The sequence below is a fragment of the Methylocaldum sp. RMAD-M genome (assembly GCF_017832375.1).
Classification (GTDB): Bacteria; Pseudomonadota; Gammaproteobacteria; order Methylococcales; family Methylococcaceae; genus Methylocaldum.
The window spans coordinates 1-115343 of the sequence record NZ_JAFIBZ010000007.1; the positions used below are offsets into that span (position 1 = coordinate 1).

Here is a 115343-nt window from a genome sequence, read left to right on the forward strand (position 1 = left end):
GGAGCAGGTTTCGGAGGAGCAGGTTTCGGAGGAGCAGGTTTCGGAGGAGCAGGTTTCGGAGGAGCAGGTTTCGGAGGAGCAGGTTTCGGAGGAGCAGGTTTCGGAGGAGCGGGTTTCGGCGGAGCAGGTTTCGGCGGAGCAGGTTTCGGCGGAGCAGGTTTCGGCGGAGCGGGTTTCGGCGGAGCAGGTTTCGGCGGAACAGGTTTCGGCGGAACAGGTTTCGGCGGGACCGGCTTAGGAGGGTTCAACGCCGGAACGACTTGGAACGCGCTGCTAAGTCACAGAACTCGCCGAACGAGTTGGATAGCAACTTATACGGTCAACACCACGACAATTCAGCAGGTTCTGCTCGATCAACCGGTGTTCGATCCGTTGACCAGTCAACCATTCTTGTTGCCGATCGATCAGCCTATCTTGACCAATGAGGTCATCACTCGAAAACGGGGACAAGCATCTGTCTCCGGTCACACTGCCAAGAGCACCGTAACCTTGACCGGCTATCAGGAGGATCGAAACTATCAATTTTCCGGTGATCAGGACGTGCTTGGATTTACGGCGTTGTGGAGTTGGCAGTTCGCAGCACGAACCCAATCCCTTTTGTACTTTGTCTGGCAGGCGATCGACAATCAGAGCGCGACTTTAGGGAGTTCCGACAACAAGTTTATGACCGTGTCACTAGCATTGAACCGAAGGATCTGGGCCGATTTGATAGGCTCTTTGGAGTTGCGGCACATGCAGCAGGATTCGAATCGGTCACAAAATGAATTTGACGAGAATCGGGTAACGGCCAGTTTGCTTATGAGGTTCTGATTCTTCATGTACGATGCCTTTTACAATCTGAAAAAAAAACCTTTCCAACTGAATCCGGACCCCGAGTTTTTCTACAACAGCGCGGTTCATAAGCGGGCGTTGGCATATTTGCGGTATGGTTTAGCCCAGGGCGAAGGGTTTGTTGTCGTGACCGGAGAGCCCGGCACCGGGAAAACGATGCTGGTAAAGGAGTTGTTCGGCGCGCTCCGGAACGAAAATATTGTTGCAGGCCTGATGGTGACGTCCCAGGTCGGTGCCGAGGATACTCTACGGATCATTGCTGCCACGTTCGGCCTTTCTTACGATGGCGATGCGAAGGCGGTTCTCCTCAAGAATCTGGAAGAATTTTTCAAACTCAAGTCTCGCGAGGGAAAGCGAGTCCTACTGGTCGTCGATGAAGCACAGAATCTTCCGGCTCAGTCTTTGGAAGAACTGCGCATGCTGCTCAATTTCGAATCGGAAGGACGATCGATCTTTCAGGTTTTCTTGTTGGGACAGGATGAGCTGCGAGCGACATTGCAGGGAGGCAAAATGGAACAGGTACGGCAGCGAATAACGGCCATGTACCACTTGCGACCATTAGAGCTCGAAGAAACCAAAGAGTATATCCTTCATCGATTGACTACGGCGGATTGGGCACACGATCCGGAATTTACGAAAGAGGCATTTGAGGAAATCTATCGCCATACCCAGGGGGTTCCACGAATAATTAATACTTTGTGCGACCGGCTTTTATTGTATGGATACTTGGAGGAACTCCACATGCTGGATTTGGATGCGGTTCGCTTGGTGATAAACGAGATGGAGCAGGATGCCGTGCGAGTCCAGCGCCCATCCTGTCAAGGAACGACCAATATCGAGGCGTCGTTGTACCCGATCGACTCGGGATACGTCCCGGCGGCTACCGGAAGCCTAGAGGAGAGGGTCGTTCAACTCGAACACCTGGTGCTCAGTTTGCGGAAAACCGTGCAAAAAGAACGGGCTTTGTTGCGAAAAGCCATTCTCTTGCACCTCGATCTTGATGAAGTTTATCAGGAGCCGCTTGACGAATCTTGAAGTGCGAAAAAACTAGCTTGAAGCTTCTCGCTGCGAATTAACAAAAACAATTATAAATTGCGCGCCGTTACTGCGCGTTAGGGGGTATTTTTGGCTAATCCGTCGGCCGCTGGCAATCCCATCGTCAATGCGATGACAGTGGATGTCGAAGATTATTTCCATGTATCGGCATTCGAACCCTATATTGGAAGGGATAAGTGGGACGATTTACCCTGCCGGGTGGAAAGAAATACCGACCGGATACTTCAGATCTTTGCCGAAGCGGGAGTGCAAGCCACTTTTTTCACGTTGGGGTGGGTGGCCGAGCGCTACCCGGCACTCATAAAACGAATAGTAAAAGCCGGCCATGAGCTGGCTTGTCACGGCTATAGCCATGTACGAGTGACTCAACAAACTCCTGATGAGTTTCGTGACGATGTTTTGCGGACCAAGCGTTTGCTCGAAGATCTCGGCGGAGTCCCGGTTCTGGGATATCGTGCGGCCAGCTATTCGATCGGTTCCAAAAACCTCTGGGCGCTAGAGGTTCTGGAAGAATCCGGATTCAGTTACAGCTCCAGCATCTATCCTGTAAAGCATGATTTGTACGGCATGCCGGAAGCGCCGCGCTTCTCGTTCAGGCCGTGCAGACCGGACGGGTTGCTGGAAATACCCGTAACTACGGTCGAATTAAGCAATAAGAAATTACCGTGCGGCGGTGGCGGCTATTTCCGTTTGCTGCCCTATCGGGTTTCTCGCTGGGCCATCGAGCGAGTGAATCGGAAAGACCGGCAATCATGCGTGTTTTATTTTCACCCTTGGGAAATCGATCCGGATCAGCCGAGGCAGCGAGGCATCAATCTGAAAACACGGTTTCGCCACTACCTGAATCTTTCTCGGACCGAATCGCGCTTGCGCCGTCTTTTACACGACTTTCGCTGGAACACGATGGCTCATGTGTTTTTATCTCCATACCACAATTAACCCGGACCGAAATCTTGCATGGAAATTAAGCGATTAGACGGCAGCCGCAAGTCTGACTGGGATGCATTCGTAAATAATTGTACCGGGGCGAGTTTTTTTCATCTCGCCGGTTGGCAAGACGTCATCGAGCGCGCCTTTGGCCATGAAACCCACTATCTCTTTGCGGAAGAAGAGGGTCGCATCGTCGGGGTATTGCCGCTCGGCCATGTGAAAAGCTTTCTATTCGGTAACGCGCTGATATCGAACCCCTTTTGCGTGTATGGCGGCGCCGCGACCGAATCCGATGCAGCGCGTAAAGCGCTGGAGCAGGCAGCCTGCGATCTTGCACGGGAACTCGAGGTGGATTATCTGGAGCTTCGCAATCAAAAACCGCACGGTTCCGGGCGGCCGACCAAATCGCTCTATGTCACGTTCCGGAAAGCTCTGGATCCCGATCCCGAGAAGAATCTCGCGGCCGTTCCGCGTAAACAGCGCGCGATGATCCGAAAGGGCATTGCCGCCGGCTTAAGCAGCATCATCGATCCCGGTGTGGACCGGTTTTTCGGAGCCTATGCCGAGAGCGTCCGCAATCTCGGAACACCGGTATTTTCAAAACGCTATTTCGCAATCTTGAAGGACGTATTCGGCGATTCTTGCGAAATCCTCAGCATCGAGCGTCAAGGGCGCGTTATCGCCAGCGTGATGAGTTTCTATTTTCGCGACGAGGTGCTCCCGTATTATGGCGGCGGAACCGAAGAAGCCAGGGATCTCAAGGGTAACGATTTCATGTACTGGGAGGTCATGCGGCGGGCGACGGAAAAAGACGTGCGGGTATTCGACTACGGTAGAAGCAAAGAAGGTACCGGCTCGTACCGATTCAAGACGCACTGGGGCTTCGAGCCCGAACCATTGGCTTACGAGTACGAGTTGGTGAAAGCGAAGGCGGTACCCGAGATAAATCCGCTCAATCCGAAATATCGATATTTCATCGCTGCATGGCGGCGTCTGCCTTTGCCGGTCAGCAATCTGGTGGGCCCCTGGATCTCCCGCAACCTCGGCTGAACGTTACGGCACCGCCTATGAAGGAGATTTTGCTCCTCGCCCACAGGATTCCCTACCCGCCGAATAAAGGGGACAAGATACGATCCTTTCACTTGCTCAAATATTTATCGGAGTCGTACCGCGTTCATCTCGGCGCGTTCGTGGACGATCCGAACGACTGGCGTTACGCATCCGATGTAAGAAATTTTTGCGGGGAAGCGTGTCTGCTTCCGCTGCACCCAGGACGCGCCAAACTCAAGAGCCTCAAGGGATTAGCGGTCGGACTCCCTTTAACCGTGCCTTATTATTCCGACGCTCGCATGAGCGCTTGGGTAGCCGGTATTTTGAAGCAGCGCTCCATTCATGCGGTCTTGGTGTTTTCGTCGGCGATGGCCCAATATGTGGTAGAGCATGCGTCGGTGCCGCGGATCATCGATTTCGTCGATGTCGATTCCGACAAATGGCGGCAATATGCAACCCAAAAAACCTGGCCGATGAATTGGGTTTACCGGCGGGAGGCGGCGTATTTGGCGCGCTATGACCGCAAGATCGCGAATTCGTTTAGCTGTTCTCTCTTCGTGTCGGAAAACGAGGCGAGCTTGTTCAAAGGCCTTGCTCCAGAAGTGAAAGAGCGGATTATGAGTATCGAGAACGGTGTCGACACGGCTTATTTTTCGGATCAAGCAGACTACGCCAATCCTTACGCGCCCGGCGAGCATGTCATGGTATTCACCGGAGCTATGGATTATTGGGCCAACATCGACGCGGTCACTTGGTTTGCGCGCGATATATTTCCGGAAATTCGCCGCCAGATGGATACGGCGCGCTTTTACATCGTTGGTGCGCGCCCGACCGAGGCGGTCCGGAACCTCGCTCGCATCGAGGGTGTTGCAGTAACCGGTGCGGTTGAGGATGTGCGGCCTTTCCTGAAGCATGCGCGTTGTGCGGTTACGCCCTTGAGAATCGCACGAGGAATTCAGAACAAAGTGCTGGAGGCCATGGCGATGGGGAAATCCATCGTCTCCACTGGGGCGGCGATCGAAGGCATCGAAATCCAAAAACCTCTGGATCTTCTCGTTGCGGAGACTCCCGGGGAGTGGGCGGACACCGTCTCGAAGGCGCTTTGCGCCGACTCGCTGCCGTTTAAGTCCGAGAGAAACCGGGAGTTCGTTGTGCAGCGATACGGCTGGGCGAACAGTCTTCGCCGTCTGGGGGCGGTGCTGGAAGCAATATGAAAATGAGTGTTGAAGCTTTGGCCGGCCCGCAACAAATCAATACGCCGGATTCGGCCGCCGAATGGCCCGCGGCATTATGGTTGACGAGCGTCGCCGTTCTGGCCTTGCTGGGAATTTATCATTCCACGTTCGCATCGATGGTCGCCATCTGGTGGCGTTCGGAGACTTTCGCGCATGGTTTCATCATCTTTCCGGTAAGCATCTGGCTTATCTGGCGGGAGCGGTGCGAACTAGCCCGGATAATCCCGTACCCGGACTATCGGGCCTTGCCGCTTTTGATTTCTCTTGGATTCGCATGGCTTGCGGCGCGGCTCGTCGACGTCCTCGTGATTGAGCAATTGATGTTGATCGGCATGATTCCAGTGTTGATCTGGCTGCTTCTGGGCAGGACCGTGCTGACCAAATTGGCGTTTCCCCTTGGGTTCCTGCTATTCGCCGTACCGACCGGCGAGGCGCTTGTTCCGATTTTGATGGAGTTTACCGCCGACTTCACGGTTAAGATGCTCCAGATCACCCGTATTCCGGTTTACCGGGAAGGGACTTTTTTCAGCATACCCAGCGGCGATTGGTCGGTCGTCGAAGCCTGCAGCGGCATACGCTACCTGATCGCCTCGATTACACTCGGTTTCCTTTATGCCTATTTGAGCTACCGCTCAATGGTTCGCAGAATGGCATTCATCGTGCTGGCCCTATGTTTTCCGATAATTGCCAATGGATTGCGAGCCTACATGATCGTGATGATAGGCCATCTGAGCGGAATGAAGCTCGCGGTAGGCGTAGACCATGTGATCTATGGGTGGATATTTTTCGGTATCGTCATGCTATTCATGTTTTGGATCGGCTCGTTTTGGACCGAACCTCCGCAGAGGAGCGCCGAGTTGCCGTCTTTTACGACAAAAATTCCGGAGCGTCGTGCTAATGCCGTTCGCCTTGCAGCAACTGCCGGCATAGCTTTGGTCATTTCGGTATTCTGGCCGGCTCGAGCAGCCTACATCGATTCGCTGGCTGATCACATAGCTGCATCCGTGAAGGTCGAGCTGCCACAGGCAGCCGGTTTTTGGCAAACTGCCGAGGCCTTCACGGAATGGGAGCCTTCCTACGTAGGGCCGAATGCCAAAGCCAAGGCGTTTTATCGCAGTGGCGCCGACACAGTCGGCCTATACGTGATGTATTACCGCCATCAAAAACAAGGCGGCGAACTTATCAATTCGCAAAACGTTCTCGTTTCCCCCGAAGACCGGCAGGTCTGGAAGATGCCCGAAGAAAAGCCGATGAAAGCCCGGCTGAACGGTGCTCCCGGCACAGTCCTGCAAGGACGGCTTCATTCACCCACGCAGCGATTGCTGACCTGGCGCTGGAACCGGATATCGGGACGGTATACGACAAACGACTATATCGGGAAATTGCTCGAAGCCAAGGACAAGCTTTTGGGCGCTGTGAAGGACGGTGCGGCTGTGATCCTCGTTACACCGTATGAAGATGATGTCCGGACGGCTTCCGAGGTGTTGCAGCGTTTCGTCGATGAGATGTTGCCGTCGGTCGATCGTAATCTGAACGATGCGGCCCAATCGTAACCCGATGAAGTCGCCGCTGGTCGCGCATATCATCTACCGCTTGGGTGTCGGCGGCTTGGAAAACGGCCTGGTGAATCTGATAAACCGGACACCGCCGGACCGTTACCGACACGCTGTTATCTGTCTTAAGGATGCGACCGACTTCAGGCAGCGTGTTGCCGGAGACGTTCCAGTTTATGAGCTAAACCGGAGCGAGGGCCAGGATTTTAAGGTTTACGCGCGGGTTTACCGGTTGCTGTGCCAGCTCAGACCGGCCATCGTGCATACCCGCAACCTCGCGGCATTGGAGTGTCAAATGCCCGCCTGGTTCGCGGGCACTCCGGTGCGGGTACACGGCGAACACGGGTGGGATGTGTTCGATCCGGACGGAACGAACCGCAAGTATCAGTGGCTGCGACGATTCTTGAAGCCGCTTGTGCATCGTTACGTCCCATTATCGTGCCATCTGGAATCTTATCTCCGGGAAAAGATCAGGGTTCCCGAAAAGAAGATGGCCCGTATCTGCAACGGTGTCGATACATCGGTATTTCATCCGGCGCCGGACGGCAAGCCTTCGATAGCGGATTGCCCATTTCAAAGCCGAGAGGGGCAAATACTGATCGGCACGGTGGGTCGCATGCACGGTGTCAAGGATCAGCTCACTCTGGTAAAAGCCTTCATAGGTTTGCTCGAATGGCGGCCCGAACTTCGTGCGAAACTGCGCTTGCTCCTCGTGGGGGATGGACCTTTGCGCGAACAAGCACGGCAAATGCTGGAATCGGCAGCCTTGGAGCGTTTGGCCTGGCTGCCCGGTGAGCGTTCCGACATCGCCGACATCCTGCGCGGCTTGGATATCTTCGTACTCCCCTCCCGGGCAGAGGGCATATCGAACACGATCCTAGAGGCGATGGCTTCCGGCTTGCCGGTCATCGCTACCGAGGTCGGCGGTAACCCGGAACTGGTCGTGAACGGCGTTACCGGAATGTTGGTGCCCAAGGAAGATCCCGGCGCGATGACAACCGCGTTAGAAACCTATCTGAACGATCCGGGGATGATCACAGCTCACGGAACTGCGGGGCAAAAGCGCGTGGTCGAATCGTTCAGTTTGGACGGAATGGTCAGCCGTTATCTCGCCCTTTATGACGAATTATTGAATACAAGGCATTGAGGAACTAACAGTATGTGTGGAATCGTTGGCATCTTCGACAGGTTCGGGCGGGAAGAGATCGACCGCGAACTGCTCGGACGCATGAACGAAAGCCAATACCATAGAGGTCCCGACGAAGGTGGCCTGCATACTGAGCCGGGACTCGGATTCGGTCACAGGCGACTTTCCATCATCGATCTTTCGAACGGGCAACAGCCGCTTTTCAATAAAGACAAAAGCGTTGTCGCCACTTATAACGGCGAAATCTATAACTTTCAGGATATACGCGCCGAGTTGGAGACCCTCGGTTACCAATTCGAGACTCACTGCGATACGGAAGTCATCGTCTACGCCTGGGAGGCTTGGGGCGAGTCCTGCGTGGACCGGTTTCGCGGCATGTTCGCGTTCGCCATTTGGGACCGTCCGCGCGAGACGCTGTTCCTGGCTCGGGACCGGTTAGGCGTGAAACCGCTTTATTATGCCGATCTCCCCAACGGCAAATTTGTCTTCGGCTCGGAATTGAAAGCTTTGCTGTTCCATCCGGACGTGCCGCGGAAAATCGACCCCACCGCGGTAGAAGATTATTTCGCCTATGGCTATGTGCCCGACCCGAAAAGCATCTTTAGCGGCGTCCAGAAACTGGCTCCGGGCTTTCGTCTGACCCTCAAGCGCGGCGAGCCGAAGTGCCGGCCGGAATGCTACTGGGATGTACCGTTCGTGCCGGACGGCAGCATGACCGAAGGACATGCGCGGGAAGAGCTTATCAACCGTTTGCAAGAAGCTGTCCGTATACGGCTGGTGGCCGACGTTCCTCTGGGAGCTTTTTTGTCCGGAGGGGTCGATTCGAGTGCCGTCGTGGCCATGATGGCGGGCTTATCCGCCGATCCGGTCAATACCTGCTCGATCTCTTTCGGCGATCCCGCGTTCAACGAGGCGCGGTATGCGGAGATGGTGGCGGAACGTTATCGCACACGTCATCGTGTGAAACAGGTCGATCCGGACGATTTCTCGTTGATCGACCGGCTTGCAGGGTTGTACGACGAGCCCTATGCCGACAGCTCGGCGCTGCCGACCTATCGCGTGTGCGAATTGGCGCGCCAGGAGGTTACGGTGGCGCTGTCGGGAGATGGGGGCGACGAAAATTTGGCCGGTTATCGCCGCTATCGCTGGCACACGTATGAGGAGAGAATTCGTTCGTTTTTGCCGCTAGGCGTTCGCCGTCCGCTGTTCGGGCTGCTCGGCCGGGTTTATCCCAAAGCCGATTGGGCGCCGAAAGTTTTTCGGGCCAAAACCACCTTCGAGTCCTTAGCCCGCGACTCGGTCGAAGGCTACTTCCATACGGTTTCGGTTCTGCCGGACAGCTTGCGTCAGGGCAAGATCTTCAGCGCCGGGTTCAAGCGCAGTCTTCAAGGCTATCAGGCTGTCGAAGTGCTCCGCCATCACGCCGAGTCGGCTCCGACTCGGCACCCGTTGTCGCTGGTGCAGTACTTGGACATGAAAACCTACCTGCCCGGGGACATCCTCACGAAAGTCGACCGGGCCAGCATGGCGCACGCCTTGGAAGTTCGCGTGCCGCTGCTGGACCACAAGCTCGTCGAATGGATTTCGGGACTCCCACCCGATCTCAAGCTCAAGGGCAGGGAAGGGAAATATGTATTCAAGAAGTCGATGGAACCTCACTTGCCGGACGACATTCTTTACCGCCCAAAAATGGGATTCGCCGTGCCATTGGCTGCTTGGTTCAGAGGGCCGCTCAGACAAAGGATCCGCGATGCCGTACTGGGATCGGCCATGGCGGAATCGGGCGTGTTCGAGATGGATTTTCTCAAGACTATGCTCGACCAGCACCAGTCGGGTTTGCGCGATTACAGCGCAGGCTTATGGTCGCTGTTGATGTACGAATCCTTCCTACGCCGATACGCCTGACCAAGTTAATAAAAGGCAGCCATGCGTATTCTTCATATACTTGATCATTCGATCCCATTACATAGCGGCTACACGTTCAGAACACGCGCTATCTTGGAGCACCAGCGCGCTCTGGGCTTCGAAACCTTTCACATCACCTCGGCGAAGCAAAAGGGACCCGACGTGCTGGTTGAGGAAGTGGACGGTTTTCGTTTTTACCGAACGGCCCAACCAAAAAGTTTTTTTTCCACCCTGCCTGTGCTGAACCAATTTTCAATCATCAACAGTCTGGCGGAACGAGTCGGCGAAGCCGTGGAAGAAGTCAAGCCCGATATCATCCACGCCCATTCGCCCGTATTGAACGGATTGGCAGCTTTGCGCGTGGCGCAATGGTTTTCCCTTCCCGTCGTGTACGAATGTCGAGCCTTCTGGGAAGATGCCGCAGTCGACCACAGGACATGCCGAGAGGGAGGTTTGCGCTACCGCGTAACCCGGTCGCTCGAGACTTACGTCTTCAGAAGGGCCAATGCAGTAACGACGATCTGCGAAGGACTCAAGAGAGACATCGTCGAGCGAGGCATTCCCGAGCAAAACGTTACGGTCATACCCAATGCCGTCGATATCAACCGCTTTTCCCTGAGCGGTCCGGCAGACGCAGAGTTGAAGAAGCAGCTGGGGTTGGAGGAAAACCTCGTTCTCGGGTTTATCGGGTCGTTCTACGCGTACGAGGGTCTGATGTTGCTGCTGGAGGCTCTGCTTAGAATTCTCGAAGTCAATCCCGAGGTTCGGCTTCTCTTGGTGGGCGGCGGTCCCCAGGAGAATCTGCTCAAGCAGCGCGCACAAGAGCTCGGGTTATCCCAGAAAGTGATCTTTTCCGGTCGCGTTCCCCATGACCAGGTTCAGAAGTATTACGACCAGGTGGATCTGTTCGTATATCCCCGCATGTCCATGCGCTTGACCGAGTTGGTTACGCCATTGAAGCCGCTGGAAGCCCTGGCTCACGGAAAATTGGTCATCGCGTCCGATGTGGGCGGTCATCGGGAATTGATTCGGCACGGAGAGACCGGATGGTTATTCAAGGCGGGCGATCCGGGCGCCTTGGCCGACATGGTGGTAAGCGCGCTGAATCGCCGGGACGAGTGGTCACGGTTTAGAGTCGCCGGACGGGAATACGTGGAGCGAGAACGCACTTGGGCGCACAGCGTTTCGCGCTATAAGCCGATTTATGAAAGCCTGCTGAACCGGAGTAACTGATCATGCAGGACATGCTGGGTTGGTATCAGGTACCCGCAGATCAGGAAACTACTGCGGATTTTCTCAAGAGCTTCCGGGACCGTAGCGGTCGACCCGATTCGGTCCGTGCCGTGATCGGCGAAAGGGCGGGCTGCGTGGGACCTAAAGCGTCGCTCTATCAATCGAGTGACGGCTCGATCACGACGGTCGTCAGCGGTCGGCCTTACTGGACCAATCGGCGCTATGCGCAAATGGCGACGGATAACGGCATGGCCCAGTCGGTTGCGGAAGCGTATCGTGCCGACCCTGAAGGGTTTCTCGGAGACCTGCGAGGGAGTTTCGTGCTCGCCGTCATCGACGTTAACGCGCAGAGCGTAATGCTGGCGCTTGACCGCATCGGACAGCGCCACCTTTTTTATGCCGTTACGCCGGCAGGGCTGGTGTTCGGGACTCGCGCGGATGATCTGGTCCGTCATCCCGGCGTGAATACTGAGCTCTCTCTGCAAGCGCTGTTCGATTACGTCTATTTCCATCACTGTCCGAGTCCCGGCTCCATTTATGCGAAAGTCTACAAACTCGAGGGAGGCGAGTGCCTCGTTTGGCGCGACGGTTCGGTGAGCCGCCGCTATTATTGGCTGCCCGAATTCAGGGAGGACAGCGATGCCGCTGTCGAGCGCGAAGGAACAAAACTTTTGGAACTTCTTACCGAGGCGGTGCGGCGGGAAACGCACGGCGCGTCCAAGATCGGCGCTTTCCTGAGCGGCGGACTCGACAGTTCTACGGTCTCCGGGCTATTGGCTCGAGAGAGCGAAGGTGAGGCCGATACGTTTTCCATCGGTTTTCCCGTCGAAGGCTATGACGAAATCGCCTATGCGCGCACCGCCGCCAAACATTTCAATACCCGTCAGCACGAATACTATTTGACGCCGGCTGATGCGGTGACCGCCATCCCCTTGGTGGCTGCGGCATGCGACGAGCCTTTCGGCAACTCATCGGCCTTGCCGGCCTACTTTTGCGCAAAGCTGGCGCGCGAGCATGGCGTGGATCGCTTATTGGGTGGCGATGGCGGTGATGAGCTTTTCGCCGGTAACGAGCGTTATGCCAAGCAACTGCTGTTCGAATATTTCTGGAAAGTGCCTTCTCCGTTGAGGAAGACGTTCGAGTTCGCTTTGAATCGAATCCCGCCGGCTTTGCAGAAAGGTATCGTCCGAAAAGCCGGGCGTTACGTCGAGCAAGCCGGGACACCGCTGCCGGATCGGCTACAGGATTACAATTTCCTGCACCGCCACGATGTGAATGAGATATTCCATCCGGATCTCCTGGCATCGATCGATGTCGGCGCGCCTCTGTCGATCCAGCAAGCATGTTACCGCAGGCCAAAAGAAGCCTCTCCGCTTAACCGGATGCTTTATCTGGATTGGAAAATCACGCTGCATGACAATGACTTGGTCAAGGTCAACCGGATGTGCGAGCTGGCAGGGGTCGAGGTGGCCTATCCCATGCTGGACGATGCCGTGATCGAGCTGTCTTGCAGGATTCCGTCTAAAACCAAGCTGAAGGCCAATAACCTGAGATGGTTCTACAAACGGGCAATGCACGGATTTCTGCCGGCCGAGATCATCAACAAATCGAAACACGGTTTCGGTCTGCCTTTCGGCATCTGGCTGCAGAATCATGAGGAGCTCAAAGCGCTTGCCTACGGCAGCATTCAGCAACTCAAAGGGCGCGGCTATTTCCGGGCGGAATTCCTGGATCACGCTATCGCCATGCACCAGTCGGTTCACGCCGCCTACTACGGCGAACTGATTTGGGTGCTGATGATGCTGGAACAGTGGTTCCAAACCCATGCCATCCGTTAATCCTGCAATGGAAAACATGACGCTCGGCCTGCTCAAGGCGGCCGGCGGCTTTATGTGCGGTTTCGGGCGAAAGCGCAAGCTCTCCATCCTGATTTACCACCGCGTGTTGAGCGAACCCGATTTCATGCGCCGGGACGAAATCGATGCACACACCTTCGGTTGGCAAATGGAGCTTCTCGCGCGTAGCTTCAACGTGTTGCCGTTGACGGAGGCATTGGACCGCCTGCGCCTTGGCGATCTGCCGCCTAGAGCCGTGTGCATCACGTTCGACGACGGCTATGCGGATAACGCAACGCTGGCGCTCTCCATTCTTCAGCGCTGGAATCTGCCGGCTACCTTTTTTATCGCGACCGGATTTCTCGACGGCGGACGCATGTGGAATGACACCGTGCTCGAATCGGTCCGCGTACTGGATGATGAACGCCTGGATCTTTCTTCGATAGGGCAGGGTGTCCACCCGATTGCGACGCCCGAGGACAAAGCCCGAACCGGCCACGCGCTGCTAAACCGGCTGAAGCACCTGCCCACCCGTCAAAGGGCGGAATACGTCGACCACATTGCTTCTCTGGCGGGCAATTTGCCGGACAACTTGATGATGTCCTCTTCGCAAGTCAAGGCGATGCACGCTCACGGCATGGAAATCGGCGGGCACACCGTCAATCATCCGATTCTGGCCAATTTGTCCGAAGAAGAAGCTCGAAGCGAAATCGGAGAAGGAAAGGCCGCGCTCGAAGCCATTATCCAGGAGAAGATTCGCTTCTTTGCCTATCCGAACGGCAAGCCCGTCAAGGACTACAAGCGGGATCAGATCGCAATCGTTCGGGACTTGGGATTTCAGGCGGCGGCCTCCACCACTCGGGGAGTTGCGGATAGCAGAAGCGATATCTGGCAGTTGCCGAGGTTTACGCCCTGGGATCGTTCGCCGGCGAAGTTCATGGCCAGACTGATCGCCAATTTTTCGCGAGCCGCTTGAATGCTATTGTCGAAAAAAGCGGCAGGTTCGAACTCGAATCATCCTGCTCCAGAGGAAAATACCCTGCGCGTCGGCCTAGTGGGTCCCTTGCCGCCTCCCTCGGGCGGCATGGCGAATCAGACCCGCCAGCTCATGGAATTGCTCGTTTCGCGCGGTATCGCCGTTACCCTCGTGCGGGTGAATGAACCCTATCGCCCCGCCTGGGTGGGAAAGCTTAAGGGCATTCGAGCCGTCCCGCGTTTAATGGCTTATATAGCCCGACTCCGGCGTGTAGCGAGACAGGTTGACGTGTTGCACGTCATGGCGAATTCCGGATGGTCATGGCATTTGTTCGCCGCTCCCGCGTTGTGGATCGCGTGGCTGAACAAGGTTCCCGTCGTCCTCAACTATCGAGGGGGAGAGGCCGAGCGTTTCTTCGTTCGTTCGATGCGTTGGATCAGGCCCAGCCTCGAAAAAGCGAGCCTAATTGCGGTGCCGTCCGGGTTCTTGCAGGCAGTATTCGGACGCTTTGGCTTCGATACGACCGTCGTGCCCAATATCGTCGATTTGAAGCGTTTTAGGCCGAAACCCGAATTGTCTCCTCTCTACACGCAAAGGCCGCACATCGTCATTGCGCGGAATTTGGAACCGATCTATGGACTCACGACCGCGCTCCGCGCGTTCGCTTTGTTGCTGCGAGAAAAGCCAGGGGCGCGCCTTTCCATTGCAGGTTCAGGTCCGCAACGACAGGAATTGGAAGATTTAGCGTTAGCGCTAGGGATCGGCCAAAACGTGACCTTCACCGGACGCTTGAGTCCGGATGAAATGGCCGAACTTTACCGGCAGGCAGACGTGATGCTGAATCCGACCACCGTCGATAACATGCCCAATTCCATTCTCGAGGGGATGGCGTCGGGTTTGCCGATCGTCAGCACCCATGTTGGGGGCGTGCCTTACATGGTTGAGCATGAGAAGACGGCATTGTTGGTTCCCCCCGAGGATCCGGATGCCATGTCTGAACAGTTAGTCCGGGTAACCTCGGATATGGCGCTTTACAAAAGCCTCGCGGAAAACGGCTTGGCAGAAGTGACCCGATACGGAATAGACGCGATCGTACCGGAATGGGTGCGTATCTATTGTGCCTTGGCTGGTTATGATTCTGCCCTATCTGAAAGCTGGTAAATCATTGGCTTGGTTCTAAGCTACGGCTGAATGTATGCCTACTGACTTTTTTTGCCAGCCTGTAAGGCTCTATCGCGAGTAATTCCAAATCGCTTTCAATCAGGCATTCATTTTGTAGGATGGGTAGAGCGAAGCGAAACCCATCGATGGTGGGTTAGGCGCACATCAGCACTGATCGACCGCCGATCACTGTGCTTCGCGTGCGCCTTAACCCACCAAGCGACCTTCAATCGGTGGCTTACGCGGAGCCTGTCCTGAGCCCTTCGACGATGCTCAGGACAGGCTTGTCGAAGGGCCTGTCCCGAGCGGAGACTAGAGCATTGTCCGACTCGGTGTCAGGAAGCCCGATATGTAGGTCGGCAATCCCTTGCCGACTTATCGGCTCGGCAAAGGACTTTGTGGGAAGGGTCGCGACTAAAGCGATTTGCGATTGGGAAGGGATTGCCGACCTACATTCTTCCCGCCCGACACGAAGCCGTACACCGGGATGAAAAACACTCTAGGGGCTAACCTATCCTACGATTCATGTTCACTCGAATACCGAATGGAGTAAGACCGCGAAACCGGCGGGTTACGGCACGCGGGGAATCGCGCGGCCCTGAATTATCCGAGACGAATCCTCATTTCGGCCGCTCCCCATTTTTTTGTTGCGTTGAAGTCGAGCCTACTGCCTTGGACCGCTTCAACAGCAATTTCGAATTCGGAATATAGCGTAATCCCAACTGTATTACTTCCTTGGCCGCATCCTGTTGTCCGGCTTTTTCGTATAAATCAGCGAGCACGATATAGGCCCTTTCATATTTCGGTTTTAGCTGGAGGGCCTTCCGTAGGTCCTTGAACGCATCGCCCGGCTTTTGCATCATGGCAAACGTTTTTCCACGGGTGGTCAACATCTCGGGGAGCAGGGGGAACGTGTTCGGGACCCTCGTGATGGTGTAGGTGAAATCATTGGTAGCCGCTGTGAGATAGCCCTCACGATCCTTGGCACGGAAGTCCCGATAGTAGCGGTTAATGTAATTCAGGCCCCAGCAGTAGTGATGGACATGGCCATAACCTTCTCCGACGATACTCTGCCAGTGGCGGTGCTCGTTTCGTCTTTGTTGTTCCGATTTGGGGATCACATGTTGCGAGTCCGTGTGCATCTGAGCCTGACAGTAGGGCGGAAGCATGCCGATTTCCTGCTGCGTAGGACTGCCGCTGTTCCACGCCGAGCCCTCACCGGAATAAAGAAATGCGGCCAGAAGGGAAAGCTTGATCCACCAGGAAGATTGCCTCATGCCGATAACCTTTTTTGGAAAATGTTCATTAATGGGAAACCAGGAATTCTTATCCATCGACGCCGATCCGCCGGCACGAGGTATCAGTACAGTGACCCCGTCCATGAAATCATGATCGGGCAGAACGCCGATGTTCCGGAACCGAATCGGAAAGTTCGCGAGAGGATTTTTTACGTCTTCCCCAATGCACCTTGCAAGTTTTCGTCATTTTATATTATTACGCTTCGTGCCAAACCTGCGGCGTGAGCGAAATAGCCTTGGACGGAAATAGAAAAGCGGGATAGGGCACCACCCGGGCAGGCAAGACGCGGCTCCCAAACGATAAGCATCGGACCCATAGAGGGTCGTGGTGCAAAGTCCCTTGGCGACTCCGGCGCTCCCAGAGACGCGATCTGCGATGGGAAGGGTCACGATTGATGCAGTTCCGCTCGTTCACCGCATCCTACGGTTATATAGCCTTTTTGAAGATTTCCATTATTGCACTTCCCTGTTTTTATTTATTTAAAGCGCACTGTGTTCCGAATAATCTGAGGACATTGAGCTTTGGTTTCGAAAAAAAAGTGCATTTGTTTCGTTCATCACCTTGCTTTCACCCTTGGTATATTCGCTACATGCAAATTTTTACCGTCTTGAACCTCGTACAGACAGAGTTGCATTTATTAGTTGCATTCAGTGCATTGCCAGATTGGATCATATCATTGATTCTCTTTAATTATCCAATCGTTCAGAATGCCCTATTTAAAAAAACATGGTCAGATATAGTTCGGATTCTTAATATACCTATCAATATCAGGAGAAAAATTTGAGCAATATTTATGTTGTAATAGTAACTTTCAACGGTCAACAATGGATACGCCGTGCATTATCGTCATTGCGAAACAGTACGGAACAGAGCCAAGTTATCGTGGTGGACAATGCCTCAACGGATTCGACCGTTCATGTCGTCCAAGAAGAATATCCAGAAGTTGAGGTATTGAGTCTTCCAGAAAATAAAGGCTTTGGAGTCGGGAACAACATCGGAATTTCTCGTGCGCTTTCTAAGAATGCCGAATACATATTTTTGCTAAACCAGGACGCTTACGTAGCGCCAGATGCGATACGCAAGTTGGCAAATTTTCTTTCAAATAATGTCGAGTTTGGCCTGGCAACGCCTTTACATTGCAGTCCGGATTTGAAGAGAGTAGATATTAAGACTCAACGAAATTATCTTAATCGCTTTGCCGTGGAATATCTTTCCGATGCATGTATCGGAATCAAAAAAGACTATTATAAGATTAAGGGTATTAATGCTGCGGCATGGATGGTCAGAGCTTCCGCGTTTATGAAGGTAGGCGGATTTGATCCGTTGTTTTTTATGTATGGGGAAGACGATGATTTAATTAACCGATTTTCATTTCATAACTGTAGTTTTGCACTGATTCCGGATGCACGGATCGTGCATCTAAGAGAGTCGCCGCCTTCAACCTCTTCTTCGTATTGGGAATCAGTTGAGAAGATGTCTGAGCGTGAGCGCTCGAGTATCCTTGTCGATTTAAAAGCTCCACTGGTGAGCTTTTCTTATATGTTGTCTTTACTTTTATCTAAAGGTATTGTCAGACCGTTAGCAGACTACATTGTTAATCATGATGGTAAATTATTAATTGCTTATTTATTGGCGACAGTTAGGCTTCTTCAAGAGCTTCCAACGATCAAAAAGCATGGTAAACAATGTGAAAGCAAAGGTCCTCATTTTTTGGGGGTAGAACAATAATGGATGGTTTCAATAAATCATATACGGGACTCAGGCTGGATTTGCTCAGGCATGTGAAGGGTAATAATCTTTCAATACTCGATATAGGCTGTGCTACCGGAGCGAATGCTGAATTTTTAAGGAATCAAAAAGTGGGAAGTTACTTCGAGGGTATTGAAATAGATTCGGAAATGGCAGCCTTGGCTAAGCAGAACATGGATAAAGTGATCGTCGGCGATATTGAAGAGGTTTCCGTTTTTGATCAGATATCGGAAAGGAGCTTTGATGTCATATTGATTGGAGATGTCTTGGAGCACTTAAGGAATCCTTGGCGTATTCTCGGCGAATTGGCAACGAAGCTTAAATCTCAAGGAATAGTTATCTTTTCGGTACCAAATATTAGGCATATAGATGTTTTTATACATGTCTTTTTAAAAGGTTATTGGCCTTACAATGAAAGAGGTATATTTGATAAGACCCATATTCGTATGTTTACAAAGCATAATATTTTGGAGTTGATTGATTTCGCTAATCTTTCTTTAATTGATATCGATAGGAACTATCGTTATCGTGACGCGATAGGTAGTAAATTTCCGTTTTATGGTGGCGTGTTAAAAGCATTGTTTCCCGATCTTTATACTTTTCAATTTGTCGTTGTATGTGAAAAGCGATAGAAAGTATGGGCGAATTTGGACAGCGAAAGTGCCCAAGGAAGGTGGACAGTCTACGCGGTACCCGGAGGTCTGGTGGGTGAACACGACGCTATACGACCAGATGACGGCCCTGAAATTCTACCGCCAATCGCCAATAATCGGTGGCTCGTTTGTGACTGCTTTGAGTCGGTCATCGCAATGAAAGGCAAAGATCCATATTTTTGGCGATACGTGCTTTCGGTTCCGGGATCGGCATTCCAAAGTCTTACAAGACGCTCCTGATAACATAAAAATCAAAAGCATACTCAGTCATGAATACTAGCAAGCCTTTTTTTTCAATCATCGTTCCGACCCGGAATAGAGGTCAGGAGCTAAAAAACTGCCTGGACGGAATCTGGCAACAAACATACGCCGATTACGAAGTGCTGGTTTTGGATGACGGATCATCCCAATCCATTCGAGACGGCCATCAAGCGTTGCTTGGTCAATACGATCAACGCTATCGCTGGCACGCGATCAATGCCGCGGGGACCGGAGGCTCGGGGCCATCGACCGTTAGAAACATCGGTTTAAGCCATGCGCAGGGGCAGTATGTTGCCTTTTGCGACGACGACGATTGCTGGCACGGAACCGACCATTTGGCCGTTGCCGCGGAGGTGTTAAAAGAACAAGGCGAGCGAGTTTATATCGCTGGCTTACAAATTAAAAATGAACAGAATCAGGTCATCATGGAACGGCATATGACCCAGGTGCAGCGCCATTTAGAGAATGCTGAAAAACTTGGAAACCACGAGGTTTATCGCTTATCCCTAGAACAAATCCTGTCCTATCCGGATTACGCCCATCTGGACAGCATTATCCTTGCAAAGGACCTGTTAGATGAGTTGGAAGGATTTTGGGAACATACTCGCTTTGCCGAGGATGTCGATTTGTTCGTCAGGGCTTGCGAGCGTTCCGGTTCGGTACTCTATCGGCCGGAAATCTGCGTAACCCACTTTGCTCCTGAAAAGCGTCAGGGCGAATCGGTCTCCAATAAGATGAGTCTACGCGACCGACGCTTGCTGGAGATGAGCGTCTACCAACGCTTGCTATTGATCTGCAAGGCGAAACCCGTGCTTGATTATGTCCGAGTTAGCCTGGCGAATACCCAAAAAATGCTAACCGAGGAGTTATTGGCCGAAAATCGCAAAATCTCGGCAGGCTGTTTCGCGCGGTCGGCTTTCGCGGTCTTTCCGACCCTGAAATGGGGGCTTTACAGCCTTGGGCTGTCCTTCAAATCGATACGGTAACCTTATTTTGACCGATGAATTCTGCTCAATTCGTTGATCGCGTGTTGTATTCGATTGAAGCAGTTTTCATACTCGGACATCGCCTGATTGTAAGGATCGGTGATATCGATATCGGAAAATTGCTGTTTAGTTAGGCTACCCAGTAAAAAAGTCCTGTCTTTCGCTTCCGGATATTCGGATACCAAGCGCCGATATTGTTGCCCTTCCATAACGAAAATAATATCGGCGCTGTCCACCGTTAGCTTGTCGAGGCGCTTGGAACGACAGCCCGTCATATCGAACCCATGGGATCGGGCCACTTTAATCATATTCGGGTCGGCGGGACGGTTATCTTCCGGATGAAAACCCGCTGAATCGAAGCGGATCTTCGACGGATTGACGCCATTTTCCGCGAGCACTTGCGCCAAAGCGCTTCGGTTGATATTTCCATAGCACACGAATAAAACGGTTTTAGCCTGCCCCAATTTTCGTGTTAATGCGGTGCGCATACCGGTGGAGCCGTGTCTCTTGAGAAGATATTTATCACCGACTATGCCCCGGATCCGCTGAAGGTAGCCATTAAGAAGCTCGACGAAATCCATTAGGCCCGGTAGCGGATCGCGCCATTGCTGCACATCGAAAAAATGGCGGGTAGGATGCAATATAAATAAGGCATCTAAAAGCAGTTGCCGAGCGCTCGGATAAGCCACCAGCTTCGGATCGCCGCTGCGGCGCAGCACTTGCTCGTACCAATACACGTCCGCCGATAATTTGCGGCAGTAAACATGCTCGCGGTAATTCGAATCCGTGGGCAACTGATTCAGAACCAGCAGATCAAACAGTTTTACCGGGAAGTCGGCGCCGGCCGCACATGCCAAAGGCAAAGATCCCCAAAAACGCCCATTGATTTCCATCAACCAGTATTCGCCGGTCGCGGGGTTCCATTTGAATTCGACCATCGCCACGCCGTGCCAGTCCAGCGCCTTGATCAATCTCCGCGAGGCGGCAAGCAGGACCGGGTTGACGGCGACGCTCTTGCGATAGCAGCTGCCGCCGCCGGTTAAAGGCAACTCATGCAAACGTTCGTGTTGAAACGCATAAACGATTTCGCCGTGGTTCGCCAACAGCTCGATACCGGCGCCGACGCCTCGCGCATATCGCTGGAGCAAGAACGGACCATGGTCCAACATCGACTGCGCTAATTTGAAAAGTTCTCCGTCGTCGTGCGCATAAGCGACGTTCAAGGGCCGACGGTCATCTCCGCCGGATATCGAGTGGGCCGGCTTCAGTACGACCGGATATTCCAGTTCGCCGACGAACTCCGATAACTCCTCGGCCCGCGCAATCGGGTAGCTGAAGGGTGTCGGCACGTCACACTGTCGTGCAAGCGCCATGGTTTCGGCTTTGTCCAGCACCTTGTTCAGACTGTTCCTCGGAGCGATCGCCAATAGATCGGCAAACGGCGCCATTTTTGGCGAGCGCGCCAAAGGAACAAGCGTTCGTTCGGTGACCGGGATGACCAGGGAATACGAGACCTTGCTCAGGTGCTCGGCAAGATAATCGACGAAAGCAGCGCCCTGAGTCAGCGGATCGGGATATTGCCAATGCTTATTGGCGTATCGGGAATATCGGGCTATGGGCGCGGAGTGAGGGCTTGCAATATCACAAACGATCCCTCGCCGCCCCAGTGAACGAACGATAGGCAAACAAGAAACGAAATCGGCATCCAGAACGAGCACGCGATAAGGATCTTTCATAAAGGCGTTAAGCGATCAAACCCCGGGCCAGTAAGAATTCACGAAAGCGCTGATGCCGTTCCGCGGCTTCGCTGGCCGGCAAGGGCTCGGCAATTTTTTGATCGGGGCGGGTGTTCGATTTCGTGCTGATCCTCGCCGCGACCCGATCGGAATCGAAGTCGACACCGATGTCTCTTAGGAGCGTGCAGGTTTTTTCGTGGTCGTTAAAATCTTCCGTCCGAAAATGCAAGAACGTCACCTGGGGCAGCTTTTGTTTCCACGAGGCGATGCGCGCCTCTATTTCGTACCAGTACCAAAGGCCCTTATAAAACGGATGCCTGAACTCCTCGTCGGCATCGAGAATATCCGCGATGGCCAGTAAATTGTCCGCTGTCCTGTAATCGAGCCACCATTTATTGCCTTCGACCGTTCCCGGAAAATCCTGCAAAGCGTAAATGGAATTCGCCACTTTCACCGGATCGCGCACCAGGTGAATAATCAAAGCCCTCTCGCCGAAGTCCTGTATCGCATATTCGATATAGGTCTTAACGAACATGTGGTTGGATTCGAAATAAAATTCGTATCCCGAGGCGGCGCGCCAAAGATTGATCGACTTGATTCGCCAGTAAATATTTCTGACGTAATCCTCATTACCTAGGGATTTTGCGGTAAGTACGTCGTCGAACATCGCGGGATACGGTTCGTGTTCCGCTTTGCAGCCGGGGATGGCGTTGAAAATGTCGCCCAAGGTCATCGTTCCGCTGCGGCCAGTGGTGGCGACAAAAACCATTTTTTTTAAATTTCGGCAGCGGAATCGATAATAACGACGAACCTGATCGGAAACGGCCGGGTGATATTTGATGTTCTGAAGTAATGTGATCATAAAACTCAAAAAGCGCGGCGCAGGAGGGATCGGATAAACCGCAGTTTGTTCTTTGTGGTTAATCGGGCGAAGCCGAGTCTGCCGACGATTTCTCTTAAAGCCTTTTCGTCCTCTGCGTAATACGCCGCCAGAAAAGCGTTTTGCAGCATGACTCGTATGGCGTCATCGACTGCATCGTGATGCTGATCGGGCGCAACTTTCAACTTAATGTGATCTTCTCTGATCCGGCAAGCGCCGAGATAGCTTTTTAGAATCGCGGCCGATCTATTGCCTGTATGCCGGCGCTGTTTTGCAGTTGCGGTGAGATCGCAAAGTACATAGCCGTGTAACGCCGCTTTCAGCGCCACATCGGCATCTTGGGCTACCATATGGGAATAACGGGGATCGATTCCACCGATCTTGTCGTATAAATCGCGGGTCATCACAGTAGTGACGGGTGAACCGGGGTTAAACACCAAAAAAGAGCGATAGGCGTCGTTTCCCATGACAATGCAATTATCGGCGTCTGGAGTGCCAAAACGTTGCCACCAATTTTCGGGTGCGTCGGAAAAATAAGTGCGATCGGGCAGAGCGGATGGCCCGAACGGAATTAAATCGGAAAAACTGAAATCGACCTCCGGATGCTTGTCAAGTAAAGAAACTCGGCGTTGCAGGTGCTCCGGAAGCCAAATATCGTCACTGTCGCAAAATGCCAGCCAGGGGCAAGTAGTCGCTTCGGCAGCTGTTTTTCGGGCGATGCCGGGCCCGGAATTTTCTATGCGGATCGATTTGATACGCTTGCCGTAACTCGCTAACACCTCGGGCGTATGATCCGTCGATCCGTCGTCCACCACGACGACCTCGGCAGGTGGATAGGTCTGATTCAAGACCGAATCTAGGGTTTCCTTGAGATAATCGGCGCGGTTGTAAACGGGGATGGCGACGGAAATTTCGGGTCTCATCGGCGTCTATATTTCAATGGTTTATCCAGTTTAGAGAATAACTTTTCGACAACATCTTAGAGGTATAAGATTGGCTCCGGCTGCTTACAATGTTGTCGTCGCAATCGTTATATTCGTCTCGCTTCTTCTAGCAACGATAGCCGATATTTGTCTGTTTAATGAAGTATTATCTGCTTCGACTATAAAGATAATATGAATGATTATTATAAAATTTATAAAATTAGGTGAAGCAGCCCACCTCTCAATGGGGGAAGATGTTCTTCAAATTTGAGTTTTTGCTGAAGTGCATCATAAGCCTTAATTTGTCCAAATATATTGTTAAGCTACAGAGTTTTATTTTCTATTTGGTCCTTTACCGCATATGTCATCAAACGGGTTTGTCGTACCTTATAAAAGGTATAAAGCATCAAAATAACTGGGCTGTTAACAGCAAATGAAAATCATGTGGTTGCCTTTCTTAAAAAGAGCAAACTGACTATTTCTTTTCTGACCGGATGTTTTGTCAAAAACATGGATGTTAACCAGGATAGAGTGAATGTTGTTCCCGCCAATGCTAGCAGGAGAAACGAGTTGTCTATGTCAGTGGCGAGGCTTTGCTTCATGTAAAGCGGGGCAGTTAGAGAAATAATCGTAATGAGGCATCCAGGTATTGTGGATTGAAAGAGGAATCGCCAAAACTTTAGCTCTATGAGAGGAGAGAGTATAAAGAGGTAAATAATAAAGCTGATAACGTAGATTGCAACCTGCGCCAGGGCGAGGGCACTCAAAGAAATAGATGCAGCTGGAATTATGGCGAGAACTCTTAAGCTTTGAATTAAAATTTCGGCTTTCAAAACCAATCCCGGTTTATTGAGCGCATATAATGTATTAGGGGCAAAGGACCACATGGAAAAAATTACGCCTCCTAACGCCAGAATTCTTATGATTTCCGCAGATGCCAACCACTGGTCGCCGAACATTAATAATATGATTTCGTCGGCATAAAGGGCGAGGAATCCGTAAAAGGGAAAAGCTATAGACGTAACATAGACAGTGGCATTGAGAAAAGCCGGGCCAAGGGGTTTGTTCTCGCGATTTTGCTGAGCAATCACCGGGTAATAGACATTCCGTATAGAACCCATGAACTGCTGTGAGAACATACTGACTATGGTCTGCGCTTTGCTGTAGATCGCGACGTTGGAAAAGCCGAGAGATTTTCCTATCACTAACTCAGCAACGTTGTAGCCAACTTGCCCGAGAACGTTGGTTAGGCTCGATTTTCCACTGAACGAAAATACATGCTTACTTCCCTTTAAGCTCGGTAAGACAAACGAGTCTTTGGGTCTAAGGGCTGTCGCCGTCAGCGCGGTGGTCAAGATATTGACCAAGGAGCCCCAGACCAGGCTCATGAAGCCATGGCCCTGATAGGCCAAATAGATGCTCGTTCCGGCGGAAGCGATGGTGCTGATGAGGCCTATATACATCAGCAGATGAAACTTCATCTCGCGTTTGAACAGGGCCAGTACCGGCGAGCTGAAGGGGATGATGACGAAATTGAGGCTCATCCAGGCCATGATTTGCACCAATGCCGGTTCACGGTAGAAATCGGCGATGACATGCCTAGAAAGGTACAGGCCAAGGGCGATGCTCCATGCGGCCAGCATGGTGATGCCGAACGCGGCTTTAAGACGGTCTTTGGTAAGGTTTTTTTCCTGGATGATGTAGCTGCCCACGCCGAAATCCCGGAGCATGTGGGCGATCGCGAGAACGGCCGCGCCGACGGAGAAAACACCGATCTCATTCGGCGTGAGCAGGCGGGCGAGGATCATGCTGGAGCCGAGCTGAATGGCGACTTGCAGATAAGTGTCGGCCAGGGAATAGACAAGCGATTTTTTTACGGTGGTCACAGGTCAACTTTCGTGTAGCAAACAACCCGAGGGTAATTAAGTCTCATCGTCTCGCAGCCTTGGTGTTCGGCATCTAACCCGCGGTCTCGAATCGCCCTTGTCATCTTGATGCGTTCCTGCCGGAAGAAGAAGGCCATTTCGATACTCGCCAGTAGAAAGCTCGAACCGCGCTAATCGGTTCCTTCCCGGAATTTATCGTTCGACAACTTGCCGCTTGTCATGAAATCCGGTTCTCCATCGGCTCGAAATTGCTGTAGATCGGCCTGCATCGCGCACTTGGCCGGGCGCGCCGCGAGTTCCTGACGCAAATCTTGAGCGCTCGGCGAGATGCTCTCCCGCCGGGGCAGCGGATACCCCAATGTACGTGAGTCGGAATGTCTTTTTTTGATTTTCGCTCTTAGCAATTGAATCGGTTTGTCGATCAACGCGATCAAGCCCAATGAAATGACAAACAGCAGGATGATCGAAGCCGATACGCTGATCAGTCCATTTAAGGAGAACTCATGCAGCGGTTTCGAAAAGAGAAAATAGGAGGCGACCAGGCCGACTTGCCAATGCAACAAATAAAATGGGTATGAAAGATCACCGAGTAGCTTGTCGACAAACTTGTTCACGACTCCCAAAGTTCTGCCGTTGATGATGTTCAGATAGAGAAGAAAACAGACCAACAAATTGATATAAAAAGCGATGTCGCGGATGGAGGCGCTATCGCCGTTCAGCTTAGTGAGAGCAACTGAAAACGCGGCATTGATCAGGAGTATCGATAAATAAAAGTCGGACGACGGAGAATAGGTTTTGAAAAAGTTCGTTATGGCGCCGTGTTTCGATAGAAAATAAAGAGCGGCTCCGATCGAGAATGGCAAGGACGCTGCGGGAATCGGGAAATAACGGTCGGCATCCGGCCAATTCATCTGATATGAAACGGCAAAATAAGCGACGGATACCAGAAACCAGACGAGTGTTCTTGCCGCGGTTTTGGCGATCCCCATGCAAATGGTCGCGTAAAAAAACAACTCGACCGTTATCGCCCAGGTCGGAGGAACCAGGCGAGGATTGACGTCCACAGGGTACCAACCCGGAAATATCATCAAAAGATTAAATATATAGTCCGTAAGTTCGGTAGGGCGGTAAATGGAATGATGATAAGTTTTTGTCAGCTCCTCTCCGAGCCAAGCGATCAGGAAGATGGAAAAAAGACAGGAAAACCAATATTGAGGATAAAGCCGCAAAAATCGATTCAAGGCGAAAGAGAGTCGGCCACGCAACGAAAAGCCATAGCTCTCGTGCATGACCAGATTCATCAGATAGCCGCTCATCATGTAGAACCCGAATACCGCGAAGGGTCCTATCAGAACAGGCAGAAACAGATGATGGAAAACCACCATCAATGCCAGAACGAATCTAACTGATCCGAACATCGCCGTTCAGCCATCGGAGCGCATTATCGATAAGTTTTTCTCGGTCGATGGCGCGTGAGAACGTATGATCGGCGTCGGGCTCGTCGATTCGGGTTAGATCGAGATTATTCAATATGGCCTGCCAACGCTCGGAAAGGTTTACGAGTTCGTCGAATTCCTTGCCTATCAGGCTGTACCCGCTCATAAACAGCAAAACCTTGCCCTTAAAACGCGCCAATCCTTCACGCATTTTTTCCTGATAGGTTTCCAGATCGTCGAAATCCCGGTCTTTGATCCGGTTCGAATTCTGCTCGGCTTGCATCGACGTTCGCCATAGATCCAGGAGCGAACTCAAAGCGGTCAGCGGATTGAATCGGAATGTAGCCAATTTGAGCCAAAAGCTCTTTTGCATGATCCGCATGAGATAGTAGTGTTTGATGTAGGTTCGGGCCTGTGTGGCTTCGTTGCGCACCCAGGGATTCTGCATGATGAGCCGCTTAACGCGGCTGTCCTGCCAGGCGTACATCATTACCGCCGAGGCGGCATTACACTCAGCCCATAAGACTATGTCATCTATGTTCGGGACTTGCTGCTGCAGCTGATCGATCGCGCTGCGTATATCATCGTCTATATGCTCAAAGCCTTTAAATTCGCCGCCGCTGTCACCAAAGCCGCGATAATCGAATCGCAATACGGGATAGCCGTCCTCCGCTAATCGCCGACTCCAAAGAATAAGTTGCCGGGCACAGCCGACCCGGTATTGGGGGCCGCCGGCTACCACTACGACGACCGCCGTATTTTTGCTGTTTGACGGTTTGTGCAAAATGCCGATTTGCGGCGAGCCGTGACAATTAATGATTAAAGGGATTTCTTCGGGACTCATAGGCCTACAATCGGTCAGTTGCGAAACAATTCGGTGGTTTTGTCGATTAACTCTGGAGTTAGCTCACGTTCGTGCAACTGCCAGAAGAAAGGGCCGGAATAGGTATGGGGCCGAACGCGTATGCCCTTTTCGAGCCAAGCAGCGATGGCTTTTTCGCTGGCGGGCGACAGTGTTTGCCCGTCTTCGACAACCGCCTCGAACCAATCGATTTGTAGAGCGGGGTTTAGCATGTCGTAATTCGACAGCTTTTTCTCATCTATGGCGCTGACCAATTGCGGCGTTAGTTCATAACCAGCAACTTCCAGATTGTGACCTTGCCGTAAATGCTCTCGCATTTGTTTAGTGGTCTCTTTCGGCTCGCCTCTATCCATTAGCATGGCCAAACGGATACGAAAAAATTGCGTTAATAGGACCGAGCCATCCAACACCGGTTGCCAGAGGAGCAATCGGATGAATCTGTCCGGCTGTTGGCACGCCAATTCCGTGGCGAGCAATGCACCCAGGCGAAGTCCCCACAAGCCGATATTGCTATATCCCTGATCCGCCAGCCAGGAGTAGGCGGTATCGGCGTCATCTTTCCACTGCTGCCAATCGGTCTGCGAAAAATCGCCTTGGCTATCGCCGGTGCCGTAATAGTCGATCAGCAGGCTGCCGACGCCTAGAGCAGCGAGCTTTCTGGCTTGCAGCGCTACCATGACGCGGCAGCGATTCAACTCTTCGGCGAATGAGGGTAAAAAAAGCAATACCGGCGCTTGTTTGTTTCGGGGCGGCGCAAACAGGCAAAAAATGTTTCCTCGAGTGCCGGATAAGTAAAAGGGTTGCAAGCTAATATCTAGAGCTTGATGAGCATTCATAGCTTGCTCTCGACAAACGACATCAATGAACCTAACGTAGCAAAGACATCGGCACTGATTTCGTCGTCATCGATTGTGCAGCCCACGCTTTCTTCTATAGCGGTAATAATATTAACGACACCCATCGAATCCAGTTCCGGTAAATCGCCTAACAATGCAGTTTCGGGCGTAAAACGATTAACGGAATCACCCAATTGCAAATGTTGTTTCAGTATGTCTTTTACCAGTTTTTCAACGTTCACGTATTTGTACTCACCAGGTTAATTGTTTTGAAATTATTCCATTCGGCATTCAAGCGAACATGAATCGTAGGGTAGGTTAGCCCCTCGGCTCCGCTCGCGACAGGCTCCGCGTAACCCGCCGATTGAAGGTTGCTCGGTGGGTTACGGCGCACGCGAAGCACAGTGATCGGCGGTCGATCAGTGCTGATGTACGCCTAACCCACCATCGATGGGTTTCGCTTCGCTCCACCCATCCTACAAAATGAATGCCGGATTGAAAGCGATTTGGAATAAGCTTTTTCTCATCGCACTGCGGGATGTCCGGAAATATCCTCGACGGTCCAGTCGGCTGGCACAAAAATATCTGCTGTCGTTCGTTTTCACCAGACTGCCTATGTTGCCGCCGGTGAATGACGGTTCGAGGCGTCCGTAACATCCAAAGGTTTCGTACTTAGCCCGGCCTGATCGGTTTACGCACGAATGAGCCGCTTCTGCCGGGTGTCGAGACGGTCGATTCGGATATAGTCGCTTGGGAATTTTCGGTCATGTCGGTATTCGTGGCGTATCTCCGCACCACATAGCCGGACATCACGACGATAGAGATCAAGGCATAATACAGATCGAAGTATGCCATTCCCAGAAATGCTCCCGAGACTGCGTATCCAACCAAACTCACCTGAATCATGCGCATTAAATCGGCAAGCGGCTTTAACTCGGGGTAATGGTTGGCTTCCTTGGCAATACGGGCCGCGCTCCGCCAGGTAAAGAGAGCGAGGGTGAGATAAATAGCTAAACCGATAAAACCGTGTTCCCCGAGTATTTCGAAATAAATACTGTGGGCATCATGGTAATCGTCCGGATTGGGAGCATAAATCTTGAACAGATAAGGATCGAATGTTTCGAAGCCCCCGCCCAATAACCGGCTCATGGCCAAATTTATCGCAAATCCCCAGGCATTGATGCGCCCCATGGCGGATCCATCCTGGTCGTAGCTTTTGATGGTCCCCATGCGCTCATGCCAGGAATCGGGCATGAACATATAGAGGGTCAAGCCGCCGAAGATCGCCAGTATGGAGTAAGCGAAACGGTTTTTCCCTTTCATGACGAGAAAGGTTCCCATGGCGACGAGACCCAGCAACGCGCCGCGGGACTGAGTTCCGAGTACTGCCACAACGCACAATATCATGGCCGCCAAGCAGCCATTCTTGAGCCAGATCGGTTTGCTGTGCATTTGCAAATATCGGATCAACGGGATGGTCATGATCAAGGCCAGACCGATCTCGTTGTTGCCGCCGATAACGGTTCCGTCAGGCCCCCAGACATGATAGCTTCCTGCGGTCAAAATCGTGAATATGCCTCCTTTCACGCCATAAAAACCCAGCGATGCCGCAATCGTTGCAACCAGCAGATAGATCCGGCGCTGGTCCTTTATGACCATCATCGTCAGGAAGGTAATAAGCTGAATTTTCCATATTTTGTTCCACTGTTCCCAGGCTCCTTCCGGATTCAAGGCGAAAATCGTGGTGATCAGCATCCAGAGGATGAAGATGGCGAGCATTGTCGTTTCCCGAGTCCACGGTATTTTTTTATCCTCTTTGCTGATCAATAGTGACAACAGCAACGATAGAGCAATTATCAAAGAAAATGGCATGCTTCTCGCGAAGCCCCAACAGGCGCGATGGGCATTCATGTAAGCGAGCCACGACCACATCAGAATGCCGATGGCCGGTGATCGGAAGATGAAAGGAACACTTCCGAAAACGATCAGAGTGACTATCAAATCACGCATGGAATACTCATATCGACAGGTTTGCGGGGCCGGGGCTATACCATCGTCCGATCAGTTTTTCGGTGAAAGCCACGAGCTTATTCCGGAGCCTGTTTAGGCCAACACTTCAGCGGCATCAGGATGATTCAGAAACAAATTCGGACTCGCCGTATATCCGTAGGCGCCGGATTGATAAACGGCCACCAAATCGCCGATATCGGCCCGTGCCAGATCCATTCGATCAGCGAGAATGTCGAGGGGGGTGCAGAGCGGGCCGACCACGCTGGCCTCTTCGCGCCCCTTGCCTTGGACTTTGTTTCCGATCACCACCGGATAATTCTTCCGAATGACTTGACCGAAGTTTCCGGACGCGGCGAGGTGATGGTGCAGCCCGCCATCGGTCACCAGGAAAACTTGGCCGCGGGACATTTTTCGATCAACCACTCGGCAAACGTACAAACCGGCTTCGCCGACGATATAACGGCCCAGTTCGATGACGACCGTAGCATTCGGAAGATGCGGCCGAATTTCCTCGAGACGTTCCGTCAGTTGCTCGCCGATCGGACGGATATCGAGAGGTTGCTCGCCCGGGAAATACGGAATGCCGAAGCCGCCGCCGATGTTCAAAAGGCGAATCGGCGAAGGGCAGTGATCCGCCAAACGCAGGGCAAGCTCGATACTTTTCTGCTGGGCTTCGATAATGGCTTCCGCCCGCAAATTCTGGGAGCCGCTGAAAATATGGAAGCCCTGGAAATCCAGTTGGTATTTGCCTACACGCCGCAACAGTTCGGGCACCAGTTCCTCGTCCACGCCGAACTGCTTGGGGCCTCCGCCCATTTTCATGCCCGAGGACTTGAGCTCGAACGCCGGGTTGATGCGAATCGCGACTCTTGCCGGATGACCCAGGCGCTCCGACTGTCGGGCGATGACATCCAGTTCGTGAGCGGATTCCACGTTGATCAAGATTCCGGCCGCGATCGCACAAGACAGCTCTTCGGCGCGCTTGCCGGGACCGGCCATGCTGATGTGCTCGGGAGGCATGGGGGTGTCGAGCGCGACTTTCATTTCGCCTGCGGAAGCCACGTCGAGGCCATCCACTAATCCCGCCAGGTGCTGGACGACCGCCGGCATAGGGTTGGCCTTGATCGCATAGTGCAGGTGGATTTCCTTGGGGAGGTGCCTACGGAGGTGTTCGACGCGCTCCGTGATGAGCCGTCGGTCGTAGACGTAAAACGGCGTTCGTCCGACGCGCTCGGCCAGCCGGGTCAATTTCATGCCGCCGACGATCAGACAATCATCTTCGATCGGAAACTGAGTCAGAGCGGCGTGACGGGGAGATTCCTTATTCATGGGCACCCTCTTCGTAGAGGCGGGCGAATTGCGCCGCGAGTTGTTTTCGATCGATTTTGCCGTTCGGATTCCGCGGCAAGCTGTGCAGAAGCTGAATCGACGCCGGTACCATGAAGTTCGGCAACCGCTGGCGACAAACCTCGATCAAGTTATCGGTCGGCGTTTCGGCCTGGCTGGTGGAGATGACCGCAACGATCGCTTGGCCCAAGATCGGGTGGGGCACGCCGACGACGGCGGCTTCCGAGACCAGCCCGGTCGAATAAATGACCTCCTCGACTTCGGTCGGGCTGACCCGGTAGCCCGAGGTCTTGATCATATCGTCCTTGCGCCCGACGAAATAAAGATAGCCTTCCTCGTCCATGGTCACGGTATCGCCGGACCACACGGCAATTTCCGGTATCGGTAATTCATGAGGGCGGCCTGGCGCGGGTCGGAAACGTTCGGCGGTTTTTTCGGGGTCGTTCCAATAGCCCAAAGCGACGAGAGATCCCCTGTGAACCAACTCTCCGGGCTCGTGGGGCGCGCAGGGCGTGCCGTCCTCGCGTACGACGACGATTTCGGCGTTCGGAATGGCCTTTCCCATCGAGTCCGGCCGGAGATCGATTTGGTCGGGCGGAAGGTAAGTGGACCGGAACGCTTCGGTCAGACCGTACATCAGAAAGAATCTGGCGCTAGGCGCGTTATCCCGGATGCGCTCCAACGTCGCCTTCGGCATTTTTCCGCCGGAGTTGGTCATGTAGCGCAGATGTTCGTCGATGCTTGCCGGCCATTGGAGTTGAGCCAACTGCGCCCACAGCGGCGGAACGGCCGCGAGTCCGGTAATGCGATAACGCGTCAGGGCATTGACGACATCCTTGGGCAAGAGGTAATCCATCAACACACAGCAGGCGCCTTTGAGCAATGCCGTCGTCAGTTGGTTCAGCCCGTAATCGAAGCTGAAGGGCAGAACGGCGAGGATGCGGTCCTCGGGGACGATCTCCAAATACTGAGCGACGCTCTTGGCGCCGGTAACGATATTCCGATGGGAAAGCACGACCCCTTTGGGTTTGCCGGTACTGCCGGAGGTATACAAGATGGCGGCCATATCCGTATCGATGATGACCGGGTTGGCCGGCTTTGCGGCGGATGGTGCCAGTCGTGACAAATCCGCCCAGCTTAAGACCCGAACCCCGGCGATCGCGGGCAGTTCTTCGGTCGAATCGGTGACGATGACCGTGTGCAGATCGGTGCACGCTGCGAGTACGCCCATCAAGCCGTTGAGGCGGCTTTGAGACGTGATCAGAACCCTGACATTGCAGTCCTGAAGAATGTAGGCGACCTGCTCGGCCTTAAGCACGGGATTAACGGGTACGAATACTCCGGCGGCCTGCGAGACGGCCAAATAGCTGACAACCGTTTCGACTTGCTTGGGCAGATAGACCGCGACGCGCTGCTGGCGCAAAAGGCCGACTGCCGATAATGCGTGAGCCTGCTTCGATACCGAGACGGATAGCTCACTGAACGTGAGGCTCGCCTCCTTGTGGCGGATTGCAGGGTTGGAAGGTGTTATCTCTGCGGTTCTTGCCAATAAATCATGAACTAATACAGGCATGGCTTATTTTTCGTGATTAGTTGATTTTGCAGGCATAATGCCGTCGGTAGGGCGTGGAAAATATCCGGAGCCGGTTGTAGAAATGGCTCCGCATAATTATTGATCATCATTTCGGTATCGGTAAGTTTGCTACGAATCGTGAACGCGCGTAATCCCGTTGCTCTGGTGCAGAAAACAAGTCAGGTGGACGTCGATCAGGCAAAAATCGCGTAGTTTTCGCGTTAAGCACGTCACCCCGGCAGGGAATGCCGGGGTCCAGAAGCCATGGATGGCAGACACCTATCACTTCCTTGTGTACTGGATTCCGGCAATCCCTGCCGGAATGACGGCTTAACTTAACGGCATTGCCCGAAGTATTCCGGGACATGAATGCGCATGTCCGCTTTTTCTGCCTTAAAGTAAGCGCGGCATGAATCGGAGCCGAGGACGGGTACGGCGAATCCAATCAGCGCACTCCGTCGGCGTTATTTGTACAGGAAGGCTTTCAGCCGCGCACGGCGGGCTCGGGTCGCCCGCCACCTTTGTCAATCGCTATCCGAGAAGACCGTGCTACGGACAAGGGGGGGCGCTTACAACAGTGCCCACAATTTCTTCGCCCGAGCTTGCGTCGCAGAAACTGTAACTGTTGCCGCCGTTGCCATAAACACGATAGTCATAGGTACCGCCGTTGCCATAGTCGTAACGGACAACCGCGTTTGCTCCAGTGCCCGAGATACTCCAAGTGCCGACTGTTTCGGACGGGTCCACCGGGTCGGAAGGGCCATTCTTGTAATCCACGAGCGTACCGCCGCCGGTACCCTGGTGCTGCTCCTGCCATCGCTCGGCGCCTCGAGTCGCGCAGACCGTCATGCCTGATAACGCCGTTGAAAGCTGGATTTGGTTGAGATTAGGGCCGGTACACGCTGCCATCGCCTCGCCTGCGATGCTGACGAACACGATCACGCCCCGAATGACGATTGATTTCATGGTTTTATCCCCCGGTGAATTGACGCGCAAGCGGTCGTAACTATAGCGGATGAGCCCGGCAAGCTCTATCGATATCTGTAGGAGTCTCCGAAAAAACTCTGCTCTTTCGCCGGGGACCGCTAGCGCACTTTCTACTTCGCTCAGGACAGGCTTATTCCAAATCGCTTTCAATCCGGCATTCATTTTGTAGGATGGGTAGAGCGAAGCGAAACCCATCGATGGTGGGTTAGGCCGCGCGGCCGTAACCCACCGAGCGGCCTCGGATCGGTGGGTTACGCTCCGCTAACCCACCCTACATAATGTCTACTCGAATGCCGAATGGAATTATTCCGGCCTACAAGCGGAGATCGGCAAGCCTGTGCCGACGATCCCGTTTGCCGATCCGTGACGTTCGGGAAGGAGCGAGACTAAAGCGGCCGTTTGCGATGGAAGCAGGGGATTTCAGTTACGGGACTACATCCTGCAAGAATCGCCGCACAGGTCTCCCGGCTTGATTGGCACGCGTCAGCAAGCCGGCACCGAACGCCCCTAGATAGAACAGCATGGATAGCCGTGGGGTATCCATCGTGCTGCCGAGGAGACCCACCGTAAGAAACGCCAGCAGCGCGCCGGGCAGGATCGCCGCATCTAAATCCCCACTTGCCAGGGCCGGTCCGCAAGTTTTTCCGACGCCGAGCAACAGCAGCGCCAAAGCCGCCAGTCCCAACAAGCCTTGGGAAAAATACATCTCCACGGCTTGCTGGTGGATATGCCAGGCCAAGTCCTGATCGGCGACGAACAGCCAGCGGGCGACTCCGTCGCTGAAATCGCCGTTAGCCACCAGTTCGTGTCCTTTCTCGGTCATGAGACTTATGTCGTCCACGTCAAGCGGGGTATCGGAACTCTTGTTGTGCAGCGACAGTTTTACCGGCCGGTAAGGCCAGTTGCCGCTCCCGCCGAGTTTTCCGGGACTCACCTCGACGGTGACCGTTTGCCAGTTGCTTTCGGACGACTCCGGCCGCAGTTCGGGCAAGACACAGTCGAATGAGTAAAGCAGCGCCTTTTCGCAGAGGGGAACACTGAGGAAGCCGCCGCCGGAAGCCTGCCGAATCCGGGCGGAAAGTATGTAATGTTCGCCGGGGGCGACGTCGACGATCTGATCGAGAAAAACCGGCTCGCCGGCACCGAGGCGTAGATAAGGGTTGTCGCCGTCGCGCATGACGGTATAGGTGCCCGGTGCTTTGGTAGTTTCCGCGCCCAATGCGTAGAGAACGGGATATTGCCCGAAACCCATTCCAATGAGTGCTGCCATCGGTCCGTCATCCATTAAACCTAGAGCACGCTTCCAGTGCGCTTCCCGAATGGAGAGATCCTCCGAGATGCGTGCCAGCCGGGATTGCGCGAATCCGCCGGAAAGCACGGGAACGGCGGCGGCAACCGAGGCCGTCAAAAGTCCCGCGAGCGCCAGCCAGCGATGGATCGGAAATTCTTTCCGCTGCCTCAGCATGCTGAACAGTACCGGCACCAGGCCAGCAATGAGGGCGGCGTATCCGCCGCGCGAAAAGGTCACCAGCATGGCATAGCTGACGCCCATGGCGGATGCGACGCCGAATAGCTTCAGCATCCGGTTGGACGTTGCGAGTACCGAAACCACCAGCGCCGGAAAGGCGAAAGCGATGAAGGCCTCGATGTAGGCGCCTCCGGTGTGCATGCTGGCGAAGGTTCCGGTTACGCGAAACACGTTTTCGAAGTCTCCCAGCCCAACGTACACATGGCGTTCCCATAAAACGGCCAACGTCACCATGGCCAAGCCGGCGACCAAGCCATTTCCCATCTGGCGAAGAGCCGCTCCGCTGTTTTCCGGAGGGATGCGCCGTGTGAGGGGTACGAATAGCAGCGCCCACAAGAGTCCCTTGCCGACCATCCAGGCTTCCAGCGGTGAATGGGAGCTGTCGGAGAAATTTCCTTCATTTCCCCAAAGCGGCCACAAGCCGCGCGCGCCGGCAAGCAATCCGCTTACCCACAGCAGCGCGACCGCCCATGACAAACTTCGATTCGGCCAGGGCCGAGGCTTTATCCGGTAAATCCGCAGATAGGTCACGGCGAGTGTGACGAGGACGACCAGGTCGAATTCGTCCAGCATCAATCGGCCGGTCCAGGGACTCAAGTCGAGCGCGGGCAGGAGAGCCGGAACGGCGAAAAGCCATCCGCTGGGATACCGCCACAACAAGGCCGCGTAGCCCGCCAATGCCACGATCAGCCATGGCGTGCCGACGGAATAGGACAATATGCCGACCAGAGCGAGCAGCGCCGCGGCGAAAGCGATCAGCACGCCGAAAGGATGTGGCGTGCCGTAGACCTCGGGATGCGTTGGCGGAGGATGTGCCGGAGGGAACTCTCGATCATGGGTTGTGCTCGGCTGTATCGGCTCGTCACGCTTGCCGGTCAGTACGACTCCGACCCAACGCGCCAGCGCGTAGGTGACCGCGGCACTTGCTGCGGCGATCAGCAGATTGGTGAAATCCGGGTGCTTGGGTGGAACGAAGAGCTTGCCGAATTCGATGGGGAACGCCAGCGCGGCGGCGAAAAACGCCACTTGCAGCATGCTGGGGGTTTTCTCCCCTAGGCTTCGAGTCCGTAAAGCCCACCCGGCGAGACCGATCGGGGCGTACATGGCGGCCTGGGCGAGCACGCTCACCAGGGCGGCCTGTTCGGTAGTGAAATAATGATAATAAAAAGGCATGATCCGGATGCCCGCGAGGCGCGCCATAGCATCGGCAAACGGCAGCCAGGCGGTCGAGAACCAGCCGCCGAGCGCCAGCAGCGCCAGGATATACGGCAACGCGGCGAAGGGTATCGTGGTCTTGATAATCCAGGCCAGGGGCGAGGGGCCATGCCGAAGCAGGATTCGGCCTATCGCGGCACCCGCCACCAGTCCCGCTCCGCGCCATAGTACCGAAAGCCCTTGGCTCACGCCCGACGCGAGCAGCAATTGAAAGGGTTCAAGGATCAGACTCAGCATCGCTCCGATCAAGAAGATGCGGCGGTAACCCATTCCCGGAGCGGCGAGAGCGATGAAGACGCCGAGCGGCGCAATCGCGACAATTTCACTCGCTTGACGCGCCGTGCACCGCAGCCAGCCGTTGCAGCTTCCCGCGATCAGCCACCCCCAATTGTCCGAGCTCAACTTCCATGCAAGTTCTTGGGTTGAGACAACGAAGTCGTAGGGAAACAGGGACAGCAGGAGATACAGAATCAGGTAGGCGATCATCGCTGCATATACCGATGCGCGTCCGCCTTCCGCGAACGCATCCAACAGCCGCGCGATGCGCCATCGTCCCAAGACGAAGAGGGCGATTCCGCCGGCCGAGCCGAGCGTCTCGGCCAAAAGATCGTTCAGCGAGACTGTGCGGGGAGCGAAGAATATCTGGGTGAACTCCACCGCGACCGCGACCGCGAGGCAGAACACGAAGATCGACAGCGCCGTCAGGTGACGCAGTGCCCCGGTCGACCGTATGCCGACGCCCCATGCGCAGCCCAGGAACGACAACGGCACATAGAGCACGATGTTGGCCACCCAGTCGGCCCTCGATTCGATACCCAGGTCCAGATACTGAATGGCGGAGAACTGTTTGACTGCCTCATCGAACGTGTAGGCGCGATACTCGAAAGGCACCAGGCTTCCGTACACAACGAAAACCAGGTAGACCAGGAACGCGAAGAAGGCGTGGCGACGGTCGGCTGTGGGCATGCTCATCGGTCGGATATCAAGCTCGTCAGGTGCTGGAGAAAGGCCGGTGGTAATATTCGGGCAGCAACAGGGGAAACCGTACGCCGCATTTCGTTTTTGTTCAATCGCGATGCGGTCTTTTTCGATTTGCTGACTGTATCAGTGAAAAGCTGCGCCGGTAAGAATCCTTATTCCATGCGACATGCAAGTGAACATTAATCGTAGGGTGGGTTAGCGGAGCGTAACCCACCAATTCGAGGCCGCGCGGCCTAACCCACCATCGATGGGTTTCGCTTCGCTCTACCCATCCTACAAAATGAATGCCTTATCGAAGGCGATTTGGAGTTACTGCGCGTTTTTCGGCGCGGATCGGCCTATGCGAAATTTCGTACAGAGCCCATTGGATCGGAATCGATATGAAAAACACCCAAAAAACCTGGACGCCGCAACGCCTGGCTGAATGGGAGCAAACCCGAGCGCGCGGGAAACGCCGCTTCGTTTGGACTCATGGCGTGCTGCAATGGGGCGGGTTCATGTTTGTCTTTTCTACCGTGGTGTATCAACACCAGGTGTTCGGCGATATCTTCAGCACCCAGGGCAATCTTCCGTTTCGTCTGATGCTGGGCGCCCTGGTTTGGACCTTCGTGGGTTATCTCTACGGCCGGTCGAAGTGGCAGCGCAACGAGCAGGAATATGCGGAACAGACGAAGTCGCGGAACAAGGGAACGTTCGTTTCCTGAATTTCACTCGGGCTTGCCGAGGGCCCGTGGTGGGGTGGGGTGGGTGCGCCCGGACCATCCGCGCAACCCAGCAAGCCAGGCGTGCGCCGTAACCCATCAAAGCGAGCGGCAAGGCCACCGAGCGTTGCTTTCGTGGGTTACGGCGCACTTGAAGCGCAGTGATCAACGGCCGGGCGGTGCGGGAGTGCGCGTAATTCCATTCGGCATTCGAGTGAACACTCATCGTAGGGTGGGTTAGCGGAGCGTAACCCACCGATTCGAGGTCGCTCGGTGGGTTACGGCCTCGCGGCCTAACCCACCCTACGAATTCCCGGTTTCCTGAGCCCGCCGAAAAAGAGCCGTGTCGCTAGGCAGTACGCATTGCGTATCGTTTCAAACTCTGCGCAGAGATTAATCAAAACTTGCATAGCCCTCCCCCATGCCCTGCGGTTTCCGCATCCAGCAAATAATTGGGGCCGGCCGGCTTGCAGCCGCCTTCCACCGGATCGTCTGCGAGCAGCATCGGCGTATCCAGGTCGACCCATTGAAAGCCGCCGAGTCCCGCCGCGAAATGCGCGCTGAAGCCCATGGCCAACCGAGTTTCGACCATGCCGCCGATCATGAGGTCCAGCTCTCCGGCTCGGGCGATGGCCGCGATTTCGAGCGCCCGGACCACGCCGCACTTGACCAGCTTGATGTTGATCACCTGGGCCAGGCGGTCCCGTACGATTCGCAGAGCATCCTCTGGCGTTCGGCAAGATTCGTCGGCGGCCACCGGTACGCCGGCTTCGCGGGCAAGCTTTCCGAGACCGTCCCAATCCTCTCGCGCGACGGGCTGTTCGAGCAGCGCGGGCTCGATGCCGGCGAGGCGAAGTTCCCTTAGCAGCACGAAAACGTCGTCGGACGAATAGCCGGCATTGGCATCGAGAATCAAACGGCTGCTCGGATGCCCGCGCCTGATGGCCAGGAGCCGGCCGATATCGTCGGAGCGATCGAGGCCGATCTTGACCTTGAGGATTTCGAAACCTTCGCCGCGGTATTGCCGGGCCAGAATTTCCGCGTCCTCGGCGGCGCAAATGGGTATGGTGATGTCGGTGGCGAGCCGGATTTGAAACCCGCCGAAAAACCGGAGCAGCGGAATTCCGCAATGGCGCGCCAAGGCATCGATTAGCGCCATCTCGATGCCGGCCCGGACCGACGGGAAGTTCGGGACACGTTCGAGGAGTTCCGCCGAGATCCGCCGCCATTCCCCGGCGTGTCGTCCTCTCAAGCGGCCGGCCTCCTGTTTCAGCGTGTCCAGCGCGATCGCCTGATCCTCGGCCGTCACCGGCGGCAAGGTCGAGGTCTCGCCCCATCCTTCCGATCCATCCGCGAGCGTGACTTGCACCGCGACGTTGCGGACGCGATCGAGTCTCGACGAGGCGATGGTGAACGGTGCGATCAGGGGCACGTCGAGTTTGTGGATATCGACTCGTCTGATTTCGAGGTCTTTGTTCATGGCGTCGTTCGCTGCCTATGTTCGCATTGGGGGCATTATAGGCAGGACTTAGGAAGAATCGCCGTCAAAAGCGCCCCGTCGGACCCGATATGTCGGCAAGGGATTGCCGACCTACGAATTTCTGCCTCGTGTCGAGCCATTATAGGTCAGTAGGTCGGCAACCCCTTGCCGACACACCGGTTTGCCTCTGGATCGATCGGGACGCTTCCGGGTCTCAATTCGTTCAAAAGCTGACCGATGCCGTGACCCGTACCTGCCGCGGCATGACCGGATGTTTGAGAACGCCGTCGACCCCCTCGGGCGGTTCGCCCGGAAGTCGCGAGGTGTAGTAGTAGGCGATATCGTTGCTTTTCGAATCGAACAGGTTGAAGACGTCCACGGCAAGTTTCAGTTGCCGGTATTGATAGCCCGCGCCGAGATTGACCAGGGTCGTGTCGCCCGCGTCGACGCTGCCGTCCTCCGTGAGCGGCACGTGACCGAAGTGGCGCAGCCTCACCGTGGCGAAAAAGTTGTAAGGCAGTTCGGCGACCGCACCGGCGCTGATGACCCGACCCACGGAATTGGGAATGTCGTTGGCGCCGCGCGGCGCGTCCCGATAGCTGGCCGAAGTGAAGGCGAAATCGGCGTCCAGGGTCAGCCAGTCGACCGGCTTGTAGAAATTGGTCCACTCGACTCCGTAGCGTTCGCTTTTGCCGGTGGGCTCGGTGGTGCCGGCATCTCCGGCGAACACCAGTTCCGAGTCGGACTCCAGCCACCACACCGCAAGGGTGGTGTTGAGTCCTTTGACGTACTGACTCCGTATGCCGCCTTCGGCGCCCCGTTGCTTGGCCAGCGGCGGCACGCTGCTTTGCGGAAGCGTGGGGTCGGTGGGGTCGGCTCGCGTGGTCACGCCGCGGGCGTCGTTGGAGTGAAAGCCGTAGCCCAGGTTGACGAAGAATTCGGTATCTTGCCAGGGGCCGAAGATCAGACTGAGCTTGGGGCTGACGATGGAAGCGGTCTCGCTGCCGGAATTTTGCGGGATAAGACGGTCGGCCACGTCGAAGAAAAAGGTGTCGCTTCTGAGCCCGGCCACGGTGCGGAATTTCGGTAGCCAGTGGGTCTGGTTGCTGAAGTAGAACGAGAGGCTGGTTTCGTCCACATCGCCCCGGCTGACCGACCCGATGGTGCGGCGCCGTTCGGTACGGTTCAGGGTCAGGTCCATGATGGCATCGTGCCGGACCTGGAAACCCAGCGTGTTGTCCATATCCAAGCCGAACCACCGGTTGAACCAGGTCTGCTCTCCGCTGCCGCCCACGATCACGCGCCGTTCCTTCTGGCCGATTTGATCGCCGTGGACGGGGTCGTCGAGAAAACCGGTGAAATTGGAGAACAGGGCGACGTCGTAGTAAGCCGCGTACACGTTAAGCTGATTCTTGTACGAATCGCCGCGGCTCCAGAACTCGCCGGACAGGCTGTAGCGGTCGGTCTTGCCGGCATCGCTGGGGTCCATTGTTCCGTAAAGATCGATTTGCCCGGATTGCACGGCGCGTTCCGGGATCTGATTGGTGGCGTTCCATTGGGCGCGATAGGCCTTGCCGTGCAGCGCCAGTCCCCAATCTTCACGGTCGATGGTATAGCGCAGCATGCCGTTGAACTTGTCGAGTTCTTCCGGCCGCTTCCAGGGACCGTCATTGAAGTTGACTTCGGCGGCGTAGAGGAGATCGCCCGTTCCCAGCGCGTTCGAGTTCGCCGCCACGACGCGGTAATAGTCGTATTCGCCGCCGGTGAACTTCACGAATCCTTGCGGCAGCCGGTGCAGGGTGTGCATGCGCGCATAGCCAGCGGAGGAAAAATCGCCCACGTCGGCGTAGTAAGGCCCCTTGCCGTATTCCACCCGGTCCACCAGTTCCGGAATGATGCCGTTCAGATCCAGATAACCCTGCCCGTGAGCGTGGGTGGGCAGGTTCATGGGGACGCCGTCCACGGTGACGCTGAAGTCGGTGCCATGGTCCAGGTTGAAGCCGCGCAGGAAATACTGGTTCGCTTTGCCGGTGCCGCTGTGCTGGGTGGCGAGGGCGCCCGGCACCACTTCCACCAGTTCGCCGACGCGGGACAGCGGGCGGTATTTGAATTCCGGCTGTCCTACCACGCCTTGCGACGCGGAATTGGCGGCCCCCAAAAGATCGGTGGCGCGGCCCTGGACCTCCACGGTATCCAAAACAAGTAGAGAGGATGGATCTTCCTCTTCGGGTTGGGGATGGGGTAGCACGGGTTCGGCCAGCGTGCCCAGCGCGATACCGAGTCCCCAGCCAACTATTGAATGAATGGAAAAATGGAGTCGGGTTTTCATGGGCTCAGAATAATATTTCAAGAATGACAGCAACCACCGTGCCGAACGGAATCGTTCAGGGACTCAAGAACGGGAATCGTCGGTATGCTGCGAATTCCGACCGCTGAAGCTTCGGCTTCCGTCCCGCGAAACCTAGCCGAGGGATCAAATCTCGATGTAAACAATCCGGTATTTTTCGAGGAGTGCCTGCAAGTGTGTGCGGCCGTCGCGCCGCGTTATGGCGAAGTGTCCAGATGTTTGTGCGGGAGCGGACCCGGTTGTTAATCAGGCCCGTAAATACCCTCCTGGTATTTCGGGCCGCCGCCCAGGCCCGGTACACGCCCGGCCTGGGCTCACGCGGCTTGTCGCCGCGCCGGGGCATCCCTGCCCCGGATTAACCCGGCCTATATTTATAGGCCGGGTTAATAAAGCCGCCTCCTTAAAAAATCATTCAGTAGCTTATACATCCCTAGAAGCTGGACGAGGTGATGGGGTGCACCGTACGCGCTATCGTGGAAGAAAACGCGCACAGCTACCCCAATCATCCAATCCTCCCCGAAACCGCTCTAGCGGGATAGTTCGCCCAAAGGCGCCGCGTGCTGCTCCGGCTTCTTGGGCCCCGGCGTATTGCCGAACGGGCCTTCCTTGCCGCATCCCGCCAAGATCAAACCGATCGAAATGACGATCGCCAAGTGCTTGCTCATGTCCATGCTGGTCTCCTATCGCATGCTTCGGGTGTGTGGTTGGCCTGCATAATCGCTAGAGCTTTCCTTCTTTCTTATAGTATTCGACCTCGTCGTTGATCAATTTGACGACTTCTTCCAGCGTCGTAACGGCAGTCGTAGGTTGCCCTCCGTTTTCCAGATCGGCAATCACCGCTTTCAATCGGCTGCTGGAATTCTGCATGGGCATCGTGCTTTTTTCCTTATAAGAAGCCACCGCCAATTTGCGCGCCTGTTTGGCGCTGTCCAAAGCCGCATCCTTGTTGCCCTGCTTGGCCGCGTCCAAAGCCGATTGGCTGGCTTTCTGCACTTCCACCAGATTCGGCGGCGGATCGGCATAACGCCCGCCAGCAATGCTGACGCCCGCGCTCAGGCTGAGAAACAGGGCCAAGATAATACGCATCATCGAATTGCCTCTCATGTAATGCTCCTTGTATCGATACGATTAAAAAATAGCCCGCGACCGCGGTGAATTCTCGGTGGTCCGTAACACCGAAAAAGCGTCGCGGGCGGCATGAATATCAGAGGGAGAACGTGCCCCGCATTCAGCCGCCATATATAAGGCAAGTTATGTGCCTTGGTATGTCGCTGCGTCAAATGACGATTCAGTGCTGGAGTGGTCTGTATTGACGGTGCTGTCTAAGAATGGCTTGCCGTCTCTGTAACGAACGGAAAATTAAGGTTTTAATGCCGAAATAAAAGACGTAACAGGAAATTCTATTATGGGAAATGACGCATTATCTAATGAAATACTGTTGGATATCACAGGACTATTATGCGCGCCTATCATGCCGCTTATTAGAGATCTTACGAGGACTATGCGAAACCCCATAATGTGCTGTGTGAAAAAACATAAATGGCAGGTAAAGGTCGGGCCGAGATGAGAATATTTTTCGAGCGGTATTATGTATATCACTCGAGGCAACAGGTTTTTAATATGTATCAAATATGTTGCAGTAATCGAAAGGAGATGCCAATAAACCTACTTCTATTTGCTGTTATCCGATCCGCGATTTCCCCCAATACCTCTGTCATTTCCCTTATACCTAATACCTAACTTATTTATAAGCGATTGTTTTTAAGCCGATATCCTGCTGGCACAGGAATTGATTGGTATTTTGGCGTTTGCACATCCTGGGTGTGCCGCAATGCCGTTAAGTTAAGGCGAAGGACGTCACCCCGGCAGGGAAGGGGCCGACTAAAGGCCCGTTTGCGATTGGAATGCCGGGGTCCAGAAGCCATGGATGGCAGAGGCGTGTCACTTCCCTGTGCTCTGGATTCCGGCACAAATTCGCAAGGAGCGAATTTGGACGTGCTAAGCACGGTCCGAAGGACGAGCCCCAGGGAAGGGGCGAGCAATCCCTGCCGGAATGACGCCTTAACTTAACGGCATTGGGGTGTGTCGCCCGTTGGGACGTTGGAACCATCATTTTCACGGATATGAATGTGCTTATCATTGACCGATCGAATCCGGCCTTTCGGACGCCGCTGTCCATGGGGATCGTATTGCTCGGCTGTCTCGCGGCCGCGTCGGCCGAGGCGATCGCAGAACGGCAACTTCTTGTGGCCGTCGCCGGTTTGGCCGAAACGAGGAGCTTGGACCTGGTCGTGGAGCAGAGGACGATACACGGGCTATTGGCTGGACGTTTCGGCGAGCGCGACCGGGTGGCTTACCTGGGGTCGGCGGATGGCGGGAAAACCTGGAGCGAGCCCAGGTTTCTCGACGGGAGCGGAGAGGCCCCCGTGATTTCCCGGCGCGGCAACGATGCCCGCCTGGCTGTGTACGGCCGGCGCATCGTCGCCGTCTGGCAGGCGCGGGGCGAACTGCCGGGCACGGGACCCTTGATCGTCGCCGCTTCGGAGGATGGAGGGCGGACTTGGCGCCGTGGCCAGAATCCGGCCGCTGGCGACCCTCTGAACAATCAAAGCTATCCGGCGCTCACCGTCGGCGGGGATGGACGCTTTCACCTCGTCTGGCTCGACGACCGCGAGGAAAACGGCAACACCCAGGGTCTCCGCTACGCAGCATCTCGGGACGGCCTCAACTGGAGCAGCCGGACTACCCTGGATCCGGCGGTCTGCACCTGCTGCTGGACTCGGATCGGCGCACTTCCGGATCGCAGCGTGGCGGTGCTGTACCGGGACGCCGATCCGCACGACATGCGCCTCCTTCGCGGCCCGTTGAACGGCGGCGGTTGGCTCGATCTCGGACCGGTGGGGATCGCCGGCTGGAATTTCACCGGCTGTCCTCATTGCGGAGGCGGGCTGGCCATAACCGGAACCGGCGGGCAAACCGTATTGCACAGCGTCGCCTGGACCGGAAAGGAAGAATCGCCCGGGCTCTTCTACTCGCGATCCTCCGATCTTGGAAAACACTGGGAGCCGCCTTTTCTGCTGGGCGACGGGCAAAGCCGGGAAAGCGACATTGCAGCGCTGTCCGCGTCCGATCTGGCCATCGTGTTCAGCCGAGCCGGCGCCGAGGGCGCCGCCGTGTACCTGGTCAGGTCCAGGGATGGCGGTAGGCATTGGTCGGTCCCGGTTGCCCTGACGCCGCCGGATGCCAACGCCGATCACCCCCGAATCGTGGCGACGCCCTGGGGGTTCAGGGCGTTTTGGACAATGGCGCGGCCCGGCGGCGGCAAGGCTTTGGCGATGGCCATTCTCTCCCTATGACGATGAACACCCTAAGACGGCACTTATTACTGATTCTGGCAGGATCGGCACTGGCCAGTCCCGAGCTTGCGGCGCACGCGATTCTGGTGAAGGCCGTACCCGACCGTGAAGCGGTCGTTTCCGAAGCTCCCTCGGAGGTGCTGTTGACCTTCAACGAAGGGGTGGGCGACGCATTCCTGGCAGTCGCGGTCATCGACGCCAACGGCAAGCGGGTGGACAAGCATGATGCCCGGCTGGACTTCACCGACCGTTCGCGGCTGCGGGCATCGGTGGAAAATCTGGCGCCCGGCCGGTACATGGTGCGCTACCGGGTGCTGTCCGCGGACGGTCACGTCGTGAGCGGCAAGTATTTCTTTCAGCTTCAAGCCAAGTAAGGAGGGCTTTCCGATGATTCTCCACGAGCCGGGTTTCTTTCGGCGTCTCGCGAACCGCGCGGCCGTTGCCGCGCTCGTCCTGGCGGCGGGCGCCGCATCCGCCGCCGGCATTCCGCGCGACAGTTCCAACGGTCGCCAGATGTATCAGGGCGCGTCGATGAGCTGTTTGGTGGCCAACGACTTCTACGCCGTGCACTTCACCGCTCTGCAGGAAGGGCGTCATGAAGGGGAGCAAACCGATTTCGTCAAGTACTGCCAGGAAGTCCCGCGGCCCGGCAAGACCTATCTGACCCTCGACCTGCTCGACCGCGATGTTCGCAACATGCCTGTCAGCCTGCGTGTGGTCGAGGAGGAGTTCGGCGATGACGGTCGACTTCCGAAGGAAAAACGTACCCTGGCGGAAACGCCGGCTGCGGTCTACCGGAACGGTACGGCGGAAATTCACACCGACATCACGGAACCCGGCCATTATGCCGTGATCGCCGTGTTCGGCGAAAACGACGGCTTCGTCAGCGAGGACGATCGGCTGAGGGTGCCGTTCAGCGTCGGCATCGCCATTCCGAACCCGTCCAACCGTTGGCCCGGCGCCTTGTTCGCCCTGATCGTCGCCATTGTTCTGTCGGTCGTATGCTGGCGCGTCTATCGGGGAATAAGGCCCAAGCTTCCGGTCCGCGCGGCGAATGATGACGCCGAACGGCCGGCGCCGGCGCGCCAGATTCCATGAAAGCACCGGCCGTTCGACCCGTTTGCGGCCGATGCGCACACGGCAGCGGCATTCTGGCGATGCTCCTGCTGTTCGGTTCGGCGTGGCCGACTCGGGCGGATTGGGCGGAGTTCGGCAGTTACGCGGCTCTCGCCGAAGTCGCCGTCGAAGCTGACTCGATCACGGTCAACCTGCGCCTTCGGGAAATCGGTTTGCCCCGGTTGCGCTCGCTGCTCGGCCGTGCGGACGATACTCCCGCTTCGGAGCTTGCGGGGCAACTTCTGCGCATCGCGGCGGATCGGCAGTCGCTCCCGGAAGCGAAACCCATGTCCGTGGCGAGGGTCGATTCATCGAAAGACCGGCGCACGGCGGAGGCATATTACGAGGCCGATCTCAATTATCCCCTGGCCCGGCGGCCGAGGGCCTTGAATCTGCTGCCCCCGGAGCGCGCCGGCAAGGACTTGGGTCTGATCGTTCTGCACCGGGGCGTGCCCGTGGCCGATCTAGCGCCCTTGTCGAAACCGGCCCGCCTGCAATTGGACTGGAACGATCCGTGGCGGTCCCGATTCGATGATGCTGAAATGGCGCGCCGCCACAGCGAACCGCGCTCCTTCGTCTATGTCGAGCCTTACGAAGTGCGGCACGAATTGCTGCTGAGGCTGTGCGATCTTCTGCCGCGGCTGAACTTTGCGCCCGTGAATCCGCACCGCATCGAAGGCGCGGAGCGGGAAAGGCTGAAACAGGCGATCGGCGACCTGCTGCTGCATCGCAATTCGCTGCGCCTGGACGGTGAGGCGGCGACGCCCCGGCTGGACCGGGTCGAGTTCATGCGTTACGGGCGCGGCGGCGTGGAGACCGTTGCGGACGGCGAGCCCGTCGACAGCGCTACCGCCGTGGTGGGAGCGATTCTGGTCTATCTGACCGAGCGTCCCGCTGAGGCCGTAGAGCTGACCTGGGAGCTGTTCGACGCCGTCGGGGCATCGCGGCCGGTCAGCCTGCAACTGAACGACGAAACTTTCGAAGCCGAGATGACGCGGCGCGATCCGGTCTTCCGCTGGTCGGTGGAGGAAGCGCTGAAAAATCCCGCTGTGCCGGAAGCCGCCTCGATGATCCAACAACCCTTGGCGGTGGCATCCGCTCCCGGCACCGTATTACTCCGCACTGCCGGCATTGCCCTCGCGGCAGCCGTCGGATGGCGCTGGCGACGGCGCCGGTTTTTGCCGCCGGGCACCGGCGCCCAACTGGGCGTGACCCTGGCCGTGGCCGGGTGCGTCGCCTTTTACCCGGAGATCGCGCACTTTCCCGCCCATGCCGGGAGCACGATCCCGGCGCTTCTCGGGGAGGAGACGATGAAAACCGAGCTGCGGGCCCTGCTGCATAATGTTTATCGGGCCTTTCAATTGCCGGAAGAGGAAGCGGCATACGACCGCCTGGCCATGAGCCTGTCGGGGGAGCTTCTGGACGACATTTATCTTCGCCAGCGCCGGGCTCTGTTGCAGCGGGGCAAGAGATTCGGCGGCGACGGTCGGGTCGAGCGGGTCGAGATTCTCTCCAGCGAAATCCAATCGGTGGACCCGAAATCCGGACGCTGCACGGTCGCCGCCCGCTGGATCGCCCACGGCGCGGTGTCGCATTGGGGCCATTCCCACCCGCGGACTACGCTTTACGCGGCGCGGCTGGTCCTGCGCCAGGCGGAAGATGGCCGCCTGAAGATCACGGACCTCGAATTTATCGAAGGGCGCAGGACGGACCCGGCGACGTAATGATCCAAATCGAAGACCTCGAATTTAGCTACCCGGGCGCCGAATTCCGCCTCGCCGTTCCCGAGCTCCGGATTTCCCACGGCGAGAAAATCGCCTTGATCGGGGCCAGCGGGGCGGGCAAGACGACCCTGCTGAAGCTGATGGCCGGCATCGCGGTCCCGCAGTCCGGGAACGTCCGCGTGGATGGCGTGCCTATGCGCGAGCTCACCGACCGTCAGCGGCGCAACTTCCGTGTTTCGCGCATCGGCTTCGTGTTCCAGGAACTGGAACTCCTCGAATATTTGAACGTACTCGACAACATCGTGCATACCTACCGGATCAATAGGGTTCTCAAGCTCAATGGGCGAGTGAGGGAGCGAGCGGCGGAACTGGCCGAGGCGGCGGGTTTGATGGGCAAGCTAAAGCGGATGCCGCGGGAACTTTCGCAAGGCGAACGGCAGCGGGTCGCGGTATGCCGGGCGCTGTTGCCGGAGCCGGGGCTGATCCTGGCGGACGAGGCGACCGGCAGTCTCGATCCGGGCAACAAGAGTTGGATTCTCGGCCTTTTGTTCCGGATGACAGAGCGCAACGGCGCGACGCTGGCGGCGGTCACGCACGACCACGAACTCCTGCCGCGCTTCGATCGGGTAATCGATCTGAGCGCTTTTCGCCGCTGACCGGATGCAGCACGATTTTTATCTCGCCTGGCGCTATCTTCGCCACAACAAGATCCGCAGCCTGATTCTGGCCGCTTGTCTGGCCATGATCACGGCGCTGCCTCAGGCTCTGCACCGCCTCCTGGACGAGGCCGAGCGCTGGATGTCGGCGCGCGCCGAAGCTACGCCCCTGTTGGTGGGGGCCCAAGGCAGCGCGGCGGACCTGGTGCTGAACGCTCTTTATTTCACCGACGCTCCGGCGTTCATCAGCATGGGCGAGGCCGACCGTATCGTGGCCACCAGCTGGGCCGATCCGCTGCCGGTTTACGCCCGGTTCCGGGTTCGCGGCCTGCCCCTGGTGGGCGTCACGACGGACTACTTCGTATTCCGCGGCTTGGCCCCGGCGGAAGGCGTTCTTCCGGCCCTGCTGGGGGATTGCGTGCTGGGGGCCGAAGCCGCCGAGCGTCTGAAACTCGCACCGGGGGACGTTCTTCCGACAACGCCGGAAAACGTTTTCAACCTGGCCGGCGTCCATCCGCTCAAGTTGAAAGTGGTCGGCATCCTGGCGAAATCCCGCGCTCCCGACGACCGGGCCGTGTTCGTGGATCTTCAGACGGCCTGGGTGATCGAGGGATTGGGGCACGGCCATGAGACCGGGCCGGGGGCGGGCAGGGCGGATGCGGCGTTCGCGCCGTTATCGGGCGATGTCTCGGCCTACACCGAAATCACCCCGGACAACCTGGCATCCTTCCACTTTCACGGCGATCCGGCCGACTTTCCCATCAGCGCGGTGATCGCGGTTCCGCGCGACGTGCGTTCGGCCGCCCTGCTGCGTGGACGCTATCCGGACAGCGAAGCCAAGACGCAAATCGTCCGTCCCTTGGACGTGACCCGTAGCCTGCTGCAAAACATCTTCCGCATCGGCGCGCTGTTCGATGCCATTCTTCTGCCATTGGGCGCTGCCGCGCTGCTCATGGTCGCGCTGGTCTTCGCGCTGTCGCTCCGACTGCGGCAGCGCGAAATCGAGACCATCCATCTGATCGGCTGTTCGCCGCTGACCGTGGTCCGGCTGATGGCCGCGGAAATCGCGCTCATCGCGCTGGGCGCCGGAACCCTCGGCTTGGTTCTGGTGCAAGCGGTCCGTGCCGGTGCAGCCGAATTCGTCCGCCATTTCGTTATCGCCTGAGGGAGTTATCCGTGTTTATCTCTTTTTCATGGCGCCGAGTAGCGCCGTACGTGCTGTTTTTAACCGTCGCGGCGACTACCGGTCAGGCGAGCGCCGCCGGCTCACCCGGATTGAAGATCGTCGCCGCAAACTATCCTCTGGCCTATTTCGCCGAGCGGCTGGCGGGCGCCAGGGCGCGTGTGGTTCTTCCGGTTCCGACCGGCGCCGATCCGGCGTTTTGGCAACCCAGCGCCGAAACGGTGGGCGAAATGCAGAAAGCGGACCTGATTCTCCTCAACGGTGCCGGTTACGAAAAATGGCTGCCTCAAGTAAGCCTGCCGCGCCTCAGGCTGGCGAACACATCCCTGGCGTTCCGGAACGCTTATCTCCGGATCGAGAACGCCGTCGTCCATAGCCACGGACCCGGTGGCCGACACGCCCACGAAGGTTCAGCCTTCACTACCTGGCTGGATTTCGATCAGGCCGGAAAGCAGGCGCAGGCCGTCGCCGATGCGATCGTCCGAAAGCGGCCGGAATGGAAGAGCGTAGTGACTGGAAACCTGAAGCCGCTGCTGGATGACCTTGCCGGCTTGGATGCCGAAATGAAACAAACGGTTGCCGCCGATTTCCGCCGGCCGCTGCTTGCCTCCCACCCTGTCTATCAGTACCTGGCCCGCCGCTACGGTCTGAATCTGAAAAGCGTTCACTGGGAGCCCGACGAAATGCCGCCCGCCGCGGAGTGGAGCGCCTTGCGGGACCTGCGGGCGAACCATTCGGCGCGCTGGATGATCTGGGAAGCCCAACCCGCTCGGGAGATTGCCGCGAAGCTGAAGACCATGGGTATCGAAAGCGTCGTGTTCGACCCCTGCGCCAATCGACCGGAAGACGGTGATTTTCTGACGGTGATGAAGCGAAACATGGAGGAATTGAAGACGGCGTACCGGTGAAAAAGAGGGCGGACTTTACGAAACTGAGCACAGTCACGACGATTCGGCGTCGTCGCGGCTTCCGGTACAAGGCTGTAACGGAGAAAAAGGATTGCTGTCGGGAATCGGCGTCATAATAGTCCGGCTCTAAAATCCTTCTGCCGGATTCTTCGGCACCATCGGCGGTCCGAATGGCGCTACCGATGCGCCTTGTGCATTCGATATTTTTGCCGATATCGCTTCGACAACCGTTGCCCGTGCTCCTCACACAAGAAACGGTGTTCGCCGGTGAGTCCGGGTACGTTCATGGGCTTTCTGAGATCATAAACCGCCGGCTTGCGGCATTGCTCGCCGACCCAGCACAAAGGGCTATGGTTATGCATGCGTCCTTTCCTCTTCTGACGAGACCAAGGAGGTAATCATGCAAAAACAGGACCATTGCCATCTATGCGAGGGGCTGGATCGGCTTATTCCGTTCGGCATTCGAGTGAACATTATGTAGGGTGGGTTAGCGGAGCGTAACCCACCGATCCGAGACTGCTCAGTGGGTTACGGCCGCGCGGCCTAACCCACCATCGATGGGTTTCGCTTCGCTCTACCCATCCTACAAAATGAATTCCTGATTGAAGGCGATTTGGAATTACAACCTATCCAAGCAGGCCTTGAAACTCTTCGACAAGCTCGGTGCGAGCCCTAGCCTCAAGCGCCGAGAGAGTTTTTATTCCGCTTTTTCGCCCGGCCAAACCTGCACGAAACCATCCCGATTCGGCATCACGACCCGAGGCAATGTTCCCGCATTCATTTCCGCCCGTTCGTCGATAATACCGTTAATATGCAAAAGGTAAGCCGTGACCGCGTAAACCTGGTCCTCGCTTAGACTGCGGGGTGCGTCCAAGGGCATCGAGCGGCGGATGAAATCGAACAGAGTGGTTGCGTAAGGCCAATAAGTGCCGACGTTTTTGTCCGGATGAGGGCCGGTCAAAGAGCCGCCTCCGGCCAGTTCGCCAGCACTTCCGCCCATGCCTTTGGGCCCGTGGCAGGATACGCACTTCATGTCGAAGATGGCTTTGCCTTCGAGAGCCGTGCCTTTGCCTGGCGGAAGACCGGCGCCGTCGGGGAAGACGTTGATGTCCTGAGCCGCGATCTCACCGGGCGACGCGGGACGGCCCAGCTTGGGGCTTTCCGGCGCGGCGGCGACCGCGGCATTCATGCCGAACAAAAGTAGTGCCGGGGCCAACCACCGTGGCCCGCTTCGGTTACGATCGTTACGCATAGACATGGCTCACAGTGCCATCGGCGGCCACGGCCCAACTGACGATGGCGTTATAGTGGAAATAACCGTGCCGCCCGCGTTCTGCAATGAGCGCCCGGCGCTCCGGCTGGACATAGCCGGTTTCGTCCACGGCGCGGCTTTTGAGCACCAGGGGAGAGCCGTCCCAGCGCCACGGCAGGCGGAAACGGGTAAAACATTGCGGCAAAACCGGTTCCTGCAGCGCCGCTTCCGCCCAACTGCGTCCGCCGTCGGCCGAGATGTCGACCCGCTTGATCCGGCCCCGGCCGCTCCAGGCCAAGCCGCTGATCCGGTAAAGGCCTGGACCTCGTAGATGCTGGCCGGGCGAGGGAAAGGTGATGATCGACTTCGCATCCATGACGAACGTGAATTGCCGCGCCTTGCCGGAAGGCAGCAATTCGGTGTACTTGGCGGTTTCGTTGCGGGCCATCACCGGCTGATTCGCCGCCTGCAAGCGGCGCAGCCATTTGACGCTGAGAACCGCTTCCCATCCCGGCAGTATCAGTCGCAACGGGTAACCGTTCTCCGGGCGCAAGCGTTCGCCGTTCTGATAAAGCGCGAGAATCGCGTCATCCATGGCTTTTTCGACCGGAATGCTGATGTTCATCGCGGCGGCGTCCGCGCCTTCGGCGATGAGCCAGCGGGCGTCGGGCCGCAGGCCGGCCTCGTCCAGGATGACGGCGAGCGGAACGCCGGTCCACTCGCTGCACGAGGCCAGACCATGAAAATAGCCGACGGGCGTCTGTATGGGCTCCTCGTGCCAGCCGGCATTGCTGTTGCCCCCGCATTCGACGAAGCAGAGGCGGGAGACCATCGGGTAGCGCAACAGGTCTTCGATGCCGAAAGACAGCGGATTTTCGACCAGCCCGTGAATCAATAGGCGATGTTGGTGCGGATCGATCTGCGGCACGCCATTATGGTGCCGTTCGAAATGAAGACCGTTGGGCGTGACGATGCCTTCGAGTTTATGCAGAGGGGTCCAGGAAATGCCATTGCCCGGCGCGCCGGAATTGGCCGAGATCCAGCGTATGGCCTCTTTTTCGTGAGGCGAGGGGCGGCCGTAATTGGTGAAAGGTTCGCCCGGCGTCTTCATCCAAGGCGGTTCTTCGGCCAGACCTTGGCGCATGTGCCCGACGAGTGCGGCGCCGGCGCCGAACGCCAGTCCTTTTTTCAGAAACAGCCTGCGGTCCAGCAAACCGCCACCCGCCACGGGCTGCAACAGCCCCGGCTCGCGTGCCTCTTGGTCGCTCATTGCGCATCCTTTTTCGGAAGAAATCGGCTGTCGATCTTACTCCGATCGGGAGGCGCAAAGCACCACGGTTTTTCGTGGCCGCCGATCTCCGGACGCCATGTTGTCGTCGTCGGCCACGATAAGAAATTTCGCCTTTCAGGCGAGAATCAGTAAGATTCGTTCAGAAATCGAAAACCGAATGGGTGTGCGGATGCAGGACAGGATGGGCTGCGGCCGGATAAAGAATAATTTTTGATGAAACATCTATGGCTAAGGCAATACAAAAAAACAAGAAACCTGGTCAGAGCGGCCGTAGTTCAGTCGATACCGTGAAACGGGTGTCCGACGATGCGTGACTTTGCAGCCTTTATCATGCGAAGCCGGCTGCATGCGATCGCAATAGCCGGGTTGTTCGGTGTTTTGTCGCTGAAGGTACTTCCGTTCGCCTTGCTCAGCGCTGCGGCGCTCGGTTTGGTCGCATTACGCAAAGGCTGGCTGGAAGGCGCGGTCGTGGCGATCGGTGCCGCGGTCGTGGTCGGGGCCGGCTTTTTTCTGATGGAGCTCAGGCCGGGATTGAATTTCCCGGTCGTGTTTGCGCTCTGGCTGCCGCTGCTGATTTGCGCGGAAGTTTTGCGGCGCACGGAGTCCCAGGGACTGGCGCTGCTTGTGGTGGGACTGACGGTCGGTCTGTTCGTCTTGGGAATGCATTTGGTTACCGGCGATGTGGTCGCCTTCTGGCAGTCATGGCTGAGGCGGGCTGTCGCCGCGGTGCCCGGTGCCACCGTTCAGGGGTTCGAGCGGGACGGAACCTTGCGCCTGATGAATGGTCTGATCGCCGTGCTTTACGGGATCGGCCTGATGTTCAGCCTGTTGTGCGCCCGTTGGCTGCAATCCCTGGTCTACAATCCCGGCGGATTCGGTCCCGAGTTTCAGCGTCTTCGACTGCCACGGCTCGCTTTACCGGTGGTCGTCGGCGCAATTTGGGCGTCGGGTACGGTGAGCCCGATCTTGGTCGCCGATCTCCTCATGGTCGCCGTGATGATTTATTTCTTCGCCGGATTGGCGATCGTGCACGCCCTGGTCGCCTTTCGCCGTTTGCACTGGACATGGTCGGCACCGCCGTATGTGGCTTTGATATTCGCGCCTCAATATGCCGTCGTGGGACTTGCTTTGGTCGGTGCCTTCGATGCCTTGATCGATTTTCGGACCCGAGTGAGGAAAAGGTGAGTCGGTGATGCGTCAGGCGCGCGGATTGCTAATCAGGATCGAGCGATGATTCCTTATCGGGACACCATTCCGACCCGGTATACGCCATGGATGACCTGGACGCTGATCGTGCTGAATCTGGCCGTTTTTGCCTACACCCAGTCGCTGTCCGAACAAGACTTGTACTTTTTTCTGAATTTCCATGGGCTGGTGCCGGCGCGGTATACGAATCCCGAGTGGGCGGCCAGGGTGGGGTACCCGGCCGGCGACTACACGCCGTTCGTGAGCAGTATGTTCATTCATGGCGGAGCGCTCCATCTGGTTCTCAACCTCTGGTTGCTTTGGATATTCGGAGACAACGTCGAGGACCGCATGGGGGGCGTGAGGTTTCTGGCCTTTTATCTGCTCTGCGGTTTGATTGCCGGAGCGGTGCATATTTACACCAATTCCCACTCCAATATCCCGACGATCGGAGCTTCCGGCGCCATAGCGGGTGTCATGGGGGCCTATTATTTCCTGTTTCCGTACGCTCGCGTGGTGATCTGGATGTTCTTCCTGCCCTGGTTCGTGGAGGTGCCGGCTATCGCCTTTTTGGGAATTTGGGTGATGATACAGCTTTATAAAGTCACCGTCGGTCTGCCGTCCGACGAGCCTTTCGCCGATGTCGCCTGGTTCGGGCATCTCGGCGGTTTCATAGCCGGTATGTTGTCGTATCGTCTCTTTTTGCTCTCCGGACGGAAGGACGACTCGTATTACAGAAGGCATTCGACCTGATTCATGACTTATCGCGTCCATCCGTCCGAACGGATTGCCCATCGCGTCGACCGGAACCATTTTCTCTGCCTCTTGAGCGAGCATATTGAGAGAGGGCGCCTGCTGTTCGATACGGAAGATCTCCGCCCCTATGAATGCGACGGGCTTTCCGCCTATCGGGAGCTGCCTTGGATCGTCGCTTTGCCGGAAACGATAGAAGAGGTGCAAGCCGTAGTTCGGCTGTGCCGGGAGCACGGCGTGCCCGTGGTCGCGCGGGGTGCGGGTACCGGGCTTTCCGGCGGGGCCTTGCCTATCGCCAACGGCGTCTTGCTGAGCCTCGCCAAATTCAACCGGATCATCGAAATCGACCGCGCGAACCGGACCGCCCGAGTCCAGCCGGGCGTCCGCAATCTCGCCATCTCGGAAGCCGCCGCGCCTTACGGGCTTTACTACGCGCCCGATCCGTCCTCGCAGATCGCCTGCACCATCGGCGGTAACGTCGCGGAGAACTCGGGCGGCGTCCATTGTCTCAAGTACGGATTGACCGTCCATAACGTCCTCCAGGTCCGGGTCGTGACCATGGACGGCGAACTCGTTGTGCTGGGCGGATCGGGGTACGACAGTCCAGGTTACGATCTGCTGGCGCTGATCACCGGTTCCGAGGGCTTATTGGGCGTGATCGTCGAGATTACCGTGAAGCTGCTTCCGATTCCCCCTTGCGCACAGGTGCTTTTGGCATCCTTCGACAGCGTCGAGGAGGCGGGCGGGGCGGTGGCCGCCATCATCGGCGCCGGCTTGCTTCCGGCCGGCCTCGAAATGATGGACAACATCACCATTCGGGTGGTGGAAGACTTCGTGCATGCGGGCTATCCGACCGGCGCCGCGGCGATCGTGCTCTGCGAATTCGACGGTATTGCCGAGCAGGTCGAAAGCGATCTTCTCAAGGCGCGGGAAATTTTCCGGGCGGAAGGCGCGACCGAGGTCCGTCAATCGACCAGCGAGGCCGAGCGCAAGACATTCTGGGCGGGCCGCAAGGCGGCATTTCCGGCGGCTGGGCGCATTTCTCCCGATTATTACTGCATGGACGGCACGATTCCGCGCAAGCGTTTGCCCGAAGTATTGCGCCGGATTTCGGAACTCTCGGCGCAATACGGGCTGGTCGTCGGCAATGTGTTTCATGCCGGCGACGGCAATCTGCATCCGCTCATCTTGTACGATGCAAACAATCCCGGAGAGCTGGAGCGCGTCGAAGAGCTGGGCGGGAAAATCCTGGAGGCTTGCGTCGAGGTCGGCGGGACCATTACCGGCGAACACGGCGTCGGGATCGAAAAGATCAATCAGATGTGCGTTCAGTTCCGGGCCGCTGAATTGGCGCAATTCCACTCGGTCAAAGCGGCTTTCGATCCCGCCGGGCTGCTCAATCCTGGAAAAGCGATCCCTACGCTGCACCGATGCGCCGAATTCGGCGCGATGCACGTCCACCGGGGACAGATCGCTCATCCCGATTTGGAACGTTTCTGATGGACGCCGATCTCAGCGAGAGCCTTCGTCAAGCCGTAGCGGAGGCGACGGATTCCGGAACGCCGCTCACGATCGTCGGCAGCGGGAGCAAGACCTTTTATGGCAGACCGTCGTCCGACAGCGTGGTGGGAACGGCCGGGCACGCCGGAGTCCTGCGCTACGAGCCGACCGAGTTGGTGCTGACCGTGCGCTGCGGCACGCGGCTGTCCGACATCGAATCCGTTCTGGCCGAGTGCGGCCAGATGCTGCCTTTCGAACCGCCTCATCTCGGCGAGAACGCAACCCTGGGAGGCACGCTGGCCTGCGGATTTTCCGGTCCCCGTCGGCCTTTCGCGGGCTCAGCGCGCGATTGCATGCTGGGTTGCAGGATCCTGAACGGCAAGGGCGAAATGCTTTCGTTCGGCGGCGAAGTCATGAAAAACGTCGCCGGTTTCGACATTTCAAGGCTCATGGTAGGCGCCATGGGCACGTTGGGCGTGATCCTGGAGGCGTCGCTCAAAGTGTCGCCCAAACCCGAGCGCGAGTTGACCGTGTGTTTCGAACGGAGCATCGAAGAAGCCTTGAACACCATGAATCTGTGGTGTTCCCAGCCGTGGCCGCTGTCAGGATTGGCCTATGACGGCAGCCGAATCTATGCGCGGTTGTCGGGTTCGGACCGGGCCGTCGATGCCGTATACCGAAAATTCGGCGGCGACGTTTGCGCCGAGGGGGACGAGTTCTGGCGGGACTTGCGCGAGCAGCGTCACGAATTCTTCCGCGCCGACGGCAACCTTTGGCGGATATCCCTGGCACCGGCCACCCCGGCTCTGGATTTGCCGGGTACGTGGTTCTACGACTGGGGCGGCGCGCTGCGCTGGCTGAAGACCGGCGCTCCGTCGGAGAACGTATTCCGGGCGGCGGAAGCGGCCGGCGGTCATGCGAGCTTGTTTCGAGGTCGATCCGGCGACGGGCGGGTGTTTCAGCCATTGCCGAACGGTTTGAAAGCTTTGCATGCGAGTCTGAAGCGGGCCTTCGATCCCATGGGCTTGTTCAACCCCGCACGGCTTTACGAGGACCTCTGATGCAAACCAGGCTGGCCGATTTCGTCAAAGACACGCCCGATGGTCGGGAAGCTGACGCGATTCTCAGAAATTGCGTGCATTGCGGATTCTGTACGGCCACGTGCCCGACCTACCAGCTTTTGGGGGATGAACTGGACGGTCCGCGCGGCCGCATTTATCTGCTGAAACAGATGTTGGAAGGACAGCCGGTCACGGCCAAGACGCAATTGCACCTGGACCGCTGCCTGACCTGCCGGGCTTGCGAAACGACCTGCCCGTCCGGCGTTCGGTACGGCAGGCTGGCCGATATCGGAAGGGGAATACTCGAGGAGAAAGTCCGGCGTCCCTGGCTGCAACGCGTTCAGCGGCTGGCTCTGCGCAAGCTGATGCCGTATCCCGAGCGCTTCGGCCTGCTCGTGGGGCTTGCCAGGCTGGCTCGGCCCGTGCTGCCGGCGGCGGTCCGTGCCAAGATCCCCCCCAAGACTTGGAGCCCGGCGTGGCCGCCCGCGAGACATGCCCGCAGGGTGCTGATCCTGAAAGGTTGCGTGCAACCAGTGATGGCACCGGCCGTCGACGCCGCCGCCGCGAATGTCCTGGACAGAATCGGCATCAGCGCGATTCGCGTCCAGGGGAGCGGCTGCTGCGGGGCACTGAGCCATCACCTGGCGGCACATGAGGAAGGCGCGGCGTTCATGCGGCGCAACATAGACGCCTTGTGGCCGCATATCGAACGGGGGGCGGAGGCGATCGTCAGCACCGCCAGCGGCTGCGGGGTGATGCTCAAGGAATATGTCGACGTGCTCAAGCACGACCCAGGGTACGCCGCGAAGGCCGAACGCATCTCCGCGCTGGCGAAGGATATCGGCGAGGTCTTGGCCGGCGAGGACTTGTCCCCGCTCAGGAGATCGAATGAACGCCGAATCGCGTTCCATTCGCCCTGCACGCTCCAGCACGGCCAGAAATTGAGCGGATTGGTCGAAAGCCTGCTGTCGGGATTGGGGTTCGAGCTGACTCCCATCGACCAGCCCCATCTCTGCTGCGGTTCGGCCGGAACGTACTCGTTGCTGCAGCCGGAGCTTTCCCGGCGGCTTTTGGTCGAGAAAATCCGAGGTCTCGAACAAGGCCGGCCGGAGTGCATCGCGACCGCCAACATAGGCTGCTGGGCTCATTTGCGGTCCAGGGCCAAGGTGCCGGTCCGTCACTGGATCGAATTGCTTCAGCCATAATTCCGCAACTTTCGTCGCGACGCTGACCTCTTGACAAGCTCGATTGTCGAATGCTAAACCGACGCCGATATCAAGAAATGAATTGTTTCCTTCATGTAGCGAGTTGTGTCAATCAGCAATCAGGAGGACGGTCATGAAGCGTATGTACTATCTCACCAGTAATCTCGACAGCACCGAGCAGATTTCGAACGATATGCACCAAGCAGGCATTACCGACTGGCATTTTCATGTCGTCAGCAAAGACGAGGCAGGCCTTTACCGACGTCATATACACGCTGCAAATCTCATTCAAAAACATGACGTTATCCGATCCGGCGAACGCGGGGCGGTGATAGGCGGCATCGTTGCATTGTTAGCTACGGCGTATGTTATGGCCGCTGAGCCCTTCGGATCGGACGTCAGCGGCTTGGTCTATGTTGCGATCTTCGGCTTCATCACGCTCTTCGGAGCCTGGGTAGGCGGTTTGAGCGGCTTGGCTACGGAGAATCACGCCATAGCCCAGTACCACGACGACATTAACGCCGGGAAATATCTGATCATGATCGACGTGCGCCGCGACCAGGAGGAGAGCGTCCGCTCGCTGATGGGGGAAAAGCATCCGGAAGCACGGCTGATGCGGGTGGGCTCGACTTTCGTCAATCCGTTCGAGTTTGCCAAAACGACACCTGCCTGAATTATTAATCCTTTACGCTTGGCCCTCGGTATTCACGCGATACTAGGTCGTTTGGAACAAACGATCGGTGGCTAATTTTGGTAAAATTTGGCCACCGATTCGTTTTCCTGCCGAGAATGACCCAAAAACTTTTCATAGAAACCATTGGTTGCCAAATGAACGAGTACGATTCCGCGAAGATGCGCGACGTACTCCATGCTTCCCATGGCTTCGAGCTGACCAACGACCCCGAGGAAGCCGATGTCTTGCTGCTGAATACCTGTTCAGTCCGGGAAAAGGCACAAGAAAAGGTTTTTTCGGAATTGGGACGCTGGCGCCCGCTCAAGGACAAGAAACCCGGCGTCGTCATAGGCGTCGGCGGTTGTGTCGCCAGCCAGGAAGGGGAGGCCTTGCAGCGGCGCGCCCCCTATGTCGATATGGTTTTCGGTCCGCAGACCCTGCATAGGCTGCCGGAACTGCTGGACAAAGTAAGAAAGGATAGAGCGCCCGCCATCGATGTTTCTTTCCCGGAGATCGAAAAGTTCGATGCGCTTCCGGAGCCGCGCGCGGAAGGACCCAAAGCCTTTGTCTCGATCATGGAAGGGTGCAGCAAATATTGTACGTTTTGTGTCGTACCTTACACGCGGGGCGAAGAGATCAGCCGTCCTTTGGACGACGTGATCGCGGAAATCGTCGCTTTGACGGAGCAGGGCGTGCGCGAGGTGGTGTTGTTGGGACAGAACGTCAATGCGTACCGAGGTGTGATGGCCGACGGCGAAATCGCCGATTTTGCTTTGCTGCTGAATTACGTGGCTGCGATCGACGGTATAGAGCGCATTCGATTCACCACGTCTCACCCGGTGGAATTTACCGACAGTCTAATCGAAGCTTACGCGGAAATTCCAAAACTGGCAGACCATTTGCATCTCCCCGTACAAAGCGGCAGCAACCGAGTTTTGAGCTTGATGAAACGCGGACATACCCGCGAAGAGTACATCGAGAAAATGCAGAGGCTGCGGGAGGTCAGACCCAACCTCAGTTTGTCGTCGGATTTTATCGTCGGATTTCCCGGCGAAACCGAACAGGACTTCGAAGAGACCATGGATATGATAGAAACTCTGGGTTTCGATCATTCTTACAGCTTTATTTACAGTCCCCGTCCCGGTACGCCGGCGGCCGAAATGACAGACGATGTGCCCATGACGGTGAAAAAGGAACGCTTGGCCCGGTTGCAGACGAGAATCAACGAAATGTCGGCGGAAATTTCCCTCGGCATGGTCAATACGGTGCAGCGTATATTGGTCGAGGGCCTTTCGAAAAAGGATTACGCTCAACTGAGCGGACGTACCGAGAACAACCGGGTAGTCAATTTCTCGGGCCCGTCGAAGCTAATCGGTCAATTTCTGGATGTCCTGATCGTCGAAGCACTGCCCAACTCGCTGCGGGGCAGATGGGTAAACACCTCGGCTCCCGATTTTTCAACCCACGAGACCAGCGGTCTCACCGCATAACTTGCTTAATCATCTGAACTCCTTGCATCTCACTTTAGAACCCGCCGACAACGAGCGGCTGGCCAGTTTGTGTGGCCAATTCGATGAACATCTGCGCCAGATCGAAAGACGGCTGGGCGTGGAGATCGCCAACCGCGGCAATCAGTTCGAAATCATAGGCTCCGGCAAACCGGTGCAGGCCGCGTACAAAGTGCTTCAAAGCCTGTTCGATGCGACCTCGCACGAGGTGATGACGCCCGAGCGCGTCCATCTGTCCTTGCAGGACTCCAATATCGCCGCCATGCTGGAAAGTGCCGGCGACGAGGTCGAACCGCTCGCCATCCGAACCAAGCGTGGCGCGATCAAGCCGAAAGGCGCCAATCAGCAGCGTTATCTCAAGAATATCCAGAGCCACGATATCAACTTCGGCGTCGGCCCCGCCGGAACGGGCAAGACCTATCTGGCCGTGGCTTGTGCCGTTGCCGCCTTGGAACGGGACGAAGTCAGGCGCCTGATTCTCGCGCGTCCGGCGGTCGAAGCCGGCGAGAAGTTGGGCTTCTTGCCGGGCGACATGGCGCAAAAGGTGGATCCTTATTTGCGGCCCTTGTACGACGCTCTCTACGAAATGCTGGGTTTCGAGCGGGTGGCCAAGCTCATCGAGCGCAACGTGATCGAGGTGGCGCCTCTCGCGTTCATGCGCGGACGCACCTTGAACGAGTCGTTCATCATCCTGGACGAGGCGCAGAACACGACCGTCGAGCAGATCAAGATGTTTCTGACGCGGGTGGGGTTCGGTTCCAAGGCCGTGATCACCGGCGACATTACCCAGATCGACCTGCCACGCAACAAGGAATCGGGGCTAAGACATGTCTTGGAGGTCTTGCGCGATGTCGAAGGCATCAGCTTTACCTTCTTTACGTCTCAGGACGTCGTGCGCCATCCTCTGGTGCAACGTATCGTCGCAGCTTACGAGGCCTACGAGCGAGCGAATGTGACCGATCGATCAGCATGATCCTAGAAACGGCAGTTGACCGCTTCGATGCATCAGAAAAGTCCAATGAATTATAAGTGTCCAACCGTGTACCGATCTCACCTGTTCGGTGAAACCACTACGCGCGCGATTGCACGGCGGACGGGCCGCCTGGCGGCGTTGCTCCTTCTTGTGGGGGACGGCCCCACGGCGGCGTCGCGCCTTGCCATCCGGCCCGTCCGCCGCACACTCGCGCGCGTCCAACTGCCGTTTCTAGGATGATAAGCGTCGAAGTCCAGCACGCCACAGTGCGGCAGTGGGTCCCGGAAGACGGAAAATTTCTGCACTGGGCGAGCGCGGCGGCGAAACGGGAGGATGCCGAGTTAGTCATACGGATTGTGGACGAGACGGAAAGCGCCGAATTGAACGAGCATTACCGGCACAAGGCCGGACCGACGAATATTCTCAGTTTTCCTTTTGAAGTGCCGGAAGGCGTTCCCAATCAGTTGCTGGGCGATCTCGTCATCTGTGCCGCCGTCGTCGAGCGCGAAGCGCGCGAGCAAGGCAAAACACTCGAAGCCCACTGGGCGCATATGGTGGTGCACGGTGTGCTGCACCTGCAAGGTTATGATCACATCTCGGAAAGCGACGCCGCCGTCATGGAGGCGGAAGAGATCGCTATTCTCAATGATCTAGGATTTCCCAATCCCTATGAGGAGATCATCACGTCATGAACGAGGAGCAAACGGGCGAGCATCGAAGTTGGCTCGAACGACTAGGCCTTTTCTTCACGGGTGAGCCCGAGGACCGCGAGGATTTATTGGAATTGTTGCGCGCTGCTCAGAAGCGGAATCTGATCGAGCTGGAAGCGCTTTCGATGATCGAAGGGGTCATGCAAGTCTCGGAACTCAAGGTCCGTGACATCATGATTCCCAGAGCCCAAATGGTCGTGGTTTCGCAGGATGCGGAACTGGAGACGATATTTCCGTTGGTGGCCGAGTCCGCCCATTCCCGCTATCCCGTCATTGGAGAGGATCGTACCGAAGTGGTCGGCATTCTCCTGGTGAAGGACCTTTTGATTCACAGCCTCAAGGACAAGACGAAGCGGGTAAAGGAAATCATGCGTCCCGCCCAATTCGTCCCGGAAAGCAAACGACTCAACGTGCTGCTCAAAGAATTCCGTACGACCCGCAGTCACATGGCTATCGTGGTCGACGAGTACGGCGCTGCGGCCGGTTTGGTGACGATCGAGGACGTCTTGGAACAGATCGTCGGAGAGATCGAGGACGAGCACGATTTCGGCGAAGAGGAATACATTTTCAGGAAGAACGATCGCGAATATACGTTGAAGGCTCTGACGCCGATCGACGAGTTCAACGATTACTTTTACGTCGACTTCAACGACGATGAATTCGATACCATCGGGGGGCTGATCGTTCACCAACTCGGCCATGTCCCCAAGAGGGGCGAGAAAGTGGAGATCGATCGCTTCCGCTTCATCGTGCTGCGGGCCGACAGTCGCCGCGTGCACTTACTGAAGCTGATCCTTCTGCCCCAGCCCGAAAGTCAATCCGAGACTAGCGCTCGCGTGGATTGATAAGATTCTGACCGTGTTTTACGACATCCTGGCTCTGATCGGCGGTCTATTGTTGCCGCTGGCGTTTGCCCCGTTCGACTATCCCATTCTTGCCGTCATCGGCTTATTTCTCTTGTTCGCAAGCTGGCTGAACGTCTCGCCGGGGAGGGCGTTTTTGCGCGGCTATCTATTCGGCTTGGGACAATTCGGCCTGGGCGTTTCCTGGGTTTACGTCAGCATGCACGATTACGGCGGCGCCAGTCCGCTGGAGGCCGCAGCGCTGACCTTCGTGTTCACGGCCTTCCTGGCGCTTTATCCGGCACTGGCAGGTTGGCTTTCGCGTCGCTTTTTCATCGGAAGCCGGATCTATCAATCGCTCATCGTTTTTCCGGCCGTTTGGATTTTGGGGGAATGGGTACGAGGCTGGTTCCTGACAGGGTTTCCGTGGCTGCAAGTCGGCTACAGCCAAATCGACACCCCGTTGGCCGCCTACGGCCCCGTCCTCGGGGTCTACGGTATCGGCTGGGTGGTGGCCTTCGTGGCGGGAGGAGTCCTCGCGGCATTTTACTCGGCGCGCAAACCGCGGACCCTCATAGCCGTTGCGATCGTCTTAGTGCTCGGCATGGGTAGGGTGCTGAGCGGCGTTTCCTGGACGCAGCCTGCGGGTGAGCCGTTCAAGGTGACCTTGCTCCAGGGTAACGTGCCTCAAGACATGAAATGGCAGCCCGAATTCCAGCGGGAAACGCTGCAAATGTACACCGAGATGACGCGGAAATCGTGGGGTTCGCGGCTGGTCGTTTGGCCGGAAACCGCCATTCCGGCGTTTTACCATCAGGTCAAGGAGACCTTTCTTGCCGATCTGGAGACGGAAGCGGCGGCGCGGGGTACCGATCTCCTGATCGGCGTACCGTTTTACGATCAAACCCAAGACCGCTATTTCAATGCTGTCGTTGCGCTGGGAGAAACGCCGGGGATCTATTTCAAACGGCATTTGGTACCTTTCGGAGAATATCTGCCGCTGCGGCCGGTGCTGGGTTTCATACTGGACATTCTGGAAATTCCTCTGTCCGATTTCGCCAGCGGAAACGGCGGCCAAGCGGCTCTGGTCGCTGCGGGGCATCCTCTGGCAGCCTCGATCTGCTATGAGGACATCTTCGGCCAGGAGTCGCTGGCCGTTCTACCTCAGGCGGCGTATCTCGTAAACGTTACGAACGACGCCTGGTTCGGCGACTCTATCGCACCCCACCAACATGTGCAGATGGCACGGATGAGGGCGCTCGAAACCGGACGTTACATGCTGCGCGCCACCAACACCGGTATAACCGCGATTATCAGCCCTAAGGGCAAAATCGATGTCGCCGCGCCTTTGTTTCAGCGTACTCAGGTGGCCGGGACGATCACGCCCATCGAAGGCAGCACGCCTTACGCGCGGTGGGGCGACTGGCCGGTCGTCGTGGTTCTGGGGATGGGCTTGAGTTTCGCGGCTTGGCGTCGTCGGCGCATCCTACAGACGGATTCGTCAGCCGAGTAGGTCGGGAATCCTTTCCCGACATCGCGGGTTGGTTAGGCGTTCGTCGGCAAAGGCTTGTTGATCGGCGCCTATCCCATGACGCCCTACGCCGCGATCGACGGCAATGGCAGCCTTCGGTTCTCGCGCAGCAGACGGCCGAATTGCTCCGCCGTGACCGGACGGCTCGAATAATAACCCTGCATGTCGTCGCACCTGTGCCGGCAGAGGAAAGTCAATTGTTCCAGGGTTTCCACGCCCTCCGCGATGACCTTGAGACCAAGGGTGTGGCCAAGCGAGATGACGGTTTGCACGATCACGGCATCATTGGTGTCGGTTGCGATGTCGCGGACGAAGGACTGGTCTATTTTCAGCCGGTCGAACGGTAGCCGCTTGAGATAACTCAGGCTGGAATAGCCCGTTCCGAAATCGTCCACCGAAAGCTTTACGCCCAACTCTTTCAATTCCTCCAAAATCGGAATGAAACGCTCGGGATCGTGCATGACCATGGTTTCGGTCAATTCCAATTCCAGATAGCGGCCTTCCAGTCCGGTTTCCCGTAGCGTCTGGTTGACCAGTTTGACGAGATTTCCGCGTTTCAATTGCTTAGCCGAAAGATTGACGGCGACGTCGAACGGCGACAGTCCCGCATCCTGCCAGGCTTTGCTCTGCAAACATGCGGTTTTCAGAGCCCAAGAGCCGATCGCGTGGATTAAACCGGTTTCCTCGGCCATGGGGATAAACCGGGAAGGCAACACCAAGCCTAAGTCCGGATGGCGCCACCGGATCAGCGCTTCCGAGCCGATGATCCTTCCGCCCCTGAGTTCGACCTTGGGCTGATAAAAGAGCTCGAATTGCTGCTGTTCCAAAGCCCGCCGCAACGCGCTTTCCATTTTGATGCGTTCGATCGCGCGCTGGCTCATTTCGCGGGCATAAAGCCTGAAACCGCTGCCGCCTTCCTCCTTGGTTCGGTACATCGCCGTGTCCGCATGCTTGAGCAGCGTCTCCATGTCTTCGCCGTCGGCGGGATAAACGCTCGCTCCGATGCTGCCGCTCATGAACAGTTCGCGTCCCTCGATCAGGAAAGGTTTGGCGATAGCCCGCAAGATCTTGACGGCTACGAACTCGATGTCTTCCATTCTTTCGAGATCCGAGAGCAAGATAAGGAATTCGTCGCCGCCTTGCCTGGCTACCGTATCGCCCTCGCGGACGGACGCCTGGAGACGCTCGGCGACGGCCTGTAGCAAGGCGTCGCCGAGCGCGTGGCCGAAGCTATCGTTGACATCCTTGAACCGGTCCAGATCGAGAAACAGCAAGGCTAAAGGCCGCTCGGTGCGCTTGGCGTGGGCCAGCGCCTGAGACAGGCGGTCGGCGAGCAGGGTGCGGTTGGGTAAATGAGTCAGGGCATCGTGGGTCGCCAGGTACTCGATGCTGGCCTCATATTTCTTTCGCTCGGTAATGTCACTTGCGACGCCGTCGAGACGCATAGGGTTTCCGGCCTTGTCGTAAATGACCTTGACCCGGTCTTCCAGCCAGCGTATTTCGCCGTCCGGACGCAGAATACGGTATTCCGCGGTCAACGTACCCGTCTCCAATAGCTCTCCCAGGGTTTTCTGCATCCGCTCCCGGTCATCGGGATGGACGCTTTGCAGCCAGAGGTCCTTGTTCTTCATGAAGTCAGCGACGGGCCGGCCCCAAACTTTCTCCGCCGCGGCGTTGACGTAAAGCGTTTCGCCGGTCGTCGGCGAGAGAGACCAAACGATATTGTCTATCGAGCCGAGGATGCTGCTCAGTTTTTCTTCGGAAATCTTGAGTTCTTCCTCGGTACGTTTACGTTCCACGAACAGGCCGATTTGGCTGCCGATCGCGGTGAACATGTTCATCAAATCTTCCTTGGGTTTGCGGATTTCCCGGCTGAAAAACTCGATGGCTCCGAGCACCCGGCCCTCGAAGCGTATCGGAAAGCCGAATGCGGCGCGGAGCCCGGCATTTCCGGCGAGTGAGGCTCGCAAGAAGCTGGGGTCCCGTGAGAGATCCGCAATCCAGATGGACTTTGCGGACATCCAGATGCGTCCCGGCAGTCCTGCTCCGGGCGCAAAACTCATCGACCGGCTGGACGCTGCGAATTCCTCGGTATCGGAACCGTCCCTGCGCCAGAGGCCCGCGCAGCGCGCCACTTTCGCCCTGTCGTCCACCACCCATAGCGCCCCCACATCCACATCCCAGTTCAGAGTCTCGCAAATCACTTGCAGAATCTTTGGGCTCGCTTCCGCTACCGTTGCCGACTCGGCCAAAATCCGGGCTACTTCGTATTGCGTCGTCAGACGCCGTTCCGCGCGATCGCGGGCTGCTTGGGTTCGGAGGTTGGCTATGCCGTATGCGATATCGTCCGCCAGCTCTTCCATCAGGGCCTGTTCATCGGGACCGAACGCGCCCGGCACGTTGTCGTAAATGCTTAAGGCGCCAAATGTATGGGAGTCGGTTTTGAGGGGGAGGGCGATGACGGAGCGATAGCCCCGCGAGAGAACGTTTTCCCGCCAACCGGGCCATTCCCGAATGATCGCCAGGTCCGGCACGACAACCGTTCTTCCGCTGCGGATCGCCCTGCCGACGGGCGTGCAACAGCTGTCCGTGTCCATCTTGGTGAATCGCCATTCTTGAAGGCACCCGACTTCGCAACCTGCGTGGGCGACCGGGACCAGCGTTCTGTGTTCTTCGTCGCGGACCACGCCGATCCAAGCCATCGGATAGTGGCCCGCTTCGACCATGGTTTGGCACATCTGATCGAACAGGTCGTGCTCCTCCCGGGCATGAATCAACGCGTGGTTGCATTCGGCCATCACGGCGCGCGCACGCAAGGTTTTGCGCAACGACTCCTGAGCCTGCTTACGTTCGGTGATTTCGAGCTGCAAGGCCACGGCCCGGCGCTGCAATTCGTCGTAGAATCCGAGATTTTCATAAGCGGTCGCCACCTGGGCCGTTACGGTAGCGGCGATATCCTCATCGATTTCGTCGAATTCCGCCGCTCCCACCTTATTGGCGACATAAACCCAGCCATAGAGTCGGCTCGAGGATGCAATCGGCAAACCGAGGAGGGAATGGACCGGCGGGTGTGCGGCGGGCAGACCCAAGACCTCGGGATCGCCGCTCAATCCGGCAACGCGCAGTGGACGGCGTTCGGTCAGCAAACGGGCCAAAATTCCGCTTTTGGGCGGCAACGAGTTCGAAAGATCTATCGTTAGGTCTTCCATGCCGCGCGTGTAGACCCGGCACAGGTGTACCTCGTCCTCCTCCAGCAAGCCGACGACGGCATATTGGGCGGCACAGACGTCGTGGGCAGCCCGGCAAAAGGTCTCGAGCAGCCGTTCCGGATCGCGGACCGAGGTAAGTTCCAGTCCCAACTCGATGAGCGTGGCGAGCCTGAGACTGATCTCTTGCAGACGAGTCAGGGACATCGAGAAGCGTGCGGCAATGTCGCGTAACTCGGGCTCTCCGACTGCCGCCGGTGCGGACTCGATGATCCGCGCTACCGACTGGCGGATCGTCTCGATATCGGAGAAGTAGCCTGTGAGTTGGCCGGTTATATCGCCGAGCGACTCCGTACCGCGCTGAGTCGCCGTCTCGGGCAGACGGTCGGGTTCTATCGCGGGCAGCCCGAGCACGTTTTGTACGACGCCGAGAATTTCCTCGGGCGAGGAGGGTTTGGCCAACACGGCGGTCACTCCGCAGGCCTCGGCCAAGCTTCGCGCTTCCGGCGTGCGGTAGGTTGCGGTGTAAAAGATCACGCGGGTATCCGCGAGCGACGGTTCGGCGCGGAGACGGTTTACCAGTTCGTATCCGTCGATAGCCGGCATCAAGATATCGGTGATAACCAGATCGGGATGCTCGGCTCGGACGAGGTCCAGAGCTTCCGCGCCGTCCGAAGCCTCGAGCAGGCGATGGCCGCCGTAGCCGAGGAGCGTTACCAGAAACTCTCGGTTTAGGGGGCGGTCGTCAACGATCAGAATCTTAGCCATACCGGGCTCCGTCCAGACAATGCTCGATCATTTTCAGCGAGTCAGCGGTTCGATGGGTTTATTAACCCGGCCCATAAATGTAGGCCGAGTTATTTCGGGGCAAGGACGCCCCGGTGCGGCGACAAGCCGCGTGAGCCCAGGCCGGGCGTGTACCGGCCTGGGCGATGGCCAGTAAACGCCAGGAGGGTATTTAGGGGCCTGATTAATTGGTTTCAAGCGGTTGACGCCCTGGCTCGGCATGAGTTCCCGTGCCTTGGCACCAGGCGCCCAGGCGGCGATGAGAATGACTGGCGCGGCTCTGGCCGCTCTAGGAATGCTCCGGTCGTTCATGTTGGGCATCTTCAGGTCGGTCAAAATCGAACCCCAGCGAGTTGGAACGCAAATAGTTCGGCAAGAAACGTTCCAGTTGCCCGACGAAAGACTCCGGCTCGATGGGTTTGGAGAGATAGCCGTCGAACCCGGCAGCAAGCAGAGCGTCGCAATCGCCTGCCATGGCGAAAGCGGTAACTGCCACCACGGGAATGTTCCGGAGGTCGGTACGGCGTCTGAGTTCCCGAATCACGCCATAGCCGTCCAGCTTGGGCAGCTGGATGTCGCAAATAATAAGATCGGGCAGCTCCCGGCGGGCGATCTCCACACCCACTTCGCCGTCGCGGGCGGCAAGCGTGACATGCCCATACGCTTCCAGCAGATAGGCCATTAGATCCATGCTGTCGGGATTGTCCTCGATGAGGAGTATACGCGCCGGCATCAGCCAGATGTCTTTGACGGCAAGCTTAGGGTGAATGTACTGCCGGCACCGTATTCGCTCCGTACATCGATGTGTCCGCCGATTAGGGAAGCCAGCTTTTGGCAAAGGTACAAGCCCAGTCCGGTGCCTTCGGAGGGACGGTTGGCGGCGGCGTTCACTTGGGTAAACGCCCGAAACAGCTTGGCTTGGTCTTCCGGTTTGATCCCGATGCCGGTGTCCAGCACGCTGACGTCGATCATCGTGTTGCCGTTTTCATGGCGCCGGCTCAACTCGATCGATATCTTGCCCTGTGAGGTGAACTTAAGGGCGTTGTTCGCGAGATTGATTAGGATTTGTACGAACGCGCGCCGATCGGTTTCGATGACGATGTCGTCCCGCGGAAGCTCGATATCGAGTCCGAGGCCTTTTTGTTCCGCCATCGGACGCAGGGTTTCGGCGACCTCCCGAATCGCCTCCTGGCACACAAAGGGTTCCGGATTGGATTTGACTTTGCCCGATTCGATCTTGGCGAGGTCCAGCAAATCATTGATCAGCGACAGCAGATGCTTGGCGCTGGTCTGAATGATCCGGAGCTGTTTTTCCTGTGCCGCGGTGAGAGGCCCCGGCAGCCTCATCAGCATGGTGCCGGTGAAGCCGATGATGGCATTGAGCGGCGTGCGCAGTTCATGGGACATGCCGGCCAGAAAATGGTCCTTGGCCAGATTGGCCCGTTCCAATTCGAGAATCTTCTCGCGCAGGGACTCGTCAAAATGCTTGCGCTCCGTGATGTCTCGGATTGAGGCGATAACGAGGATGCCGTTTTCGGATTCGAGCGCGCTGAGCCCGATATCGGCCGGGAACTCGGAGCCGTCCCGGCGCAGGCCGTGTAGGTCAAATGCGGCATCGATCGGCCGAACCCCCGATTCGTCCAAAAAAGGATTGCTGCGCCCGGCCTGTTCGCCGCGGAAACGATCGGGCATCAGAATATCGACGTTGCGGCCGAGCAGTTCGCTGCGGTCGTAGCCGAACAATTTCTCGGTTTGCGAGTTTACGAATGCGATCCGGCCACCGCGGTCGACGATGACTATAGCGTCCGGCGCCGTTTCCAGTAATTCCCGGAAGCTCTCGGTTCCGGTGATCGCGCCGGACGGGCAGCCCGTTGTCATCGGATTGTTATCGGACTCGATTAGTGACGACATGCCTCAAGCAGATAATGGTGTTCCTGGTCGGACTTCGTCCGCTGTCCAAGGCGGCGAACGAACGCTGTTCTCAGTGCTCGGTTCCGCTATTGGTTCGTAGACCGTTTGTCATCTGAAAAAATCCCCTTTTTAGGTGTAAAAAAGTCATTACCCGCATACGCTCCGTGACAATCGTCGATCCGGTTAGCCGGTACTGGATAGCCATGGACCTTCAATCGGCGCGGTTTGTACGGGCTCCCCGTCGGCTCGGGATATAATCCTCCCATGCAAACGATTCCGTTGAATAGTCACCCGTCCACGCCCTGCGAGCTCATCCGCCGTTTCACGGTGCGTGTGCAGAAGACATCGGATGGGGTACTCGCCCTCGAGTATACGGTCGAAGGGGATGTGGCGGGTCTGCATATTCCGCGCCCTCGGGTTGCACGACGCACCGACGGCCTTTGGCGGCATACTTGCTTCGAGGCATTTCTGATGCACCGCGAAGGGTATTATGAATTCAATTTCGCGCCGTCGAGCGAATGGGCCGTCTATCATTTTGAGTCTTATCGAGACGGCATGTCGGTCGTTAGACAAGCCCCACCTCCGAAAATTTCCCTGACGCTCGATGCCTATCGGCTTGGGCTGAATGCAATGATCGACCTGAACGGTCTATCGACCGAGATCGAGAGCGCAACCCTGAGCCTGGCATTGTCTGCCGTGATCGAAGAGCAGGACGGCAGGCTATCGTATTGGGCGTTCAAGCACCCGCCGGGCCAGCCGGATTTCCATCACCCGGACGGTTTCGCGCTCAGGCTCGATTCCGCCGGCAACAACTGAGATTTGCCACAAGGAGACATCGATGAAGTTTGGCATCGACCGGCTGCTCGACAGCCCGGATCTTCGCAAGCCGCTCCGGGGCCGCCGTGTGGCCTTGCTCGCTCATCCAGCCTCCGTCACCGCCGATCTGGTTCATTCCTTGGACGCGCTGGCCGCGCTCGACGGCATCAAGCTCGCGGCCGCTTTCGGACCTCAGCACGGTCTGCGCGGCGACAAGCAGGACAATATGGTCGAGTCGCCGGATTACACCGATCCAGCGCACGGCATTCCGGTCTTCAGCCTATACGGCGAAGTCCGGCGCCCGACCGACGCCATGATGGACAGCTTCGACGTGCTGCTGGTCGATCTGCAGGATCTCGGCTGCCGAATTTATACCTTCATCACGACTTTGCGATACGTACTGGAGGAGGCGGCCAAGAAAGGCAAGACAGTCTGGGTGCTGGACCGGCCGAATCCGGCGGGCCGTCCGATCGAGGGGCTGCGATTGCGAGCCGGTTGGGAGAGTTTCGTGGGGGCCGGCGCGCTTCCCATGCGGCATGGACTTACGCTGGGCGAGTTGGGCCGCTGGTTCGTGGAGAGCCTGCGCCTCGACGTGGATTACCACGTGGTGACGATGGAAGGCTGGGACCCGGCGAATGCGCCGGGCTACGGTTGGCCGCTGGGCGAACGCACCTGGATCAATCCCAGCCCTAACGCGCCGAATCTATGGATGGCGCGCTGCTACGCCGGCACGGTCATGCTGGAAGGCACGACCTTGTCCGAGGGCCGCGGCACCACCCGTCCCTTGGAACTTTTCGGCGCGCCCGATCTGGACGCGAACCGGATCGTCGCCGAGATGCGGGCGCTGGCTCCGGGCTGGCTGCAAGGCTGTCGGCTGCGCGTCTGCTGGTTCGAACCGACGTTCCACAAGCATGCCGGAAAGCTATGCGAAGGCGTGCAGATTCACGTCGAGGACGGCGCCTACGATCATCAAGGATTTCGGCCCTGGCGCCTGCAGGCACTGGCATTCAAAGCGATTCGCAATCTCTGGCCGGACTACGATCTCTGGCGCGATTTTCCTTACGAGTACGAATACGATCGTCTCGCCATCGATCTGATTAACGGTAGCGAACTGCTGCGCCAATGGGTGGACGACGCCGATGCCGCTCCGCGCGATCTCGATGCGCTGACATTGCCGGATGAACGCTCATGGCAGGAAGAGCGGGAAGAGGTACTGCTGTATCGGTGATCAGTTTCCAGCCGGTATTCTTCCGTTTTGGGGATACGGCCAAAAACAGCCGACGTTTCAAATGGTCCTCGGTCCAAGTCTTTGTTTCTTTACCGTAACATGTTTGTTTTTGCGGCTTTTGGACCTCGGGCAATAGCACGTAAATTCTTATTGATAGCTCGCAGGCGCCGTATCATCTAGCTTTGCGAGATAGAGCAAAACGAGCTGACGGGAGCGGTTCATGCCGTGGGCCCATTATTTGTAACGGAAATGATGCAATTTCCATCTCAGCTTTCCCGTTTGCGGCGTCAGGGAATTTTACGTATCTAACGCCTTGTTTTAGTGTGAGAAGCCGGTCAGATATCACTATTGTGAAACATTTCCGGTCGGATAAAGGGCTCCTTTGGCCTCGTTTTTTTGAAGAGCGCGTCAAAGATTTTTACGGGTCCGAGGCTGCATGGCAGAAGCCGTTTGTCGAGCAAGATGTGCAGGTTGAGGGAATGTTCACCGACCGCCAACCGCAGTAAACGTGAATCCAGCGGCCGAAACAGGAAACGCCATCGGCAGCGAGTTTTTGGAAAACGGCTCTGCCCTCATCGTGAGAAAAGACGAATCGTCCGCCTTTGCCGCGGAGCATCGCGTGATATACGGTTGAATAAACGAAAGCCGGCTGAATGCTCCTGAAACGCGCTTAGAAGAGAAAAAAATGCCGGCAGGAAGCCGGCGTTTTTGTTTCGATTCGGCCAAATGACTCTAAGCTTCCGGATCGTACATATCGTGCTTTATCGTATGGCGGTTGGCTATCAGTTCGTCGATCGACGGTTCGTCGTTGAGCGCTCGCTTGATGGCCAGCTTGGTCGCCTCGTAATTGGTGCGGTACAGGTCCTTTTCGTCCAGATTGGGATCTTTGGCGCACTCGGGATCGATCCAGACCAGGCTGATGATGCAGAGGTCATTGACCTGATCGCGAGGAATGATGCCTTCGATCACGCAATCCAGCACGGCATCCGCCGTGGCCGACTGAACCACGCCGCCGAACAGGTTGACGTAAGCGCTGCTTTTCATGGTGACTTTCGGCACCATCAGGGTGGCCGGGCGCACCTGCTGATTGCAGGCTCTGATCGCGAACATGCGGGTATGGCCCGCGGTCTGCCCCATCATGTTGGCGAAGGCTTGTCCGACCGGGCCGTTCACATCGCCGATCAGAATTTCCGGCATGGCGTCGGTATATTGTCCCTCGGCGGCGAGTACGGTGGCTTCGCCGGTCTTGAAGATGATCTTGTCGGACATGGTCTGTCTCCTTAATTGTTTTTTGAAAAAGTCGATATCCGGGGTAGGGAACCGAAGGTGTGCGCGATCCCGACGCCGCCGGAATATTTTCGGACCGTCGTCACTCTATTTCTTAATCCAGCGCCCCGATGGCGATCTGACGTACTGACCCGGCGGAGTTTTCTCGATCGCCGTTTTCCCGGCCAATGTCTCGACAACATTTAAACTGGTGCCGTTGGTTTTGGCGACCTGTTCGTATTTCTGGCGGCGCTTTGCGTTGATATCCGCGATGAGAGCCCTGACATCCGCGGGCGGATTGGGCACGACCGCCTCAAGATAACCGTTAGGCTGTTCGCCCACCAAACCTTGCCTCTTCGCCTCGTCGAGACCGATCGCCCAACTCTGCGACGGCCAGCCGACCATGCCTAGCAGCAACGCCAATAAGGGAGCAATGACCCCACGCAAAGGAAAATATTTGGACATGGCAAATCCTCGTTCGAATCAGAACAGTCCGCTCTCTTTCGAGAGAATCTCTTCCAAGTCTTTTTCGACTTTGACCCGGACTTCGTGATCGATCTTGACGTTGAGATTGATGGTGATGGGCTCCTGCGGCGCAGCCAACTCGACTCGAGGGGTACATGCTGCCAAGAGCGCCATCACGGCGACAGAAGAGACCTTTGCAAAAAAAGTGTCTCGCATCATTGTTGTTTTCTGTATCGAGGCCGAAAAGAGCGGCTGAGGATAGCATCGGGATTTCCCGAGATCTAGCCGCCTTATCGATTCCGTCTAATGTATTTTCCGGTAATGCTCCTGGATTTGCTGGTTCATGCGGTCGGTCAAATCGTCGGCGACGCTCAGGCTGCGCAGGAGCATCAAGATGTTTTCCTGGAGGTTTAGATTGAGATGTATAGGCCGGCCGGACTGCCAATCCGGGTTGTGCCCCTTCAGTTCGACCCGTAGCGTCAAGTCGCCTTTTGGGGTGCTGTCGGCCTTGGCCTTCAGTGTGTTGTACTGGAGGTTGCTCAGGGCCTGATTCACGAACTGTAGGCTCAAATTGTCTTTCGCCATCGCTTTGACTTGTTCCGTCGGCCGATAGCGAATCCAGCCTCCGGGCGGACGCGCCTCAAGCTCGCCCCCGCGGAGCGCAACGTGGGTATTGGTGATTTCCAAGGGCAGCCGTCCGTCGAGGAGGCCAGAACCTTCCACGCCTTGGTGTTTTTCAAGCGCGATGATTTGACTCAGGGACAGCCCTTTTAGCGTAAGGGTCACCGGGGTCCCCGGATGGACGGTATCCCATCGAACAGGGATGGCATGGACCGTTCCGCCGAGGAGACTGGCGCCAAACTGCCTCAGGTCGATTATCGGGCCGGCGCTTCCGGCGTGACTCGTAACCGCCGCTTTCATGTTCAGGTGAGTGACGGAAACTCCCGAATCCAGGTGTTCGACGCTGACTCGAGCGGGATCGACGGTTCGTAAACCGTCTCGGTCAGACAGGACGAGATGGGCGTCCAAGCCTTCAAACCGGATTGTTTTGAATCGGCCGGCCAGACCGTTTGCGTCGACGGTGACCTCGTTTTCGAACCGCAGCGTTTCGCCGGCGCCATGCTTGGCCGACCGCCTCCAGGAGCTGCCCCCGAAGCCGTGGATACGGCCCCCATGGAAGTCGATGGGAAAAGGCCAGGGTTCCAGCAATCGGCTCAGCGTGAAGCCGGATTCACCGAAAACGACAGGTGCCAGTTCGAACTGCGCCGATCCTTGGCCGCTGGCGAATCGGTGGCGTGCCCGACCGTTAAGGAGCAATTTTCCCTGGGAAAGCGTTGCAGTACTCTGGAGATCAAGCTGCTTCGAATCTCCCTGGAATTTGATCAGTATGTCGCCGGCGGGTAAGGGCTTGCCCTGAAATTTCGGTTTGAGGCCCTTAATGCGCAGATCGCCTCTAGCTTTCCAACCGGCGTTTCCGCCACCGAGCTCGGCGACCTCGAAGCTGAGCGCATCGGCCTCGATCGCGCCCTTCGGCGCAGTTAGGGCTGCCGGCCGGGTCAAGAGCGTAAAAGGCTCGAAGTCCCATCGGGTGGGTTCCGTGCCGTAGCGGAGTTTCGCTCCATTGGCGAGTTCGACATCGATTCCGGAGGATGAGATGCCATTCCAGTCGACTGGGGCAAGATGTATCGGAAATTCGGGCGTGAAGTTAAACGTCAGATTCTCCGGTGCTATTTCGACGAGGCCAGCCAGGCCTTTCGGGAAAGTCATCGCGACCATGGGCTCAGCCGGAGAGTTCATCGGACTCTTGATGCGCGCCGACAACTCCGATTTATCCCCGATGCGCCAACGGATTCGGCTCCCTTCGATCCAAGCGCTAGCTTCGATGCTGGACGCGGCGGTTCGGATGGCGCCGCTCGACGGTTCGATCCTGATCTCGAGATGATGATCGCTGCTGATCTTCACGCCTTCCCATGTTTTGCCCTCAACCGGAACGGCGCCTTGCCAGCGGCTTTCGACGCTGCCCGCCAGCAACGGGAGTTTTTGGTCGGGTCCGAACCAAGGCCGCAGCAAACCGTTGACGGCGTCCAGCCTCGCCCGAGCCGAGCCGGCTATGTTCAGGCGGCCTTTTTCGGTTTCGTCGGCACGGTTGGCGACATGAAGGACCGGAGGTGCCGAAGTTTCGGCAGGCCGGATATCCAGTTCGAACTCGCCGCTCACGGCGGCATGTGCCGAGAACGTGAACGCTTGTTCCTCCGCCGGACGGATTTCTCCGGTCAGTGTCCCCTGTCCGTTTCGGATCTGGGCCGTCGCGTGCGCCGTGTAATTACCGCCTGCTGGAGTTCGGAAATATAGGTCTAAGCGCTCGAGAGACAGTTCATCCGCCGGCAAACGGGACAGCCAATGATTCGGTGCGAAAGCGGTAGGTGCGATGTTTTTGCCGGCATCATGTTGAGCCGGCACCTGGCTATCGACAAAGCTGCTTTCGACCTCTGCTCTTGCGATCCGAATGCTGACAAGCCGCCCCGACAGCAATTCCAAGGGTCGATAGCGAGCCTTCAATCCCGTCGCGCGCAGGGTAAGCGCCCGGTTTCCGGAACGGCGGCTCATTTGAATGGTGTCGAAGCGCAGTTCATCCCAGGACGGGCGTCCGGAATTGACGTCGATCCGAGTAAACCCGGCCAGGGCGAGTCGGTATCGAAGAAATTCCGCAATGACTGCGGGGAGCGCCCAATATATCGTGATGAGCGCCAGCATGCCGGCCAGCAGGACGAAATAGCGCCGCTTTTGAGCCGCGGGACCGGTTGCTTTCATCGCGAACATCGGGTGTATTCTTGAATCAAACTTGGCTATGAACGATCGGAGGGCGAATCATGACCGTCATGAAAACCGGGTCCGATAGCAATAGGCTCGATCAGGTCGTTGCCGAAGCCCGGCGTAACCGGGAGGAGCGGGAACGCGGCTATCGGGAGCAGGCTCTGAAACTATACCCTTGGGTTTGCGGGCGTTGCGCCCGTGAGTTTTCACGCGAAAATCTCAGCGAGCTTACGGTCCATCATAGAGATCATAATCACGACAATAATCCGCCGGACGGAAGCAATTGGGAACTGCTTTGCATCTACTGCCACGATAACGAACATTCCCGTTATTTGAACGCAGGGCAATCGAGCGGAGAAGAACGGCAGAATGCGAGCACCACCTTCAAGCCGTTCGCCAACCTCGATACCCTGTTGAAAAAGCAGGAATAATGAGGCCTAATCCGCGTTTTCCATCTCGAAGGTCGAAGCATGATCGAAGAACGCTTGGTAGACTTGGAAACCAAACTCGCCTATCAGGAAGATACGATTCAGGCATTGAATAACGTCGTGTGCGAACAGCAAAAACAGATCGATCAACTGGAGGCGACTTGCAAGCTTCTCATCGACCGCATCGGGCAATTGGCGGCGGCTGCCGAGCTGGGCAAGATCGTGGATGAGAAACCGCCCCACTATTGAAATGCCGTGTTGAAAATTTCGAACCAGGTCTGCCTTTCGCTCTCCGAAGTGGAACTCAACCCCATGCGTGCCCAGGGAGCGGGCGGGCAGAACGTTAACAAGGTGTCGACGGCCATTCATTTGCGCTTCGATATCAGGGCATCGTCCTTGCCCGAAATGTATAAGGAAAAACTGCTGACGCTGAAAGATCAGCGCGTTTCGAGCGAAGGCTTTGTCATTATCAAGGCTCAGCAGTTTCGAAGCCAGGAACAGAATCGGGAGGATGCGCTTGCGCGGCTGATTTCGCTGATAAAAAGCGCCGCGGCCACCCGCAAGACGCGAAAATCGACTCGCCCGACCAGAAGCTCTCAGAAAAGGCGGTTGGACAGCAAGGACAAACACGGACGACTCAAGGCATTGAGACGCAAACCAGCCGAGTAGGGCGGGCGATGCCGATCCTATGACCCACGCGTGAGTGAGGCCAATTTCGATTCGAGCCGATTCACGTCTGTCTTCAATTCATCGACCAATCGCTCCAGGCGATCGAGCCGTTCGCGGTCGGAAACCGAAAGCTCAAGCTCTCTTTCCGTATTCTCGCTGTTCGCCGTTAGCTGGTCTTCGCCAAAAAACAAATGCATGAACCTGGATTCGCGCTTTCCCGGCTCGCGCGGCAATCTCGCGACCAGAGGCTCTTCCCGATTCATCAGCTTGGCCAGCGTGTTCTCGACCTCCTGCACGTCGCCGAACTTGCATAGGCGCTCGGTCCGGGTGCGTAATTCGCCCGGCGTTTGCGGCCCGCGAAGCAGCAACTCGCAGACGATACCAGTCTCTTGCTTGGAGAGCTTCAGATCGCCGAATTCCGCATTGCAGAACCGGTGCTGGTATTTGGTGACTCGATTGCCGAATCCGCTGCCGGCACTGACGAGGTATTTCTTTACGAGTCCATCGACTATCTGCTGCACCGTCGCTTCGTCGAGATCGAGCACCGGATCGCGATTGCTTTTCTGATTGCACGCATTGGTCAGGGCGTTGAGCGATAGGGGATATTGTTCGGGGGTGGTGATTTCCTTCTCGATCAAACAACCGATGACGCGGGCTTCATAAGGCGTGAGCTTAATTTTCATTAGGGTTTATACGTAGAGTTTGAAGTGCGGAGCGTTGCCGGCTCAAGGATAATCAAAAATCTAATCTTAGATTGCGCTTTTTGGGAGAGACGAGGATGGCAACCTGTAGAATGGCGTTCATGAATACGGTCACAGACGTCCATCCCTTTTCGTCCTTAACACCCGATTGCGTCATGAACGCATTGGACAGCGCAGGCTTTCACAGCGACGGCAGCCTGTTGGCGCTCCACAGCTACGAGAACCGTGTTTATCGGGTCGGCATGGAAGACGGATCGCCGGTGGTCGTGAAATTCTACCGACCCGGACGGTGGAGCAAAGCCGCCATTCTCGAAGAACATGCCTTCGTTCGGGAGCTTGCGGAGTCCGAATTGCCGGTCGTGCCGGCCTTGCCGGGTGCCGGAGGCTCGACATTGCACGAGTTCGGCGGCTTTCGCTTCGCCGTGTTTCCGACCCAAGGCGGATATGCTCCGGAATTCAACGACCACGCCGCATTGATGCGAATGGGGCGGCTAATCGGCCGTATTCATGCTGTCGGTTCGCTCAAGCCGTATCGGCACCGTCCTGCCCTGGATATCGCCAGTTTCGGCGAAGAGCCCAGAGATTATCTGCTGTCTCACGGCGTGATTCCGGCGGACATCGTCGACGCTTATCGGGAAGCGGCGAATCAAGCGCTAGCGGGCGTGAGACGCTGTTTCGAGCGCGCGGGTCCCGTGCGCACGCTGCGGCTGCACGGAGATTGCTATCCCGGAAATATGTTGTGGGCGGACGATGGTCCGCATTTCGTCGATTTCGACGACAGCCGCATGGGGCCTGCGATCCAGGATTTGTGGATGCTGTTGTCGGGAGACAGTACGGAGATGACGCAGCAATTGAGTCCTTTGCTCTCCGGTTACCAAAGTTTTTTCGAGTTCGATACCCGCGAGCTGCATTTAATCGAAGCGCTGCGCACCCTGCGGCTGATTCACTACACCGCATGGATCGCGAGACGCTGGGATGACCCCGCTTTCCCGATCGCATTTCCGTGGTTCAATACGCCGCGTTACTGGCACGACCGGATACTTGAACTGCGCGAACAGATTGCCGCAATGGACGTACCACCGCTTTGCCCGGCATGAAAACGGGCAAACGATGAAGAATGGCGCCCTGCGATCGCAGGTGCTGTCCGAAGAGTGACTTAGCGGGTAAGTCGTTCCGGCCTTTCCGAGTTCGGAGAGGCCGGAACGGATTCTAACCGGCGCCGAGGCGGGGCTCTGCCGCCGGTTTAGCGAATATCAATAGCGGTGTCCGCCGCCGCCGAATCCGCCGCTGCGTCGGCCGCCACCGAAACCGCCGCCGGATCTTTCTTCGCGGGGGCGGGCCTCGTTAACGGTGAGGCTACGTCCACCGACCTCTTTGCCATGCAGGGCGCTGATTGCGGCTCGGGCCTGTTGATCGGTACCCATTTCTACGAAGCCGAAGCCTTTGGAGCGGCCGGTTTCGCGATCCATGATCACGTTCGCGGACTGCACCGTACCATGTGGGGCGAAGAGTTGCTCCAGCTCGCTGTTGTCAATGCTGTAGCTCAGGTTGCCGACATACAATTTCGTACTCATCAAAAATTCCTCGATAGGAAAACAAACAAAAAACACTTAATAAACACAGATCGAGCCCGTAATCGCGGGTGCGCTGGGTCTATTAATAAACACCTTTTCTGGAAAGGATTCTGTAGGTAAAAGTTCGTGCTGGACACGAAAGCTTTCGTATATTAGTCCGGTTCACTCGCCCGGTACTTAACGTCGCCGGCCGCGGCCGCTCCGCTCGCGGGGACGCTCCTGATTAACCCGAAGACTGTTGCCCCTCAAGTTGCGGCCATTCAGTCCGGCGATTGCCGCGCGCGCTTCGTGGCCCTCCATCTCGACGAAGCCGAAGCCGCGGCAACGACCGGAAAAAATGTCGCGAGCCAGTTCGATCGAGCGTACCCGGCCGTATTCCGCAAAAAGTTCGTTGAACTCCCGTTCGGTAGTATCGGCCGGCAGATTTCCGGCATAAATTCTCAGCATGGATTGTCTCCTGTGGGCGCAACCAAGATAGGCGGCGTCATGGTTGAATGATCCGAGGGCATGGACCGATCGATCCGCGCCTCGGCGTTGATTGCCGCATCAGCCGGGTAATCTGTGGACCAGGATTTCCGACTGTTTGCGGTGTATAGCCTTCCGGTGAAGGAAGAGCGGGAAGTTTGCGGCCAAGCAGCTGCTCGATGTTTTTCAGCTGTAAAGTTTCGTGTCGAAAGACCGGCGATGCTGCATCGTTGTTCGAGCCGGTACGGCCTATGCGACGTACGTATTCTGCCGCCGATACCCGTCTGGGCTTCGGTTAGCAAATCACCTCCATTTAGTACGGCTGGAATGGTCTGCGATTGGATCGGCGTGGGAGCCGTGTGGGCTTGATCGGCGACAATGCGTGACGGGATGTTGGATAGGCTGAGAGACTCAAAGGGCATTCGAACTTTCCTGGCTCTTGCCTGCCACGACGAGCGTGGCACCGGTCGAGCACGAGCACTGTTGCTGTGACCACAGGGCGGACCCGAAGGACGCACCGCGTGCGGTTTGCGGGAGGAGGCGGGGACTAGCAGGTGCCGTTAAGGCATTGACTGAAAGGAAAATTCCGTATCCTCGTGGCGAAGACCGGTCTTGCGCCGCGACAAACTATGTGCAGCCTACTCCAATTTCGTCAAAGAAGCTAGTCCGATCGTAGAAAACGTATTCGAACATGGAACATCGACAGCACGGCGGTATGGCAAGTACCACTTTAACCTTTCGATCAACCACAACCGTCCGCTTTTTTCACCGAGCGAACGCCTGAGTTTTTGCCAGCTTGTAGTTGCCGTTCTTGGGGCTTAATGACGCATTGGTTCTGGTCGCGGTGCCGCCGGCCTTGACGTTGCCGGGATAGCTTACCTTAACGTGAGCTGATGCCCCTTTGTTTTCCGGTTGCTGCGCTGCCAGACGATTCTGCTGCGCCCGGTACGCGATCTGCCGGAGTGTACCCGAGGGTAGCCAGACCGCCGTGCCGGCGGGTAAAGCCGCCCTGTCGGACTGAGCCGGTCCGCTCCAGGCCGCATTCAGGGCGATGAGCTGAGACTTGTCGGTTGCGTATTGACGAGCCAAAGTCGAAACGAAGGTATTCTGCGTTATGACGACACGGTCCCAGTCAAGAGGCTTTTCATATCGTATGCCCTCGGCAAAGAAACGTTCGGGCTGACTGGCGACCTCCCGTGCTGCCAGAAATTCGGCGTAGAAATTACGGGAAGCGAAACCGAATTGGGGATGGTCGTAATCGGAAACGATCCGCATGAAGTCATGGCCGAAAGACTGCTTCGCGCGCATCATGCCCGAAATGCCATGATTGTAGGACGTGATTGCCAGGGGCCAGCTGCCGAGCTTGCCGTAGGCATAGCTTAGATAACGGGCGGCGCCGTGAGCCGAAGCGACGGGATCCAGGCGCTCGTCGATGATCGTGTTGACGTTCATGAATCGCTCGGCCGCCCCGCGCGTAAACTGCCACACGCCCACGGCGCCTGCCGAGGAACGCGCCTGCGTTTGGAACGACGATTCCACATGGGGCAAATGCGCTAAATCCTCGGGGAGGCCCGCGTGGCGGAAAATCTCCCGAAAGTGGCGATCATAACGACCGCTGATTTCCAAACCCCTCTTGAAGCGCTCGCGAAGGCCGCGCTGACCGCGGAGCCGCTCGCTCGCGCCCAGTAGTGCCGTCTTGAGATCCCCGCGTGGACTGATCTTCACGGCCAGTCTTCGGTCGTCCTGGGTCAGAGGAATTCCCGCAGAGACCTTTTGTTCCAGGTCGCGCAATCGGGACTGCCAATAGGCTGTCCGTTCGCGCACCAGTTCTTTCTGGATCGGGGTATAGCCCTCGGTGATATTGCCGGGGAGCTGAATCACTTCATAAATCACATCCAGAAAACGGTTATCGTGCAGAACGACTTGAGAACGGCTCCAGACGCCGTAGACATTGCGCCAGAAGGCGACTTGCGTTTCCAGGGCCACGGGCTTCGGGAACATACCCGAGGTAATCGAGACGGAAGACATCGCGCGAAGCCGCGACGATGCATCCGCCGATTGCGCCATCGAGGCCGCGGGTGCTACGGCCTTCTGGTGAAGGCTTCCATGGTGAATCCGATGATGTTTTTGCATCGTGGAAGGACCGGAACAGCCGCCTGCCATGAGAACAGGCACAACCATCAGAAGACACTGGATCAGTCTGCGAGTCATCGACGAGCCCCCCAAGCCGGCTCAAGAATTTTTTTCGGAAGAAACGCTTTTCGCCGAGAACTCAAACGACCCGCGATTGCGGATCGAAATTCGGCTACGTGGATAAAATCATTGTAGCTCGAGTATGCGGAAAGTTGGGGGACATTCGAGTTAGCAGAGTTTTTCCAGCTAACGTCGGCGGCCACCGCCGCCGCGCCGGCCGCGCGGCCGCTCTTCGTTAACGCGTAGCGTGTTGCCCCGCAGATTGCGGCCGTTCAATCCGGCGATCGCCGCACGCGCCTCATGACCCTCCATCTCGACGAAGCCGAAGCCGCGGCAACGTCCCGAAAAGATATCGCGAGCCAATTCGATCGAGCGTACTCGTCCATAGGCCGCAAATAGTTCGGTAAACTCCTGTTCCGTCATATCCGGGGGGAGATTGCCGGCATACACTCTCAACATAATGCTTCTCCTTTGGTGCCGTCCGGATAGGCCTGACATGGTTCCATACGAAGTCCAACCGGGCTGCAACGTTTCGTTGGGGAAAACCGCCTGGTGGGGTGAGGCCCGATGCGCTGCACGAGATTTGGACGAGGAGGCGAGGCTTGGGGGACGTCTGGCAGTGTAGTTGCCTGACAAGATCGAATCCTCGGGGTGCAGCGCTCTTCGCCACCGAACGATAATAGGTCAAGGATACCGCGATGGCATCGCTTTATCCAAAACCGCTTATGTCGCGAAGATCGGAGTCGGCCCGGTTCGGCAGTCAGCATATGACAAGAACCGGCCAGCAAACGTTCGTGTCGCCGTGCTGCCAACATCGCTCCTCTTCGAGGAACCGGGCGAACGGTTCGTGATCCGTGTAGACGCTTCCGTCGGATATGAAGAAATGCTCGAAAGGACCGAAACGTTCGGACCCGCCGCCAAAGGTGTCCTCAAAATGAATCGAGGCGCCGGTCCGGCAGTCGCATCGGGAAAATAAATTGCCCTGAATCTCCCAGAAGTGGTTTTGATAGCGCCCCACGATTTCGTTGTCCGGACCTTGGCGAATCACATGACCGCTGATTCGAAAATACGGGGCCGGACCCAAAGTAACAGCATGTTCCGGAATGACGGATTCGAAGCTTAATCGGACCATAATCGCATGCTCCATAGAATTTCTTGAATCGCTTCTCCTTCCCGACACCGAAAAGGCACACTGGTTCACTGACCGGCAGGCTGCCGGCTATGAAGACCAAGATCGCGATAGCCGTGAATTTCTGTGGATTTCGAGATCTTGCGATCGGTACTTGGACGGGCCGGATACTTATCGTTTGTTGTTTTTCGAGACAAAAAACGAACAATTCCGCCCCACGGTTAGGCCATGGGCAGAGCGAAAAACGACGCTAAGGAGAACTTCGGAAGCTCTTCGTTTCCGGTCCTCTTAATTTTTCGTTCGGGCGCGATGGAAAAGTCCACTGTCCAAACCTGCGATCTTCTCCGGCCAAGGCGGCAAGGTCGGCGGCATAGCCTTGTAATTTCTCGTCCAGGGCAGCTCGCTGTTCGGGCGTTGCGGACGTAATTACTTTGGCGATCAACTCCGCATTCGACTGACGTAGGGTCTGAATATAGGCGCGCCGCTGGGGGTCTGTTTGGTCGGCCAGTTCGGCGAAATAGGTGCGAATCCAGTCCGTTGCGACTCGCTCCTCCGGCTTCCGTTCCTGGATTTTCGAAAGCAGGGTTAGAAAATCGCGCTGCCGTGCTTCGCGCTCGTCTGCCCAGGTGTAGTTGCCGTTGTCGCGTCCGGCTATGGCGTTTCGGATGATGGTTCGTTGTTCGTCGGTGAGTTTCCCGAGCCAAAACTCGGCACGCTTGATAAAAAGCTTCGCCTTGGCTCCGGGGGCATTGTCCGCGCTGTTATGCAGATAACCGTATTTCTTTCGGAATTGTGCATTGTCATCGCTGAGTTCGCGCTGTACCTGCCTGATCTGATTAGGCTTGAGCGTCAGTGCGAGCCTGGCGATTTCCGGGGCGGCCCGCTCGCCGAGTATTTCCAGGCGTCGGTTGATCCTCTGCTGAAAATCAGTAACCTCGGATGGCGTCATCGGCCCCTTTGCTTTCGTCCGAATGTCGTCGAGTAAGGCCGAATAAGCATGCAATTGCGTCGCGCGATGCCAGGCCAGTAACGCGTTGATTCGATCTTTAGCCAAGGTTTTCTGCGTCTTTTCCAGATCGAAATACTCATCAAGCCGGAAGATCAGCAAGGTATCCGCATGGTTATAACCGAACCGAATGCTGGTGCAGGCCGCGAGCGGCAGCACTATCGCGGATACGACGATCAAATGCCATCGGCGGATCAGGATGGTGAGGGACGATACGTTCATTTGCCGTCCATATTCTGGCGAATACACGTCGAGCTCCTATCGTGAGGTACGCTGTCACTTAGTAGAAGAGAAAAATTCAAAGCCATTGCGAACGATTTCAGTTTACGAAGCGGAGCCAGTTAGATTTCGACCACGGTCCCGAGTTCGATCACACGGTCCGGAGGTATTCTGAAAAAGTCCATGGCGCTCTCGGTATTGCGCGCCAGGCGGATAAAGAGGCGCTCGCGCCAGAGAGCCATACCCGGGCGGGGCGTCGAAATGACGGCTTCCCGGCTGAAGAAAAACGAGGCATTGGCCAAATCGATCTCGAGGTCCCGTTCTTTGCACAAGGCCAGGGCGTCCGGCACATTGGGCTCCTGATTGAAACCGAAGTAAATCTTGACTCGGTATAACTCGTCGCCGAAGTGCCTGATTTTGATGCGTTCGGAGCGAGGCACCCAGGGCACGTCTTTGACGATTACGGTCAGCACGATCACCCGTTCGTGCAGAATCTTGTTGATCGCCAGATTGTTCAAGAGGGACTGAGGGACACCCCGGCGGCCGGCTGTGAGATAAATGGCGGTTCCGGGAATACGCCGCGGCGGTTCTGCGTGAAAACGCATGAGCAAGGTTTCGAACGATATCGCTCTTTCGTTCAAGCGTTTTCCGAGCAACGTGCGTCCTTGTTGCCAGGTGGTCATCACGGTAAACAGGACAACGCCAACCCCAAGGGGAATCCACCCGCCTTGGGTGAATTTCAAGCTATTGGCCATAAGGAAGGCGGTGTCGATAATCAAGAAGCAGCCTACGACCGCCAGGCTGGTCATCCATCTCCATTGCCAGAGCCTTTTGAATACGAAGAAAGCCAACAGGCTCGTGATGACCATCGTGCCGGTAACGGCGATGCCGTAAGCGGCGGCCAATCGTTGGGACGATTCGAATTGCACGACCAGGGTAAAGACTGCGGCCAATAAAAGCCAATTGACGACCGGCAGGTAGATTTGGCCGGGGAAAAACAGCGACGTGTGATAAATACGCACCCGCGGCAAGTAACCAAGCTGGATCGCCTGCAACGTCGTCGAGAATACCCCGGAAATTACGGCTTGGGACGCAATCACCGTCGTAATCGTCGCCAATATGAGCAGCGGGAGGGCTCCCCATTCCGGTGCTAGAAGGTAGAACGGATTTTGGGTAGCCTCCGATTCGCGCAGCAGCAATGCGCCTTGGCCAAAGTAGTTCAGCAACAGGGCCGGAAGAGCCACGGCAAACCAGGCCATGCGAATCGGCCGAACGCCGAAATGGCCGATATCCGCATAAAGAGCTTCGGCTCCGGTCACCACCAAGACAACCGCGCCCAGGACCACCAGCGAATACCATTCCTCTTCGATCAAAAAACGAGCGCCGTACCACGGATTCGCTGCTACCAATACCTGCGGGGTAGCGAGAATGCTGCGCGCACCGAGGATTCCGAGGCAAAAAAACCATAGGAGCATGATCGGGCCGAACAGCCGGCCGACACGACTCGTACCCTTGCGTTGGAGAAGAAATAAAAGGGTCAGGATCGCCAGGGTCACCGGCACGACAAATTCGTTGAGTTTCGGAGCCACGACCGCCAGGCCTTCGACGGCGCTCGTAACCGTAACTGCGGGTGTGAGAATGCCGTCGCCATAAAATAAGGCGGCGCCGATGAGACCGATCAGAACGATTACGCGTCGCCGGCGGGGTGAATCGATCGCAGCGCGAGACGCAAGCGATAACAAGGCCATGATTCCGCCTTCGCCTCGGTTGTCGGCCCGCAGCATGATCGCGGCATATTTCAGGCAGACGATCACGATCAGCGACCAGAAAATAAGCGACAGCACGCCGAGTATATTGGTCTCGCTGGGCGCAATGGCGTGAGGTCCGCTGAAGGCGACGCGCATGGCATAAAGCGGACTGGTGCCGATGTCGCCGAACACGATTCCGAGCGTGCCGACCAGCGTAACGGTTCTACCGGGCTTTAGGCGTTGCAATGTCGAATGCGCTTGCATTTTTCAGGCGTGTGGCGGTCGAGACGAACGATGGTTGCACTTCACAATGCGGAGATCCTTGTGTTTTATCAATGACCGCTCACGGCAGACTTTGCCCTTTGACTCCTCGGCCGGCTCATTGCTCCCCAGAACGGCAACGCAAAGACCCGTCCGACGGCCGTCTCCGGATTTAACGACAGACGGGCGTCGAAAGATTGGCGGTTGTTCGCTGGACCGTGCCAGGCGCTCACCTTTACGATACTCGCCTTAGAATTGAGGGGTGTACCGTTAACCCGATGAAAATGTCCCATACTTAGCTCCTATACAGTCGATCGCGGTTAGCTGCGGCCCGATCGGCCATAACGAATGCAGCGATTCGGAACGGCCTATGCGAGATCGGTAGCGTACTGCCGAAACGGTTTTCAAGGCATTGGGCTTTGAACGCGACCGATGCGAGTCGTTCTCAACGGGGTGGTGGATGAAGGTAGATACACTAATGCAATCGGAGGAACGGCTTCGGCGAAACCGCAACTCCTTGCTGGAGCAACAACGCGCGCTGGCCTCGCTAACGCGTAGCGAAATTTTTTCGGCTGAGGATGCCCTCGAGGCGATTCGCCTGCTGACTCGAACCACCGCGACGGAGTTGGACATCGAGCGCATCAGTGTATGGCGGTTTACCGAAGACCGGCTCGCCATCGAATGCATGGATCTCTACGAGCGCTCCCGGCAACGGCACAGTTCCGGGATGACATTACGCCAGGAGGATTTTCCGAGCTATTTCAAAGGACTTGAAACCGAGGAAGCCATCGTGGCGAACGATGCGTGTCATCATCCTTCTACCGCCGAGTTTTCCGCTGTGTACCTGCGTCCTTTACGGATCAGCTCGATGCTCGATGTGCCGATACACGTCTTCGGGCGCGTCGAGGGCGTCCTATGCTGCGAGCACACCGGCGAAACGCTCAGCTGGTCTGCGGAAGAACGCTTTTTCGCCATTGCCGTGGCCAATCTCGCCGCTCTCGTGATCGAACAAAACGAGCGCAAACGTACCGAGGCCTTGTTGCGCGGCCAGAGAGACATGCTGGAGATGATCGCCAACGGAGCGTCCCTCGAGCATACCCTGGCTGCACTGGCGCGTACGATCGAACAGCAGGATGACAAAATACTCTGCTCGGTGCTTCTCCTGGATAAGGACGGCGTTCATTTGCGGCATGGGGCCGCCCCGAGTATTCCCGACGATTACAACCGGCAAATAGACGGTATCGCCATCGGACCTTCCGTGGGATCTTGCGGCACTGCGGCATTTCACCGGCAAACGGTAATTACCAGCGATATTCGGACGGATCCCCGTTGGGCCGCCTTTCGCGATCTCGCCGAGCAGTACGGACTTCGCGCCTGTTGGTCGACACCCATTTTCGACGCGAGGCAAAACGTCATCGGTACCTTTGCCGTTTACTATCGCGAACCGCAGCGGCCTTCGGACAAACACGCCAGGCTGGTAGAGACGGCGATTCATACCGCTGCGATCGCCATCGAGCGCAGTCGGGTCGAGGACCGGATCCAGCGTCTCGCTTTTTACGATGCGCTAACAGGGCTTCCGAACCGTGCCTTGTTGATGGACAGGGCTGCGCAGGCCTTAGCGCTTTCAGCCCGTGACAAGAAAGAAACGGCCCTGCTGTTTCTGGATCTCGACCGATTCAAAACGGTCAACGACTCCCTGGGACATCATGTCGGCGACGGGCTATTGCGGAGCATTGCGGGCCGCTTGCGGGGATGCCTGCGGGATACGGACACCGTGTCCCGGCTGGGAGGCGACGAATTCGTCGTACTGCTCCCGGAAACGGGAGGCGACTCGGCCGCTCAGACCGCCGAAAGGATTCTGAGCGTGGTCGCGCAGCCTTATGTCATCGAGGATTACCGGCTGAGCATCACGCCGAGCATCGGCATCAGCATGTATCCGCAGGACGGCGGCGACGTGGAATCCTTGGTCAAACATGCCGATACCGCCATGTATCACGCTAAAGAAAAAGGACGCAATACTTATCAATTCTTTACCGAAAGCATGAATTCCGCCGTGCTGGAGCGGCTTACGATCGAAAGCGGTCTGCGGCAGGCTCTGGAACGTGACGAATTCTTGCTGGAGTATCAGCCTCAGTACGATATCGAGACGCACGGATTGGTAGGCCTCGAGGCCTTGATCCGCTGGCAGCATCCGGAATGGGGCCGGGTAGCGCCGGGCCGGTTTATTCCCATCGCCGAAGAAAGCGGCCTCATCGTTCCGATCGGGGAATGGGTGATCCGCGAGGCCTGCCGCCAAAACGTGTACTTGCAATCCCTCGGTTTCGCCAAGGTTCCGGTTGCCGTCAACATTGCCTCGCCACAATTCGTTCAGCGATTCGAAGACCTCGTCGCACGGGTGTTGGGAGAAACGGGTATGGAGCCCGAGTATCTTGAACTCGAGTTGACCGAGGGAATCGTCATGCAAGGAGAGGGATCGATTCAGAAACGCTTGCACAAGCTCAAGGACATGGGCGTAAAGTTGGCTATCGACGATTTTGGGACGGGCTATTCAAGCCTCAGTTATCTCAAGCGATTCCCGATCGACAAGCTGAAGATCGATCAGTCCTTCGTGCGCGACATCATCGATGATCAGGACGATCTTGCGATAACCCGCGCAGTGATCAGTCTGGGCCACAGCCTTCGACTGACGGTTATCGCCGAAGGCGTCGAAACGGAGCAGCAATTGGCCTTTCTGCGGGATGAAGGTTGCGATCAAGCTCAAGGCTTTTTCTTCAGCCGTCCTCTTTCTGTCAAAGCGCTAGGCGACTGGTTTTTCGAGAGTTCGACGAAGGCTTAGACAAAATCTCGGTGGGATTCCTCGGCAAGGTATTCGACCGCTCGCGGAGTCCCGGTGATGCCGAACGGAAAGACTCGGCGGCGATCCAACGGTTACTGTTGACCCTCGCCGCGCGGGTTTTCAGTATGCCTGTCTTGAAAGCGGAATTGGAGCCGTGCAGTTCCACGGTTGTCTGGAGTGTATTGCATGGATGTCCGAAATCGTTCGCCCATGTCGGTTTGCGGAGCAATCGTACTAGCCTGGGCATGCTTTCTGGTGATTGCACTCCGGTTCTGTCTGGCGGAGCCCTCGTTTGCCGGCACGGACGAGGCCGCGCCGCCCACCATCGATCCCGGGCGCCTGGAAGCCCATGTCCGAACCTTGTCGGAGATGCTAGGGCCAAGGGATGCCGGTCATCCGGATAATCTCGATCGTGCGGCATCGTATATCCGTTCGGCGTTCGAGCAAGCGCAGGGCAAAACCGCGGACCAGCCGTTCCGGGTCGGCCGAACGACTTACCGCAATATCATGGCTAGTTTTGGCCCGCCGTCCGAGGAGCGGATCGTCGTCGGCGCACATTACGATACGGCCGGTCCCTATCCCGGAGCCGACGATAACGCGAGCGGCGTCGCCGGATTGATCGAACTGGCGGGACTACTGGGCAAAGCCGATCTCGCAATCCGGGTGGATCTCGTAGCCTATACCCTGGAGGAACCGCCATTTTTCAGGAGCGAGCACATGGGGAGTGCCGTGCATGCCCAGTCGCTCAAGGCGAAGGGGGCGAACGTACGCGCGATGCTTGCGCTCGAAATGATCGGCTATTTCACCGATGCGAAAGACAGCCAGTCATTTCCCGCGCCGGGACTTTCGCTTTTCTATCCGACCACCGGAAACTTCATCGCCGTCGTGGGAAGGATAGGGGAGGGACGGCTGGTGCGAAGTATCAAGAAGGCGATGTCCAACGCCTCAAGCTTGCCGGTGCATTCGATCAATGCTCCGCGCTTTCTCCCGGGCGTCGACTTCTCGGACCATCTCAATTATTGGGAAGCAGGCTATCCGGCCGTAATGATCACCGATACGGCTTTCTATCGTAATCCGAACTATCATGCCGCCACCGACACGCCCGACACGCTGGACTACCGGAGAATGGCCCAAGTGGTAGCGGGAATCTATGCCGCAGTGCTCGAGCTCGCGCGGTAGACCTTCAAATTGCCGATGCGTCAAACGACCGCATCCGCTCCGCATGGTGAAGGCCTTGACTATACCGTGCGAAGGATATTTTCCAGGTGCACGCCTAACACTTCGGCAATACGCTTGAGCTTGTCGATTCGGCATGTCGGCCGTCCCCGGTCGACAAGGGCAACGAACGATTCCGTTATGCCAGCCCGCTCGGCCAGTTCCTCCAGCGTCAGCCCGCGGAACTCGCGCCAGATCCGAATGGCGTTCTCTCCGGCCAAAAGGCGCGCCTTCAAGTCGTCCGGAAGTTGTTCTTCGCCCGGCACAAGCCGTTCCTCGGTTTTGACGTCGGACGCCATGTCCGTCGCCAATTCGGCCAGTTCCACGAGGGACAGATAGTCGTCATATGGAATCATCGCCCATTTCGAGCCTTCTTTTTCAATGATTTGCACGTCCATTCCTAGTCTCCTGAATAGCGGTCTCGTTCTGATTTGATCGGAGGTAATGCTTTACCTTCGCCTTAATGAAGGCAACGTTCGAAGGCGCGTAAATGACGATCGCGGGAGGCGGACCGAAGGTTTTCCAAAACCCGGCGAACATCCGGTTCCGGGGTAGCGGCAAGCAGGCGGTCGTACATCGCCATATTGTATATCTCGGCCTCGACCGCGCTGCGGCAGGCCTCTTCAACCGTATCCGGCGCTGTCACGCGCTCAGGCCAGCGGTCTTCCGGCACGGGTATGCCATAGCGTTCGAACAGCGAGAGCAGGGCAGCGGCATGCCGCGCCTCGGCTTCGACGATGTTAACGAAGGGACGTATCGGACCGAACTTTTCGATGACTTTTCGATAAGCGGCGAGCGCCTTGTATTCGTCATCGAGCGCTTCGGTCAGGCGGTCCTTCAAGCTCGAATTCATGAACATTTCCTAAAGTGGCGGGTGCTGAGTGGCCAGACCATCGCATATTCCGACCGCAAAGCCCTAGGGGAAGGTATGCGGGTCGGTGCCTTCGCACTCGGCCTCGGGATGGTGTTTCTTGATGATGGCCTCGATTTCTTCTACGCGGTCTCGGGGCACGTCGATCATCAGCAGGAATTCGCCTTTTTCCATGGCCTCCTGGAATTGATCGATCCGCCGGTTACCGATGCTGCTGCCGACCATGCTCGACATCAATCCTCCGACCCCCGCGCCAGCCAGGGTGATCGCAAACAGCGCTCCGCCGCCCAGAACCAGCCCCGTGGGCAAGGCGATCGCCACCAGCCCGGCCAAGAGTCCCGTCGCGCCGCCGAGTGCGACGCCCTGTTCCAGGGCCGGAAGGAAGTCGGTCTTTTGCAGGAAAGTGGCTTCGGGCAGATCTTCCAAAGGCGTGCCGCGTTTGGCCAGTACGTGGATGTGGCGTTCCTCGATCCGCGCCAGCAACAACTCGTCCACAATCTTTTTGGTAATTTCGATGTTCGGTACCAAGAAATAGATGCGTCGCATGATTCTTGCTCCAGTTCTGATTAGGGATGTTGGACTAGCCGACCAAGGCGGCGGCCGACAATGCCGGAGTAAACCCGGCGGTAACGGGCCGAAAGCTTCGCATTGGGGTAGCAATTAGACTCGATTTCAGGAAGGAAATTGCGTAACGGTTATGCGATTGCATCATCTCGAGGCTGGCGAAAAAGGCCGCGTTAGAGGGGGATCGGGAAAGCCCGGCTTATTGCCAAAAAGCTTCCGACGACTCATGAAAACCACGACTCTCAGTCAAAGGGCATGCGCAACCGAAAGGCCGATGGGGGATCATTGCGTCGACGGGTGGTGTCCAACCAGATGCAGCACGCCAACTCAAGAGGAGGCCTCCATGTTCTTCAAGCAGTTCTATCTCGGCTGTCTCGCCCACGCCTCTTATCTCATCGGCGATGAAGGGACGAAAACCGCCGTCGTCGTCGATCCCCAGCGCGACATCGAGCAATATCTGGAAGAGGCGCGCCGGCAAGGCCTCGAGATTCGCCATGTGTTCCTGACCCACTTTCACGCCGATTTCATTGCGGGACACCTGGAACTGCGGGATCGTGTCGGCGCCAACATCCATTTGGGGCCGAGGGCGGATGCCGAATATGCGTTCATTCCGCATCCCGACGGCGATACGCTCGAATTCGGTCAGGTCCGCCTGAAGATCCTGGAAACACCCGGCCATACCCCCGAAGGTATCTCGATCGTGGTTTACGATCAGGCCAAGAGCACGGAGATTCCCTATGCCGTGCTGACGGGCGATACGCTGTTCATCGGGGACGTGGGACGCCCCGACCTTTTGGCCTCGTTCGGCGTTTCGGCCGAAGACCTGGCCGCGATGCTTTACGAGTCTCTGCACGAAAAGCTGTTGCCCCTGCCGGACGAAACCTTGGTTTACCCGGCTCACGGCGCGGGGTCCATGTGCGGGAAAAGTCTCAGCACCGACCTGTTCTCCACCATGGGAACGCAGCGCGGGTACAACTACGCGCTCAAACCCATGAGCAAGGAAGACTTCATTCGCCTGGTCACGGCGGGCCAGCCGGAAGCGCCGAAATATTTTTCCCATGACGCGGTACTCAACCGCAAGGAGCGCGCAACCCTCGAAGAAACCCTGGCGACCGGGCTGAAACCGCTCTCGCTCGACGCGGTGCTCACGATGAAACAGGCCGGGGCGCAGCTTCTGGACGTGCGCGAGACGGCGGATTTCGCAGGGGCGCACCTGGCGGGCAGCGTGAACATCGGCCTCGGCGGCCCTTATGCCACTTGGGCGGGCACATTGCTCGATCGCACTAGGCCCATCGTGCTCATCGCCGAACCCGGCCGCGAGCAGGAAGCCGCGATGCGTCTCGGCCGAATAGGTTTCGACAATGTCGCAGGTTATCTCGAAGGGGGCATGGAAGCGCTGGAGCAGCGGCCGGATCTCATCCGGCGGACCGACCGGATCGCAGCCCCGACCCTGGCGGAAAAGCTGGCCTCGGCGCAGTCGCCCCTGGTTCTCGATGTGCGTACCGAAAACGAATGGCAGCAGAAACGCATCGGCGAAAGCCTCAATATCCCGTTAAACCGGCTCGCGGAACGGAGCGGCGAACTGCCCCGCGACAGGCCCATCGTGGTCCATTGCGGCACCGGCTACCGCTCGTCCATCGCCACCAGCTTGCTGGAAGATCAGGGATTCGATAATACGATCGATCTCGTGGGCGGTTTTAACGCGTGGGAGAAATGCTGTCCCAGTAACATCGCCGGTGGAACGGGTTAGAGCATTTTCCGGTTTTCTGTAGCGCTTCCCCAAGGTGTAGGTCGGCAATCCTTTGCCGACGAAGACGCTCGGTCGGAGCACGGCGTCGGGAAAGGATTCCCGACCTACGGGGCGGCAGGGTGGTCGGCAATCCTTTGCCGACGAACCGGGTCGGCAAGGAACGTTGTCGGCAAGGGATTGCCGACCTACGCGCTTCCCGTACCGCTAAACCGTGGTGAAAAACGCGCTAATTGCCACGCCTCCCTTGGAGCGGGCGATATCCGTCGGTCAGGGTGTTCAAGAAGGCAACGAGGTCGTCCATTTCCCGTTCGGTCAGTCCCAGGTTGCCCAGTTCGTCATGGTTGACATTGTCCGCTATCTCGGGGGCGGGCCAGCAACCTTGCTTGAGGGCATCGCGCTCACGGGGCATGGCGTCCCGGCAGGCGGGCTTGACGTCCCGGTTGTTGTAGAACTCGACCACGCCACGCAAGGTCTGGAAATAACCGTTGTGCATGTAGGGACCGGTTATCGCGATATTGCGAAGGGTCGGGACCTTGAACTTCCCGTCCTCGGCAACGCTGCCGACGCTGGCGCCCAGGCCCCGGTCCGCGAAGTCGCGGCCGGCGGAATTGAACTCGGGCGGCAAGGCGTAGAAGGGATTGTCCGGATTCTTTGGAACGCCCAGGTTGTCATAGGTGAAATCCGTGAACAACGGCGGGGAATCCTCCTCCGACGGCCGGTTGGGATGGCAGGCGGCGCAATTGCCCTTGGCGGGATCCTCGTACACCTTGAGCCCCCTGAGTTCCCGCGGGCTCAATTTGACCTTTCCGGCCAGATACGCGTCGTATTTCGAGCTGAAGCGGTTGAATGCACGGATATTCTCGAATGCGGCGATCGCGTCGGCGATGAGATCGTAGGCCCGTTCGGTGTCATCCAGGGCACCCCGTCCATACACTTCTTCGAACAACCGGGCATACGGGGCCTGACGTACCTTTTCCACCACGGCAGTTCGACTCGGATTGGCCATTTCGACCGGATTCAGGAACGGCTGTTTCGCCTGTTCTTCCAGAGTCGCGGCGCGGCCGTCCCGGAATTGGCCGCCTACGAACAGCCCCTCCTGTTCGTCGTAGTGGAATGCCGGGCTGAATGCGGCATACATGACGGTGGGAGTGTTACGGCTGCCGAACCGTCCCGAAATCACGCCCTCGGAGGTGGGAATCCTCTTGTCCGGGTCGGTGAATGCGCGTTTGGGCTCATGGCAGCTGGCGCAGGATTGCCCGGCCGGCGAGGAGAGACTGGCGTCGAAGAACAACTCCCGGCCCAGTTTGGCCTTCGGCGTGAGCCACTGGCCTCCGGGCAAGGCTTGATCGTCGGCTGCGGCCTGAATGGCAAGGAGCGTGAATACGGTGCCCCATATTTTGACCTTCATGATCGTCCTTTTTGTTTTTTGTAATGATAAGGATTCTCATTTGTAATTAGTGTTGAGTCAAGAACCCATACCACGCAAATACACACAACTCCGTTTTGAAATGAAAACCCCATGGAGATGGTGCGGATGCTCGAATGACGACCGACCTCTTTCTGATGGCAAATGGCGAACATTCCGCTTTTCTTGGCTATAACCGCTTTCGCTATTTCAGAAATCGGGCAACCGCGATGCCATCCATCTGAGCAAGTCTTGATTTATTCGCGCCGGCCCGTGAACTCGTCGTATAGTTCAGGGAGTCGAGAGGTCGAAACTGTTGTAGGAGGTTGATCGGTGGTGCGATGCAGCAGGAACTCGGTGTGGCTACTTTTTCTGATTGTTTTCTCGCTGCTCGGCGCGGTTCGGTATGCGAACGGTGCCGAATCGGAAGAAGGTAAAGTCGATGTTTACTTCTTCTGGAAGGACGGTTGTCCGCACTGTGAACGTGAGAAGGATTTCCTCAAACGGTGGGAAAGAGAGGAAACGCGAGTTCGCGTTCATTTTCTGGAAATCAGCCGAGAACCACGAAACTACGAGGTCTTTGCGGGGCTGGTCAGGCATTTTGGAATCGAGCGGCCGGGGGTGCCTCTGACCGTGATCGGGGAGACGTTCTTCGATGGCTACAACGACGACTCGACGACCGGAGCCGAGATCAAGTCCGCCGCAAAGACCTGTTTCGAGGCTCTTTGCACGGATCTGGTTTGGCCGCTGTTGACCGGGAAAGCGGATACGCGCGCCGACGACCGGCCCCAGCCGGTCAAGAAAACGCCGAAGGTTCTGAAACTGCCGATATTCGGAGAAGTGACCATCGGCCAGGTCTCTCTTCCCGTGCTGACTTTGATGCTCGCGGCCGTGGACGGCTTCAATCCGTGCGCCATGTGGACCTTGCTTTTCCTGATCAGTCTGCTGGTGGGATTGCGCAACCGGTTTCGGATGTGGGTGCTGGGCAGCGCATTCATCGTCGCCTCGGCTGCGGTTTACTATCTGTTCATGGCGGCCTGGTTAAACTTGCTGCTTTTTTTCGGCATGCTGCTCTGGATTCGCATCTTGGTGGGAACGCTGGCGCTGGGCGGCGGTACTTATTACCTTCGCGAATATTTCGTGAATCCCGAGGCTATCTGTAAAGTGACCGCACCCGAATCGCGGAAGCGCGTTTTCGAGCGGCTGCGTTCCCTGGCCAGCGAGCGGCGCTTCCTGCTCGCGCTGGCGGGCATTATCCTGCTTGCCTTTGCGGTGAACCTGGTGGAACTGATCTGTTCCGTCGGAATACCGGCTATTTATACCCAGGTGCTTGCTCTGAGCAACCTGCCGACATGGCAATATCATGCTTACCTCGGCCTTTACATACTGGTGTTCATGCTGGACGACCTCTTCGTGTTTTTCGTCGCCATGCAGACCCTGCGGGTGACCGGGCTGACGGGGACATACGTGCGGTATGCTCACGCCATCGGCGGCGTTGTGCTGATCGCCATCGGCTTGCTGCTGCTGTTCAGACCCGAATGGCTCGCTTTTTCGGTATAGGCCGCTGACGGAAGGGAGGGATACCCGTGGATGAAGAAGACCGGAACGAACTGAACGAAGCTTTCTTCAAGCGCAACGGCGGGAAAATCACGGATCGGCATTTCGACCGCATCATCGAAAAGGCTCGCGAGATCGAGAACAAGGTCAAGAAGATTCCGGCGCTGTATCAGGTCTGGCTGGATATCCTGCTCTGCCTGGAATTGATCCGCGATTACCGATCGGGGACATACCGGGATATCGCGGCCTGGGCGATCGCCGCCGTGGCCTTCGGTCTCCTGTATCTGATCAACCCGGCGGAGTTGATCCCGGATGTGATCCCTATCGTCGGCTATCTGGACGATGTGGCCGTCATGGCGCTGATCTTGAAGCTCGTGAAGGTCGAACTCGAAAAATACGCGGCTTGGCGAAAGGCTCGCGACGAGTATCAGGAAGCGCTTTCCAGACTTTTCGCTGATGAGTGACGCAGCGAGCGATTTTGCTTCCCGTGCCGCGAACGGCGACCTATCCGCCTTCGGCATGTATGTTCAAGCCCACTTTTCGACCGTTTCCCGCTGGTTCGCCGAGCGTGCCCACATTCTGCAAGCCCTTCTCGCCTCGTTGTTCACCTGGGGAATGACCGCGCTCGGCGCCGCCCTGGTGTTTTTTACCAAGCGGATGAACCAAAAGCTGCTTGATGCCATGCTGGGATTCTCGGCGGGAGTGATGTTGGCCGCGAGTTACTGGTCTTTGCTCGCGCCCGCGCTCGATTTATCGGAAGGCTATGGCCGTTTTGCCTGGCTTCCGGCGGCAACGGGATTCGCCCTCGGCGCTTATGCGCTGAGTCTTTGCGACTGGCTGTTGCCCCATTTCCAACTCGGCGCAGCGATGCAGACGGAGGAGGGGGGCGTCACGACCTGGCGGCGTACCATGCTGCTGGTGCTCGGCATCACCCTGCATAACATTCCCGAGGGGCTGGCCGTGGGCGTGGCCTTCGGCGCCTTGGCCTGCGGTTTGGATACGGCCAGTCTGGGCGGTGCGATTGCCTTGGCGATCGGCATCGGTCTGCAGAATTTTCCGGAGGGCGCGGCGGTGGCCATGCCCTTGCGCCGCGTGGGCTGGTCGCGGCTGCGCAGCTTCTGGTACGGGCAGCTGTCCGCCGTGGTCGAACCGGTCGCCGCCGTCATAGGCGCCGCCGCCGTATCCGCGTGCTTGGCCATCATGCCTTACGCGCTTGCCTTCGCGGCCGGGGCCATGATCTACGTGGTGATCGAAGCGATAATTCCCGAGTCGCGGGAACGGGGCAACACCGACGTCGCCACGCTGGGGGCCATACTCGGTTTCATTGTCATGATGATTCTGGATGTGGCCTTGGGCTGAATGGGGTTGAGACATTTGGATCAAGCCAAGCGGAGAGGATGCGCAGGGCAGTCTCGGTATCCGGAAAGCACGCGCAATATCAGTTCTTTACCAATGCGAGTCGCCGGGCGACCGCTTCGTCTACTGTCGTATCCGAAGCGGTGTCTTCAAGCATTGCATTCACGACGTCATCTGCTCCTGAGCCGCTCGTCGCCTCGATTGCCGTTTCCTCCGGTACCGTCTTCAGGTTGGTCGGTCCGGCTCCGATATGTTCGGAAAACACGTTTCCCGGGTGGCAGGTTTGGCGGGCGACTTAGCTGCCTGCTCGCTTTTGGCGGCAAGATGCGCCCGTCCAGTTCCAGATCGACCTTGAGACGCTTCACGGCGGTTTTGGCGGCCTTGGCGTTGCCGAACGGCCCCGCTATAACCTGATGGCGTTCGCCGCTCGGAACAACTTGTGCCGGTATCGGAGGACCCTGATGATTGAGTATGGCGGCGAGTCGCTGCGCTGCCGTTTCGCTGGACATGACGGCGGCGGACACGTACCAGCCGTTGCTGGCTTTCCGCGCCGATTCGGGTTGTCCGAACCACTTGTCGGGTCGCGCGATAGGCTGCGCCCCCGCGAGTACGGCATCGATAGGCGGTGTTCCCGCGGCAATCGGTAGCGGAATGCCCAGTCCTTCTTGGAGAATGCGTTCGATCTTTCCCCAATCCAGGGGCTGGTTCTGATCCTGCTCCCACTTTTTAAGATTGGCGCGGACGGTTTTCTTGAGCGATTTTTCGTTTAATTCCTCATGGCTCCGGTAAGCCTGCAGGTAGACTACCCCGTCACGCCAGCCCACGAGATAAGGCTGATTGACGATATACACCGGCTCGTTCAGTGGAATCTGCGAGTACAGCTTACTGGCGTCCTCCGGATACAAGCGGATGCAGCCATTGCTGGCTCGAAGCCCGACGCTATAAGGCTTGTTCGTGCCGTGAATGAGATACATCTGTCGGTTCAGGTACAGGGCATACTTGCCCAAGGGGTTGTTAGGTCCAGGCGGCACTGCGGCCGGCAAGGGATCCCCCCAACGGAGGTGGTCGTCTCGGATGTTCTTTGTCGGATACCAGGTCGGGTTTTTGATCTTTCGGGCGATTCGCATTGCCCCGCTGGGAGTCGCTCGCCCTTCCCGGCCGATACCTATGGGATAAGTGACAACCTCGGCGCCGTTTCCCTTGGCCGGAAAATAGAACAGCCGCATGGCGGCGAGATTGATGACCAGACCCCGCCGCGGCGCCCGCGGCAGTACGAACTGCACCGGGATCAACGCTCTGCCGCTCGCGTCCGGTAGCCACGGATCGAGCTCGGGGTTTGCCGCGACGATCTCTTCGTATCCCAATCCGAAGTGCCGCGCGACATCGGGAAGCGTGTCCCCTTGCTGAAGCGTAATAACTCCGAACGACCCGACTACCCCTTCGTCCTTGGCGACAGAGAATCGGTGCTTCTCCAACGACGCGATCGGTGGGCTCGCAACAGGCGCCGACTCTTGCGCCGGTTCCTCCATCGGCTCCTTGATCGGAGGCGGTAACCAGCCCCACTCGCCATGCCAGTGATTTGACATCTCTTGCATCGGGCGATAGGCGCATGCAGATAGTCCACAGCAGAAGCCCAGGATAAGAATCAGCCCCCGCTTACGGCGCCGTGGCTGATGCGATGCCCACGGCTGCGAACGCTCCACAGGAACATTCAATCGTGCTTCTCCTCTCATGCCGGAGGTATCGGCCGAATTCGGACCATTTTCCATGAGTGCAACAGGCATGCGGGTCGGCTACCGCGGCAAACACTAACTCTGTCGCTCCTCAAATGTTTGCGCCACAGCAAACATTTCGACGCATTAGACCTAAACGGCGGTGCAGAAGTGCGATAGAACGGAGACGATGCTGTTGGCCGGGATGACTATTGCGAATCGGTGAGGGTCGTGGCCGATACTGTGGCTCGATTTAAGGAGTCTCTGATTAAGTCCTTCGACAGGCCCTTCGACTTGGCTCAGGACAGGCCCTTCGACTCGGCTCGGGACAGGCTTGTCGAAGGCTCTCCTGAGCCTGTCGAAGGGGCATGAACGGAATCCACTCGTTCAGAGCTTCCTTAAAAATATCTTGGCTTGTTCGAAAAATGAAATTGGCGCTCGAAGTAGGTCGGCAATCCTTTGCCGACACCTGCTGAGGCTGCGTCGGCAAAGAATTGCCGACCTACTTCTGGTCCGGCCTCGGCTCCCTCGGTCTACCTGGAGGCCGCGCAGGCCATCAGTAGCTTTCCAGTATTTTAATGTAATTGGCGCGTTCGAAGGCTCCCGGATTCGCTACTTTGGCGCGGCTCATGATGCCGCGCATGGGTTCCAGTGATTGAAACCCGCGCTGGTCCATCCAGTCCCTCAAACCGTCCACCAGCGTGCCGGCATAGTCCGGACCGTTGCGCAGCAGGGCGGAGGCGACCATCACCACGTCCGCGCCGGCGAGGAGATACTTGATGATTTCGACGGCGCTTTCCACGCCCCGCGTCGCCGCGAGCGAAGCCTTGATCCGGCCGCGCAGAAGCGCGATCCAGAGCAGGGGCAGGCGAATCTCCCCGGCGTGACTGAGGGAGAGGGTCGGAGCGACCTCCAGGTTGACGATATCGAGATCGGGCTGATAGAAGCGGTTGAACAGGACCAGGGCATCGGCGCCCTCGGCATCGAACTGCCGGGCGATATGGCCGAAGGCGCTGAAGAAAGGGCTCAGCTTCAGCGCCACCGGAATGGAGACGGCTTGCTTGACCATCCGCAGGATGTCCAGGTAGCGCTGCTCGACCTCGCGCCCCGAGACATCGAAATTCGCTTCGATGCCGTAGATATTGAGCTCCAGGGCTTTGGCGCCGGCCTCCTGCAGTTGTCGGGCGTAGTCGATCCAGCCCTCGCCGGTCACGCAGTTGAGGCTGGCGATGACCGGAATGTCCACCGCCTCGGCGGCGCGCTGGACCAGGCTCAGATAGCTGTCCGGGCCGACGCGGAAATCGCCCACATCGGGGAAGTAGCTCAGCGACTCGGCATAACTTTCCGACGGGTGATCCATCAGCTGAACGAACGCCATCCTTTCCTGGCGGATCTGCTCCTCGAACAGCGAGAACAGGACCACCGCCGAGACCCCGCCGTCCTCCAGCCGGCGAATGCCGTCCAGCGTCTCGGAAAGCGGCGAGGCCGAGGCGACCACGGGATGATCGAGCTCCAGTCCCATATAGCGTGTCTTCAGATCCATGCGGGCTCCCCTGTTACGGAAGGTCGACGCTGGCGTCGGGATGAAAGCGGCTGCCGGCGCGGCTGGCCATTTCCTCGTAAATGTCCCATTTTTGATCGACTACCTGCTGCGCCATCTCCATCAAGCGTTCGAAGTTCCGGGGATTGGTATGGCTCAGCATCATAAAGCGCAGCTCGTTGTAGGCATACTCCTTGAATCGGATGCGCGGACGCGGCGAATCCAGCACGAACGGATTCCGGTCCGACCGGCGCAGCGCCGGGTTGTACCGGATCAAGGGCCAATAGCCGCTGGCGACGGCCAGATCCTGCTGGCGCATGCCGTGTTGCAGATTGTAGCCGTGGGCGATGCAATGGCTGTAGGCGAGGATCAGGGAGGGACCGGGATAGGCTTCCGCCTCGCGGAAGGCGAGCAGGGTCTGCTGCGGGTTCGCCCCCATGGCGATGCGCGCCACATAGACATTGCCGTAGGCGATGGCCTGTAGGGCGAGGTCCTTCTTGGCGACGGTCTTGCCGGCCGCGGCGAATTTGGCCACGGCGCCGAGCGGCGTCGCCTTGGACATCTGCCCGCCGGTGTTGGAATACACCTCGGTGTCCAGCACCAGCACGTTGACGTCGCGGCCCGAGGCCAGCACATGGTCGAGGCCTCCCGAGCCGATGTCGTAAGCCCAGCCGTCTCCGCCGACGGTCCAGATACTGCGCCGCACCAGTTGGTCGACCACCGACAGAAGATCCTTCGCCTTGTCGTCGGTCCGCTGCAGCAGCATGGCCTTGAGCTTGGCAACGCGCTCGCGCTGGGCGCGGATCTGCGACTCGGTGAGCTGCGGTGCGGCCAGGATTTCGTCCACCAATTCGGGATCTAGCGAATCTTTCAGCTCGCGGGCGAGCCGCTGCGCCAGAGCCAAGTGCTGATCGGCGGTAAGGCGAAAGCCGAAGCCGAATTCGGCATTGTCCTCGAACAGCGAGTTCGACCAGGCGGGGCCGTTTCCTTCGGCATTCACGGTCCAGGGCGTGGTCGGAAGATTGCCGCCGTAAATGGAGGAGCAGCCGGTGGCGTTGGCGACGATCAGGCGATCGCCGAAGAGTTGCGACAGCAGCCGAACGTAGGGCGTCTCGCCGCAGCCCGCGCAGGCGCCGGGAAATTCGAACAAGGGTTCGAGAAACTGCGCGCCGCGCACCGACGAGAAATCGACCCGGGCGCGGTCGTTCACCGGAATGGTTTCGAAGAAGTGGATATTCGCCTTCTGCGGTTCCTGTATCGGGTCATTGGGCCGCATGTTGATGGCCTTGACGCCGCTCCGGGTGAGGCTCTTGGCCGGGCAGACCTCGACGCACAGGCCGCAGCCCGTGCAATCCTCGACATAGACCTGCAAGGTATAGCGGGTTTCCGGAAAACCGTAGGCGGTGACCGGCGCCGACAGGAAGGTTTCGGGCGCGTTCTCGAGCCGGGATTCGTGGTAGAACTTGGCGCGGATGACGCTGTGCGGACAGACGAAGCCGCAGTTGCCGCATTGGATGCAGATATCGGGCTCCCACACGGGCACGGATTGCGCGATGTTCCGCTTCTCCCACCGGGTGGTGCCCGACGGGAAGGTGCCGTCCGCCGGCATCAGGCTCACCGGCAGTTCGTCGCCCCGGTCGGCCATCATCATCGCCGTGACCCGGCGCACGAAATCGGGCGCCTCCTCGGAAACCACCGGCTGGCGCTTGAGGGTGCCGGTCGCCTGGTCCGGGACTTTCACCTCGTGCAGGGCGGAAAGGGTTCGATCGACCGCCTCGTAGTTCTTCCGCACGATCTCCTCGCCCTTCTTGCCGTAGGTCTTCTTGATCGCTTCCTTGATCTTGGCGATCGCCTGATCGCGCGGCAAAACGCCGGACAGGGCGAAGAAGCAGGTCTGCATGATGGTATTGGTGCGTCCGCCCATGCCGGTTTCCAGGGCGACCCTGGAAGCGTCGATCACATAGAGCTTCAGCGCCTTGTCGATGATCTGCCGCTGAACCTCGTAGGGCAGCCGGTCCCATACGTCGTCCGGGCCGTACGGGCTGTTGAGCAGGAGAACCGCGCCATGCTTGGCCTTGGCCAGCACGTCGAGCTTCTCGATGAAGCTGAACTGGTGGCAGCCTATGAAGTTGGCCGATTCGATGAGATAGGGCGATTCGATCGGCTCGGGCCCGAAACGCACGTGAGACGTGGTCCTGGAGCCGGATTTCTTGGAGTCGTAGACGAAGTAGCCCTGCGCATGGAGATCGGTGGATTCGCCGATGATCTTGATGCTGTTCTTGTTGGCGCCGACCGTGCCGTCCGCGCCCAGACCGAAGAACACGGCGCGCACCACGCCGTCCGGCTCGATGTCGAAACCGGGATCGACGTCCAGGCTGGTGTGCGAAACGTCGTCGACGATGCCCACGGTGAAGTGGTTCTTGGGTCTTTCCTTCTTCAGCTCGTCCAGCACGGCTTTCGCCATGGCCGGATTGAACTCCTTGGAGGAAAGCCCGTAACGGCCGCCGACGATCTCGGGCCGTTTCCCGGCCGGAAGGAGACCGCTGGCCTCCGCTTCCGCCAGCGCCGCGACCACGTCGGTGTACAGGGGTTCCCCGAGCGCGCCGGGACTCTTTAAGCGATCCAGGACGGCAATGGCTTTGGTCGTCGAGGGCAGGGCGGCGAGGAAATGCCCGACGGAAAACGGCAGGCACAGACGCACCTGAATCACGCCTACCTTCTCGCCCTGCTTGGCCAGAAAATCGACGGTCTGGCGCAGGGTGTGCGCGCCGGAGCCCAAAATCACGGCCACGCGCTCGGCCTCCGGATCGCCGTGGTATTCGAACAGGCGATACCGGCGTCCGGTCAGTTCTCCGAAGCGGTCCATGGTTTTCTGTACCAGGCTCGGCAAACGCGCGTAGTAGGGATTTACGGTCTCGCGCCCCTGGAAATAAACGTCCGGGTTCTGCGCGGTGCCGCGGATAAACGGATTGTCGGGATTCAAGGCCCGCGCCCGGTGCGCGCGGACCGTCTCCTCGTCGATCATGGCCCGGATTTCGTCGTCCGAAAGCAGCACGATCTTGCTGATTTCGTGGGAGGTCCGGAAGCCGTCGAAGAAATGCAGGAAAGGAATCCGGCTGTTCAAGCTCGCGGCCTGGGCGATCAGCGCCAAGTCGTGCGCCTCCTGCACCGAGCCCGAGGCGATCTGGGCGAAACCGGTGCCCCGCACCGCGGCGACATCGGAATGATCGCCGAAGATGGACAAGGCCTGCGCCGCCAGGGAGCGGGCGGCGACATGGAACACCGTCGGGGTGAGTTCGCCGGCGATCTTGTACATGTTCGGGATCATCAGGAGGAGACCCTGCGAAGCGGTGAAGGTCGTGGTCAAGGCCCCGGTCTGAAGGGCACCGTGCACGGCCCCGGCGGCGCCGCCCTCGCTTTGCATCTCCACCACCACGGGCACCTCGCCGAAGATGTTGGTCTTGCCCTCGGCCGCCCACTGGTCGGCCAGTTCCGCCATGGTGGAGGAGGGCGTGATGGGATAGATGGCGCACACTTCGTTGACGCGGTAGGCGACATGGGCCACCGCCTCGTTGCCGTCGAGCGTAATGACTTTCGGTTTCGCCATCGTTATTCCCCTCGGGGTTCCGGAATCATTTCGATCGCATGGCAAGGACACTGCTCGTAGCAGACCGCGCAGCCGGTGCAGAGGTCGTAATCGTAGCGATAGCGCTTGCCGGGTCCCAGCTTGACGATGGCGTCCTCGGGACAGGCGCCGTAGCAGCCGTCGCACTCGAAGCAGTTGCCGCAGGAGAAGCAGCGCTTGGCTTCGAACAGAGCCTCGTTCTCGGAGAGCCCCGCGACCACTTCCTCGAAGCCGTAACGCCGTTTCTCCAGTTCGAGTTCGGCTTCCCGCTTCCGTTCGGCTTCGGTGAAGTACCACAGGCGCAGCATATCGGCGCTTACCGGCGGATGCTTGGGCGGCTTGACGTAGCGCGTGCCGCGAAGATAGGCGTCGATACAGCGCGCGGCTTTCTTGCCGTGGCCGACGGCGACGGTCACGGTCCGCTCGCTCGGTACCATGTCGCCGCCCGCGAAGATGCCGGGACTCCCCGTCATCATGTTGTCGTCCACGATCACGACGCCGTCGGGCTTGAACTGGATGCCCGGCACCTCGTGCAGGAAGCGCGTATCGGTTTCCTGGCCCAGCGCCAGGATCAGCGAGTCCGCCTCCAGGGTTTCGAACCGGCCGGTCGGTTCGGGATACCCTTCCGGGTTGATCCTCATCACCTCGACGGTGATATGCGTCTGGTCGATCTCCTTGATGGTGCGCAGCCAGTTGATCTTGACACCTTCCTCGATGGCTTCGTCGGCCTCGAATTCATGGGCCGGCATGTGCGCCCGGTCGCGCCGATAGATGACGAGCGCCTCTTCGGCGCCCAGGCGCCTGGCCGTGCGCGCCGCGTCCATGGCGGTGTTGCCGCCGCCGTAGACGGCCACGCGCCGGCCGAGCTTGGGCGCTTCGCCGGTGGCGGTCTGGCGCAGGAAGGTCACCGCGTCCAGGATCTTGCCGGCGTCACGCGCCGGGATGCCGACGCGCTTGCTCAGATGCGCGCCAACGGCGATGAACACCGCGTCGAACCGGCCGGACTCCTTTTCCGCCAGCACGTCTTCCACCTTGTGATCGAGAACGATCTTGACGCCCATGGCCTCGATCCGCCTGATTTCGCCCATCAGCTCCGCGCGCGGCAGGCGGTAGGCGGGTATGCCGAAGTGCATCATGCCGCCGGCCAGGGGACCCGCTTCGTGGATCTCCACCTGATGGCCCAGCCGGGCCAGGTGATAGGCGCAGGACAGGCCGCTGGGCCCCGCGCCCACGATCAGGACCCGCTTGCCGCTGGCCGGGGCTTTCACGACCTGCCAGCCTTCGCGCAAGGCGAGGTCGCCGAGGAACCGCTCGGCCGCGTGGATGCTCACCGGGCTGTCGATGGGGCCGCGGTTGCAGTGGGTTTCGCAGGGGTGGTAGCAGACGCGTCCGTGCACGGCCGGCATCGGGTTGTCTTCCATCAAGACCCGCCAGGCCTTCTCATAGCGACCGGCGCGCAGGTCGAACAACCAGGACTGGATGTTCTCGCCGGCCGGGCAGGCGTTATTGCAGGGCGGCAGGAGGTCGACGTAAATCGGACGCCGCGTACGGAAGGGGCCGGTGCTCCGCCCGTGTTGCAAGAGGTCCGCCGGTCGCGTCAGGTCGCTGGATTTGCGATTGCTCATTCTAAAAGTTTCTCCATCCTCGATCGGCGGCCTAGTCGATGGCCAAGCAAAGAGAGTCCGCGATCATGCGCCAAAGCTTCGAAGCAGACGGCGCTGCGATGTGCTCCTGTGTCTCGGGGCAAGCGTTTCAGGGTTCGGACGGTGCCTGCCTGGGCAAAGTTTCATCAACCGTATCCGAACTCGGCTGTCCCGTCCCGCTCGAGCCGGTTCGGTGTACCGGCTTTTCGGCTGCGGGACGAGAAGGGGATCGTTACTCGTCTCGAGAATGCTCATGCCTCCTGGCCCCTGTGCGTCAGAAACCGGCTCACCTGGCTTTGCCATCGATTCAGGCCCGTCATCACTCGGTCCATCAGATCGGCGGCCGTGTTGATGCCGGCATAGAGCCGTGCCGCATTGGCGACGACGAAGACCGAGCTGATATGGTGTAAGAACGCGGCGAGTACGGGATTGAGGAAGCCGAAGGTGGCCAGAGCGAGCCCGACGGTATTGAACGACATGGCCCAGGCATAATTCTGCTTGGTTATCTCCGACATCTTGCGGCTGATGTCGAGTACGGTGAGCAAATCGCCGGCATCGTCGCCGAGAATCACGATATCGGACGAGGCGATCGCGAGGGCCACGTTCTTGTGTCCGCCGATGGCGATGCCCACATCGGCGGCGGCCAGGGCCGGAGCATCGTTCACCCCGTCGCCCACCATCGCCACCTTGCCGGACGACTGAAGTTCCTTCACCAGTGCCGCCTTGTCGTCCGGCTTGAAGTTGAAATAATATCCGTCGGCGCCGATCAGATCGGCCACTCGCCTGGCTTCGGACTCCTCGTGATCACCGGTGGCGACGAGTACGCGCTTGACGCCCAGTTCGCGGATCGCTTGCCCCAGGTTGGTCATCTCCGCGCGCATCACGTCCTGAACGACGATGGCGCCTTTGACTTCACGGTTCATGGCGACCCAGATCGCGCGGCCGGAATATTCGAGGTCCGGTATTTCGATTCCGAGCGCCTCCAAGGTTTCGGGACTCCCGATCAGCACTTCGCGGTCTTCCAGTCGCGCCTTGACCCCGCGCCCCGGCAGGTCCTCGGCGTCGCTCACGGGTTTGAATCGCGTGATGTCCTGGTTTCGCGCGAAATTCAAAATGGCCCGCGCCAACGGATGGCTGAACCGCGTTTCCACCGACGCCGCGATCTCGATCAGCTCGCGCTCATCGGCACCTATCGGTATCACCCGGCTGACCCTGGGTTCGGCCAGGGTGACCGTGCCGGTCTTGTCGAGGATTACGGTGTCGATCTCGTGCATGATGTCCAGGGGTTCTCCGCCCCGGGCGAGGATATTGAGCCGCGCCGAGCGGCCTATGCCGGACGCGAATACGGTCGGTGTCGCGAGCGCCCAGGCGCAGGGACACAATACCGACAGGGCGGTCGCCATCAAATCCAGGCTGCCGGTGACGAAAAACAGCAGGAACGCATAGCCGGTCACGCCCAGGATGAGGTACTGGACGATCTTGTCCGCCCTTTGCTGCAGCGTGGATTTTTTCTGAAGGCTTTTTTCGATTTCGCCCGCGATCAGGGCAAGAAACGAAGCGTCGCCGTTCCTGGTGGCCCGAATCTGCAAGGGCGCGGAAAGATTGAGCGTGCCGGAAGTGACTTCATCGCCCGGCACCTTGTGGATCGGAAACGGTTCGCCCGTGACGAAGGATTCGTCGATGGACGATTTTCCCTCCGCAATGCTTCCGTCGACCGGGACGGCGGTGCCGCGGGGCACGATCAGCACGTCGCCCTGCTTCACCTCTTCCGCCGGGATTTCGCGGATTTCGCCGCCGGCGAGCACGAGGGCCGTTCGCTTGGCCTGCTTCACCAGACTTTCGATCTTTTCCCGATTTCTGCGGATGATGGTGAAGGAAATGTACAAACCGAGCCCGATGAACCAGGCGACCATCGCGCCGCTGAGCGGCTTGCCGTCGATCAGGGTGACGGTCATCACCAGAACGATCAGCAGCTCCGCGGAAACCTGCCGCAAAATCAGGAGCGATTTTACGAGCCCTTGAACGTAGAGCGCCAAACAGAAGAGATAAAACGGCAGCCCCAGCCAGTAAAAGAACGGCATGCCGTAAAGTGCGTCCATGGCCAGGAAGATGACCGCCAACAACGCCACGATAAGGCGCAGCAGGAATACGTCTCTCTGAGGGCTGAGGCTCAGGATGCGTCGATCCAGTTGCTGCAACAAAGTTGTCAATTGAGTATCCATAAGAACTTCCGTTCCTTCTTTGATATGGGACACCGCTCGACACGGCTTTTTGCGGATACGGCTCGGGGGACCTTTAAAGAGCCGATTCTGTCTCAAATCTAATCATTGGACAAACGAGTCGGGCAGACGCACAGCGTCCCTTGTCCGATTCCGTACCCGTTTCAGAGGAGATAGATCATGGAAAATATCACTTCATCCAAACCACTCGAAATGCCGCGCCTGAACGAGCCGGCGCCCGCTTTCGAGGTGAATACCACCCACGGCGTCAAGAAGCTCGGCGATTACCGCGGCAAATGGCTGGTGCTGTTCTCCCATCCGGCCGACTTCACGCCGGTGTGCACCACGGAGTTCATGGCTTTCGCCAAGGCCTATCCGGAATTCCAGAACTTGAATTGCGAGTTGCTCGGGTTATCCATCGACAGCAATTATTCACATATTGCCTGGATGCGCACGATCAAGGAGAAGTTCGGCGTGGAGATCCCGTTCCCGATCATCGAGGACCTGTCGATGCGGGTGGCCAATACCTACGGCATGATTCAGCCGGGCGCCTCCGACACCTCGGCGGTGCGCTCCACCTTCATCATCGACGACAAGGGCACCCTGCGCGCCATGGTCTACTATCCCATGACCAACGGCCGCTCCATCCCCGAGTTCCTGCGCCTGGTGCAGGCGCTGCAGACCTCGGACAAGCAGGGCGTGGCCACGCCGGAAGGCTGGCAGCCGGGCGACAAGGTGATCGTGCCGCCGCCGAAGACGGCCCAGGACGCCGAGGCGCGGCTCCAGGAGGGATACGAGTGCGTCGACTGGTTCTTCTGCAAGAAGGCCGCATCATAGCCGCAGAGCGCAGGGGCATCGGGAATAAGTGACTTGGATGGACTGCTTGACACCGCGCGCCGACAGGAGGGAGCGAAAATGAAGCGGTGCCGTAGGCCGGCAATTCGTTGCTGACCCCTCGGATCGGCGAGAGCTTTGTCGGCAAGGGATTGCCGACCTACGACCTTCCCGATCCAGACTGCCAAAACTGTGGTGAAAATTGGTCTAAGCGATGCTGATTATGGCCGGGATCGGTGCCATCACTTTCTTCATGCCCGGCCGCTGATAAAGGATTTCGAAAATGAGCAGCAAGGCAGAAAAGGGTGGCGGCGTCTTCCGAGGCATCAAGCTGCTGCTGTGCGAAAACCCCTTGCCCCCGATCGAGGAGGCTATCGAGGCGGCTCGCGCCGAGCTGCCCTTGAGCAATTACTATACCGAGCCGTACTCGGAACCGTTGCGCCGGCTCATCAGCGAACGGACCGGCGTGCCCGAGCGGCTCATCCATATCAATGCCGGTTCGGAACTTATTCTGCGCCAGCTGTTCCAGCGCTTGGGGCATCAGGTACACCTGCTGACTCCCACCTATGTCCTGTTTCCGGAGATTGCTCAGTCCTACACCGAAACGCGGCTGCGGCCGGAAGCGGATTTCCGCTTCGACCTCTCGGAGCTGGAGATTCCCGTTGGCACCAGTCTCGCCGTCATCGTCAATCCCAACAACCCCAACGGCGGCACCTGCGACATGGCGCCGCTGCCCGGCCTGCTCGAACGATATCGCGACACTTATTTCCTGGTGGACGAGGCCTTCATCGGCATGGCCGGCCATAGCGTTGCCCACCTGGTGCCGCGATACCCGAACCTGCTGGTCACCCGGACCCTGTCCAAGGCTCACAGCCTGGCGGGTTTTCGGGTGGGCTATGCCATATTGCCGGAAGCCCTGGCGGACGATCTGAACACGAGCAACGATGCTTACCCCTTGGCGAGAGCCAGCCAGGCGGCCGCCATCGCCACTTTGGAAAAAGAGGACAAGATCCGGGAGCGGGCCGCCACCCTGCGCGGCTGGGCCCGTGATTTGGCCGGTGAACTCGAGGCGCTGGGGGTGAGAACATTCCCCACGGAGACCTATTTCTTCCTGGCCGATTTCACACCGCATGACGCAGGCAAGATCGCTGAAAGCCTGAGGCAAAAGGACGTCCTCATCAAGCCCCTGAACGACCCGCAGCTCGGCCCCGCCTACATGCGGGTGACCACCGCGACGCCCGAGGACAACATGCGCTTCGTCGCCGCGCTGCGGGAGCTGCTGTGACGGGCGATCCCAGGGCTGAGCCATTCATCCGACATCACCAACGCTACGAGGATTGGTTCAACCGTCACCGGGCGGCCTACCTCTCCGAGCTGCTCGCCGTGCGTGCGCTGCTGCCTTGGCAGGGGCGAGGGCTGGAGATCGGGGTGGGGGCCGGACGCTTCGCCGCGCCTCTCGGCGTCGCCTACGGGATCGACCCGGCGGCGGAGATGCTGGGCTACGCCCGCGCCCGCGGCGTGCGCGCCGCACAGGCGATCGCCGAGGCGCTACCCTTTGCGGACGCGGTGTTCGACTATGCGCTGATCGTGACCACGATCTGCTTCGTGGACGACCCTGTGGCCATGCTGCGCGAGGCCGCTCGCGTCCTTAGGCCGGGCGGTGTGCTCGTCATCGGTTTCATCGACCGGAACAGTCCCCTGGGACAGGACTACCTCGCCCACCAGGCGGAGAACGTCTTCTATCGGGAGGCTAGCTTCTATTCCGCCGATGAGGTCAATGCCCTGCTCATGGATACGGGCTTTCACGACCCGGTCTGGGTGCAAACCTTATCCACACCGCTTGAGCGGGTCCGGGACATCGAGCCGGTCAGCGCCGGTGCCGGCCAGGGCGCCTTTATCACCGTACGGGTCCGCCACTGAGCATCGCTGGGAGAAGAAGATGGCGGCACAGCAAACGCTCGCTTGACCAACGGTCCTGCAATGAATCAAAGCACTCATGCAAGCCTGATATTGGTGCGCCACGGGCTGAGCACCTGGAATTTCGAAAACCGCTTCACCGGATGGACCGACATCGGTCTCATCGAAAAAGGAATCGAGGAGGCCCGCCGCGCCGGTCGGATACTGTGCCAGCAAGGCTATTCCGTGAATATCGCTTATACCTCCATGCTCAAGCGTGCCATCCATACCGCCTGGCTTATTTTGACCGAGATGGATCGGATGTGGGTGCCGCTGGAGTGTAGCTGGCGGCTCAACGAGCGGCATTATGGCGCATTGCAAGGGTTGAACAAGAAAGAGACGGCTGAGCGACACGGTGAGGAGCAGGTTCATGTGTGGCGGCGCAGCTATTCGGTACGGCCGCCTGCGCTGAGCCACGATGATCCGCGTCATCCGCGTTTTGACCCGCGCTACGCCCACCTCGACCCCCGCGTCCTCCCGGCGAGCGAATCGCTGTTCGATACCCTTGTGCGATGCCTGCCCGCCTGGCAGGACCGCATTGCTCTCGACCTGCGAATGGGACGCCATGTCTTGGTGGCCGCGCACGGCAATAGTCTGCGCGCGCTGGTCAAAATGCTGGACGGCATTTCGGACGAAGAGATTCCTCTGGTGGAAATCCCCACCGGCGTACCCGTGGTCTACATGTTTGACCAGGACCTCAACGTCGCCTCGAAGATAATGCTCGATTAGCTCGTGATATAAGTACGACCACGTCGCGTCAATCGCGTAGGCCGTACAATTCGCTCGTACGGCAAAACAGGCTTGGCGGAAGTCGCTGGCGCCTTCGGCTCGGGTGAACCGATTCAAGCATTCGTCGGCAATCCCTTGCCGACAAAGCCGTTGGCCGGGCCGCGTGGCGTCGGGAAAGGATTCCCGACCTACGGGGGCACGGTTGTAGGTCGGCAATCCCTTGCCGACGAAGACGCTTGGCCGGGGCATGGCGTCGGGAAGGGCGGCTTCGGCGCTCCAATCGCAAACGGTCATCCCAGGAGCGCTGGGATGACCCTTCCAATCGCAAACGGCCTGGCCGGGAGCGCCGGCCAGCCCCTTCCCGAAGACGCCGTTTGCGATTGGAAGGTCGCGACTAAAGCGACGTTTGCGATTGGAAGGGGCCGATTAAAGGCCCGTTTGCGATTGGAAGGGGCCGATTAAAGGCCCGTTTGCGATTGGAAGGGATTCCCGACCTACTCGCTGGTTCTTCTGCAAGAAGGCCGCGTCATAACCGCCAAAGGCGACCCATAGCCATGGAGCGCCGGGGCAATCGAGAGCGAGTGGCTTGGGTGGGCCGCTCCAGCGCTCGGGACTGTGGCGGACTTATTTG

97 protein-coding genes (1 of these 97 running past the window's edge) are annotated in these 115343 nt (G+C 57.7%); 51 read left to right on the plus strand and 46 right to left on the minus strand.

The annotated features are described in order from the left end of the window. The 13 genes from JOD69_RS24600 to JOD69_RS09080 form a co-directional block, all read left to right on the plus strand. The coding region (locus JOD69_RS24600) for a hypothetical protein (RefSeq protein ID WP_245245532.1) at nucleotides 1-238 on the plus strand (238 nt) is incomplete at its 5' end. 122 nt (nucleotides 239-360) lie between these two features. Further along, nucleotides 361-810, plus strand: coding sequence for a hypothetical protein (locus JOD69_RS09025; RefSeq protein ID WP_210023914.1), 450 nt, complete (start codon nucleotides 361-363; stop codon nucleotides 808-810). Nucleotides 811-816: 6 nt separating this feature from the next. After that, nucleotides 817-1866 (plus strand): XrtA/PEP-CTERM system-associated ATPase, encoded by a 1050-nt coding sequence (locus JOD69_RS09030; protein ID WP_086135610.1) that lies wholly within the window; start codon nucleotides 817-819, stop codon nucleotides 1864-1866. A 90-nt stretch (nucleotides 1867-1956) separates the two neighbouring features. Further along, nucleotides 1957-2826: an XrtA system polysaccharide deacetylase gene (locus JOD69_RS09035; protein WP_240502490.1), complete on the plus strand. Its 870-nt coding sequence runs from the start codon at nucleotides 1957-1959 to the stop codon at nucleotides 2824-2826. Between the two features lie 18 nt (nucleotides 2827-2844). Then, the gene (locus tag JOD69_RS09040; protein WP_086135609.1) at nucleotides 2845-3867 is read left to right on the plus strand and encodes a FemAB family XrtA/PEP-CTERM system-associated protein; all 1023 of its coding nucleotides are present in this window, start codon (nucleotides 2845-2847) and stop codon (nucleotides 3865-3867) included. Between the two features lie 17 nt (nucleotides 3868-3884). Further along, nucleotides 3885-5081, plus strand: coding sequence for a TIGR03087 family PEP-CTERM/XrtA system glycosyltransferase (locus JOD69_RS09045; protein ID WP_086135608.1), 1197 nt, complete (start codon nucleotides 3885-3887; stop codon nucleotides 5079-5081). Beyond that, on the plus strand, nucleotides 5078-6655 hold the full coding sequence (xrtA, locus tag JOD69_RS09050; protein WP_205781148.1) for an exosortase A: 1578 nt from the start codon (nucleotides 5078-5080) through the stop codon (nucleotides 6653-6655). Before JOD69_RS09045 ends, xrtA begins: the two co-directional genes overlap by 4 nt. A gap of 4 nt (nucleotides 6656-6659) precedes the next feature. Then, nucleotides 6660-7802, plus strand: coding sequence for a TIGR03088 family PEP-CTERM/XrtA system glycosyltransferase (locus JOD69_RS09055; protein WP_240502491.1), 1143 nt, complete (start codon nucleotides 6660-6662; stop codon nucleotides 7800-7802). Nucleotides 7803-7814: 12 nt separating this feature from the next. Continuing rightward, nucleotides 7815-9707 (plus strand): XrtA/PEP-CTERM system amidotransferase, encoded by a 1893-nt coding sequence (locus tag JOD69_RS09060; protein ID WP_086135607.1) that lies wholly within the window; start codon nucleotides 7815-7817, stop codon nucleotides 9705-9707. 21 nt (nucleotides 9708-9728) lie between these two features. Continuing rightward, on the plus strand, nucleotides 9729-10940 hold the full coding sequence (locus JOD69_RS09065) for a TIGR04063 family PEP-CTERM/XrtA system glycosyltransferase (protein WP_086135606.1): 1212 nt from the start codon (nucleotides 9729-9731) through the stop codon (nucleotides 10938-10940). Nucleotides 10941-10942: 2 nt separating this feature from the next. Further along, nucleotides 10943-12778 carry an asparagine synthase C-terminal domain-containing protein gene (locus JOD69_RS09070; RefSeq protein WP_077730090.1) on the plus strand — a complete coding sequence of 612 codons (1836 nt, stop codon included), beginning with the start codon at nucleotides 10943-10945 and terminating at the stop codon, nucleotides 12776-12778. A 7-nt stretch (nucleotides 12779-12785) separates the two neighbouring features. Further along, complete coding sequence (locus JOD69_RS09075; protein ID WP_077730194.1) at nucleotides 12786-13751, plus strand: polysaccharide deacetylase family protein; 966 nt, start codon at nucleotides 12786-12788, stop codon at nucleotides 13749-13751. Continuing rightward, nucleotides 13752-14912: a glycosyltransferase family 4 protein gene (locus tag JOD69_RS09080; RefSeq protein WP_086135604.1), complete on the plus strand. Its 1161-nt coding sequence runs from the start codon at nucleotides 13752-13754 to the stop codon at nucleotides 14910-14912. 620 nt (nucleotides 14913-15532) lie between these two features. On the opposite strand, the gene JOD69_RS09085 is transcribed toward JOD69_RS09080, so the two are convergent. Continuing rightward, nucleotides 15533-16246 (minus strand): tetratricopeptide repeat protein, encoded by a 714-nt coding sequence (locus JOD69_RS09085; RefSeq protein WP_168175397.1) that lies wholly within the window; start codon nucleotides 16244-16246, stop codon nucleotides 15533-15535. 745 nt (nucleotides 16247-16991) lie between these two features. On the opposite strand from JOD69_RS09085, the gene JOD69_RS09090 reads away from it, so the two are divergent. The 3 genes from JOD69_RS09090 to JOD69_RS09100 all read left to right on the plus strand — a co-directional run bounded on the left by JOD69_RS09090 (nucleotide 16992) and on the right by JOD69_RS09100 (nucleotide 19860). Next, nucleotides 16992-17939 (plus strand): glycosyltransferase family 2 protein, encoded by a 948-nt coding sequence (locus JOD69_RS09090; protein WP_077730093.1) that lies wholly within the window; start codon nucleotides 16992-16994, stop codon nucleotides 17937-17939. Then, the gene (locus tag JOD69_RS09095) at nucleotides 17939-18592 is read left to right on the plus strand and encodes a class I SAM-dependent methyltransferase (protein WP_077730094.1); all 654 of its coding nucleotides are present in this window, start codon (nucleotides 17939-17941) and stop codon (nucleotides 18590-18592) included. Before JOD69_RS09090 ends, JOD69_RS09095 begins: the two co-directional genes overlap by 1 nt. A gap of 290 nt (nucleotides 18593-18882) precedes the next feature. Beyond that, nucleotides 18883-19860 carry a glycosyltransferase family A protein gene (locus JOD69_RS09100; RefSeq protein ID WP_086135603.1) on the plus strand — a complete coding sequence of 326 codons (978 nt, stop codon included), beginning with the start codon at nucleotides 18883-18885 and terminating at the stop codon, nucleotides 19858-19860. Nucleotides 19861-19862: 2 nt separating this feature from the next. Here JOD69_RS09100 and JOD69_RS09105 read toward each other — a convergent pair whose 3' ends face one another. The 13 genes from JOD69_RS09105 to JOD69_RS09165 all read right to left on the minus strand — a co-directional run bounded on the left by JOD69_RS09105 (nucleotide 19863) and on the right by JOD69_RS09165 (nucleotide 38051). Then, a complete protein-coding gene (locus JOD69_RS09105; protein WP_086135602.1) occupies nucleotides 19863-21596 on the minus strand; it encodes an ATP-grasp domain-containing protein in 1734 nt (577 codons plus the stop codon). Nucleotides 21597-21603: 7 nt separating this feature from the next. Then, the gene (locus JOD69_RS09110; protein ID WP_086135601.1) at nucleotides 21604-22458 is read right to left on the minus strand and encodes a sulfotransferase domain-containing protein; all 855 of its coding nucleotides are present in this window, start codon (nucleotides 22456-22458) and stop codon (nucleotides 21604-21606) included. A 5-nt stretch (nucleotides 22459-22463) separates the two neighbouring features. Beyond that, nucleotides 22464-23399 carry a glycosyltransferase family A protein gene (locus JOD69_RS09115; protein WP_086135600.1) on the minus strand — a complete coding sequence of 312 codons (936 nt, stop codon included), beginning with the start codon at nucleotides 23397-23399 and terminating at the stop codon, nucleotides 22464-22466. A gap of 440 nt (nucleotides 23400-23839) precedes the next feature. After that, nucleotides 23840-25285, minus strand: a complete 1446-nt coding sequence (locus JOD69_RS09120) for a lipopolysaccharide biosynthesis protein (RefSeq protein WP_086135599.1) — start codon at nucleotides 25283-25285, stop codon at nucleotides 23840-23842. A 170-nt stretch (nucleotides 25286-25455) separates the two neighbouring features. After that, nucleotides 25456-26703, minus strand: a complete 1248-nt coding sequence (locus JOD69_RS09125; RefSeq protein WP_086135598.1) for an acyltransferase — start codon at nucleotides 26701-26703, stop codon at nucleotides 25456-25458. Continuing rightward, nucleotides 26687-27565: a hydrolase 1, exosortase A system-associated gene (locus JOD69_RS09130; RefSeq protein WP_086135597.1), complete on the minus strand. Its 879-nt coding sequence runs from the start codon at nucleotides 27563-27565 to the stop codon at nucleotides 26687-26689. Before JOD69_RS09130 ends, JOD69_RS09125 begins: the two co-directional genes overlap by 17 nt. A gap of 14 nt (nucleotides 27566-27579) precedes the next feature. Further along, entirely contained in the window at nucleotides 27580-28419 is an 840-nt protein-coding gene (locus tag JOD69_RS09135) for a hydrolase 2, exosortase A system-associated (RefSeq protein ID WP_077730103.1), read from the minus strand. Further along, on the minus strand, nucleotides 28416-28661 hold the full coding sequence (locus JOD69_RS09140) for an acyl carrier protein (RefSeq protein ID WP_077730104.1): 246 nt from the start codon (nucleotides 28659-28661) through the stop codon (nucleotides 28416-28418). Before JOD69_RS09140 ends, JOD69_RS09135 begins: the two co-directional genes overlap by 4 nt. 430 nt (nucleotides 28662-29091) lie before the next feature. Next, nucleotides 29092-30429, minus strand: a complete 1338-nt coding sequence (locus tag JOD69_RS09145) for a putative O-glycosylation ligase, exosortase A system-associated (RefSeq protein ID WP_077730106.1) — start codon at nucleotides 30427-30429, stop codon at nucleotides 29092-29094. Between the two features lie 93 nt (nucleotides 30430-30522). Beyond that, on the minus strand, nucleotides 30523-31758 hold the full coding sequence (locus JOD69_RS09150) for a pyridoxal-dependent decarboxylase, exosortase A system-associated (protein WP_086135596.1): 1236 nt from the start codon (nucleotides 31756-31758) through the stop codon (nucleotides 30523-30525). Then, nucleotides 31751-33349, minus strand: a complete 1599-nt coding sequence (locus JOD69_RS09155; RefSeq protein WP_086135595.1) for an acyl-CoA ligase (AMP-forming), exosortase A system-associated — start codon at nucleotides 33347-33349, stop codon at nucleotides 31751-31753. The genes JOD69_RS09150 and JOD69_RS09155 overlap by 8 nt, the downstream gene beginning before the upstream one ends. Before the next feature lie 549 nt (nucleotides 33350-33898). Further along, nucleotides 33899-34315 (minus strand): hypothetical protein, encoded by a 417-nt coding sequence (locus tag JOD69_RS09160; RefSeq protein ID WP_086135623.1) that lies wholly within the window; start codon nucleotides 34313-34315, stop codon nucleotides 33899-33901. Nucleotides 34316-34760: 445 nt separating this feature from the next. Next, nucleotides 34761-38051, minus strand: coding sequence for a VanZ family protein (locus tag JOD69_RS09165; RefSeq protein ID WP_210023904.1), 3291 nt, complete (start codon nucleotides 38049-38051; stop codon nucleotides 34761-34763). Between the two features lie 389 nt (nucleotides 38052-38440). On the opposite strand from JOD69_RS09165, the gene JOD69_RS09170 reads away from it, so the two are divergent. After that, nucleotides 38441-38764, plus strand: coding sequence for a hypothetical protein (locus JOD69_RS09170; protein ID WP_156881029.1), 324 nt, complete (start codon nucleotides 38441-38443; stop codon nucleotides 38762-38764). Nucleotides 38765-39158: 394 nt separating this feature from the next. Here the strand turns inward: JOD69_RS09170 and JOD69_RS09175 are convergent, their stop codons facing one another. From JOD69_RS09175 to JOD69_RS09190, 4 genes are all read right to left on the minus strand, one after another. Continuing rightward, nucleotides 39159-40241 (minus strand): dipeptide epimerase, encoded by a 1083-nt coding sequence (locus JOD69_RS09175; RefSeq protein WP_210023905.1) that lies wholly within the window; start codon nucleotides 40239-40241, stop codon nucleotides 39159-39161. Nucleotides 40242-40464: 223 nt separating this feature from the next. Next, nucleotides 40465-42570, minus strand: coding sequence for a TonB-dependent receptor (locus tag JOD69_RS09180; RefSeq protein ID WP_086135592.1), 2106 nt, complete (start codon nucleotides 42568-42570; stop codon nucleotides 40465-40467). A 545-nt stretch (nucleotides 42571-43115) separates the two neighbouring features. Further along, nucleotides 43116-43259: a hypothetical protein gene (locus JOD69_RS09185; RefSeq protein ID WP_166642553.1), complete on the minus strand. Its 144-nt coding sequence runs from the start codon at nucleotides 43257-43259 to the stop codon at nucleotides 43116-43118. Between the two features lie 49 nt (nucleotides 43260-43308). Next, complete coding sequence (locus JOD69_RS09190; RefSeq protein ID WP_245245533.1) at nucleotides 43309-43677, minus strand: hypothetical protein; 369 nt, start codon at nucleotides 43675-43677, stop codon at nucleotides 43309-43311. A gap of 1040 nt (nucleotides 43678-44717) precedes the next feature. On the opposite strand from JOD69_RS09190, the gene JOD69_RS09195 reads away from it, so the two are divergent. Genes JOD69_RS09195 through JOD69_RS09225 form a run of 7 tightly spaced genes read left to right on the plus strand, consistent with a single transcriptional unit; the run spans nucleotide 44718 to nucleotide 51531 of the window. Next, nucleotides 44718-45944, plus strand: coding sequence for a sialidase family protein (locus JOD69_RS09195; protein WP_210023906.1), 1227 nt, complete (start codon nucleotides 44718-44720; stop codon nucleotides 45942-45944). Between the two features lie 2 nt (nucleotides 45945-45946). Continuing rightward, entirely contained in the window at nucleotides 45947-46318 is a 372-nt protein-coding gene (locus JOD69_RS09200; RefSeq protein ID WP_077730115.1) for a copper resistance CopC family protein, read from the plus strand. 13 nt (nucleotides 46319-46331) lie between these two features. After that, nucleotides 46332-47042 (plus strand): hypothetical protein, encoded by a 711-nt coding sequence (locus tag JOD69_RS09205; protein ID WP_077730116.1) that lies wholly within the window; start codon nucleotides 46332-46334, stop codon nucleotides 47040-47042. Beyond that, nucleotides 47039-48784: a hypothetical protein gene (locus JOD69_RS09210; protein ID WP_086135590.1), complete on the plus strand. Its 1746-nt coding sequence runs from the start codon at nucleotides 47039-47041 to the stop codon at nucleotides 48782-48784. The genes JOD69_RS09205 and JOD69_RS09210 overlap by 4 nt, the downstream gene beginning before the upstream one ends. Next, the gene (locus JOD69_RS09215) at nucleotides 48784-49440 is read left to right on the plus strand and encodes an ATP-binding cassette domain-containing protein (RefSeq protein ID WP_086135589.1); all 657 of its coding nucleotides are present in this window, start codon (nucleotides 48784-48786) and stop codon (nucleotides 49438-49440) included. Before JOD69_RS09210 ends, JOD69_RS09215 begins: the two co-directional genes overlap by 1 nt. A gap of 4 nt (nucleotides 49441-49444) precedes the next feature. Beyond that, nucleotides 49445-50605, plus strand: a complete 1161-nt coding sequence (locus JOD69_RS09220) for an ABC transporter permease (RefSeq protein WP_086135588.1) — start codon at nucleotides 49445-49447, stop codon at nucleotides 50603-50605. Nucleotides 50606-50616: 11 nt separating this feature from the next. After that, nucleotides 50617-51531, plus strand: coding sequence for a metal ABC transporter substrate-binding protein (locus JOD69_RS09225; protein ID WP_348529953.1), 915 nt, complete (start codon nucleotides 50617-50619; stop codon nucleotides 51529-51531). A gap of 176 nt (nucleotides 51532-51707) precedes the next feature. Here JOD69_RS09225 and JOD69_RS09230 read toward each other — a convergent pair whose 3' ends face one another. The 3 genes from JOD69_RS09230 to soxC all read right to left on the minus strand — a co-directional run bounded on the left by JOD69_RS09230 (nucleotide 51708) and on the right by soxC (nucleotide 54053). After that, the gene (locus JOD69_RS09230; protein ID WP_077730119.1) at nucleotides 51708-51893 is read right to left on the minus strand and encodes a hypothetical protein; all 186 of its coding nucleotides are present in this window, start codon (nucleotides 51891-51893) and stop codon (nucleotides 51708-51710) included. Between the two features lie 335 nt (nucleotides 51894-52228). After that, nucleotides 52229-52783: a cytochrome c gene (locus JOD69_RS09235; protein ID WP_245245534.1), complete on the minus strand. Its 555-nt coding sequence runs from the start codon at nucleotides 52781-52783 to the stop codon at nucleotides 52229-52231. Further along, nucleotides 52776-54053, minus strand: a complete 1278-nt coding sequence (gene soxC / locus JOD69_RS09240) for a sulfite dehydrogenase (protein WP_077730121.1) — start codon at nucleotides 54051-54053, stop codon at nucleotides 52776-52778. The genes JOD69_RS09235 and soxC overlap by 8 nt, the downstream gene beginning before the upstream one ends. 327 nt (nucleotides 54054-54380) lie before the next feature. Between soxC and JOD69_RS09245 the strand changes: the two genes are divergently transcribed. The 11 genes from JOD69_RS09245 to lnt all read left to right on the plus strand — a co-directional run bounded on the left by JOD69_RS09245 (nucleotide 54381) and on the right by lnt (nucleotide 65997). Then, complete coding sequence (locus tag JOD69_RS09245) at nucleotides 54381-55259, plus strand: hypothetical protein (RefSeq protein ID WP_077730122.1); 879 nt, start codon at nucleotides 54381-54383, stop codon at nucleotides 55257-55259. Between the two features lie 45 nt (nucleotides 55260-55304). Continuing rightward, nucleotides 55305-56012 carry a rhomboid family intramembrane serine protease gene (locus tag JOD69_RS09250; RefSeq protein WP_077730123.1) on the plus strand — a complete coding sequence of 236 codons (708 nt, stop codon included), beginning with the start codon at nucleotides 55305-55307 and terminating at the stop codon, nucleotides 56010-56012. Between the two features lie 3 nt (nucleotides 56013-56015). After that, nucleotides 56016-57512 carry an FAD-linked oxidase C-terminal domain-containing protein gene (locus JOD69_RS09255; protein ID WP_077730124.1) on the plus strand — a complete coding sequence of 499 codons (1497 nt, stop codon included), beginning with the start codon at nucleotides 56016-56018 and terminating at the stop codon, nucleotides 57510-57512. Further along, on the plus strand, nucleotides 57512-58573 hold the full coding sequence (glcE, locus tag JOD69_RS09260; RefSeq protein WP_077730125.1) for a glycolate oxidase subunit GlcE: 1062 nt from the start codon (nucleotides 57512-57514) through the stop codon (nucleotides 58571-58573). The genes JOD69_RS09255 and glcE overlap by 1 nt, the downstream gene beginning before the upstream one ends. Then, entirely contained in the window at nucleotides 58573-59778 is a 1206-nt protein-coding gene (glcF, locus tag JOD69_RS09265; RefSeq protein ID WP_086135586.1) for a glycolate oxidase subunit GlcF, read from the plus strand. The genes glcE and glcF overlap by 1 nt, the downstream gene beginning before the upstream one ends. 133 nt (nucleotides 59779-59911) lie before the next feature. Continuing rightward, nucleotides 59912-60451, plus strand: coding sequence for a hypothetical protein (locus tag JOD69_RS09270; RefSeq protein ID WP_086135585.1), 540 nt, complete (start codon nucleotides 59912-59914; stop codon nucleotides 60449-60451). Nucleotides 60452-60567: 116 nt separating this feature from the next. Further along, nucleotides 60568-61941 carry a tRNA (N6-isopentenyl adenosine(37)-C2)-methylthiotransferase MiaB gene (gene miaB, locus JOD69_RS09275; protein ID WP_086135620.1) on the plus strand — a complete coding sequence of 458 codons (1374 nt, stop codon included), beginning with the start codon at nucleotides 60568-60570 and terminating at the stop codon, nucleotides 61939-61941. A gap of 13 nt (nucleotides 61942-61954) precedes the next feature. Next, nucleotides 61955-62932, plus strand: coding sequence for a PhoH family protein (locus JOD69_RS09280; protein WP_086135619.1), 978 nt, complete (start codon nucleotides 61955-61957; stop codon nucleotides 62930-62932). Between the two features lie 236 nt (nucleotides 62933-63168). After that, nucleotides 63169-63624: an rRNA maturation RNase YbeY gene (gene ybeY / locus JOD69_RS09285; protein ID WP_077730129.1), complete on the plus strand. Its 456-nt coding sequence runs from the start codon at nucleotides 63169-63171 to the stop codon at nucleotides 63622-63624. Further along, nucleotides 63621-64487, plus strand: coding sequence for a transporter associated domain-containing protein (locus JOD69_RS09290; RefSeq protein WP_077730130.1), 867 nt, complete (start codon nucleotides 63621-63623; stop codon nucleotides 64485-64487). The genes ybeY and JOD69_RS09290 overlap by 4 nt, the downstream gene beginning before the upstream one ends. A gap of 13 nt (nucleotides 64488-64500) precedes the next feature. After that, complete coding sequence (lnt, locus tag JOD69_RS09295; protein WP_086135584.1) at nucleotides 64501-65997, plus strand: apolipoprotein N-acyltransferase; 1497 nt, start codon at nucleotides 64501-64503, stop codon at nucleotides 65995-65997. Between the two features lie 83 nt (nucleotides 65998-66080). Here the strand turns inward: lnt and JOD69_RS09300 are convergent, their stop codons facing one another. The 3 genes from JOD69_RS09300 to JOD69_RS09310 form a co-directional block, all read right to left on the minus strand. Then, nucleotides 66081-69989, minus strand: a complete 3909-nt coding sequence (locus JOD69_RS09300) for an EAL domain-containing protein (RefSeq protein WP_077730132.1) — start codon at nucleotides 69987-69989, stop codon at nucleotides 66081-66083. A 307-nt stretch (nucleotides 69990-70296) separates the two neighbouring features. After that, nucleotides 70297-70740, minus strand: coding sequence for a response regulator (locus JOD69_RS09305; RefSeq protein ID WP_086135583.1), 444 nt, complete (start codon nucleotides 70738-70740; stop codon nucleotides 70297-70299). Next, nucleotides 70740-71918: an ATP-binding protein gene (locus JOD69_RS09310; protein WP_086135582.1), complete on the minus strand. Its 1179-nt coding sequence runs from the start codon at nucleotides 71916-71918 to the stop codon at nucleotides 70740-70742. The genes JOD69_RS09305 and JOD69_RS09310 overlap by 1 nt, the downstream gene beginning before the upstream one ends. A gap of 264 nt (nucleotides 71919-72182) precedes the next feature. Between JOD69_RS09310 and JOD69_RS09315 the strand changes: the two genes are divergently transcribed. Continuing rightward, nucleotides 72183-72734, plus strand: a complete 552-nt coding sequence (locus JOD69_RS09315) for a DOMON-like domain-containing protein (protein ID WP_077730135.1) — start codon at nucleotides 72183-72185, stop codon at nucleotides 72732-72734. A 22-nt stretch (nucleotides 72735-72756) separates the two neighbouring features. Next, nucleotides 72757-73962: a DUF1343 domain-containing protein gene (locus tag JOD69_RS09320; protein ID WP_086135581.1), complete on the plus strand. Its 1206-nt coding sequence runs from the start codon at nucleotides 72757-72759 to the stop codon at nucleotides 73960-73962. A 732-nt stretch (nucleotides 73963-74694) separates the two neighbouring features. On the opposite strand, the gene fae is transcribed toward JOD69_RS09320, so the two are convergent. From fae to JOD69_RS09340, 4 genes are all read right to left on the minus strand, one after another. Then, nucleotides 74695-75231 carry a formaldehyde-activating enzyme gene (gene fae / locus JOD69_RS09325; RefSeq protein WP_077730137.1) on the minus strand — a complete coding sequence of 179 codons (537 nt, stop codon included), beginning with the start codon at nucleotides 75229-75231 and terminating at the stop codon, nucleotides 74695-74697. A gap of 105 nt (nucleotides 75232-75336) precedes the next feature. Then, the gene (locus JOD69_RS09330; RefSeq protein ID WP_205781147.1) at nucleotides 75337-75693 is read right to left on the minus strand and encodes a YdbL family protein; all 357 of its coding nucleotides are present in this window, start codon (nucleotides 75691-75693) and stop codon (nucleotides 75337-75339) included. Nucleotides 75694-75711: 18 nt separating this feature from the next. After that, nucleotides 75712-75912 (minus strand): YnbE family lipoprotein, encoded by a 201-nt coding sequence (locus JOD69_RS09335; protein ID WP_346425842.1) that lies wholly within the window; start codon nucleotides 75910-75912, stop codon nucleotides 75712-75714. A gap of 84 nt (nucleotides 75913-75996) precedes the next feature. Then, entirely contained in the window at nucleotides 75997-78513 is a 2517-nt protein-coding gene (locus JOD69_RS09340) for a YdbH domain-containing protein (RefSeq protein ID WP_086135580.1), read from the minus strand. Nucleotides 78514-78563: 50 nt separating this feature from the next. Between JOD69_RS09340 and JOD69_RS09345 the strand changes: the two genes are divergently transcribed. Genes JOD69_RS09345 through arfB form a run of 3 tightly spaced genes read left to right on the plus strand, consistent with a single transcriptional unit; the run spans nucleotide 78564 to nucleotide 79604 of the window. Beyond that, nucleotides 78564-78938, plus strand: coding sequence for a YajD family HNH nuclease (locus JOD69_RS09345; RefSeq protein ID WP_205781146.1), 375 nt, complete (start codon nucleotides 78564-78566; stop codon nucleotides 78936-78938). Nucleotides 78939-78977: 39 nt separating this feature from the next. Then, nucleotides 78978-79184, plus strand: a complete 207-nt coding sequence (locus JOD69_RS09350) for a SlyX family protein (protein ID WP_077730141.1) — start codon at nucleotides 78978-78980, stop codon at nucleotides 79182-79184. Between the two features lie 6 nt (nucleotides 79185-79190). Then, nucleotides 79191-79604, plus strand: a complete 414-nt coding sequence (gene arfB, locus JOD69_RS09355; RefSeq protein WP_086135579.1) for an alternative ribosome rescue aminoacyl-tRNA hydrolase ArfB — start codon at nucleotides 79191-79193, stop codon at nucleotides 79602-79604. A gap of 17 nt (nucleotides 79605-79621) precedes the next feature. Here the strand turns inward: arfB and JOD69_RS09360 are convergent, their stop codons facing one another. Continuing rightward, nucleotides 79622-80287: a DUF480 domain-containing protein gene (locus tag JOD69_RS09360; protein ID WP_086135578.1), complete on the minus strand. Its 666-nt coding sequence runs from the start codon at nucleotides 80285-80287 to the stop codon at nucleotides 79622-79624. A 95-nt stretch (nucleotides 80288-80382) separates the two neighbouring features. On the opposite strand from JOD69_RS09360, the gene JOD69_RS09365 reads away from it, so the two are divergent. Then, nucleotides 80383-81402: a serine/threonine protein kinase gene (locus JOD69_RS09365; protein ID WP_240507134.1), complete on the plus strand. Its 1020-nt coding sequence runs from the start codon at nucleotides 80383-80385 to the stop codon at nucleotides 81400-81402. Nucleotides 81403-81558: 156 nt separating this feature from the next. On the opposite strand, the gene JOD69_RS09370 is transcribed toward JOD69_RS09365, so the two are convergent. The 7 genes from JOD69_RS09370 to JOD69_RS09400 form a co-directional block, all read right to left on the minus strand. Next, nucleotides 81559-81879 carry an RNA-binding protein gene (locus JOD69_RS09370; RefSeq protein ID WP_077730144.1) on the minus strand — a complete coding sequence of 107 codons (321 nt, stop codon included), beginning with the start codon at nucleotides 81877-81879 and terminating at the stop codon, nucleotides 81559-81561. Between the two features lie 177 nt (nucleotides 81880-82056). Further along, nucleotides 82057-82326 carry an RNA-binding protein gene (locus JOD69_RS09375; protein ID WP_077730145.1) on the minus strand — a complete coding sequence of 90 codons (270 nt, stop codon included), beginning with the start codon at nucleotides 82324-82326 and terminating at the stop codon, nucleotides 82057-82059. 783 nt (nucleotides 82327-83109) lie between these two features. Beyond that, on the minus strand, nucleotides 83110-84372 hold the full coding sequence (locus JOD69_RS09380; protein WP_205781145.1) for a lytic transglycosylase domain-containing protein: 1263 nt from the start codon (nucleotides 84370-84372) through the stop codon (nucleotides 83110-83112). Nucleotides 84373-84723: 351 nt separating this feature from the next. Then, nucleotides 84724-84996: an RNA-binding protein gene (locus JOD69_RS09385; protein WP_077730146.1), complete on the minus strand. Its 273-nt coding sequence runs from the start codon at nucleotides 84994-84996 to the stop codon at nucleotides 84724-84726. A 301-nt stretch (nucleotides 84997-85297) separates the two neighbouring features. Continuing rightward, nucleotides 85298-85669 (minus strand): hypothetical protein, encoded by a 372-nt coding sequence (locus JOD69_RS09390; protein ID WP_139841173.1) that lies wholly within the window; start codon nucleotides 85667-85669, stop codon nucleotides 85298-85300. A gap of 247 nt (nucleotides 85670-85916) precedes the next feature. Then, nucleotides 85917-86894, minus strand: coding sequence for a DUF6279 family lipoprotein (locus JOD69_RS09395; RefSeq protein WP_086135576.1), 978 nt, complete (start codon nucleotides 86892-86894; stop codon nucleotides 85917-85919). Between the two features lie 119 nt (nucleotides 86895-87013). Further along, entirely contained in the window at nucleotides 87014-88903 is a 1890-nt protein-coding gene (locus tag JOD69_RS09400; protein WP_086135575.1) for a potassium transporter Kup, read from the minus strand. 457 nt (nucleotides 88904-89360) lie between these two features. Between JOD69_RS09400 and JOD69_RS09405 the strand changes: the two genes are divergently transcribed. Both JOD69_RS09405 and JOD69_RS09410 read left to right on the plus strand, forming a co-directional pair. Continuing rightward, nucleotides 89361-91736, plus strand: a complete 2376-nt coding sequence (locus JOD69_RS09405; RefSeq protein ID WP_210023907.1) for an EAL domain-containing protein — start codon at nucleotides 89361-89363, stop codon at nucleotides 91734-91736. 186 nt (nucleotides 91737-91922) lie between these two features. Continuing rightward, nucleotides 91923-92915, plus strand: coding sequence for a M28 family peptidase (locus tag JOD69_RS09410; RefSeq protein WP_086135574.1), 993 nt, complete (start codon nucleotides 91923-91925; stop codon nucleotides 92913-92915). A 59-nt stretch (nucleotides 92916-92974) separates the two neighbouring features. On the opposite strand, the gene JOD69_RS09415 is transcribed toward JOD69_RS09410, so the two are convergent. The 3 genes from JOD69_RS09415 to JOD69_RS09425 form a co-directional block, all read right to left on the minus strand. Next, on the minus strand, nucleotides 92975-93349 hold the full coding sequence (locus tag JOD69_RS09415) for a helix-turn-helix transcriptional regulator (protein ID WP_086135573.1): 375 nt from the start codon (nucleotides 93347-93349) through the stop codon (nucleotides 92975-92977). Nucleotides 93350-93411: 62 nt separating this feature from the next. Next, nucleotides 93412-93804, minus strand: a complete 393-nt coding sequence (locus JOD69_RS09420) for a DUF2202 domain-containing protein (RefSeq protein WP_086135572.1) — start codon at nucleotides 93802-93804, stop codon at nucleotides 93412-93414. Between the two features lie 63 nt (nucleotides 93805-93867). Further along, nucleotides 93868-94368 (minus strand): DUF1269 domain-containing protein, encoded by a 501-nt coding sequence (locus JOD69_RS09425; protein WP_086135571.1) that lies wholly within the window; start codon nucleotides 94366-94368, stop codon nucleotides 93868-93870. Nucleotides 94369-94729: 361 nt separating this feature from the next. Between JOD69_RS09425 and JOD69_RS09430 the strand changes: the two genes are divergently transcribed. Then, nucleotides 94730-96136 (plus strand): MBL fold metallo-hydrolase, encoded by a 1407-nt coding sequence (locus tag JOD69_RS09430; RefSeq protein ID WP_086135570.1) that lies wholly within the window; start codon nucleotides 94730-94732, stop codon nucleotides 96134-96136. Nucleotides 96137-96362: 226 nt separating this feature from the next. Here the strand turns inward: JOD69_RS09430 and JOD69_RS09435 are convergent, their stop codons facing one another. Continuing rightward, on the minus strand, nucleotides 96363-97544 hold the full coding sequence (locus tag JOD69_RS09435; RefSeq protein ID WP_086135569.1) for a cytochrome c peroxidase: 1182 nt from the start codon (nucleotides 97542-97544) through the stop codon (nucleotides 96363-96365). Between the two features lie 354 nt (nucleotides 97545-97898). On the opposite strand from JOD69_RS09435, the gene JOD69_RS09440 reads away from it, so the two are divergent. Genes JOD69_RS09440 through JOD69_RS09450 form a run of 3 tightly spaced genes read left to right on the plus strand, consistent with a single transcriptional unit; the run spans nucleotide 97899 to nucleotide 100457 of the window. After that, a complete protein-coding gene (locus JOD69_RS09440; RefSeq protein WP_086135568.1) occupies nucleotides 97899-99101 on the plus strand; it encodes a thioredoxin family protein in 1203 nt (400 codons plus the stop codon). Nucleotides 99102-99127: 26 nt separating this feature from the next. Further along, nucleotides 99128-99562, plus strand: a complete 435-nt coding sequence (locus JOD69_RS25220) for a DUF1232 domain-containing protein (RefSeq protein WP_156880994.1) — start codon at nucleotides 99128-99130, stop codon at nucleotides 99560-99562. Then, nucleotides 99555-100457 carry a ZIP family metal transporter gene (locus JOD69_RS09450; protein WP_086135566.1) on the plus strand — a complete coding sequence of 301 codons (903 nt, stop codon included), beginning with the start codon at nucleotides 99555-99557 and terminating at the stop codon, nucleotides 100455-100457. The genes JOD69_RS25220 and JOD69_RS09450 overlap by 8 nt, the downstream gene beginning before the upstream one ends. Nucleotides 100458-100624: 167 nt before the next feature. Here the strand turns inward: JOD69_RS09450 and JOD69_RS09455 are convergent, their stop codons facing one another. The 5 genes from JOD69_RS09455 to JOD69_RS09475 form a co-directional block, all read right to left on the minus strand. Next, complete coding sequence (locus tag JOD69_RS09455) at nucleotides 100625-102040, minus strand: L,D-transpeptidase family protein (protein WP_240507133.1); 1416 nt, start codon at nucleotides 102038-102040, stop codon at nucleotides 100625-100627. Between the two features lie 682 nt (nucleotides 102041-102722). Then, the gene (locus JOD69_RS09460; protein WP_086135565.1) at nucleotides 102723-103709 is read right to left on the minus strand and encodes a dihydroorotate dehydrogenase-like protein; all 987 of its coding nucleotides are present in this window, start codon (nucleotides 103707-103709) and stop codon (nucleotides 102723-102725) included. A 13-nt stretch (nucleotides 103710-103722) separates the two neighbouring features. After that, a complete protein-coding gene (gene nifJ, locus JOD69_RS09465) occupies nucleotides 103723-107313 on the minus strand; it encodes a pyruvate:ferredoxin (flavodoxin) oxidoreductase (protein WP_086135564.1) in 3591 nt (1196 codons plus the stop codon). Nucleotides 107314-107315: 2 nt separating this feature from the next. After that, nucleotides 107316-108956, minus strand: coding sequence for an NAD(P)-binding protein (locus JOD69_RS09470; protein WP_086135563.1), 1641 nt, complete (start codon nucleotides 108954-108956; stop codon nucleotides 107316-107318). 269 nt (nucleotides 108957-109225) lie between these two features. After that, complete coding sequence (locus tag JOD69_RS09475) at nucleotides 109226-111196, minus strand: cation-translocating P-type ATPase (RefSeq protein WP_086135562.1); 1971 nt, start codon at nucleotides 111194-111196, stop codon at nucleotides 109226-109228. Nucleotides 111197-111373: 177 nt separating this feature from the next. Here JOD69_RS09475 and JOD69_RS09480 point away from each other — a divergent pair, with 177 nt between their 5' ends. From JOD69_RS09480 to gpmA, 4 genes are all read left to right on the plus strand, one after another. Further along, on the plus strand, nucleotides 111374-112030 hold the full coding sequence (locus JOD69_RS09480) for a peroxiredoxin (protein ID WP_086135561.1): 657 nt from the start codon (nucleotides 111374-111376) through the stop codon (nucleotides 112028-112030). Between the two features lie 280 nt (nucleotides 112031-112310). Then, the gene (locus JOD69_RS09485; protein ID WP_086135560.1) at nucleotides 112311-113312 is read left to right on the plus strand and encodes a histidinol-phosphate transaminase; all 1002 of its coding nucleotides are present in this window, start codon (nucleotides 112311-112313) and stop codon (nucleotides 113310-113312) included. Continuing rightward, nucleotides 113309-113947 (plus strand): class I SAM-dependent methyltransferase, encoded by a 639-nt coding sequence (locus JOD69_RS09490; RefSeq protein WP_086135559.1) that lies wholly within the window; start codon nucleotides 113309-113311, stop codon nucleotides 113945-113947. Before JOD69_RS09485 ends, JOD69_RS09490 begins: the two co-directional genes overlap by 4 nt. A gap of 60 nt (nucleotides 113948-114007) precedes the next feature. Next, nucleotides 114008-114712: a 2,3-diphosphoglycerate-dependent phosphoglycerate mutase gene (gene gpmA / locus JOD69_RS09495; RefSeq protein ID WP_086135614.1), complete on the plus strand. Its 705-nt coding sequence runs from the start codon at nucleotides 114008-114010 to the stop codon at nucleotides 114710-114712. Nucleotides 114713-115336: 624 nt separating this feature from the next. Here the strand turns inward: gpmA and JOD69_RS09500 are convergent. Beyond that, a protein-coding gene (locus tag JOD69_RS09500; RefSeq protein WP_205781144.1) for a hypothetical protein crosses the window boundary here: on the minus strand, nucleotides 115337-115343 show its 3' portion. It continues 800 nt past the right edge of the window; the window shows 7 of its 807 coding nt (coding positions 801-807); its start codon lies beyond the right edge, outside the window — the gene reads right to left on this strand; it ends in the stop codon at nucleotides 115337-115339.

Excerpts from the sequence above, each read along its gene's own strand:
- fae (WP_077730137.1), bottom strand. The coding sequence starts at position 75,231 with ATGTCCGACAAGATCATCTTCAAGACCGGCGAAGCCACCGTACTCGCC.
- JOD69_RS09165 (WP_210023904.1), bottom strand. The coding sequence starts at position 38,051 with ATGAGCATGCCCACAGCCGACCGTCGCCACGCCTTCTTCGCGTTCCTG.
- JOD69_RS09430 (WP_086135570.1), top strand. The coding sequence starts at position 94,730 with ATGTTCTTCAAGCAGTTCTATCTCGGCTGTCTCGCCCACGCCTCTTAT.
- JOD69_RS09100 (WP_086135603.1), top strand. The coding sequence starts at position 18,883 with ATGAATACTAGCAAGCCTTTTTTTTCAATCATCGTTCCGACCCGGAAT.
- JOD69_RS09055 (WP_240502491.1), top strand. The coding sequence starts at position 6,660 with ATGAAGTCGCCGCTGGTCGCGCATATCATCTACCGCTTGGGTGTCGGC.
- JOD69_RS09130 (WP_086135597.1), bottom strand. The coding sequence starts at position 27,565 with ATGAGTCCCGAAGAAATCCCTTTAATCATTAATTGTCACGGCTCGCCG.
- JOD69_RS09300 (WP_077730132.1), bottom strand. The coding sequence starts at position 69,989 with ATGGCTAAGATTCTGATCGTTGACGACCGCCCCCTAAACCGAGAGTTT.
- JOD69_RS09375 (WP_077730145.1), bottom strand. The coding sequence starts at position 82,326 with ATGCTGAGAATTTATGCCGGAAATCTGCCGGCCGATACTACCGAACGG.
- JOD69_RS09380 (WP_205781145.1), bottom strand. The coding sequence starts at position 84,372 with ATGTCTTCCGTCTCGATTACCTCGGGTATGTTCCCGAAGCCCGTGGCC.
- JOD69_RS09420 (WP_086135572.1), bottom strand. The coding sequence starts at position 93,804 with ATGAATTCGAGCTTGAAGGACCGCCTGACCGAAGCGCTCGATGACGAA.
- gpmA (WP_086135614.1), top strand. The coding sequence starts at position 114,008 with ATGAATCAAAGCACTCATGCAAGCCTGATATTGGTGCGCCACGGGCTG.
- JOD69_RS09290 (WP_077730130.1), top strand. The coding sequence starts at position 63,621 with ATGAACGAGGAGCAAACGGGCGAGCATCGAAGTTGGCTCGAACGACTA.
- JOD69_RS09085 (WP_168175397.1), bottom strand. The coding sequence starts at position 16,246 with ATGGATAAGAATTCCTGGTTTCCCATTAATGAACATTTTCCAAAAAAG.
- JOD69_RS09435 (WP_086135569.1), bottom strand. The coding sequence starts at position 97,544 with ATGAAGGTCAAAATATGGGGCACCGTATTCACGCTCCTTGCCATTCAG.
- soxC (WP_077730121.1), bottom strand. The coding sequence starts at position 54,053 with ATGAGCGACCAAGAGGCACGCGAGCCGGGGCTGTTGCAGCCCGTGGCG.
- JOD69_RS09115 (WP_086135600.1), bottom strand. The coding sequence starts at position 23,399 with ATGAGACCCGAAATTTCCGTCGCCATCCCCGTTTACAACCGCGCCGAT.
- JOD69_RS09330 (WP_205781147.1), bottom strand. The coding sequence starts at position 75,693 with ATGTCCAAATATTTTCCTTTGCGTGGGGTCATTGCTCCCTTATTGGCG.
- JOD69_RS09370 (WP_077730144.1), bottom strand. The coding sequence starts at position 81,879 with ATGAGTACGAAATTGTATGTCGGCAACCTGAGCTACAGCATTGACAAC.
- JOD69_RS09360 (WP_086135578.1), bottom strand. The coding sequence starts at position 80,287 with ATGAAAATTAAGCTCACGCCTTATGAAGCCCGCGTCATCGGTTGTTTG.
- JOD69_RS09485 (WP_086135560.1), top strand. The coding sequence starts at position 112,311 with ATGAGCAGCAAGGCAGAAAAGGGTGGCGGCGTCTTCCGAGGCATCAAG.
- JOD69_RS09405 (WP_210023907.1), top strand. The coding sequence starts at position 89,361 with ATGAAGGTAGATACACTAATGCAATCGGAGGAACGGCTTCGGCGAAAC.
- xrtA (WP_205781148.1), top strand. The coding sequence starts at position 5,078 with ATGAAAATGAGTGTTGAAGCTTTGGCCGGCCCGCAACAAATCAATACG.
- JOD69_RS09160 (WP_086135623.1), bottom strand. The coding sequence starts at position 34,315 with ATGAAATCAATCGTCATTCGGGGCGTGATCGTGTTCGTCAGCATCGCA.
- nifJ (WP_086135564.1), bottom strand. The coding sequence starts at position 107,313 with ATGGCGAAACCGAAAGTCATTACGCTCGACGGCAACGAGGCGGTGGCC.
- JOD69_RS09425 (WP_086135571.1), bottom strand. The coding sequence starts at position 94,368 with ATGCGACGCATCTATTTCTTGGTACCGAACATCGAAATTACCAAAAAG.
- JOD69_RS09245 (WP_077730122.1), top strand. The coding sequence starts at position 54,381 with ATGCGTGACTTTGCAGCCTTTATCATGCGAAGCCGGCTGCATGCGATC.
- ybeY (WP_077730129.1), top strand. The coding sequence starts at position 63,169 with ATGATAAGCGTCGAAGTCCAGCACGCCACAGTGCGGCAGTGGGTCCCG.
- JOD69_RS09270 (WP_086135585.1), top strand. The coding sequence starts at position 59,912 with ATGAAGCGTATGTACTATCTCACCAGTAATCTCGACAGCACCGAGCAG.
- JOD69_RS09385 (WP_077730146.1), bottom strand. The coding sequence starts at position 84,996 with ATGTTGAGAGTGTATGCCGGCAATCTCCCCCCGGATATGACGGAACAG.
- JOD69_RS09190 (WP_245245533.1), bottom strand. The coding sequence starts at position 43,677 with ATGATGCGTATTATCTTGGCCCTGTTTCTCAGCCTGAGCGCGGGCGTC.
- miaB (WP_086135620.1), top strand. The coding sequence starts at position 60,568 with ATGACCCAAAAACTTTTCATAGAAACCATTGGTTGCCAAATGAACGAG.
- JOD69_RS09230 (WP_077730119.1), bottom strand. The coding sequence starts at position 51,893 with ATGCATAACCATAGCCCTTTGTGCTGGGTCGGCGAGCAATGCCGCAAG.
- JOD69_RS09205 (WP_077730116.1), top strand. The coding sequence starts at position 46,332 with ATGATTCTCCACGAGCCGGGTTTCTTTCGGCGTCTCGCGAACCGCGCG.
- glcE (WP_077730125.1), top strand. The coding sequence starts at position 57,512 with ATGGACGCCGATCTCAGCGAGAGCCTTCGTCAAGCCGTAGCGGAGGCG.
- JOD69_RS09110 (WP_086135601.1), bottom strand. The coding sequence starts at position 22,458 with ATGATCACATTACTTCAGAACATCAAATATCACCCGGCCGTTTCCGAT.
- JOD69_RS09175 (WP_210023905.1), bottom strand. The coding sequence starts at position 40,241 with ATGAACAAAGACCTCGAAATCAGACGAGTCGATATCCACAAACTCGAC.
- JOD69_RS09180 (WP_086135592.1), bottom strand. The coding sequence starts at position 42,570 with ATGAAAACCCGACTCCATTTTTCCATTCATTCAATAGTTGGCTGGGGA.
- JOD69_RS09080 (WP_086135604.1), top strand. The coding sequence starts at position 13,752 with ATGCTATTGTCGAAAAAAGCGGCAGGTTCGAACTCGAATCATCCTGCT.
- glcF (WP_086135586.1), top strand. The coding sequence starts at position 58,573 with ATGCAAACCAGGCTGGCCGATTTCGTCAAAGACACGCCCGATGGTCGG.
- JOD69_RS09155 (WP_086135595.1), bottom strand. The coding sequence starts at position 33,349 with ATGCCTGTATTAGTTCATGATTTATTGGCAAGAACCGCAGAGATAACA.
- JOD69_RS09220 (WP_086135588.1), top strand. The coding sequence starts at position 49,445 with ATGCAGCACGATTTTTATCTCGCCTGGCGCTATCTTCGCCACAACAAG.
- JOD69_RS09075 (WP_077730194.1), top strand. The coding sequence starts at position 12,786 with ATGGAAAACATGACGCTCGGCCTGCTCAAGGCGGCCGGCGGCTTTATG.
- JOD69_RS09340 (WP_086135580.1), bottom strand. The coding sequence starts at position 78,513 with ATGTTCGCGATGAAAGCAACCGGTCCCGCGGCTCAAAAGCGGCGCTAT.
- JOD69_RS09470 (WP_086135563.1), bottom strand. The coding sequence starts at position 108,956 with ATGAGCAATCGCAAATCCAGCGACCTGACGCGACCGGCGGACCTCTTG.
- JOD69_RS09335 (WP_346425842.1), bottom strand. The coding sequence starts at position 75,912 with ATGATGCGAGACACTTTTTTTGCAAAGGTCTCTTCTGTCGCCGTGATG.
- JOD69_RS09395 (WP_086135576.1), bottom strand. The coding sequence starts at position 86,894 with ATGAACGTATCGTCCCTCACCATCCTGATCCGCCGATGGCATTTGATC.
- JOD69_RS09400 (WP_086135575.1), bottom strand. The coding sequence starts at position 88,903 with ATGCAAGCGCATTCGACATTGCAACGCCTAAAGCCCGGTAGAACCGTT.
- JOD69_RS09410 (WP_086135574.1), top strand. The coding sequence starts at position 91,923 with ATGGATGTCCGAAATCGTTCGCCCATGTCGGTTTGCGGAGCAATCGTA.
- JOD69_RS09235 (WP_245245534.1), bottom strand. The coding sequence starts at position 52,783 with ATGCGTAACGATCGTAACCGAAGCGGGCCACGGTGGTTGGCCCCGGCA.
- JOD69_RS09095 (WP_077730094.1), top strand. The coding sequence starts at position 17,939 with ATGGATGGTTTCAATAAATCATATACGGGACTCAGGCTGGATTTGCTC.
- JOD69_RS09065 (WP_086135606.1), top strand. The coding sequence starts at position 9,729 with ATGCGTATTCTTCATATACTTGATCATTCGATCCCATTACATAGCGGC.
- JOD69_RS09350 (WP_077730141.1), top strand. The coding sequence starts at position 78,978 with ATGATCGAAGAACGCTTGGTAGACTTGGAAACCAAACTCGCCTATCAG.
- JOD69_RS09045 (WP_086135608.1), top strand. The coding sequence starts at position 3,885 with ATGAAGGAGATTTTGCTCCTCGCCCACAGGATTCCCTACCCGCCGAAT.
- JOD69_RS09150 (WP_086135596.1), bottom strand. The coding sequence starts at position 31,758 with ATGAATAAGGAATCTCCCCGTCACGCCGCTCTGACTCAGTTTCCGATC.
- JOD69_RS09170 (WP_156881029.1), top strand. The coding sequence starts at position 38,441 with ATGAAAAACACCCAAAAAACCTGGACGCCGCAACGCCTGGCTGAATGG.
- JOD69_RS09145 (WP_077730106.1), bottom strand. The coding sequence starts at position 30,429 with ATGCGTGATTTGATAGTCACTCTGATCGTTTTCGGAAGTGTTCCTTTC.
- JOD69_RS09310 (WP_086135582.1), bottom strand. The coding sequence starts at position 71,918 with ATGTCGTCACTAATCGAGTCCGATAACAATCCGATGACAACGGGCTGC.
- JOD69_RS09455 (WP_240507133.1), bottom strand. The coding sequence starts at position 102,040 with ATGTCAAATCACTGGCATGGCGAGTGGGGCTGGTTACCGCCTCCGATC.
- JOD69_RS09135 (WP_077730103.1), bottom strand. The coding sequence starts at position 28,419 with ATGAATGCTCATCAAGCTCTAGATATTAGCTTGCAACCCTTTTACTTA.
- JOD69_RS09460 (WP_086135565.1), bottom strand. The coding sequence starts at position 103,709 with ATGGATCTGAAGACACGCTATATGGGACTGGAGCTCGATCATCCCGTG.
- JOD69_RS09450 (WP_086135566.1), top strand. The coding sequence starts at position 99,555 with ATGAGTGACGCAGCGAGCGATTTTGCTTCCCGTGCCGCGAACGGCGAC.
- JOD69_RS09480 (WP_086135561.1), top strand. The coding sequence starts at position 111,374 with ATGGAAAATATCACTTCATCCAAACCACTCGAAATGCCGCGCCTGAAC.
- JOD69_RS09250 (WP_077730123.1), top strand. The coding sequence starts at position 55,305 with ATGATTCCTTATCGGGACACCATTCCGACCCGGTATACGCCATGGATG.
- JOD69_RS09475 (WP_086135562.1), bottom strand. The coding sequence starts at position 111,196 with ATGGATACTCAATTGACAACTTTGTTGCAGCAACTGGATCGACGCATC.
- JOD69_RS09215 (WP_086135589.1), top strand. The coding sequence starts at position 48,784 with ATGATCCAAATCGAAGACCTCGAATTTAGCTACCCGGGCGCCGAATTC.
- JOD69_RS09060 (WP_086135607.1), top strand. The coding sequence starts at position 7,815 with ATGTGTGGAATCGTTGGCATCTTCGACAGGTTCGGGCGGGAAGAGATC.
- JOD69_RS09305 (WP_086135583.1), bottom strand. The coding sequence starts at position 70,740 with ATGCCGGCGCGTATACTCCTCATCGAGGACAATCCCGACAGCATGGAT.
- JOD69_RS09345 (WP_205781146.1), top strand. The coding sequence starts at position 78,564 with ATGACCGTCATGAAAACCGGGTCCGATAGCAATAGGCTCGATCAGGTC.
- JOD69_RS09105 (WP_086135602.1), bottom strand. The coding sequence starts at position 21,596 with ATGAAAGATCCTTATCGCGTGCTCGTTCTGGATGCCGATTTCGTTTCT.
- JOD69_RS09125 (WP_086135598.1), bottom strand. The coding sequence starts at position 26,703 with ATGTTCGGATCAGTTAGATTCGTTCTGGCATTGATGGTGGTTTTCCAT.
- JOD69_RS09255 (WP_077730124.1), top strand. The coding sequence starts at position 56,016 with ATGACTTATCGCGTCCATCCGTCCGAACGGATTGCCCATCGCGTCGAC.
- JOD69_RS09185 (WP_166642553.1), bottom strand. The coding sequence starts at position 43,259 with ATGGACATGAGCAAGCACTTGGCGATCGTCATTTCGATCGGTTTGATC.
- JOD69_RS09415 (WP_086135573.1), bottom strand. The coding sequence starts at position 93,349 with ATGGACGTGCAAATCATTGAAAAAGAAGGCTCGAAATGGGCGATGATT.
- JOD69_RS09040 (WP_086135609.1), top strand. The coding sequence starts at position 2,845 with ATGGAAATTAAGCGATTAGACGGCAGCCGCAAGTCTGACTGGGATGCA.
- JOD69_RS09390 (WP_139841173.1), bottom strand. The coding sequence starts at position 85,669 with ATGGTCCGATTAAGCTTCGAATCCGTCATTCCGGAACATGCTGTTACT.
- JOD69_RS09365 (WP_240507134.1), top strand. The coding sequence starts at position 80,383 with ATGGCAACCTGTAGAATGGCGTTCATGAATACGGTCACAGACGTCCAT.
- JOD69_RS09070 (WP_077730090.1), top strand. The coding sequence starts at position 10,943 with ATGCAGGACATGCTGGGTTGGTATCAGGTACCCGCAGATCAGGAAACT.
- JOD69_RS09320 (WP_086135581.1), top strand. The coding sequence starts at position 72,757 with ATGAAGTTTGGCATCGACCGGCTGCTCGACAGCCCGGATCTTCGCAAG.
- JOD69_RS09315 (WP_077730135.1), top strand. The coding sequence starts at position 72,183 with ATGCAAACGATTCCGTTGAATAGTCACCCGTCCACGCCCTGCGAGCTC.
- JOD69_RS09200 (WP_077730115.1), top strand. The coding sequence starts at position 45,947 with ATGAACACCCTAAGACGGCACTTATTACTGATTCTGGCAGGATCGGCA.
- JOD69_RS09210 (WP_086135590.1), top strand. The coding sequence starts at position 47,039 with ATGAAAGCACCGGCCGTTCGACCCGTTTGCGGCCGATGCGCACACGGC.
- JOD69_RS09030 (WP_086135610.1), top strand. The coding sequence starts at position 817 with ATGTACGATGCCTTTTACAATCTGAAAAAAAAACCTTTCCAACTGAAT.